The following is a 115,343-nucleotide window of genomic DNA, read 5'->3' on the forward strand; positions in this document are numbered from 1 at the left end:
TGATGGTGTTGATTGAAGTCATAGTATTAGTGCCAGTAACGCAACTGATTTCTTTTCCACTGGCTGGTTGGCTCATTACACAGCTAAAAAATTTTAAGAATTTGTTTTAACAAGAAATTGTGCTGGCAACAGCAATCCTAAGCCCTTATTTTGCCAACCACAAAGGTTGGCAAAATAACTTACTTAGTCGATATTAATCTGCGTAAGCTGGATAATCAATATAGCCTTTTTCCGTCCCACCATACAAAGTGCTTGCATCTACTGCATTCAATGGCCAGCCATTAGCGATGCGATCGGGTAAATCTGGATTCGCAATAAATGGGCGTCCAAATGCAATTAAATCGGCCAGCCCTGCCTCTAAAATTCGAGTCCCTCTTTCTGCCGTATATCGACCTGCGTAAATAATCCGACCACTGAAAGTGTCTCTGACATCTCTACGAAAATCATGAGGAAGTTCTGGTGCATTATCCCAATCAGCTTCTGCAATCGATAAATAGGCAATCCCAACTTCTTCAAGTATCTTTATGGCCTCAATATAAGTCACATGTGGATCATCTTCAACTAAACCCATGTAGACACGATCTTCCTCTGTACTTTCAAATAAGGGGGCAAAACGCACTCCTAAACGATCTGCACCAACTACCTCAGCAACTGCCTCTACTACTTCACGTAAAAAACGCAAACGATTGTTTAGTGATCCACCATATTCATCTTCACGGTGGTTACTATGTGCAGAGATAAATTGGTTCACCAAATAACCATTTGCACAATGAATTTCAACTCCATCAAAACCAGCAGCCAAGGCATTACGCGCTGCTTGAGCATAGAGTTGCACTAATTCTTTAACTTCTGCATTGCTTAAAGCACGTGGCATTGAAGGATCAGCCAAGGCCCCCGCATTGGGCCCGGTCTCAATAAAGACTTTAACATTACTATCAGCCCTAATAGCCGAGGGCGCGACCGGTGATGCATGATCGGGTTGCAAAGATGTATGTGAAACACGCCCAACATGCCAAAGTTGTGCAAAAATAATGCCTCCTTTAGCATGCACTGCTTCCGTCACTTTACGCCATCCAGCAATCTGTTCAGAGCTGTAAATACCGGGCGTCCAAGCATAGCCTTGACCACGGGGCTCGATTTGCGTACCTTCGGTGACCATAAATCCTGCACCGGCACGCTGTTGATAATAGGTTGCCATTAATTCATTTGGAATATTCCCTGGCTGACTACTGCGCGACCGTGTTAATGGTGGCAATACAATACGGTTTTGCAAAACATAAGGGCCTAAGCTTAAGTTCTGAAAAAGTTTGCTGTCTTTCATTTCATTGTATCCAAGTAATCATGACTTAATTGATCTAAATTAAAAAAATACCCTTCCTTCCTGTATATAGAAAAAATAAAGGAAGGAAAGCTATTCACTCAGGCCCTTCACCATTAAATGAGGGTTATTTTGCTTATTGCGCCAGTTGCTCAGCGTCAGAAGTTTTATTCACTGCTAAGCACCACAACAGACACTAGCTACTCTTTATTTCAACAATTGAAGTAATGCTGAGGCAGTTGCAGCAGAAGATGCTGGATTTTGTCCAGTAACCAGCAAGCCATCTACTTGAACATATACTTGCCAATCATCCACTTTAGAATAATGACCACCGTTTTGTTTAAGCATGTCTTCGACTAAAAATGGTACAATTTCAGTCAAACCTACAGCGGCCTCCTCAGTATTGGTGAAACCAGTCACTAATTTACCTCTGACTAAAGGCGCTCCATTACTTGCTTTCACATGACGAAGAACACCCGGGGCATGACACACTGCTGCAACAGGTTTGCCAGACTGAATCGCCTGTTCAATCAGAGAAATTGAAATCGGATCTTCTGCTAAATCCCACAATGGGCCATGCCCGCCTGGATAAAACACTGCATCATAATCAGCTACAGAAATTTCGCTAAGTTTATGCGTCTGTGTTAATGCTTGCATTGCAGTTGGATCTGCTTCAAAACGATGAGTGGTTTCAGTTTGAGCATCGGCTAAATTACTTTTCGGATCTAGTGGTGGCTGCCCACCTTGAGGCGACGCCAGCGTAACTTCAGCACCAGAGTCAATAAAGGTGTAATACGGTGCAGCAAGTTCCTCTAGCCAGAAACCTGTTTTCTTACCAGTATTGCCAAGTTGATCATGTGAGGTTAAAACGATTAAAATTTTCATGTTATTTCTCCGATAATTTTCAGGATTGAGGAGCATTGTTGAATGATCACATACCATGTGGCGTGAGCATGCCAGATACGTGCATTTAGCTTATATGCTCGTCTCGAGAATTTGGCGACTGATCTCTAATGAAACATTTTTATGTTCGCCTAGCTGTGTAAGATTATGTGATTTAAGTTGCGTAATGATGATCTCAATATCTGTCTCCCCCAGTCCATAATCGCTAAGACGAGTTGGCAGTCCGAGTTGCTCAAAGAAGGTTCGAGTACGGGCAATGGCTGCATCAATACGTTGTTCTTCATCACCTTCGACAATCTGCCAGACACGAGTCGCATATTGTAGTAATTTTTCTCGCTTCTCTTGACGACGTACTTGTAGATTGGCCGGCAACACAATTGCTAAGGTACGAGCATGATCAATACCATGTAAAGCCGTGAGCTCATGTCCAATCAAATGGGTCGACCAATCTTGTGGTACACCTGCTCCAATCAGGCCATTCAGTGCCATGCTGGCGGTCCACATCAAATTGGCACGCGTGTCATAATCTGCCGAATCTTCCAAGACTTTCGGTCCAATCTCAATCAGGGTTTGCAATAGACCTTCGGCAAAACGATCTTGTACTTGTGCATTGACAGGGTAAGTTAAGTACTGTTCCATGACATGAATAAATGCATCGACCACGCCATTTGCCAACTGGCGCGTCGGCAAGCTATAGGTTTTATTCGGGTCTAGCACCGAAAATTGCGGAAAAACATAGGGACTGCTAAATGCAAGTTTGGCTTGGGTCGATTTTCGGGTAACTACCCCACCGTTGTTCATTTCTGAACCGGTTGCTGGAAGAGTGAGTACACTGGCAAAAGGCAAAGCTTGGCTAATTTGAGTGCCATGGGTTTCTAAAATTTCCCATGTATCACCTGCATAATTGACTGCTGCTGCAATAAATTTGGTGCCATCAATCACCGAGCCACCGCCGACAGCCATTAAGAAATCAAGCTTTTGTTCACGAATCAGTTCTACTGCTCTCATTAGGGTTTCATAGCTCGGATTCGGTTCGATTCCTCCGAATTCGTGAATTTCTCGTGTACCTAATGCTTCACGCACTTCAGCTAATGTGCCATTTTTACGGGCACTTTCGCCACCATACAGCATTAATACCCGTGCTTCTGCAGGCACATAGTCATTGATTTTGACAATCGTGTCGGCACCAAAAAGAATACGGGTTGGATTATAAAAGTCAAAATTCAGCATATTTTTATCCTCAAAAATCAGTTAATGATTTGAAAAACCACCGTTATTAATCGCGTCAACTATAAAAATTAATCCACACTGCGGTTTTTGCTGTGATCATGCAGCAACTATATACAAAAATAGACCAGTCGTCTATTTTTATAAAAATTATTTCATCTTGCGACTTGAGTGATGGTTAAACACATTCAGGCTTGTTCTATAACACTTTTATTATTGATGTATTTTCACGAGCGATTGTTGTATGGAAGGTATCAACATGTATGACTACTGACATGGTCGTGAACGCATTGGCTAAAACAGTGAATGACTCATACAAAATAACGATGATTAAATATTTTAAAAGCAGATTGGCACGGTTTAGCAGATGTACAAATGCGACAGTAAATTAGATAGATTGGTTCAATATAAAGCATGTACATAGCTGCATTCATTTATTTACCCTGTTTTGATATTGACCCATGTAAATGATGAGATTAAGCCATTAAATAAAGTAGCCCAACTTGAATAAAAAGCCTCCGACAAACCTCACAGGGTTGAAGTGCTGCCTTTCATTCGAAATTTCAGGCAGCACCCTCATACATTTAATCGTCGGTATGAGCTGGTAGTTTACTCGCCAAAACATCTACTTTTTCAATTGATGGTGGCTCTGAAAATAGCTCATCGGCCTGAGCCATCAACGCAGCTGCAACCTTGCCAGATAAATGTGCTTGGCGACCCGCCTCATCAGGAAATGCATCAAAAATACCAAATGTTGTAGGTCCAAGACGTAAGCCAAACCACGCAACTGTCGCAGGTTCTTCCATTACAATAGGTAAACCGGCTTTAAGGAAAGCTTCCACTTCGTCTTCTTTACCCGGTTTAGCTTCAAGACGGACATATAAAGCTGTTTTAAGCATGACTAAAACTCCACAATTGATTAGAATTCAAACTGATTCTGTCATTGCTAATGTATGCATGTCAGAAAGTTTTGTTGTATAAAAGTTAAAAAACATCCCATAGCTGAGCCATAATTTAGGTTTTTATTTCGACATAATGCTATGAATTTATTCAAGTTAATATCATTAACATTTGAATCAAAAAATCAAGATATGAGATGATTAAATTCAATCTTAGTTATATAAGGATCAATTGACTCTACCTTAGATTTATAAGCTGACCTCTTCATCTGGAAGTTATATTGCTCAAGAAGCATTCAAGAACAACATGCACATCTTCATATCTATGAAAGTTATTTAGCTAGGAATTTGCTGTGAAACTCTATATGTTTCTCTATAAAGCTCGCAATGAAGTAATAGCTATGGTCATACCCTTCTCTTAGGTTAAGTGTAAGAGGATATTCTTGTTCCAAACAAATATCACTAAGAAGCTTAGGTCTTAACTGTTCTTCAAGAAAATCATCAGCTGTTCCCTGATCGACTAAAATAGGTAAATGAACTTCATCGTTTTTGATTAATTCAATCGCATCATAGCTTTTCCATAAAGTTTCAGTTTCACCTAGGTAGTGTGTAAAAGCCTTTTTCCCCCAAGGTACTTGGCTAGGTGCAACAATTGGTGCAAAAGCAGAAATACTTTTATACAGCTCAGGGTTTTTTAACCCAATGACTAATGCACCATGACCACCCATGCTATGCCCCATAATGCTTTGGACTTGGTTGGTCGGAAAATTCAGGTCAATCAGATTTCTGAGCTCTTCCACAATATAATCATACATTTTGAAATGCTGTGACCAGGGTGCTTGTGTTGCATTCACATAGAATCCTGCGCCTTGGCCTAAATCATAATCTGCATGATCTGGTACATCCTCTCCACGTGGGCTGGTATCTGGTGCAACAATAATGACTTTATGTTCAGCCGCATACTTTTGTGCTCCGGCTTTAGTAATAAAGTTCTGTTCGTTGCAAGTCAGTCCTGATAACCAATATAAAACTGGCAACTTCTCATCTTTGTCATGAGGTGGCAGATATATTGAGAATTTCATTGAACAGTTTAATGCTATTGACTGATGGCGATACACTTCTTGCGATCCACCAAAAGAAGCATGTTTCTCAATTATTTCCATAATCAATTACCTATGTTGAGCAAGACTTCATGAGAAATCGAGTAAACAAAGAGTCTGACATTCTCCACAGAGAATACTGATAAAGATTTAAAATGTAGGCAGGTTTGTTGAACCTATACATGATGGATACATAGATAGATCTGTTTTACAGATGATGTGCCGTTTTAGAGGATTCCATGCATGTCAATCATGATTCACATGCATGGAAAAGTATAAGGTCTGACGGAATTATTCGTAATGAATTACAGTACGAATTGACTTACCTTCATGCATTAGATCAAAGGCTTCATTGATCTGATCCAAGCCCATCGTATGTGTCACAAATGGTTCTAATTGAATTTTACCTTTCATGGCATCTTCAACCATTCCTGGAAGTTGCGTACGACCTTTTACCCCACCAAAGGCAGAACCTAACCATCTACGACCAGTAACCAGTTGGAATGGACGGGTAGAGATTTCTTGACCTGCGCCAGCTACACCAATAATTACGGATTGTCCCCAGCCACGGTGTGCACTTTCAAGTGCTGCACGCATCACATTCACGTTACCAATACATTCAAATGAATGATCTACACCCCAGCCAGTCATTTCGACAATGACTTGCTGGATTGGTTTATCGTAATCTTTAGGGTTCAAGAAGTCCGTTGCACCAAACTCTTTTGCCAGCGCAAATTTATCTGGATTCATGTCAACTACAATAATACGCCCTGCTTTAGCTTGACGTGCGGCTTGTACGACTGCCAGACCAATACCACCTAAACCAAAGACCGCAACACTATCACCTTCTTGTACTTTAGCCGTGTTATGTACTGCACCGATACCCGTTGTTACCCCACAACCCAGTAAGCAGACATGTTCGTGATTGGCTTCAGGATTGATTTTAGCCAATGATACTTCTGCCACTACAGTGTATTCACTGAACGTTGAGCAGCCCATATAGTGGTAAATCGGTTGACCATTGTAGGAAAAACGAGTGGTACCATCTGGCATTACGCCTCTACCTTGAGTTTCGCGAACGGAAATACACAAGTTCGATTTTCCAGATTTACAGAATACGCACTCGCCACATTCAGCGGTGTAAAGTGGAATTACATGATCACCTGGTTTGACGCTAGTCACGCCTTCACCAACCTCAACTACGACACCAGCACCTTCATGCCCGAGAATAGCCGGAAAAACACCTTCAGGATCATCGCCAGACAAAGTAAATGCGTCTGTATGACACACACCGGTATGGGAGATCTTAATTAATACTTCACCTTTCTTTGGTGGTGCAACATCAACTTCAACAATTTGAAGAGGTTGACCAGGACCAAACGCAACAGCAGCACGTGACTTCATGGAATAATTCCTTATACAGATCTATTTTAAATATGATTTTAGAATCTTGGCGATTTCAGCCAATTCTTCTTTTCGTTGTTGTTCTGTGGTTTCACCTGATACTAAAGTGTCCTTTAAATGAACCTCCAACATTTCATTCATCAAACCATTAATAGCACCACGCACAGAGCATATTTGTTGCAGAATTGCACCACATTCCACATTGTCTTCTAACGCTTTTTCAATCGCTTGCGTCTGACCTTTGATCTTTCTGACGCGTAGAAGAATCTTTTTTTTGTCTTCAACCTGATTAGGCATCAGACCTCCTTATTTGCTAGCATTAATACTATAGTACCCCATAGTATAAAAAAAGCAATAATTTTTATAAATCGAAAATTAAAAAGATCTTTAGCGAAAATTTTCTATCCCTGTTTTTAGTTTTTTTAAATTAACATCATAGAGCTTATGCGAAAGTCACAAAAAAAATGGGACTTTTAGCTCCCATTTTTTATTTTGTCTCATGTTCTTTGTAATGCTGTGACCTTTTAGAATTATGTTTCAAATTTTAGCCACTTTGTAGATATTTTGAACGTTTCAAGCCTTGAAAATACTACCGACAGTTTAGATTAAACTGCCTTTACAGACTGTACTAGAATATTTTTAGTGAGCGGATGATGTTTACTATTCATTATTTAGGAATTATTAAATCCTATAAATATCATTTATTGGATTAATTTATTTTGGTACTGTGCATATCATCCCCTAGTTAAGAATAAGGAACAACTATGAATAAGATGATGAATGCTCTTATCCTAGAAAATTTTGGTGATCATGAATTTACACGTGTAGAACTCCCTATACCTCAACCAGAGGCTGGGCAAGTTCTAGTCCGTATTCATGCTAGTGGTGTAAACCCTATTGATTATAAAATTCGTCTTGGTGAAGCACCATATGCTATGCCAGAGCTTCCTGCCGTGTTGGGAACGGATATGGCTGGGGTTGTCACTGCTGTTGGTGAAGGTGTCACCCACTTCAACGTCGGAGATGAAGTTTACGGTCTGATAGGTGGCGTTCGTGGTCTTCAAGGATCTTTAGCAGAATATGTTGTAGCAGATGCTGATCTGATCGCATTAAAGCCACGCAATATCTCTATGCGCGAGGCAGCAGTACTACCATTGACGTTTCTCACGGCTTGGGAAGGTTTAGTGGATAATGCGAAGGTCCAACCAGGGCAAACTGTACTGGTTCAGGGTGGTGCTGGTGGCGTTGGCTATATGGTTGTTCAGCTTGCAAAAGCACTTGATGCAAATGTTTGGGCGACTGGTCGTACAGCTGATCAATCACTGATTTCAGAACTCGGTGCAACACCTCTCGATTACACAACAGCATCTTCCGATGACATTATTGCTGCAAGCCCTGAGGGTCAAGGTTTTAACATTGTTTACGACACTGTGGGTGGTCCAGTACTCGAAGCTTCACTTTCCATGACAACTCACTATGGCCACATTACCAGCTGTGCTGCATTTGGTAATCATAATTTAGCGAGTTCATCTCTACGGTGTGCCACAGTGTCTGGCGTATTCGTCCTAATGCCGATGTTAACAGGCAATCGCCGTGCTCATCATGGTGATGTCCTTAAGATCGCGACTCGTCTCGTTGAGGAAGGTAAACTGCGTCCTATTGTTGATCCTCGTCATTTTACTCTAGACCAAGCGATTGAGGCTCATGATGCTGTTCAAGATCGCTCTGCCAATATTAAGGTCGTGATTGATGTCATTTAACGCACTTCAGGCCAAGACTTGGCGCTTCAATTGTATTGGAGATACAGATGTTCTGACATTAGAAACACTTCCTGTTGCTTTACCAGCAGCAGGAGAAGTTCTAATCCAGATGAAAACGATCGGACTCAACCGGGCTGATGTAATGTTTCGGCGTGGGACTTATATTCAAAAGGCAGTATTCCCTTCTCGTCTGGGATATGAGGGAGCAGGCATAGTTCTGGCAATAGGTGAAGGTGTACGCCAATTTTCTCCAGGAGATGCAGTATCGATTCTTCCGACTGACAATCTAGCCAAATATGGGACATATGCGGACAAGCTTCTGATTCCAGAAACTTTTTTAGTTCACAAACCCGATAGTTTAAGCTGGGAAGAAGCTTCTTCAATCTGGATGCAGTATTTGACGGCTTGGGGTGGTGTAATCCATGCTGGTGGAGTTTCGAAAGGAAAAACGATCTTGATCACAGCAGCTTCAAGTAGCGTAGGACTAGCTGCGATACAGATCGCTGAAGCAGCGGGTGCTAAGGTCATTGCAAGTACACAGACGATAGAGAAAAAGCAACGTTTACTGGATCTCGGTGTTAAAAATGTTATAGCCAGTGAAGATGAACCAGATTTGTATGAGGCGCTTGTTTTACGTTTAGGTGGAGAACATCTTGATGTCGCCTTCGATGCTGTAGGAGGGCCACATATTGAACAGATTGCCAAAGCGATGTCTGTAGGAGGAACTATGGTTATGCATGGTGCGCTTAGCCCGGAGATCACACCATTTCCCCTTAAAGTTGCATTACGCAAGAGCTTAACCATGCGAGGTTTTTTGTTCCTTGAGGTTCTGCATGACCCTGTTCTAAGAGAGCAAGCCAGACGATTTATTCTTAGCAGTATAGGTGCAGGATATCTTCGTCCAGTGATCGACCGTTGCTTTAACTTTGAGAACATGCATGACGCTCAGCGCTATCTTGAATCAAATCAGCAAATAGGAAAAATTGTAGTTACTCTAAATACATGATGGTCTTATCTGATTTCTACTTTCTAGAAAAAAGGTTAGTTCCTTCTGATTCAGGTTTCTATATGGCCCAGCACTTCCACTAAGTAATCAAACAATGCTCGGATTCGCAAAGGTGTCGGGCCCCGCTGTGGACGATATAAATACAGGCGCCAAACGGGAGAGGTTTCCTCATGAAGTATCTGAATGAGCTTACCACTCCTAAGCCACGGCAAAACTAGAAATCCAGGCATGTGTCCGAATCCAACTCCAGCGAGAATAGCTTGAAATTCAGCTTCTAGATCATCTGTAATAAAACGAGGCTTTGATGGCGTGAAGCTTCGACTTTCGGTGAATGTCCATGGCCAGTAACGCCCTGTTTTATGATCGAATAGTGCTGTTAGAGGGTATTTATCAAGGTCAATAATTTTTTTGGGCATTCCAACCTTATCAATTAACTCTGGCGTACCCACAGAATAAAAATTCACTTTAGCCAATTCCCTTGCCACATATCGATTGTCCGGCAAAAATCCAAATCTGATCCCGATATCTATTCGCTCATCGATCACATCCGAGTGTGAATCTGTTAGCACACAATCCACGACAATATCTGGATAACGTGTGGCAAATTCTGCTAGTGCAGGTACTACCAATTTACGCCCTAACACAGACGACACAGTAAGACGGACAGTCCCACGCATTTCATCTCGTTTTTCCTTGGTGTCTTTTATAATCAGAGCATCAATCGATCCCACCGCAAAACGTGCTTGCTTTGCCAAACGCTCACCATCAGCAGTAATTTTAATTTGTCGAGTACTCCTGTAAAACAGAATCTCTCCGCGCTGCTCTTCTAGCTCCTTTATTGCCCGTGTCACTACCTGCGGGGAAATACCCAGCTGAGTTGCTGCCTCTTTAAAATTTCGAGACTCTGCTGCGACACAAAAGATACGCATCATTTCCAATTTGTTCTGCATGTCCAATCCTGTGGTCTGGTAATTATTCCGTAAATAGGAATTCTGAAAGATAATATTATTCATTTATTATATATAACAAGGCTGTAATACTTAACCCATCAAATATGATTACCAGATAGGTTGAAGGTTACTTGTATGAATAATATAGAAAATAAAGTTATTGTTATCACAGGTGCAAGTAGTGGTTTAGGTGAAGCTACTGCTCGCTTACTTGCTAAAAAAGGTGCAAAGGTTGTACTTGGTGCTAGACGTACTGAAAAATTAGAGGCTATTGTTCACGACATTCGTGCTGAAGGTGGTCAAGCTGAGTTTATTGGTATGGATATAACCAAACCACAGGAAGTACAAGCACTTATTGAAAAAGCATTAAGCGCATTTGGTCAAATCGATGTATTGGTAAACAATGCTGGATTAATGTCTATTGCACCATTAAGTGAGCTAAAAGTTGATGAATGGGATCGTATGATCGACATTAATATTAAAGGTGTTCTTTATGGTATTGCAGCTACCCTACCTGTTTTCCAAAAACAAAACTTTGGACACTTTATTAATCTCGCATCTGTTGCAGGGATAAAAGTATTTAGTCCAGGAGGTACTGTTTATAGCGGTACTAAGTTTGCTGTAAGAGCCATCTCTGAAGGACTTCGTCATGAAGTTGGGGGAACAATTAGAACGACTACTATTGAGCCTGGTGCAGTTGAGTCAGAACTAAAATTTGGTTCGTCTCATAAAGAAAGTTCAGAGTTTGTTACTGATTTCTACAAACAAGCTATACCAGCTGACTCAGTCGCTCGAGCAATTGCTTATGCAATTGAACAGCCTGCGGATGTAGATATTAATGAAATTGTTTTACGCCCAACGAGCCAAGAGTTTTAATAATTGAATAACAAAAAATGGGAGCACCTCGCTCCCATTTTTACTATATTTTTAAAGTTAAGGACAAATCTATGAAAGCCGTATCGTATGTTATCAATAACCATGATGATTTTAAAAATTCATTGGTAGATATTGAAAAAGCGAAGCCTACACTTAAGGAGCGTGATGTACTGGTAAAAGTTCAGGCAATCTCTGTGAATCCAGTTGATACCAAAGTGCGAAAAAATTCGTCTGAAGCAAATAATCGTATTTTAGGTTGGGATGCCGTTGGGGAAATTATTGAAGTTGGCTCAAAAGTTACCTCGTTTAAAGTAGGAGATTCTGTTTGGTATGCTGGCGATTTAACCCGAGATGGTAGTAATGCTGAGTTTCAAGCAGTCGATGAACGAATTATCAGTCTTAAACCAATTACAGTATCTAATGCAGAAGCCGCAGCATTGCCATTAACTGCTATAACGGCATGGGAAATGCTGTTTGATCGGTTTCAAATTTCAGAAACAGATGTTGGCAGTATTCTGATTATTGGTGGTGCAGGCGGTGTAGGATCAATTGCTATCCAACTCCTAAAAGCAAAAACAAATCTGACCGTTATAGCAACAGCTTCACGTGAAGAAACGAAATCTTGGGTGGAATCACTTGGTGCCGACCATGTCATTGATCATAGCAAAGATTTAAACGAACAAATCGAAGCACTAGGTATTGAAAAACCAAAATACGTCTTCTCTACAAATCATACAGAAACATATATCAAGCAAATAGTTTCTCTGATTGCACCACAAGGCAAGCTTGGATTGATCGATGATCCACAAACATTTGATATTATGCCGTTTAAGACTAAATCTATTTCTATCCATTGGGAGTTGATGTTCACTCGTTCAATGTATGAAACCGATGATATTGAAAAGCAAGGTGATCTGTTGCAACAGGTTGCCCAATTAGTTGACCAGCAAAAAATTAGAAGTACCCTCAACCAAAATCTAGGCAAAATTAACGCTGCAAACTTGGAGAAGGCGCATAAGTTGCTTGAATCAGGTAAATCAAAAGGCAAAATTGTACTAGAAAACTTCTAAAACAAACTTAAGGTGAAATAATGACTATTTCAGTAATTGCGAACATTAAGGCAAAATCAGATCAAAAAGAAACGTTAGAAGCGCTTTTAAAAAGTGTAATAGAGCCTACGCTTCAAGAAGAAGGATGCTTGAAATATGAGCTTTATATTAGCGAAAATGACTCGAGTAGATATTTCTTCTTAGAAGAATGGCGTAGCAGAGAGGATTTAGATATCCATATAGCGTCTGATTATATTCAAAGTTTATTTGGTAATATCCAATCGCTAATTGAATCAAGTGATATTGTAGAAATCAAAAAAATATAGCTGTATTCGGACGTTATGATGAAGTATTCTTCAAATTAACATAGAGACTTAGAAAGCTAACATAAAAATGGGAGCTCTAAACTCCTATTTTTTCTGGTTTTTTAAATTTTTAGGGCTTTGTTGCACAAAGATTTGAAAGGCAAAGCGCCCCTAATTAAGCCAAATTTAAGGCGTAACTTGGGTAAGTGGTCGACCTAATTCCGTAAATCTGTTAAGGACTGCTACACGTGCATGAATCTCATTGACTTGGCTATCAAAACTCCTTGCATTGAGTTTATCTCCTAATAATTTAATGCAGCGCATCTTAGTTTCAACTAAACTTCGCCGATGATAGCCTGACCATTTTTCCATAGTGTTTACCTGAGAAGCACTGCTTCGCAAGATTAACTGTTCGAAGTAATTCATTTCGCTCTAGCGAGCTGCTTGCTCTTTGTTTCTTTCCATGGTTTCGCATTTTTCTAGGTGGAATCACCGCATGCGCTTGCCGATCTGCAATGACCTGACGGCATTTCTTAGTGTCATAAGCTCCATCGGTATAAACAGAGTCAATCCGCTCATCTTGTGGAGTTTGATCAAGTAAATCACCAAGAACCTGTGAGTCACTGACATTATTTGTTGTAAGCTGAACTGCACGTATTTGCAGTGTTTCAGCATCTATATCTATGTGCAGTTTACGCCATTTTCGTCGATATTCAGGTCCATGGTTCTTGCGTTTCCATTTGCCTCATCTAGAAACTTCATGCCTGAAGAGTCCATGAGTAGATGCAGCCCATCGCTACTTTTTTGGTAGCTGATTGAAATATCAATATGCTTTTGTCTTCTACAAAGCGTGGTGTACGAATATCACTGATATTCGGGGCTGCTCAGCCGCAAAGTTTAATCAGACTTTGCATAAAGCCAGTGACCATACGTAAAGACAGACTGAATAAGGATTTAATCATTAAGCAGCATTGGATGGCTGCGTCGGAGTAGGTTTGATTTCGCCCTTGTTTGCCTTTTGATGGAGCATACCATTGCGTAGCAGGGCGAATTCAAACCAAATGGCAATATTTCCGCGACTAATGAGTGCTCGGTTATATGCGGGCCAATTGGTTGTACGATAAATTTTAGGTGTAGGCTTATTCATTTGAAAATTATATTGTGGAATAAACCTTAGATATAGGTTTGTGTAACAAAGCCGAGCTCAAATGAGACCCCATATTTAACATGGTCAAAATATTAGCTAAACGATCAGCTAATCGCTCATGAGTAGAACTATTTTGTTTCATCAATCAATAAGCAAATTTATGTGGGTGCATGGACAGATTGTGTCATCGTTATCAATCTTTTACTCTTATTTATTAAAAATTTTAAATGTTGTTTAAAGTTCATTTTATTTCATTAAATAATACAAATTCTCATCTTTTCTGATGGGATGGCGTCAATTAAACTCAACTCCTAAGCTATTGATTTAGTGAATTATAAAGTCAATAGCATTTTACCTATACCCATTTTTTACCCAAATTAGATTTAGTGCATTGAATCACAAAAATAATCTTGTTCAAATCCGAACTAAAGGATTTGAAATGGTGTACTCATTATACGATCTTTATAGCTCAACCAAAATATTATAATATAACATTACATTTTTGATATTTATTTTTTGATGTATTATTCAGAAAGACACATTCAGGGTTAAAGTTATGTTTGAAATTATTGATGATTTAAAGAAAAAATTAGATCAATATCGCCCTTTATCTCCTGCAATTGTAAAAAATTTACAAGAAGATCTTATTGTCCGCTGGACCTATCATTCAAATGCCATAGAAGGTAATACTCTTACACTATTGGAAACCAAAGTAGTTCTTGAAGGTATTACTGTAGGTGGAAAAGCGTTAAGAGAACATTTCGAAGCGATAAACCATAGAAATGCGATTTACTACGTCGAAGACATTATTCGTAAGGAAGAACCATTTTCAGAATGGCAAATTCGCAATATTCATCAACTTATTTTAAAAAATATTGATGATGAGAATGCTGGGCGTTATCGTCAGCAAAATGTATTGATTTCTGGTGCTACTACTACCCCTCCTGACTATACTTTATTAAATGACAAGATGGCTCAGCTAATCGATTGGTATAACCTTGAAGCATATAAACTTCACCCGATTGAACGTGCAGCCAAAGTACATGCGGATTTTGTGGGTATCCATCCATTCATTGATGGCAATGGTCGCACATCACGTCTTTTGATGAATCTGGAACTGCTTAAAGCAGGCTATCCACCCTGTGTGATTACTGTAGAAAATCGTTTAGCTTACTATGAAGCATTGGATCAATGGATGGCTTCTGGAAAGACTGAAGCATTTATTCGGTTAGTTTCAGAGGCGGTACAAGACGGATTTAAACCGTATCAAGTTGTTTTAGGAATATAGAACTATACTAACTTACATTTTTCTTCATTTATCTTTGCTTAAGACATTTTTGTTTATTCGGCCGGGATAGTATGCGCACAGCAAAAAAATTAAACCTTTGTTTATTAAAACATTTACAACCAACCTACTTCATTGTACCGCGAAAAGTTAGCAGGCTAAAAAATATTAATGGCAATGTATCTACATTACAGCTGTTAATGAACCTCAAGCTGCTGAATTCTGAATATCCACCTTGTATCATCAGTGTTGATAATCGATTGGCTTACTATAAAGCTTTAGATTATGGATGGCTTGTGGAAAACGAAGCTTTTGCATATTTTTATAAAAAATTCTAACCTCAATAAAATTATTCTTAATAACATTTCACATAAAATTCACTATTAAATACCTATACTTGAATTGGAAGTAAAACGCTGAAATTTAGAACCACAAAAATTTAGCAAGTGCTTTTAAGGTAAATTTAGTAATTTTACCAATTATAAATTTATATAGGTGTATTCTTCAATGGCTATAGAATTTGTTTCCAAATCAAAGTTACCTACAGCGTTTGGTGATTTTGAAATTATGGCATTTCAAGACCAAAGTACTGGTGAAGAACATATCGCTCTTGCCAAAGACATGGATACTATTTCTAATCAACCTGTACTCGTCAGAATTCATTCAGAATGTTTAACAGGTGATGCTTTTGGATCACTCAAATGTGATTGTGGTCCACAATTACACTCAACCATGAAGATGATTCATGATGCAGGTCAAGGTGTCATTTTATACCTTCGCCAAGAAGGCCGTGGCATAGGACTAACCAATAAAATTCGGGCCTACGCACTTCAAGACCAAGGACATGATACCCTTGATGCAAATTTATTATTAAACCTGCCAGCAGATGCTCGTAAATATGACATGTGTACCATTATGCTTGATTATTTACAAATAAAAGACGTCAAGTTGATTACAAATAATCCATTTAAAATCAAATCTTTGACTGATTTAGGAATCAACGTTGTTGAACGTATTCCTTTAAAAGTTGGCTTAAATATTTTTAACAAAGATTATTTAGAAACAAAGCAAAAACGTATGTCACATCTGTATGATAATAGTGATTTTTAAAAAGCAATTACTTTCAGTAAAAAAATCCACGTATAAAGTTCCATCTCCCTTTCGGGAGAAGGCTAAGATAAGATACTGTTTTATATTTAATTATTGTTTTAAAGAATACCTATGAAAGAAGCTGGCCTACTCTTTATTTTCTCTCAGGATTTGCGAAAAAACTGTGACTTTTTCTAAAGTCGCATTCATCCCCTTATTAAAAAAAGTATTGACAAGTGCTGAGCCAATGATAATAAGATCTACTTTATTGGCTAATGCTTTAACATGACTTTCATTTTTGATCCCAAAGCCAATTGCAACTGGAATATTAAAAATAGGCTTGATTTCAGCAATCTTTTTCTCAATATTGGGTAGATTTAAATGCCCCCCTGTTAAGCCATTTTCTGCAACATGATATAAAAAACCTGTCGCGCGCGCTGAGATTTGCTCTAACCTTTCAACTGGGGTAGTCGGCGCTGTCATTGCAATTAAATGCATATTTTTTTCATTTAATTGCACTTCAAAGTTTTCTCGATATCCATATGGAGCATCTAAAATCAATATTCCATCTATAAGATTTTCTGTATCGGCGACAAGTGTTTCGAAACCATATTGCATCATCGGATTTAAATAAGTCATAAAAATTATTGGTGTCTTGTCATCATGCAGCCTGATTGCTTTTACCAACTCAATGGTCTGTTTGACCGTTTGACCTGCACGTAATGCTCTAAGATGTGCTGCTTGAATGATCTCTCCATCTGCCACTGGATCTGAAAAAGGAATGCCAACTTCAATAATGTCAGCCCCAGCTTGACCTAATTGGCTCAACAGACGACAACTTTCTGCAAAATTAGGATCTCCAGCAGTAAAATAACAGACCAGACCGCTTCGATTTTCCAGTTTCAATTGCTCTAATTTTTGATCTAGACGGTTCATGCTGTAGCTCCTGCAAGATATTTTTTGACCGTGTTTAAGTCTTTGTCACCTCTGCCGCTTAAATTGACAATAATAATCTGTTCTGGCTGCATTTCTTGAGCAAGTTGAATCGCATATGCAATCGCATGAGAACTCTCAAGCGCAGGAATAATGCCCTCCTGTTGGCTTAAAAGCTGAAAGGCATTTACCGCTTCTTGATCGGTGATCGCCGTATATGTAACACGTCCTGTTTCAAACAGAAGGCCATGTTCAGGGCCAACACCAGGATAATCTAAGCCAGCTGATATAGAGTGCCCTTCTAAAATCTGCCCATCTGAATCTTGTAATAAATAGGTTAAATTGCCATGCAGCACACCGACTTGACCTTTGCAAATAGAGGCGGCATGTTCACCACTATTTGTTCCTTTTCCACCTGCCTCAACGCCAAACATTTTGACATTCAGGTCTTCTAGAAAAGGATGCATCAACCCTAGTGCATTTGATCCCCCACCCACGCAAGCAACAAGAGCATCAGGCAGCCTATTTTCTTTCAGGAGTATTTGGTTTCTGGCTTCTAGACCAATAATTTTCTGAAATTCTCTGACCATCGTCGGATATGGGTGAGGGCCTGCGCCAGTACCCAACAGGTAATAGGTTGTATCCACATGACGAATCCAGTCACGTAATGCTTCGTTCATGGCATCTTTTAAAGTCCCACGCCCTTTTTGAACACTTCTGACTTCAGCACCGAGTAATTTCATGCGCTCAACATTCATTTGTTGCCGCTGAATATCTGTTTCTCCCATAAAAATGGTACATTTCATCTTAAACAGCGCGCAAACCGTTGCTGTTGCAACACCATGTTGCCCAGCACCCGTTTCTGCAATGATTCTGGTTTTACCCATAAATTTGGCTAATAAGATTTGGCCTACACAATTATTGATCTTATGCGCACCCGTATGGTTCAAATCTTCTCGCTTGAAATATATTCGAGCGCCGCCTGCATAAGCTGTTAGGTTTTTTGCATAAAAAAGAGGACTAGGACGACCAACAAAGTCCGTTAAAATCTGCTGATATTCAGCCCAAAATTCAGGTTTGTGCCGAACAGTATTAAAGGCTTGCTCTAATTCTTGAAGTGCCGGCATTAAGCTCTCTGGCATGTAACATCCGCCAAATTGACCAAAAAATCCCAAGTCATCAGGACCATTACCTGTATAAGGGGTTGTCATCTCATATCTCTTTTACTATCAAAACTTGTTTGATCTTAAAATATTTTCATTTTTATGATAATTGATATATTTTGAGCTTATGGTGTTAGAGAATTTTACAACATGAAACGCAGAACATTACCTCCCCTTAATGCTTTAAAAGCATTCGAGGCTGTCGCCAGAAATAAAAGTTTCAGTTTAGCTGCGGAAGAATTGTGTGTAACCCATAGTGCGATTAGCCATCAAATAAAGCAGTTAGAAGAATGGTTGGATAAAAAATTGTTTATTCGACATTCCTCGACCATCTCTCTGACGGCGGATGCCGAAGAATTATCGCTAGTTTGTACGCAGCTTTTTAATCGTTTAGAACAATGCGTCTTTGAGTTAACAAATAAAACTTCAGAAGTAGAAGTTGTAATAGGCGCTTCTCATAGTTTTATGGCAAATTGGCTGATTCCTCGATTAGAAAAGCTCGAAGTCATTTATCCCAATATCCATATCAAATTAATGACATGTAATGACTTAAAATTGTTAGAAAAAGAGAAAGTTGACATATTTATCAATAGCGTCAGTGAACATCATCTACTTCCCAACTTTTTGAATAAATATCTGTTATTTCCCGATAACATGGGTCCTATTTGTAATCGTGAAATAAATCTTCTTCATTCCGTAAATGATCTTTTAAACTATCCATTACTTCATACCCACTCAAATAAAAGTGCATGGCATACATGGTTTGATCAGTTTCAAATAAGCTTTTCCCCAAAATCCAATGACCGTTATTTTGATAGTCTGAATTTAATGATAGAAGCTGCCGTGTCTGGGTTAGGAATTGCCATAGCACCTCAAATTCTAGTAGAAAAAGAAATGCTAAATGGAAAGATCATTGCCCCTTTTGGTTTTATCTATTGTGACTATAATTTTTATGCAATGGTCAGAAAAAATAACGAAAATCGTGATGTTATGAATATCATTGATTGGTTAATGGCCGAAGAAAAAAGTTAAACCTTTAATCTTTGATTTGAAAAATTCTATTCAATTGCTCATCTATAACCTCTATTTCACATTCTGTTCACGCTGTGCTGCCTAAGGTATAAACATACACTTCATACGGACACTGATGATGAGACTTGTAAAAACACTAATTGCTACAGCCTTATCCTTGCCGCTTCTGTTGTTAGCCGGATGTAAAAGTATTCCCAGTTATTCAGCCGATTACGTCCAATCCAGAAACGGTATTCAGGGGATAGCGCTGGATCAGGCTAAAGCTCAGGATATCGGCCTCCGCTTTACCTCAGCTTTTAATACCTTGGGCACACCAGAATTTGTGGAAAGAGCCGGATCGCTGTATGCCGACCAGCTGTTTATTAACGATACCCTATCGCAATTTTCATCCCGTCAAAATCTACTCGAGCACTTTCAAGGCATGAACAAACGGGTCAGCAAGGTCAGCGTCAAGCTGTTAAACGCTTCTTATCATCAGGACTCTGCCTATGTGCACTGGCATATGGCCTATGATTTTAAAATGTTCGGCACGACCCGCAGTATGGACTCTTACGGTATCAGTGAAATCAAGATCAACGAAAACAACAAGATTATTTTCCAGCAGGATTTCTGGGACCCTGCGAATGGCCTGTATCGTTCCCTGCCTTATGTTGGAGGGGTCTACTCATGGCTACTGCCTTTCAAAAAATAGCGATCAGCACGGCGTTAGTGATGGGATGTAGCTTCTGTCCATGGGCACAGGCACAAAGCCTGAATCAATGCGGCAATGGTCCGCTGATGGTGGGACAAAAACATGTCGGTGTGGCTAGTTACTTTGCGCAAAACTGTAATCAGCCTTGGCAAGGCCAAAACATGCAGATGGATTTTACCTATACGCAGAATATTCCGGAATGGGCATTTAAACGTGCGGCCACACATTTACTGAAACGTAATATTAAAGACGCAAAAATACATGCTCTATTCAACCCAATCACTGATTTGTATCGTCCGGTCAAATCAGGTGACCTGTACCGTTTAAAATACAACCATGCTACACAGACCCTGAGCTTATCCTTGAACCAGCAAGGTTTAGGGCAGCTTAAACATCCTCTGGCACAACAATATTTTAATATATGGCTGGGTCCCCAGCCATTTAGTGCTAAATTAAAACAGCAATTATTAAATTAGTATCTGCCGCTATGTCGAAACATTTTATCCTGATGGTTGAAGACCATTATGAGCTGGCCTCTACCCTATGCGAGTTTCTGGAAGAACATGACTTTGTGGTCGATCATGCCCGCAATCTGAGTGCTGCTAGACAATTACTGAAACAGCAACGCTACCATATCTTGCTACTTGACATTAATTTGCCTGATGGTTCTGGTTATGAATTGTGCGAGTGGTTACGCAATGAAGAGGGGTTAGACTTACCTGTCTTGATGCTTACCGCTCGGGATACCTTGGATGATAAACTCAAAGGCTTCAATTCCGGCACGGATGATTATCTGGTCAAGCCCTTTGACTTTAACGAGCTGGTAGTTCGGGTCAAGGCCCTGATCAAACGTTCCATGGGTGAAGTATCTAGCAGTCGTCTGCAAATTCATGACCTAATTTTGGACACGGCAACACAGCAACTAACTCGAGCTGGGCAGAACATTGAATTGCCTCCGATTCAGTTTAAACTTTTGAAGTTACTGATGCGTCATTCTCCTAAAGTACTGACCAAACAGGAAATTATGATGCAGCTTTGGGGTGACGAAGAGCCAGAAAGTGATGCTCTGCGCAGTCATATCTATAATTTACGCAAAATGGTCGATAAACCCTTTGAACAAAAGCTGATTCACACCATATCTGGGATTGGTTTAAAGATTGCTCTCGAAGATGAAGCCTAATTTAGGTACACAACGACAATCAGTCCAGTGGTGATTGCTAGATCAACATCCTGATGGGTATTGAGATAATACTGCCGATCAAACAATTCCACTCGCCAGCCAAGCTGCTTGCACAACTTCTGTACCAATTGCAGTCCAATGCCATGACCTTTGATCTCTAATTGCAATTGCTGCCCCGACAGTTCTTGCACCTTTGAGTTATTCGGTAAAGGAATGCCGACACCATTATCTGCAATCAATACTGTATTTTTTTGCAAAATGACATCAATTTCTGTGCCTTGTGAATAATTCAGCGCATTGCGCAGAATATTGCCAAACACCATTTTGGTCATCGACGGGTAAAGTTTACGTGGCTGTTCGTTTAGATCTTTTTGAAAATTTATCCGCATGCCTTTGTTATGGCTAACACTATCCAGATCCTGAACTAAATTTTCCAAACATTCTGAAAGCATAGTTGATTCAGCGGTTAAAGTATTGGTGGTATTGCGGGCGATAGCCAGTAGTGTGTCAACTAATAGTTGCATGTCTTCAATGGTGTTGTTCAGGCGAGTAAATGATTTATTGTCCCCATAGCGTGCCTGACACAACTGCACATTGCCTTTTAAGATGGTAAGTGGTGTGCGAAGCTCATGACTGACATCACCAGTAAATTCACGTTCACGCTGAATAAACTCGCTTAATACCTGATGATATTTTTCTAGCGCCTGCTTCAGATATTCCGCTTCCAGATTTGAATCAGTCCGGATGTCATGAAACGGTGAAGCCTGATTTTTATAATCTTCCCAATCAATATGTTCCAGTGCGTTGGCAAGCCTTGTAATGGGAGAAAAATAGCGCCGGGCACGACGGTTCCACCACCACAGCACACTATATAGCACAAACAGGCTGACCATCAGCGGTGCCAGACCAAACAGCCACACCAGCTTGTTGACGTTGCTTTCACCAAACACCAGCAGCACATGCTGCCCATCTTTTTCGCCATAAACGGTCATGCGTTCCTTACCATCGACAAAATGCCGATTCACCCCTTGCTCAAGTGACATATTCTTAAATTGGGAGGGAGACACAGTGTTCCAGCGGTAACCATACAGGTTTTTGGTATCGGGCAATTCTGCGGCAGGATTACGTTCTAATCGCTGCCAGTAGTGTGACATTTCCTGTTCTAGCGCCGTTCTGAGCAAAGAACCTTTGATTACCCAAGCACTACAGCCAATCCCAATCACCACAGACAGGGCAATGAATCCGATTTGCAGCCAGTAGTAGCGGTTAAACACCTCACCCAGAGGATGATCGTGTTTGTCCCTGAACAGCTTTAACATTGGTGCATTCCCCGCTACCCCATCCGATTCGCCATTCAATTATACGGTTTTCTTTTTAAACAGAAAGTGACCGATCACCCACTCGCGTCCATGGTCATAACCAAATAGCTCGGCACAGGCCATAAAGAAAATCCGCCAGCGCTGCCACCAGATTGCGGCATCCGCGCCATAAGTTTTTTCAAATAAGGGCTTTAGCTCGGCCTGTTTACCATCCATATTTTCTAGCCAAGCATTTGCGGTACGTTCATACTGCGTACCCGCCCATTGCCAGTGCTGTTCTAGCTGTAAATGCTGCTGAAAATGTAGGAAAGTTGAGGCTGCTGGCATCAAACCACCACTAAAGAAATATTGCGACATCCAGTCAAACTCATTTTTGACTTCAAACGGGTAATGCAAGAAACGATGACAGAAAATATGACACCACAATAAGCCATCTGGTTTGAGCCAAATACTAATATTTTCAAACAGTTTTTGATAGTTGCGTACATGCTCAAACATCTCCACTGATACCACACGGTCAAATGACGCAGGTTCAAGTTGCAACACATTGACATCACAAGTGATCACATTAAGGTTATCCAGTTTTTTTAAACGGGCTTGTTCCTGAATATACTCGCGCTGGGTTGAAGAATTTGACACGACTGTAATACGGGCCGTTGGATAATGCTCGGCCATATACAGACTCAAAGATCCCCAACCGCAGCCAATTTCCAAAATATCCTGCCCGTCTTTCAGTTGTGCTCGCTGGCAATAGCAGGCAAGCGCAGCTTCTTCGGCTTGGTCTAGCGTCATATCGGCATGTTCAAATAGACTCGCGCTATATTTCAAACGCTTACCGAGTACTGCCTGAAAAAATGCGGTCGGCAGTTCATAATGCTGCTCATTGGCTTTGTCTGTATCAATGGCAATTTCGCTGTTTTTCAGCATGGTCAGCACATCCATATAGCGCCGGGCTGCCAGTGCTGGGTCAAAGCGTCCTTCCTGTGCCAGACGTTTTTTGCTTAGGCTGCGAATGCCCGCGCGAATCACCGAATCGGGCAGCTTGCCGCTTTCGACCAGTTTTAAAGATTGTTGAATCATAAAGTCCATGTATTTACCTACTGTTTGGGTGGCCACGGAATAAACATTGAAGTTCGTCGTTGATAGTCTTTATAGTTGTCACCACGGTGGGTGAGCGCCTGTTGTTCACTAAAGGGAATCCCGGTGATGTAGTACAGAAACAGCCACATCAGCAGTGGATAAATCCATAATTCATAGCATCCTGCTGCCAGACCGAGCACTGGATAAGCAAACCAATGCAGCCATTCAAAGAAATAATTCGGATGGCGCGAATATTTCCACAGACCCTGATCCATGGTTTTACCTTGATTCTGTGGATCTAGCTTAAAACGGTAAAGTTGCTGATCGGCAGTGCTTTCGCCTATCAAAGCGGATAGCATGATCATGCCCGCCACAATCACAGTGACCAAAGTCCAGTCATTCCATTGCTCGGTCGAGATACTTAACAACTTCAGCATTGGGTAAGAAAATAGTAGAGCCAAACCTGCCTGAAATATAAAAAACACCAGAAATCCAAGATGCTGATAATCCCCCATCGCTCGGCGCATGTTGGCATAACGCGTGTCTTCTTGGGTTTCATTGGCATAGCGCCGTAACAGATGCCAAGTCAGCCGTGAAAACCAGATCCCACTCGCCAGTCCCAGAAATAACCGAACCAACATCGGCGCACTGTCAATCACCCAAGCGGCAATAATCACATTAAGGGCAATACTGAAACTCCAAGCGACATCGACTAGCCCTGCTCTGCGGTTATAGGTCACCAACACCCAGTTACAGAGCATGATGAAGACATTGAACAAAAATAAATCTAGCAGCATGTCGCCCTCCTGTTTTATTTCTGCTTAGTAAGCACTGGCTTCAAACAGCAAATGCACATCACTGATCACACCTTCCCTAAAACCACCTTCGCAATAACACAGATAAAAATCCCACATGCGGATAAAACGCTCATCAAAATCAAGTTGCAGTACTTGATCACGCTGCTCCAGAAAACGCTGACGCCAACACTTCAGGGTTTGTGCATAGCTTTGACCAATATCTTCCAGATGTTTGAGACGAAGTTTTTGCTCAGAAGCCGTTTGCGTCATAACACTGATACATGGAATAAAACTACCGGGGAAAATATAACGCTTAATGTAATCCACCGTATTTAAAGCTTTAACATAGCGTGCATCTTCAATCGTAATCGCCTGTATCAAGGCTAGACCATTCGGCTTGAGGAGCTCGCGGCATTTTCGGAAATAAGTTGGTAAATACTGCTCACCTACGGCCTCGATCATTTCAATGGACACCAATTTGTCGTATTTACCCTCGAGTAAACGGTAGTCCTGAAGCTGTACAGACACCCGATGAGACAGCCCTGCTTCAGCAACTCGGGCGAGTGCTTCATCGTACTGAGCTTTGGAAATGGTAATGGTGGTCACCTTACAGCCATAATGCTGAGCCGCATAAATGGCAAAGCCTCCCCAGCCGCTGCCAATTTCAACCAAATGGTCCATCGGTTGCAATTGAAGTTTTTGGCAGATCAATTCTTTTTTATAATCTGAAGCTTGTTCCAAGCTCATACAAGGGTCTTTAAAGACAGCACTGGAATACATCATGCTGGAATCTAAGAACAATTTAAAAAAATCATTGCTCAAGTCATAATGCTCAGCAATATTCTGACGACTACCATCAATCGAATTCTTGCGGGATTTATACCAAGCCTTAAGTGCCAACTGGCTAGCTTTGGCCACTACATTTTGATTCATCCGATCAAGCACATCACGGTTACGTGCCAAAATGCGGATCACATCGACCAGATCTTCACTGCTCCAGTAGCCACGGATAAAACCTTCGGCAGCACCCAGTACACCATTACGGAACAGCAAATCCATCAGACGAACATCATGCACCTGTATCACCGCCTGTAAATCGCTATTTTCCCCGACAGCCCCGTTCCAGACGCCTTTAAAAATCAGCTGACCATGGCGTAATTTCAGCAGGTGGCGCAGTACCACCGGCAGTGTGCTTTGCTCTCCCATGAATAGTGTCTTCATCGCAATGTGTTTCCTTTTTCTTTTTTAGGATGTCGATAAAATGGAATTTTCTTTTTCCATAAACGAAAGGCGTGCAGATAAATTCCGCTGACCATCCTGAAGGGTTCAAGAACTTTCAGTACAGCATAACGATGCTGCTGTGAAGGAACCGTGATGGCCTGCAAGGAAAATTTCAGGGTGGCATCGAATTGCAAGATTCCCTGCTCAAACAGCTGCATATGAATCACGTTCTGCCGATCCGAAAAGCTGAAGCGCCAGCGATAATCCAGCCCCATCGGCATGAACGGCGACACATGAAAGGCCTTTTTAAAGTCAAACTGGTGACTCTGGTACGGCGCATATTCGTCTGGATTGTTCCGGCAATCGTGAATGTAGACCTGTCGTTCATTCCACGGTGTGTTGGTGATTTCACTCAGCACAAAGAGCAATTGGTCAGTGGCATCAAAGATCAGATAAAACACTACGGAATTGAAACGGAAACCCAGTGTGCGCGGCAAGGCCAGCACCCGGATGGAAGCGGCATGCGGTAACAGATAGTTTTCCCGCTTGATTAGCAGGCGTGCAACTTTCTGCCGGATTGAACCACATTCCATGCTCAGAAAATCGCGCTCATCCAGAGTCAGGAAATTCCAGCGGTTAGATGACCACAGCCAGGATTTACCGGTAAAGGTCGCGAGCTGATCCGGATCAAACCATAGATAGGTTAGCTGGGTCTCAAAAGCATGGGCTTTGGGCAAATAACGTCGGTGCCGGATTTCGGCAGAGGCAATCGCCAGTGGATACATCTGCATCATGTGCTCCTAGGCGGCCTGCTCGGCCTGTTTCAATAGCTGATCGACTACCCATGCAGCACTACGGGCACCATCCTCATGAAAGCCCCAGCCCCAATAAGCACCGCAGTAGGAGGTGCGGTTTTGGCCGTTGACCTCGGCCCAACGTTGTTGTGCCTCAATCGCGGCAGCATCAAATACTGGATGACGATAATATCGTTCTACCCATATTTTTTTCGGATCGAGGTTAAAGTTAGGATTGAGTGTGGCAAAGATTTGGGTTTTACAATTCAGGTTTTGCAACTGGTTCATCCAGTAACTGAAACCATAATGCATGCCACTATGCTGGAATGGAGTTGATTCGGTTGCACGACTAGGTGTCACATGTACATGCCAGCTGGCCCATTGGCGCCTGGATTTGGGCATGATATGAGTATCGGAATGCACCACCATATGGTTATCCTGATAACGAAACTTGCCAAGTACTTCCCGCTCTTGCGCTGACGGGTCTGTAAGTAAATTCAAGCTATCATCAGCATGGCTGGCAAAAATGACCCAGTCAAAACGTTCACTGCCCTGTCCAGTTTCAATCACTACATCATTGGCACTACGGGATACATGAAGCACACCTGTCTTGCGGAAAGTCATATTCGATTGGGCCTGAATGGCACGAACATAACGAGCTGATCCACCCTTGACCGTAAGCCACGAAGGTCGCTCTTTCAGCTGCAACATACGATGGTGCTGAAAAAAGCTCACCACAAATTTATACGGAATCTGTCCAGCTTGCTCTACTGGACAGGACCATAGCGCCCCGCACATCGGATAGAGATGTTCCTGACGAAAGGCTTCGGAATAGTCATGTCGATTGAGATATGCATCAATACTGAGCTGTGCATCGACCTGTTCAACATCAATATCTTTATTGGCCGCATAGAAACGGAACAGATCGGACAACATCGCGCGAAAATCTGCATTAAAAAAGTTTTGAGGTCGGAACAATAACGAGAATTTTTTTGAAGGATTGTACTGTAAGCCAGTGACCTGATTATTCACCGAAAAGCCCATGTCACTGCTTTGCGATTGAATCCCAAGTTCTTTTAGCATGGCGCAGAATAGCGGATAGTTATGCTCATTAAAAACAATAAAGCCACTGTCCACCGCAACCTGTTCACCATCGATATTCAGCTGATGGGTATCGGTATGACCACCAAAGTAGTTATTCTTTTCAAAGACTGTGACTTCATGCACTTTGCTGAGTTTCCAGGCAGCGTACAGACCGGAAATACCTGAACCAATAATTGCAATTTTCATGGTGATTCCTTTGAATGAATATTCGGAGTGCCGGTCTTGGCAGCTTTTTTCTGTTTTCGAGCCCGGGCAATTTTACTGACATCATAGACACGTGCCGGAATGGGCTTGAGTCCCCAGACCAGCCCGAACAAAGACATGAGTTTCAGCAGGTAATAGGTCACATCAATCTGCCACCAGTAAAAACCCTGCCGGGTACTGCCGGCATAATAATGGTGATTGTTGTGCCAGCCTTCGCCTAAGGTAATGATGGACAAAAACAAGTTGTTGCGGCTGTGATCATCCGTGTCAAAATCCCGGCTGCCATAATGATGCGCCAGTGAGTTAATACACAAAGTGGCATGGAGCAGTAACACAGTGGAGACCACAAATCCCCAGACCAGCAATTGTAGGCCGGAGGTACCAAGTTGCGGCCAGGTCATAGCTAGCCACTCCCCTAGCGCATAAATCCCGCCCGCGGTCAGCAGCACCACAATTAAACTGAAACGGTCCAGCCAGATCAGTTCCGGATATTTCATCCAATCTCTAATGACTTCTTTTCGCGTGGCAAAGTTATATTCATTTAAAAACCAGCCAACGTGGCTGTACCAAAAACCATGCGTGGAGGAATGCGGGTCTTGCAAGGTATCGGTATAGCGATGGTGATAACGGTGATGCGCCGCCCACCAGAGCGGCCCACGCTGCGCACTCATGGTACCCATCAGCACAAACAGGAACTGTACCAGACGCGAAGTCTGAAAAGTTTTATGTGACAGATAACGATGAAAAAAAGCGGTGATGGAAAACATGCGGATCAGGTAGAACGCCAGCATAAAGCCCAGCGCAAACCATGACACCCCCACCCAGAACACGGCGAGACAGGCCAGATGCAACAAAATAAAGGGCAAAATCCGGAGCCACTGAACCTGGCTGTTTTCAGCGGTCAGCGTTTCAGGCGATGTATGTATGGACCAGCTGTCTATCCATCGCATCAGGCTTTTCAACATGGACTCATCCTACTTTTAAGCGGTTGTCTTTATTCTATTTGATGAGTCTAATCAGTCAGATATGAATTTTATGTGAAGTGAAATAAAAAAAGCCGAACTGTAGAGAGACTAAGCAGTTCGGCAAAAGGGTAACAGATTAATGCGGCAATTTGATCAGTTTTGTGATGTCATAACCATAATATTTTGCTGTATCCAGATAGGACTGATAGGTGGCTTCATCCAGTTGCGGTTCGCGCGATAAAATCCACAGGTATTTGGTGCTCGGTCCACCGACCAGCGCCACTTTATATTCCGGATCCACGCGTAATACCCAGTAATGCCCTTTGGTAAACGGAATCCATCTTAAACCTGGCGGCAAAAAGCTGACCTTCAGTTTGCTGTTGCCCTGATTTTGCGAATAGGCCACCCCTTCAGAGCTAATCATTTCACCATTTTCAATCCGGCAGCTGTTTAAGACGCCTATGGTCTGATCGGCATTGACAGTGTATTGTGCCGAGATATCCGAGACACATTTACGCTGAAAATACATCGGTAAATGCGCAATTTCATGCCATTTACCCGCATACTGCCGGATATCCACCTGATTGACTGCCTGAGGGGCAACCGTTTCAGCCCGAGCAGTAAAGCTCAAGCTAATGATGGCCAGTGCTGTAACTGAAAAAACCGACTTGAATAGCATCTTCATTTTTAAGCCTTGTTTGATTTCAGGATTAGCATAACCCAGCTGAATGTGAACAAAGCGTGAAGATTAGATGCTGTGATTCAGTTTTTGTGGAGATGCCATTCGTTTATCCGCTAAACAATAATTAAGTCTTTAACATCGGAAAATTCAGGTTCTCGGGAATTACACCGATTGAAAATAAACTTCCTGATTTTTTTCTTAATTTAAGCAGTCAAACCAGACTGGTTAATTCAAAGCCATTCTTTGCTGTCATCGGCAACAGGTGTGCCATGCATCACATGCTGAATCATGGCATAAGCAATACTGCCCTTGAACGGAATCTCGGGTAACTGATCAAATTTGAAAAACCGCGCATCGCTGAGTTCATTTTCCTGAATCTGAATCTCGCCTGCATGATATTCGGCCTTGAAGGCCATCATCAGATTGCTAGGAAACGGCCACGGCTGGCTAGCCAGATATTGAATGTTTTTGATCTGTAGCCCCACTTCTTCCATCGTCTCACGGCGTACCGCCTCCTCCAGGGTTTCGCCCACTTCGACAAATCCGGCAATCAGGCTGTACATCTGGGTTTTGTTGCGGGCATTTTTTGCCAGCAGAATTTCATCTGTACCCCGAGTAATGATAGTGATCACACAAGGATTCACCCGCGGATACTGGTTATAGCCACAGGATGGACAGACCATGGCATAGTGACTGACGTGCTGCTGGGTGGCGTGACCGCATTTACTGCAAAAGCGGTGGTTACGGCGCCATTCCAGTAACTGTACCGCACGGCTGGCCTGTTCAAACTGCGGTCTGCTCCAGACTTGCACCAGTTGCCGGATTGGAACCAGCTGATAACCTTCCGGCACCGGTTCGTCTTCTTTCAGGTCACGAGCAATGATCTCGCCATTTTCCGACAGGTTTAGGTCGTGCTGCAGTCTTTCTACCTGCGGCAACTGAAAATGCTCATCCACTAGCAATTGCTGCTGTCTAAAAATATACGCTTTTGAATGCATGCTCATGACAATTCCCTGATTAAAAAAATCTCATACAGAGGGGTGTATGGGACAAAACTAAGGAAGCTCACATGGAGTAACTTCAAGCCAGATACTAGGCGTGAGCTACTTTAATTACAACCATAATAATTTTTATCTTTTTGATTAAAATCACATAATTTTCACACTACTCATGTATTAAGAAATCATGTAAAGCGAGTTTCATCAACTGGCTTTAGCATTGTAGGGATGAATATTTTGTTATAGCAGTACCCATCATTTCTGTGCGATGTCAGCGGGCCATCTGGTCGAGTTGGATTGATTCAACATGCAGAATGATCTTTATTTTCACAAAAAATTGAACTGTCTTGACTTACACTGCGCTATCTTTCATAGGGTCTGGAATGGCTATGCGTTTCGGTTTAATTCTGGGTGACCAGCTTCATCATCAGCTTGCTACGCTCAAAGCGCTAGATCGTATCAGGGATGTGATCCTGATGGCCGAAGTTGTTGAGGAAGCCACTTATGTCGCCCATCATCCGCAGAAAATTGCCCTGATTTTTAGCGCCATGCGTCATTTTGCCAAAGAACTCAAAGCAGAAGGCTGGCGTGTACGTTACCATGCTTTTAAATCTGATAGTCCGATTCGTAGCCTGCTGGATTTCGTAGAGTCACAACAGCAACTCTTACCAGTCACAGAACTGGTCATTACGCACTGCGGAGAATATCGTTTACAGCAGCAAATTGAACAGCATTGGAGCAAGCATCTGCAACTGCCAGTGCAGTGCCTGAATGATGAACGTTTTTTCTGTAGTCCAGAGCAGTTCCAGCACTGGGCCAGCCGCTACCAGACACTGCGTATGGAATATTTTTACCGGGAAATGCGCAAGCAAACCGGTTACTTGATGCAGGGACAGCAGCCGTTTGGAGAACAGTGGAACTATGACAGCGCCAATCGTAAGGCCTGGGCTGGCAATCCCCCTTTGCCTGCACCACTTCACTTTGAACACGATCAGATTGATCTGGATGTGCTTGAATTGGTTGAACGTGAATTTTCCCGTCACTCTGGCAGCCTTGACAACTTCCGCTGGGGCACCACACGTAGCAATGCTCTGCTTGCACTGGAGCATTTCATTACCCACAGTTTGCCACATTTTGGCGATTATCAAGATGCCATGGTTCAAGACTCAGACATGCTGTTTCACAGCCTGCTCTCACCTTATCTGAACTGTGGTCTGCTACTACCTAAAGAAGTCTGTGATGCGGCAGAAGCTGCATACCATGCCGGTCATGCACCACTGAATGCAGTGGAAGGTTTTATCCGACAAATTCTCGGCTGGCGCGAATATGTTCGCGGAATTTACTGGCTGTACATGCCAGAATATGCCAGCCGCAATGCACTGCAGCACTCAGCACCATTGCCACAATTTTACTGGACTGGCCGTACTCGGATGAACTGTATGGCTGAGTGTTTCCGTAATACTTTTCAGCATGCCTATGCACATCATATCCAGCGTTTGATGGTGACTGGAAATTTTGCCTTATTAACTGGTGTAGACCCGCAGCAGATCAGCGAGTGGTATCTGGCAGTCTATGCCGATGCCTATGAATGGGTAGAACTACCGAACACGCTGGGTATGGTGATGCATGCCGATAGCGGCTTGATGGCCAGCAAACCCTATGCGGCCTCGGGCAATTACATCCATAAGATGTCCGATTACTGTAAGCACTGTAGCTACAATGTCAAAACTCGCACCGAGCTAGATAGCTGTCCGTTCAATAGCCTGTACTGGTATTTTATGATCCGGAATGAGGCTAAATTTCGTACTCATCCACGTATGGGCATGATCTATCGACAGCTAGATAAACTTAAAGATCGGCATCAGATTATCAGCCATGCCCAGCAACTTCTTAGCCAGATCAATGAGTTATAAACGATGAAAAAACAGCATCTCCCTGAAAAAATCTGTATCTATTGTTTGCGCCCTTTTACTTGGCGCAAGAAATGGCACCGCTGCTGGGAGGAAGTACAATATTGTTCTGAACGATGTAAACGTGAGTCCAGACGGTAATCAAAATCAAACACTTAGAAACGCTTGTATTGGCGTGAACAATAGGCCCGTATCACATCAGGTAAACGCAGCTGCAGATGCTTGGTTTTTCGGCCTGTCACACGTGCACGCCACATTTTAAAGCTACTGGGTTTCATATTTTGCCGCATCAAGCGGATCACTGCCGCTTCGTTCAAACCAAACTCACATTGAATGGCTTCAAATGGGGTTCGATCCTCCCAGGCCATTTCGATAATTCTGGATAAGTCTTCTTCAGAAAATTGATTCATGCCATTCTCATTTTAATTACTATGAAGCTTCAATAAGTTCTATCAACTCATTTACATAACTTGAGTCAACTTTAATTCAACTAAAAGCATAATAATACGATCATGAATTTTTTGTGATTTTCTCTAGTTTACGGACTAAACACAAATAATAGGGCTAGTTAGACTTGGACTGCTCCCAGTATCCTAGACATTGAAGTAGCCTCATTTTGAAGCTGCCTCGAATGCTTCTGGACTCATCCCATCAAGATGCGAATGGCGCCTGATTCGATTATAAAACATCTCGATGTAATCAAACACATCCGCACGCGCCATTTCGCGTGCTTTATAAATTCTCTTTTTAATTCTTTCCTTCTTTAAGCTACTAAAAAAGGATTCTGCAACGGCATTATGTTCCTTTGGCCACAATTTCTTTTACTTTTGATGAAACCTGAAAGCGAGTAATTTCATCTAAAGGTAGCTCTAAAAAATCTTCAGTGATGTAGCCCAAACGGTATTTAACCGTGCTGATATATTTTTCACTAGACCACTGCGGACTCATTAATTCAAACCATTCATCACACACTTGTTTTAAATGATGTGAGACCTTTGATTTACCAGAAACTTCAGCTTTAAATTCCCGTGCAACTTTTCTTATTTCTTTACAGCCTACTTCGGGATATTCACCCAGTTGTTTCCTGGTCTGCTTTCCTTCAATTCGATATGAAAGTACCCATTTCTTTTTCCCAGTAGGAAAAACCTCAATAGAAAGCCCTTCCCCATCGGCTATTGAATATCGCTTTTCTTTTGGTTTAAGACTTTTAACTTGGATGTCTGTAAGCATTCTTGTTGTTACACGCGTGTCACTATTGTGTCACAAGTATATTTGATAGAAAGCAATTATCAATGACTTACAATAACGGACGCTGATAAACAACAGGCAGAAAAAAAGCCCTGATTTATTGCTAAACCAAGGCTTTTATTCACTTTTTTGATTAAACCTGATCATTAGCGATCATCTTTAATCGGTGGCGTCAATTAAACTAAACACATAAGCAGTTGATATAATTTAAAATAAATCTTATTCAACCAAACACCATACAAAATACCATACAAAAGCATTTTATTTAAATCGCAACTAACTCAGCTATTTTTTCCGCAACTATCTCCAACGTATCTTCAGATGTATCAAGACCACTTCTTGAAGCTAACATTGGACTGACATCTCTAAGTGCCTCGTACGTTGTATTATGTACAATTGGAATCAAACGGTTACCAGCTAGAAGAGTTGAAAGCTCTTTATCTGCTACACCTTCTTTAGGTAAGCGCGACAACAAAGCTGGTGTTACCAAAACGAGTCCAACTTTAGAATTAGCCAAACCTTTATCAATTGCTCTCATCATTGGAACACCCAAACCAAGGTCTTTTTCACTAAACCAAACTTTTACACCAGCAGCCTCTAGAAAATCGTGTAGTTGTTTAGCAGATTCCTTACGATCATCCCATGCATGGCATAAAAACACATCACGAAGGTCAGGCTGCTCAGAAGCTTTTTTCTCGATTACCTCTCTGACAGGTGTTAGGGATGTTACTTCATTTGTCGTATATACAAGAGAGGAGCCTGTTTTAGCCCAGCGAGGTTTTGAAACACTTTTTGAACTCCCACTGCCCCCAGCTCTACTAGAATCACTATAGGTGCTACTAGACCCATTATAAGAACTACCAGAACTATATGATGATGAGTAAGAATAACTACGAGAACGAGAACCATATCTGTTACGACATGCTGGGCAAGCCGCAGCAGCTGCAGCAGAACTATGGCCTCGAACAGGAGCTGTACATCTAGACATTTATTTTCCTTTTTTATGATTTATTCACATTTAGGTTTTAATTAAGCGATTAGCCTATTTTACAACATACTACTAACAAACTAAAAAATAAAAATAATTTTATGAATAACTTAACAAGCTGATATAGCTTCTTCGATTAAAATATCATTACCACAAAGAACAGCGAATTTAAATTATTAGCTTCTTTCAAAGACAAGGCTCGTCCCTAAGGGATCGAGCCTAATGCATTTGTTAACGCTCTTTGTTGAGCAGATGATTACGCCTGTACTGGCGGTTCAATTTTTTCATGCCGACTTAGGCCATATTCCATATCATATTTCTACTGCTAGGCAATAGTTTTATGCTTGTCTAATCTGGAAGAACAAGCCACGATTTTTTCATGCTGGTGTAGCATTATCCTGATTTAAGTCTCAGGCAAACCCGTATAAGTATATTTTCATCAGTGACCAAACTTCAGAATACTTACACTGTACCAATCTCGGCCTAGTCAGAGAGACCAATCCCCGACTGAGAAACACGACCAGTGTTCCATTAACCTTTCTTTTCTACATATTGTCCAACATGCTCACGCATGTGCCGACTCAAGTTTTCGCAATGAGCATCCCGACTGAAAAAAATCGAAATGTTTTAGGATTCGCTTTAAGCTAGCTATCTCATTTAATACAAATCTTACTATTAAGATTTGTATCACAATTTCCGCAAGTAAATACTTGCTTTATATGCGCTACTCACCATCGCTCCCACACTGAAAAAAATACAACAGACTTTTAACCAATTTAAGCCTTTTTATTCAGTGCTTCCCAAGTTATTTCAAAAGTGTCTTAATGTGCAGACCGTTTATCCTCTCGCCTGTATACATGCTTCCTGTTTCCCCCGACCGTAGTTCCTTAAAAAATATCGGGATATGATGTATACACAACTTTGTAAAGGGTAAAACTCTTACACTCCAATCAGCATCTATCGATTAATGCCGTTACACGTTTAAGCTATCCAGCGACCCATTCAGCTTGCGCAAAATGGTGCCAGCTTTTCCAGCGTTAGCCTCAAAGCCCTAGTACCTTACGGCACTCTCAGCAGCCATCGTGATTGGAAATGAGCATACTTTTCCAAGTAAATAAACTTGTTCGATCAAGCATACACATTCAGCTATTAACGGAGACTATCGCACATCCTATGCTGCTCCTAACTGTATCACTTTGAACAGGGTTTCAATGTTCCACTATTTTCATAATTTCACACCTAACTTGGCTATTACTAACCAAATGACCATTTCACGATAAATCGCTTATAGGCTCCCGTTTCCTTGTCGCCCAACCACTTTTTATTTGCTTGGAACTCTTAAAAAGTGAATGAACGGATAGAAAAAGGATATTGCAATCCTCTAGCCCCCGTTGCAACGTACCGAGCGAGGTTTCCCCAGCAGTCCGCTACATCGGCAGTATGAAGATGGTTAGTCTTATACTCAGGGCAATATGTATCAAAGTTTTTGAATGGTGGTCAGCCATTCAAACAACTTCAAAAAAAGAAAGTTGGAATGGATGGTCAATCCACAATTCGATTGATATGCCGTCATATTACCAGAATAAATTTAATATATCAATATTATTGATATATTATTTAAACAAGTATAAGATTTGCTGATTAAGTTTCTTAATGCGCACTAGGAACTACTTTATTGTCACCTTACAACGTGAGGTGACAGTGCTAGCGCAATTTGATCAATGCTGATTGCTGACGCGTTCAGCAAAATGGGAAATGTAGAGAAAATTATTGTTGATGAACAATTCAAAAATGAATGAAAAAATTTGGATTTAGGTGGATTGTTGATTGACATTAAAAGTGCATAGTTGGATGACGTAGAATGATTGATTACAGCCCCCACACAAAATACACCGCACAAAAAATTCAAGATAAGGTCACAAGAGGATCATATTTTTACTGCAAATTTATAGTGCAAACTGAGTTAGGTAAAATTGATATTGAAAAGATTATTCATAAATTAACCGAACGATATTCATTAAATTTAACCAGTCGGCAAAGAACATATCGACTAAAACAAGGATTACCTGTTGCTGATCTCATTGTTCAAGACATTCTTTATAAAGATGCATGGTTATTTGTCTTGTTGATCAAAACCCCTAATAGCCATCGTCACAGCAAAGAAACCATAGGCAAAGTGACTTCAACAACCATATCAGCATATACATCAAAAGATAAAATTGCTGAACTTGAACCTGTCATCTGGGACAAAATTACAGTCGGGCAAGAATTAACTTTTATCCGTCAATACTATAAAGACAATGAACAATTTAATTTCATATTGAATAAACCTTATCTATGCTTAGATTTTGGGAAATGTGAGGCTGAATTAGTACGGTTAAGCCATAAAAAGTATGCTGAACATCAGACTAAGTTTTACCGTAAAAATAATAAGAATTTCTCATGGACGTGGAGATTTAAGAAATCTGAAATAGAGAAACAAAAAAAAGAATTAACCCAAATTCTCAATCGAGTGATTTCCCAAAAAGATCAGACTAAGGCGCTCAATGATCTTCTTGCATGGCAGAATTATTTTAAAGTTTATGCAGTATTCAGAGGCAATCGACAGCAGGCGGGACGTTTATATACCTTCGGGAAACTATTCTTTTTCAGTCGGAAAAGACAACGATGGGATCAAGCACAAATGCCTGTGATGGACTTAACAATAATCGCGCGTTATGAAACCTATGCGGATTCTTATACTGAGTATTGTATGCGTAGATATTTTTATGAATCCTTTGAAGCAGAGCTTCCACGTGAAATTTCAAAAACTCAAGATTGGACATTAATTAATGCGTATATTGATGTTGAATATAACCAACTTTAACAAACCGTCTTGTTATTTATTTTACTTATAACTATTTTTTCAAACATCTGTAATTTTGATATAAGCCTTAATTTAAATTATGATAGTTGAGCCTGTTAATCTTTTAAAATCCAAATAAAACCTTATATATCAATATTATTGATATACATTTAGTGCGACAAATTTTGTCTTTCTATTTCCAATTTTGCTGAAAAAACTTTAATTTTCGGTACACTAGTCATGTTTTATTCATTTCATCGGACATGCATAACAATGACCCAAGTACAACTGCAACAATTACAAAAACAACTTTGGAATATTGCCAATACTTTGCGCGGCACCATGGGCGCCGATGAATTCCGTGATTACATTCTGGGTTTTATTTTCTTTAAATATTTATCAGAAAAATCGGTGAACTTTGCCAATGAATTGCTCGATGGTGAGGAGGTCAGCTTTTTAGAATTAGATGAAAATAATGCTGAGCATGTGCCATACATCGAAGAAATTAAAAAGAATGCCATTGCCGAAGTCGGTTATGCGCTCACACCCAAACAGCTATTCCATACCTTAGCCGAGCGTGGTCGTCAGGGCGAATTCATTCTGGATGATTTAACTGCGACCTTAAAATCGATTGAACAAAGCACGTTAGGTACTGACTCTGCCGATGACTTTGCCAACCTGTTTGAAGATTTGGATCTAAACTCGACCAAGCTCGGCAATAATGCCAGTGACCGTAATGCACTGGTGGCGAAAGTCCTGAGTCATTTAGATGATATTGATTTTGATATTAGTAATACCGAAGCCGATGTACTGGGCGATGCCTACGAATACCTGATTGGTGAGTTTGCCTCAGGTGCGGGCAAAAAAGCAGGAGAATTCTATACCCCGCAAACGGTATCGACTCTACTGGCAAAGATTGTCACCCAAGGCAAAGCGCGTTTACGTTCAGTCTATGACCCGACCTGCGGTTCAGGTTCGTTATTGCTGCGGGTAAAACGTGAAGTGAAAGATGTCGATATGATTTACGGTCAGGAGATGAATCGTACTACTTACAACTTGGCGCGAATGAACATGATTCTGCATGATGTGCATTTTGCCAAGTTTGATATTAAGCAGGAAAATACTTTAACTCGTCCGCAGCATTTAGATAAAAAGTTTGATGCGGTGGTGGCGAATCCGCCATTCTCTGCAAAATGGTCTGCCGATCCGTTATTTTTACAAGATGAACGCTTTGCTGCGTATGGCAAACTGGCGCCAAGTTCTAAAGCCGATATGGCGTTTGTACAGCACATGCTGTATCAACTGGATGACAACGGCACCATGGCGGTGGTGTTACCGCATGGCGTCTTGTTCCGTGGTTCGAGCGAGGGTGTAATTCGTCAGTATTTGATTGAACAGATGAACGTGGTGGATGCAATTATTGGTTTACCCGCCAATATTTTCTATGGCACTTCAATTCCGACCTGTATTTTGGTGTTGAAGAAAAGCCGTGAGCAGAGCGGCAATATTCTGTTTATTGATGCCAGCAATGATTTTGAAAAGCAGAAGAACCAAAACAAGTTATTGCCTGAGCATTTGGATAAGATTGTTGCGGCATTTGAAAAGCGTGAAAATATTGAAAAATACGCTCATGTAGCAACTTTACAGGAAGTCAAAGATAACGATTACAACCTCAATATTCCGCGTTATGTGGATACTTTTGAAGCGGAAGCCGAAATTGATTTAGATGCGATTGCAAAACAGCTTCAAGCTTTGGAACACGACAGCCAAAAGACCGATGCCATCATTGCAGATTTCTGCAAAGAGCTAGGCATTGTTTCACCTTTTGCGGAGGTGAAGTAATGGCTGTACCTAAGTTAAGATTTAAAGAGTTTGATGGGGATTGGTTTCAATCTAAAATTGGAGAAATTTTTCAAGTTACTTCTGGCTCTACACCATTGCGCAGTGATAACCGTTTTTTTGAAAATGCTGATATCGCTTGGGTTAAAACAACTGATTTAAATAACGGTTTAATCGAAAAAACAGAAGAGAAAATTTCTCAAATAGCTTTGAAAGAAACATCTGTAAAAATATTACCTAAGGGGACTGTTTTTGTAGCCATGTATGGTGGTTTTAATCAAATCGGTCGGACTGGGCTTTTAGTACATGAGGCTGCCTGTAATCAAGCATTATCAGCGATTTATCCTAACGAAAAAATTGATTCGTATTTTCTTCTAACCTTTCTAAACCATAAGGTTGATGATTGGAAAAACTTTGCAGCTAGTAGCCGTAAAGATCCAAATATTACGAAAAGTGATGTACTAGCTTTTCCACTTAAATATCCAGTAAAAGAAGAACAAACCAAAATCGCTTCTTTTCTTTCCGCAGTCGATGAAAAGATCAGCCAACTCACGCAAAAACATCAGCTACTCAGCCAATATAAACAAGGCATGATGCAAAAGCTGTTTAGCCAGCAGATTCGTTTTAAAGCGGATGATGGTAGTGAGTTTGGGGAGTGGGAGGAGAAAACTCTGGGCAGCCTTGGGGTTTTTAAATCTGGGCAGGGTTTTCCAGAAAAATACCAAGGTGGAAAAACAGGCGTTCCTTTTTTCAAAGTTTCAGATATGAATACTTATGGTAATGAAAAAAGAATGGTTGTGGCCAATAATTATGTTGATGCTGATTCAATACTAGAGATGAAAGTGAAGGTAATACTTGATGAGTCTATTATTTTTGCTAAGGTTGGGGCTGCTGTCTTTTTAGAACGTAAACGTTTGGCGACTAATTTTTTAATAGATAACAACATGATGGCTTTTACACCTGATCCAAAATTGAATATAAATTTTATTAAGCAATTTTTAGATACTATTAAGTTTTCTAATTTTGTTCAGGTGGGAGCTCTCCCTTCTTATAATGCTGGTGATCTAGCTATCATTCCAATTCATATTCCATGTGTTGTTGAACAAACTAAAATTGCTAACTTTTTATCTGCAATTGATCAAAAAATTGATATGGTCGCACAGCAAATTGAACAAACCAAACAATGGAAAAAAGGCTTGTTGCAGCAGATGTTTATATAGGTTTTGTTATGAAAAAATCCAGAGAACTTATAGCACTACATTCATCTAAACATAAATGGTTGCAAGATTTAGAAAGATTATTAAATCAAATTGATCAACAAACTAATCAGTGTGGAGATACACTGATTGAATGTAGTAAATCATTTATAGAAGCGATAGCTAAAAATATTATTTTAAAACTTAGACCGTATGAAAACGCCAAGGATATTAATTTATTGGATTTAGGGCGCTTGTTTAAAAAAGCTAAGGAGTGCATTTACGAACATTCAGCAATTGAAAATGTAATGCCAAAAAGCGACATAGAAAATTATTTTTCAGCACTTAATCAATGGATACGTTTTCTGGGGGAGATGAGAAATAATGTTGGTGAGATATCTCACGGCAAAATTCTTCCAAAGAGTTATTCAGTTGGAGTGGAATTAGCTCAGATTATTGCACAAACAACAGATCGATTATCATATATATTGCTTCTTCTTCTACTTAAAATTGATCTCTCTTACACACAAAGTTACCGTTACGAGGACTATCTTGAATTTAATGATTTTCTTGATGAGCAATTTGAATTACCTAGTGGTTTAAGTTATAGCAAGGCATTGTTTGAGCAAGATTATGATGCGTACTCAGAAGAGTTAGATAATTATCTTGATGCGCAAGGTATCGAAGTTGCTTAAGTTCTTGATTATAGATAATAAAGATTGAAGTGTATAATTTAAAAGATTAGAGGGTGAAATGACAGCACAAAGCGAATACCAACTTGAAAATGAACTGATTGGCCAGCTCAAACAACTGGGTTATGCCTCAGTCACGCTCAAGGATGAAAGCCAACTACTGTCTAACCTCAAAACCCAAGTCGAACGCGCCAATGGACTTGCGCCCCTGTCAGAAACGGAATGGAAACAGGTCATCAGTTTTTTAAATACGGGCACAGTATTTGAACGGGCCAAGAATCTGCGTGATCTTTTCCCGGTCAAATTTGATGATGGTACAAGCAAACACATCTTTTTCCTGTCTGATGACCCAAGCAAAAACATCTATCAGGTGACCAATCAAATTACGATTGACCACCGCGACTATAACGGCCGTACCAGCCGTTTTGATGTGACTTTACTGGTCAATGGTCTGCCTTTGGTACAGATCGAGCTGAAAAAACGCGGCATGGAAATTGCCGAAGCCTTTAATCAAACCCAACGCTATATTCGTGAAGCCTATTGGGCAGGGCAAGGGCTGTTTGGTTTTATTCAGCTTTTTGTGATTAGTAATGGTGCCAATACCCGTTATTACTCCAACGGCACCACAGGCATCGAGTTTGCCTTTCCCTGGGCCGATGTCCATAACAAACACATCAATGAAATTGTCGACTTTGCCGAAGATTTTTTCAATCATCAGCATCTGACCCAAATGCTGACCCAGTACATGGTGCTGCTAGAAACCACCAAAAGCCTGATGGTGCTGCGTCCCTATCAGATTTATGCGGTACAGAAAATTGTGGAGCATGTGCAAAACTCCGATCAGAACGGCTATATCTGGCATACTACAGGTTCAGGCAAAACCCTGACCTCATTTAAAGCCAGTCAGATCATCATGCAAATGCCTGATGTGGAAAAAGTCATGTTTGTGGTGGATCGTAACGACCTCGATACGCAAACCTCACGCGAATTTAATGCTTTTAAAGCCGACAGCGTGGACAGCACCGATAACACATCGACCTTGGTGAAACAGCTGGATCAACGTCATGACAAACTGATTGTGACCACCATCCAAAAACTCAATCGAGCCATCAGCACCGACCGTTATTTAGAATCGATTGATTATCTTAAAAATAAAAAAGTGGTTTTTATCTTTGATGAATGTCATCGCAGTCAATTTGGTGAGACTCATCAGAACATCAAAAAATTCTTCAGCAATGCCCAAATGTTTGGTTTTACTGGTACGCCTATTTTTGAAAAGAACAGCCAAAGCAAAGCAGGTTTAAAACTCACCACAGATTACCTGTTTAATGCGTGTTTGCATAAATACGTGATTGTCGATGCGATCCGCGACCGTAACGTATTGCAGTTCCAAATTGATTATCGTGGCAAATACACCGCCAAAGGCATGGCGACGAATGACAGTTATGAGGAAGATGTAGAAGGCATTGATACCAAAGAACTGTATGACAATCCGCAACGCTTAGAAATGATTGCCCGCTACATTGTCAATATTCACGATACCAAAACCCGTAATCGTGAATTTACCGCGATGTTCTGTGTCAGTTCGGTCGAAACACTGACCCAATATTACGACATCTTTGAAAAAGTGCAGGCTGATAAGCAAATTGAAGATGAAGCACAAGGTCGGATATTTAAACCGTTGACCATTGCCACCATCTTTTCCTATGCTGCAAATGAGGCTGTACCGACTGATGACTTAACTGGCTTGATTCACGAAGAAGCCGCAGATATTCCAAGTCAGGTCAATTCATCCAGTCGGGATAAGCTGGATCGCTACATTGCGAATTACAATCGACAGTTTAAAACCAACTACAATTCTGGTGATCAATTTTATGCGTACTACCGCGACATTGCACAGCGCGTAAAAAACAGACAGATAGATATTCTAATCGTGGTCAATATGTTCCTCACGGGCTTTGACTCTAAGCCGCTAAATACCTTGTATGTCGATAAAAACCTAAAATATCATGGCTTGATTCAAGCATTCTCACGCACCAACCGTGTCTATAACGATAAAAAACCATTTGGCAATATCATCTGTTTCCGCAACCTGAAACGCGCCACAGATGAAGCACTGGCGCTATTTTCCAATAAAGAAACGACCAAGATTGTACTTGTTCCCAGCTATGCGGAAATCGAACAGGATTACCAAGCAGCGGTGAGCAAATTGTTTGCCTTAACGCCCAATTACCAATCAGTCGATGATCTTGTCACTGAAGAACAGCAACTCGAATTTATTAAAGCTTTCCGTGAAGTGATGCGCTATAACGCGCAATTACAAACTTTTATTGAATACGATCAAGACCAAACACAACTTGATAAGCAGCACTTTGCAAACTTCGCCTCTAAGTATGCTGACCTATGTCGTGCCGTTAGAAAAACCACCAAGAGAGACAAAGTATCGGTACTGGATGATGTCGATTTTCAACTGGATTTACTGCATAGTGATCGCATTAATGTTGGTTATATCATCAACCTGCTACAGCTTGTTGTTGATACAGACTCAGAGGACAAGCGTAAGAAGTACCAAGCGCAAATTTACGATTTAATCAGTAGCGATATTAGCTTGCACGATAAGCAAGACCTCATTCAAAAATTCATTGAAGAAAACATGCCGAAGATGATCAATGGGCAGAGCGTCCAAACGGCTTTTTCTGAATTCTGGGATGCTGAAAAAGAACAGGCCTATCAGCATCTTTGTAAAGAAGAAAACCTGAAACCAGAAGCCATGAAGCAGGTTCTGGAGCATTATGAGTTCACCAAACGCCTACCACGTAAAGAAGAGTTGAAGGACTTACCAAACTATAAGGTTAAGCTGTTTGAGCGGGAGAACGTGTTTAGCAATTTGCTGGTCAAGACACGCCAGTTGATTGAGAAGTTTTATACTGGTTTTAATTAAATAATACACTTCAAAATGTGACTTTATTTCCAGAGAGTAAGCAGTGAAATTAGACTATATAGCAGGAACCGTGATCACTCATGATTAAAAATATGGATTCTTTCAAGCTGTCCTATGTGTATTTCTTTCCAGTGGTCTTTTTCCCATTTTTGAATATCTATCAATTTAGAAATGATCCAGATATTAAATCTTGGTTATTTAGAAATTTACTTGTCAGTTTTATAGTTATTTTGATCCCACTTTTTCTTACTTTAAGCATGATGATTACCAAGGTTTTATACAAAGATCAGGATAAAAATACAGAATATCGCTCAATAGGTTTGGGTTTGCTATGTTGTACATTTCTGACAGGAAGCAACTATTACCAATTTCAAAAATTTACAGTAGGAACAGACCTATCCATTGACTATTACCGAATGGTCATGATGATAAGTTTTCTAATCGCTTGTTTTATATCAAGTCTGTATTTCACATTGAAATATAAAAGATATTCACAAAAATACTCGGTTGATTTTAATGTAAAAACAATGAGATTTATGACGAGTACTGCCATCCCCTTCTTTATATCAGTAACTACTTTTTTTGTTGTTTAAATCATCAAAGTGTTAAACATGTTGGTAAGCAAGATGAATTTACAGCTGAGTAGTTTTCATACTTAACAATAAGGGTTTCTCTAATTTATAAGTTAAAGGGCGATATTATGAAAAATGGTGAACTGGAAAAGTTATTGACACCACCTGAAATAATTAGTGATCAACATAAAGATAATATTATAAAGTTAAATGAATATAACAATAAGTTAAAAATTTATCTAGTTGAAAACTATTTTAAAAAACCTGATATTTTATTGATTTATTTAAAGAAAATTGGGGCTGAAAAAATAATTAGCATTAGTGAGAATATTGAACTATTGCACAGAATATTCAGTAATATAGTTTTTTTTGATTATTTTAAGGAGAGTGAGCTTTGTGTGGCTGATCTAATTAAGATATTAACTATTTGTAATAATTCATCTGAATACTTTATTAATAGAATTAAGAATGAAGAAGAAATTATTAATAAAAAAATAAAAAAGCTAGAAGTCATTTTTAAAAGTTTTATAGATAATGCAGAAGAACTTTATGATTTTGAGTTTTGGTTTAATGATAGAGCAATAAAAAATTTAGGAGAGATATTAAATATTATTGCACCTAATGATTTTGATAAAGAAGAGGAATTACTCAACTTGGAAATAGGCGACAAAATAAAATCCCTTGTAGTTTTTGAGAAAATTTTTGAAAATTACTATCAAGATGTAAAAAATATGTATGAAAGTAAAAGAGAATTAAATCCAAAAGAAAAAAACATAAATATTAATTATTTTGTTAGGGAGTTAAGGAATATTTTTGAATCTGGAAATAAAATAGAAATTCCCAATGAAATTATTTGCGAGCTGGTTTCTCTAATATTCGATAAACAGATGGATGATACTCAATTGAATAATATCCTTAAAAATTCTAATAAAAATATTTCAAATACTAGCTATACATTACAGTTTACAACGAAAGAAAATAATATTGAAGAAAGGGAATATATAAAAACCAAAAATTGCTTATAGTTTTTCTTGCACTATGTCAAGGTTATCTAGGCCTGTTTTTTTTGTGGGTTTAAGAGCATTACTCTTTTTTTGATTATTTATAAAAATGCATGTATCTACTTTTTACATGAGAATTGAAATGCTAAAGACAAAAAAAGAAGTCTGCGAATTATTGAGTCTTACACGTGATGGTCTGACAAAGTTACAACAGAAAGATCCATCATTTCCTCGACCTATAAAATTTTCAAAAGAACGTCAAGCTCATGCATATTTTGATATTAAAGAGCTACAGGAGTGGCTTGAGTTAAAAAAATCTGAAAGAGAGGAATATTAAAATGAGTAATATTCTTTTATCTGAATTATCTAAAGACCAATTGATTGAAAAATTTGAAGAATATCCAATTTATGCCTTTCCAAAAATAATTGCTAATGCGATTCAAAAATCTGCTTTTTATCATCATGTTCCTGTTGCAGTCGCAGCTCAAACATATTTAGCTCAAATGTCATTTATCGCACAAAAATTTATTAATGCGCCAAGCGATAAAAAAGAAAGTGGACAGCCGGCAAGTCTAGCTGTATTGACAGTTTTTGCTTCAGGTGAAGGAAAAGATGTATGTAAAGATGATGCTGCAAAAATTGCAATCGAAGTCGATAATACGAATATGCAAAATTATAATGAAGAAATAATCGCATGGAAAATAGCACATCAAAAAAACAAAGGTGAACGTCCGATTAGTCCTCAATCAATTTTTGTAAGAGCAACCACGCAAGGTGTATTAAAGCATATGAGTATTAGCCCTTCTTCGAGTTTTATTTGGAGCACGGGCGAAGGCGGTTATTTGTTTGGCGGTTATTCTTTGCAAAGTGATACGAAATCAGATGCTTTAAGCACATTAACAGATTTAGTTGATCGAGGATCAGTAACTACAAATTTAGGGGGTGATGATAGTACTCTTGTTATGAATAAACGCTTTTGTTTGGATATAGCGGTTCAAGACGTCGTTGCACGACCATCTCTTGAAAATGAAATGTGTAAAAAACAAGGTTTTTTTGCAAGATTTTTATTTGCTGCACCTGAATCATTGCCTTTTAAGGAAATCACAAAAAATAATCGTAAATTAAAGTCTTATGATGATAATGATATAAATATGTATTGGAGCTTATGTCGGGAACTGCTTGACCCAATAAATTTAGCTATTGATACAGCTAAAAGACAAGTTATTATGAAAAATGACGAAGCTGATGATATTCATATTGAATATGAAAATTATATTAATTTTGAATCTCAAAAAGATGGTTTATATTATTCTATTCAAGCAAATGCAAAACGAACAAAACAATATGTTTTAAGAGTTGCGGCTATTCTTTCTTTTTTTGAATCTAAAAATATAATTGATGCCAAAATCATGAGAAATGCTATTGATATATGTAAGTATTCTCTAAATCAATGGCTAATATATTATAATAAGGGTGAAAAAACAGATAGTGAGATACTATTCTCTTGGATTAAAGAGCAATATAAACGTGGAAATAAAGTAATTTTAAAATCTAGCATTAATCAAAATGTTAGGAAAGTAAAAACTGCTCAATTAAGAGATGCAGCCCTAAAATACTTAATCGAAGCTGATTATATCAATATTGAAGAAATCGGAAAAAAAGAATATATCTCATTGACTAATAAAGCTCTTGAGAACATCTAAATTGCCTAAAACAACTAAAATATATACATGGTAAGGCTTTGACCGTAGATTGTAATATCTAATGAAGTCTAAATTGTCTAATGCTCAATTTGAGCTTAGACAATTTAGATCATATTAGACCATAGAATTCAGAATGTAAAACTAGAGTAGATATAGCGCCAATAAGATTTTAGACAAATAGATCACGTCGCTCTAAGATGCTAAATCATTTTCATCTTTCAACATATCAAGAATAAATAATTTTAATTGAGATACCTTAACTTTGTCAGAAGTCAAAGTATTTAAATTATCGATGACATCAAATTGCTCAGTATCAAAATTAAAATGTTGATTATTTATTAATGCATCCAAATAATCTGCCCAAATTTGCATCATTTTAGTTCTTTGTTTCAAATAAAGAGCTTTATTATAAACGCCTTCAACTCCACCAACAGCATGAGCTAAGGCAGTCTCAACATATTCTTTTCTAAAGCCTTTTTCTCTCAGAGTAGTACTTAAAATATGCCGAAACCCATGCGGAGTCTGGCGTCCTTGATAACCTAATGACTTTAAGGCTTTATTAAATGTATTATTGGAAATGGGTTGTTTCTTGGTACTTCTGCTAGGAAACAAGAATAAAGAATCACTAGTGATTATTTTTAGCTCGTTAAGAAGTGATAAGGCTTGCAGTGGTAAAGGGATAATATGCTCTTTTCTTTTTTTCATTCTATGTGCGGGGATAGACCATAGATTTTCCTGAAAATCAAATTCTTCCCATACAGCTTGCCTCATTTCTGATGGACGGGTACCTAACATAACACTCAATTCTAATCCAATAGCCGTCATTCGATTTGGATATGCTCTTATTTTTTTCAATAATTCTGGCATCTCTTTTTCTGAAACATGTGGCATATTTTGCTTTTCATGTTTGTCCAAAAATTTTGTAATACCAGTGACTGGATTGTAATCTATACGACCTGTAACTTCTGCAAAATCATAAATCTCTCTGCATAATGTACATAGCCTTTTACCCATTTCAACAATAGGTTTTTTTGTTTTAGGGTGTAATTTTTTTTGAATCGCTTGAAATAACTCTAACCATGCCTTTTTTGTTATTTTTCTATAATCCAGTTTTCCCATGATTGGATAAATATGGTTTTTTAATGCGCCTTCATTTCTAACTCTAGTTGCCTCTGTCCATGTTTTAGTTAAACAAAATTCTATAGCTAATTGTTCAAATGTGAATGAGTTGCTTAATAAACCGGCTTGCTTTTTATTTTCTCTATCAATTTTTGGATCTATCCCCTCTGAAATTAATTTTCTCATTTCTTCAGCATTTTTTCTTGCAAGTCTTCCCCCGACTGACGGATATCCTCCCAAACCCAACCATGTCCATTTACCATCGCTTGGTCTTTTATATCTTAATTCCCAGCGTTTGTTTCCTTTACTATGAACAGTGAAATATAGATTATTGCTATCTCTAACACGATACTCTTTTTCTTCAGGTTCTAAACTTGCAAGAGTAGTATCAGATAAAGGATATTTTTTTATATCGACTCTTTTCATAGTTAAAGCCTTGTATGGTGATTTCATTACAACTCAAAATATACACGGCACCATACAAACAATACAAGACTATACATATTCGTGGCTATTTATGTATATGCATAAAAAAAGCCTTAAACACTGATGTTTAAGGCTTTTTTAGTCATATTTAGTTATGTAACTTCATATAAATTTAAGAATTTGGTGGAGGTGGCGGGAGTTGAACCCGCGTCCGCCAGCACTACGCTCGAGAATACTACATGCTTAGATATCGTCTACTGTTTTAACTCTTTGTGACCCGACGAACAGGGTACAAATCGCGATCCTCTTAATTTAGTACAAAACCCCGAGGCTTAGTTTTATACGGACTTGTGTGCGTGCGCTTCAGTCGGACTCTCTAACCACAAGTATTCGGAGAGGCGGACAAGCTGCCCTTAGGCAGCTAGAGCGTATGATTCGTCGTTTGCGACTAAAAAATGCAAATTTGATTTACGAGAGAAAATGCGCTCTCGACATGCATCTATGAGTTTCATCACCAGCGTCGAAGCCAGAAACACCCCCAAAGTAGCGGTAATCATAGCATAGTTGCTAGAAAATACGATCTATTTTCTAAACAAACACACATATTGATGCGCTTAATTACATAATTGCGCTAATATTTTGGTTTTCAAGTCCAACAATAAAATAATTTATGAGCTACTTACTTGCACTCGACCAAGGAACCACTTCGAGTCGTGCCATTATTTTCAATGAACAAGGTCAAGTTCAGGCAACGGCGCAACGCGAAACGCGTATACATACCCCTCAATCAGGCTGGGTAGAACAAGATGCTCAAGAGATTTGGAGCTCACAAATTGCCGTTGTACAGCAGGCTCTGGCCTCTGCTCGTATTTTAGCCAAAGACATCAAAGCCATTGGCCTTACTAACCAAAGAGAAACGACCGTGGTTTGGGATAAACGCACAGGTCAGCCGCTTGCACCAGCCATTATCTGGCAAGACCGTCGTGCATTTGAATGGTGCAATCAGCTCCTACAGCAAAACCTAAAAGATAAGATTCAATCCAAAACTGGACTCCGAATTGACCCTTACTTTAGTGCAGGAAAATTGGTCTGGTTACTCGAGCATGTCAATGGTCTACGCACACTGGCTGAACAGGGGCATGTGGCCTTTGGCACGATTGATAGTTGGCTGATTTGGAATCTTACCCAAGGTGCTCAACATGTCATCGAAGTCAGCAATGCCTCTCGCACCATGCTCATGAACTTAAGTACCCAGCAGTGGGATGAAGAGCTGTTAGATCTATTTAATATTCCGTCTGCATTACTGCCAAAAATCATCAACTCGGACACCTATGTCGCCGATACCGCGGCAGGCTTACTCGGTGCCAATATTCCGATTACAGGCATATTAGGCGACCAACAGTCTGCGCTGTTTGGACAGTCCTGTTTTGACATTGGGACTGCCAAAAATACCTATGGCACAGGTTGTTTTATGCTGTTCAATACAGGCGAGACCGTTCAATACAGTAAGAACAAACTGCTTTCGACGCTGGGTTGGAAAACGCAACATCAAACCACTTATGCCCTAGAAGGCAGTGTATTTATGGCCGGTGCGATTGTTCAGTGGCTACGAGATAATTTAGGCATTATTCAAAAAAGTAGCGATGTTGAAAAATTAGCTTGTACAGTTCAAGATACCGATGGCGTCATGCTAGTTCCGGCATTTACTGGACTCGGTGCACCACATTGGGACAGTGAAGCGCGTGCCCTCTTATGTGGAATGTCGCGTGGAACCAATAAGGCCCATATCGCTCGCGCAGCCTTAGAGTCCATTGCCTTTCAAGTCTCTGATGTACTGACCGCCATGCAAGCCGATATCCAGCAGCCGCTGAAAGAGCTCCGCGTCGATGGTGGTGCCAGCCAAAATGACATGCTGATGCAGTTTCAAGCCGATATTTTAAATGTGCCTGTACTACGCCCTAAGATGCAGGAGTCGACCGCATGGGGCGCAGCGGCCATGGCAGGGTTAAGGTGTGGCGTATTTTCAAGTTTGGATGAAATTGCACAGTCTTGGCAGCTTGAACGTGCTTTTGAACCCAAAATGAGTCCAGATCAACGTGAGTTTCACTTACAACAATGGCAATCTGCCTTGAAACGTGCAAAGTCAGAACTTTGATTATTTAACGCTATTGTTTTGAGATGTCAAAAACATCATAAAATTGCATAATAAAAAACCGCTTCAAGAAAGCGGTTTTTTATTACCTTAATGCGCATGCCCGCCACCGCCTGCCCCTATTTTAGGTTTAGGGCAGAGCCAAATAATAGATGCTGCAAATAGGAACACCAAGGCCAAGATCAGGAAAATATAGTTTGCCGATAAGGTCAACGCTTCTTTATCCACCAGACTAGAAATATAGCCTAATGCACCTTCCGCGCTCATTCCCTGCTGCATCAACACCGACTGGGTTTGATCTGTATGCAAACTGCCGACCATTTCGCTACGTGCAACTTTGGTATGGTCGTCCCAAATAGTGACAGCAATAGAGGCGCCTATCGCCCCTGCCATAGTTCTTAAGAAGTTCATTAAACCTGCGGCTGATGCCATTTCATGCGGCAATACCGATGACAGCGCCATATTTGATAATGGGATAAAGAAAAATGGTACAGCAAAGCCCTGCAAGATTTGCGGCAGTGCCAATGCAAAAAAGTCAGCATCTGTGGTCCAGAACGAGCGCATCAAAGTCACCCCGCCCAAGATGCTCAAACCAAAACTGGCCAGTGCACGTTGGTCATATTTGGTTGCCAATTTCGCCACAATGGGTGACATGGCTAAACTACCAAAACCCATGGTTGCGGTTAAATAACCAGCCCAAGTTGCGGTATAACCCAAATTGATCTGTAACCACTGCGGAATCAGTACAATACTGCCAAAAAATGCGCCAAAGCCAAAGGCTAGTGCCAAGACAGAAATCGTGAAACTACGGTATCTAAAGATTTGGATATTCACCACTGGATGCCGTTCGGTCAGCTCCCAAATGGTAAAAATCACCAAGCCAATCACAGCCGTTAAAGCCAGTACCACGATCGCAGGACTATTAAACCAGTCACGTTCATGCCCCAAATCGAGCATAAGCTGTAATGCCCCAATCCATAAAATCAGAAGGATCAATCCACCGCGATCAATTTTGAGTTTGGCCGTTGCGGTTTCCGCAGGTTTAAGCAGACGCATCGCAGCAAAAGCACACGCTATCCCAACAGGAATATTAATAAAGAAAATCCAGTGCCAAGACATGTTGTCACTAATGGTTCCCCCTAAAATCGGACCAAGAATTGGGCCAACCACTGTCGTCATTGCCCACATGCCCATCGCTTGGGATTGCTTTTCTGGAGGAAAAATCCGCATCAGTAACATCTGACTGAGCGGCATGATCGGGCCACCAAATAAACCTTGGCCAATTCGGCAGAAAACCAACATTTCCAAACTGGTCGATAAACCACAAAATACCGAAAATATGGTGAAGCCAATCAGACTTAAGGTAAAAACTCTCACGCCGCCAAAACGACCTGCGAGCCAGCCTGTTAAGGGAACACAAATCGCTTCAGCCACGGCATAAGAGGTAATCACCCATGTTCCTTGCGAACTCGATACCGCAAGGCTTCCCGTAATATGAGGCACAGAAACATTGGCAATGGTCATGTCCAGCACGACCATAAAGTTGGCCAAAGCGAGGACGAAGGCCGCCAGCATAAGGCGACCACCCTTTAAGTCACCATAGGGAACGTAGCTATTCATGCGCAATTACTTCGATTTCAAATCGATTTGAGCTTCCATCGACAAGCCAACACGTAAAGGATGTTCAGCCAACTCTTTCGGGTCGAGTTGAATACGTACAGGCAAACGTTGTACCACTTTAATCCAGTTGCCTGTGGCATTTTGTGCAGGAATCAGCGCGAAGGCAGAACCTGTTCCACCAGAAAAGCCCAAGACCGTGCCATGGAACTCAACCGAGTCACCATAGAGGTCTGAGGTTAAAACCGCTTTTTGACCTGGGCGCACATTTTCAAGCTGGCTTTCTTTAAAGTTCGCATCGACATATAACTGTGAAATTGGCACCACCACCATGAGCACCGAACCCGGCGCCACACGCTGTCCAACTTGAATTTTTCGGCTCGTCACCACCCCATCAAATGGTGCTTTAATTTCAGTACGTTCTAAATCAAGTAAAGCTTGTTTCAGTTTTGCCTGAGCAACCAAAACATCTGGCGTTGAATTTTCATTGCTACCTTGAATTAAAGCTTCATTTGCAGCCAAGTTACTTTGCGCAGCTTTCTGGCTGGATTTAGCCTGCGCCCAACCCGCTTGCGCCAAGTTATAGCCTGCTTGTGCATTATTTAAAGCAGCTTGTGCCGTGCTTAATTCTTCTTTAGAAATCGCGCCTGTCGCACTCAACTGCTGACGACGGTTCAAGTCATCTTGCGCTTTATCCAACTCTGCTTTGGCTTTAGCCACTTGTGCTTCAGCACTGTGAATGGCGTCATCACTCACAAAGACTTGCGAGTTTAGAGAGCTGCTGTTGGCCGCACTTTGTTTATACTGGCGCTGTGCTTTAAGTAATTCGGCCTGAGCTTGCGCTACAGCAATTTCAGCATCACGATGATCGACCAAAACCAGCACATCACCTTTTTTTACAGTTTGCGTGTCACTGACCAAAACTTTTTCAACTTGGCCTGTCACCATAGAGGTAATCGAGGCCGTTTCCGCGCCCACATAAGCATTATCAGTTGAAACTGAATGGTTAAAGAACAGTTTCCAAATCAAGAATAAAATGGCAGCAATGATCAGGATCACAGCCACGAAACCTAAGCTTTTCTTACGTTTAGCTTTCAGTGCTTGATCATTGATTTGATCGGCTGGATCAGTATCTGGCAGTGTATTTGAGGCATCTGTCATTGATTTTTCCTAAATCTAACAGACTTGGTCAGCCGGCATCATCCCTGCGAAAGGGACATCAGACAAGTATTGTCTGCATTGGTGTCGATGAGAAAGTCACAATAAAATTTGATGCATTCTAAGAGCAAATAATCACATTTTGAGAAAATAAATTGTAACTGCTCAGTCTATTTTAGTTTTCAGCATCCAACTTCCTATTAGATGCTGTAAATTTCACTTGAATATTAAATACTTAATTAATTTAAAACTAATAAGCATAAGAAGCAATCGCTGTTGCAATCGATTTGCCTTCATCATTGACCATGGTCATGCGCATGGTGCAGCCTTTACGCCCCAATCTTAGGGTTTCAGCACGGGCAATAAAGTATTTTCCACGTCCCGGCGCAAGATAATCAACTCGCATATCGACTGTAGCTAAACGGGATACTTTTTTAATGGTGTCCGCAATCGTGTCAGGTTCCGCTTTTTTATACAGCTCCCCCATCGCTACAATGCCACCAATACTGTCTAAAACCGTTGCAGCCACGCCCCCATGTAAAATTTGGAACGCGACATTGCCAATTAAGTAATCTTGCATATCGATATAGGCTTCAATTTTCCCGTCAACGACTCGCATGGTCATGGTGTTGTGCTTAAAAAATGGCGACGCATTAAAAGCCTTAACCAACTGCTCAAAAACCACATCTATATCCACTTTTGCTCCTAAGTGTATGCTGCCCGTCCAGCTTTTTTCACCACTACTCATAACAATCTGCTTCACTCTTAAAACAATAAAAACCCGTCAATATGTGCCCAAAGCCATAAGATAGGTCTACAATACTGACCTAGTTTAATACCGATTATCGAGATTTGTATGACCTATACGTTCAATCGTCCCGCCTTCCCCGCTACTCGCATGCGCCGTATTCGTAAAAATGAACATCTGCGCTCTATGGTTCGCGAGACCCATTTAACGACAGATCATCTTATCTATCCAGTATTTGTACTGCCGGGACAAAACCAAACGCAAGACATTCCCAGTATGCCGAAGGTGCAGCGTCTATCTGCAGACTTACTCTTAAAAAAAGCAGAACGTTTACTTGAACTTGGCGTATCGAAACTGGCGATATTTCCAGTTACTCCCCAAGAAGATAAAAGCTTAAGTGCAGAAGCGGCATGGCGTGAAGATGGTGTGGTTCAAAACACGCTACGTCTGCTCAAAAAAGAATTACCTGAAATGGTGCTGATTACCGATGGCGCACTTGACCCGTATACTACGCATGGTCAAGACGGCATCATTGATGACACGGGTTATGTACTCAATGACGAAACCGTTGAAGCACTGATCAAACAAGGGTTAAGCCACGCTGAAGCTGGAGCAGATGTCTTTGCGCCAAGTGACATGATGGATGGTCGTATCGGTGCGATTCGCCAAGCCTTTGAAGCCAATGGTCATATCTACACCTCAATCATGGCCTATTCAGCAAAATACGCGTCGAGCTTCTATGGCCCTTTCCGTGATGCGGTCGGTTCATCCAGCAACCTCAAAGGTGGCAACAAATACAACTATCAAATGGATGTCGGCAACCGCGCAGAAGCATTACATGAAATTGCCCTCGATATTCAAGAAGGGGCTGACATGGTGATTGTGAAACCGGGTATGCCGTATTTGGACATTGTCCGTGAAGTCAAAGACAACTTCGGTGTGCCGACTTTCGTTTACCAAGTCAGTGGCGAATATGCCATGCTCGCAGCGGCCATCCAAAACGGCTGGTTATCGGACAGCGTGATTATTGAATCACTGATGAGCTGCCGCCGCGCGGGTGCAGATGGCATCTGGACCTATTTTGCAGAAGAAGCTGCACTAAAACTAAAAGATATGAAATAACAGCGCGTTTAGAAGGATTGAGTTGCAATGCATATTGCCATCGTTGGCGCGGGAATCAGTGGTTTACTGACAGCGCTTGAGCTGATTGAACACGGTTGTTCTGTTGAGATTTTTGATCAACAACAAGCGGGGCAAGCGGCTTCATGGGCAGGTGGAGGGATTCTCTCCCCGATGTACCCATGGCGCTATCCACAAAGTGTCAATGACCTCGCCAAATATGGCAAAAGCATGTATCAAGCATGGAATGAAAAAATTAGTCCGGTTTCGGGGATAGATTTTGAAATCCACGAAACAGGTATGCTGATTTTTGATGAAGCTGATTTTGACATTGGCCTAAATTATAAAGATCAACACCAAGAACCGATGCAGCATTGTGAGCTTTTGCAACGTGAGCAACTGGAACAGGTCAATTCCCGCATTTCGACGCGCTTTCAACAAGCCATCCATTTTCCGCAATTGGCTAACGTCCGTAATCCACGACTGCTCAAGTCAATTGTGGAATACCTCAAACGGCAGCCACAAGTCACCTTTCATGAGCAAGCGTGGGTACATACCTTTGACATAGTCAATCAGCAAGTTCAAGGGATAAAAACTGCTGATGGACAAAGCTACCATGCAGATCATGTGGTGATTGCAACAGGCGCATGGTCACAGCACTGGTCCGAACAACTCCAGTGCAGCATTCCAGTGAACCCCGTACAAGGGCAAATGTTACTGTTTAAAACCCCTGAAAACTGGCTACCAACCATGTGTATGAATCAGGTTATGTATCTGATTCCACGTTTGGACGGTCATATCGTTTGTGGTTCAAGCATGGCGGATGTCGGTTTTGACCAACGCCCTTCGCTACAAACCCAGCAAAATATTTATAAAGCCTGTTTGGATATGGTGCCTGAGCTGGCAGATTTCCCAATTGTGAAGCATTGGGCAGGTCTACGCCCAAGTTCACCAACGGGTGTTCCTTATATCGGCCCCTTCCCTGAAATAGCCAATCTCTGGACAAACTTCGGTCACTATAGAAATGGTCTATGTATGGGGCCTGCATCTGCACGACTGCTACGCGAATTGATGTTGGAGCAAAGCTTAACGGTTGACGCCAGCGCCTATAGCCCTGAGCGTTTGGTAAGCTTTGCTTGATCAAACGCTACTTGGCTAAATTTTGCGGTTGAATAATGTGGATCAAGGCTTCTTTTAAAGTGGGATATTTAAACTCAAACCCCTGTGCTTTCAATGCTTCGGGGCGAACAAATTGACCATTCAACACCAATTGAGACTGCTCGCCTAAAAGTAACTTCAGCACAAAAGCTGGTAAAGAAAGTAATGGTCTACGTTTTAGAATTTGCGCTGCGGTTTGTGCAAATGCTGACTGGGTGACTTTTTCTGGACTGATGACATTAAAAACTTGTGCAGTGGTTTCATGCAACATTAAAAACTCAATCGCTCGCAGCACATCTTGAATATGCACCCAGACCACAGGTTGCCGCCCCGAACCGATACGCCCACATAAGTTCATTTTGATCGGAAACAACATTTGCGGCAAAATGCCAGCCCCTCGTCCAAAGACCACACCTAAACGAATAATTTTGGTATTTTGCGACGTGTCTTGCCGTGCAGATTGTTCCCATTTTTGACACAACTCTGACATAAAAATAGACTGCGGCGCTGACTGCTCATTACAACACTCTGACCATTGTTCAGTCGGATCGATGCCATAATAGCCCACTGCCGAACCTGAAATAATACATTTCGGTTTAATATTTCTTTTAGCGAGATATTGATAGAGTATTGTCGTGGTTTCAACACGACTGGCGATCAGCTTTTGCTTGCGGGCATCTGTCCAACGTCCCTGAGCAATACTTTCCCCAGCCAAATTCACCACATAATCAATGCGATCATGCTTGAGTTCTTCTAAAGCTCGAATCCAAGTCAAATGTGGGTGAATTTTAGGCAAATTTTTCTGTCGACTTAAGCCAATCACTTCATAATCTTTTTCTAATAAATAATCGAGCAAGTTTGAACCAATAAAACCACTTGCTCCTGTCACCAATACACGTTCTTTTTGCATAGCGTGATCTCAAATGATGCTTTTGCTCAAACTATAGCATTTAGAGGAAAGCTTTACGATTGATCGATCATTTTTGCTGCCATACGCTCCGCTTGTTTGCCATAAAACCAGTAAGTCAGCACATACAGCGGAATCGCAATCAATAAAATCAGAATCACCACCATACTGATAAACTGTGGTTGTTGGACGTAGAGCATAAAGTTTTGCCAAACTTCAGCATCTCCTTGCGCAAAGATAAATAAACCTAACATGAGAAAGGCAAAGTTATAGCTCCAAAAAATTAGACTAAAACCTAAAGTGAATTTCTTCCGCTCTGCTTGGCTTGGCGCACGGCGCTGCTGCTTAATAAATTTAAGTAAAACCCAAATCATGGCCACCAAATAAGGTACAGCCGTTAATACAGCTCCCATCCCTGTCGGAAGTAGTGCAGCGAGCACACCACAGACACAACTAAAGACAAAACATATGAAAAAAAACCAGAGAAAATATCGTGTTAGCGAAATCATAGCGCTACTTTAAACCCAGCCAAAAAATCATTATAAAAAAAATTCAGTTTTTTTTCATTTTCATGTCAACCAATCGAAGTTGATGTGCGTTAAATAGGGTACAAGGTCGCAGCAACCGTCAACATTGTACCGGCATCCACAATACGTACGGTGACCTTTCCTAGAGCAATAAGATTGGCTCCAAATTTAAATGTTGTCAGCAGCCGACATTTAAGCGTGAAGCAGTTTTCTTTGACCGACGATTTCATCATCACTCGAATCGTCGGTCTTTATTTTTTTGAGGACTGATTTTTCAGTGCTCCCCCACCTCAATAGATCAAGAAACCCTTAAAAGTTAATATGAGTTTAAGTGCTGGACGTCTTCTGCATCCTGAATGACATAACCATTACGTCCCCGCTCTTTGGCCAAATAGAGATTCTGATCGACCTCTTTTAAAAAGGCCATTTTGTCATTTTTTTGCGTTGGGATAATGGTCTTCACCCCTAAACTGACCGATAAACGCTGATCCAATGGCGATGAGCTATGGCAAATATCAGCGGTACGGATACTCTGTAAAATACGCTCCACCACTTCAATTGCAGACGCTTGTGTTGTATCAGGCAATATCAAAATAAACTCTTCCCCGCCAAAACGTGCGACCAAATCACGTGGTCGTGAGACACTTTTTTTCAGTATTTGTGCAATTTGTTTCAGACAAGCATCACCGAGAATATGACCATTATGATCGTTGTATTGTTTAAAATAATCGATATCCAATAAGATGAGGGTCAAAGGTTGCTGTTCACGCTGGGCATTGAGCCACTCACGTTGGTAGCTATCTTCAAAGAAGCGACGGTTGGCAATCTCCGTCAGACCGTCTTGATACGAATATTCTTCCAGTTGTTTTTTCAGTATTTCTAACTCTTGTTCCTGTTTTTTACGCTCCGAAATATCGAACATAAATCCAACCAAACTATCGACTTCCCCATTGGGTTTTCGCACTACATGCACCACATCGCGAATCCAAATATATTCTCCATTTATGGTCAGTGCGCGATAATCCGCCTCATGATCAACCCCAGAAATTGACTGCGCCACACAAAAATCAACCACCCATGCACGATCATTTTCATGTATTCGCATCGCCCAATCTTCGACTGTTCTCCACGAGTCTTGCTTCCAACCCAGCACTTTTTCAATTTGTGGGCCAATATAACTAAACTTTTTGGTACCCCAATCAATACTCCAAGGAATAGCAAGTGTTGATTCAATCAGCGTCTTATACACCAGATCATTAACAATACGAGGCGAACTGAAAATAGAATCAGACATAGTTATGTTCTCCTTATACCCTGTCCTATTCAAGGCATAACTTATTTTTTAGACATTCTGCATAAATCATTCTTATAAAGTCTCAAAATTGAATCCGTGATCGATGTTCACATTTCATTTACGACTTCGACACGATATACAATTTCACAGAATTACATAATACCCCATTAAAAGAACATTTTTTAATCAAAATTTATCTTTTTACTATGGTGTTAATCAAATAAACCCATCACATTCTTTTTCACATAATCGCTCAATAGTTTTTCTGTGCAATTCAACTTAAAAATAGGCACTCAACTATCAGGTCAAAGATTGTCGTCGTAGCGACAATTATCCATCGCATAATTTTGATTTATGTTAGCTTATAGCTCTATTGCGCTTTGAGCTTGGGGTATCTATGGCTGTTCGTTTTTTTCATACATCTGATTGGCATTTGGGACAGTTTTTTTATAACCATTCCCGTCAGTATGAACATGAACAGTTTTTAGCATGGTTACTGGAACAAATCAGTGCAAGACAGCCAAATGCGCTTTTGATTGCAGGAGACATTTTCGATGTCATCAACCCTTCATCGTCCGCACAAAAGCAACTCTATCAGTTCTTAGCGGATGCGCATGCACGTGCACCGCATATGCAAACCCTGATGATTGCAGGCAACCATGACTCAGGCTACCGCATTGAACAAGTTGAACCCTTACTGGCCAAATACAATGCCAAAGCGGTGGGAGTGATTCATAAAAATAGCCAACAACAGATTGATCTTGAGCACTTATTGGTCCCGATTTTAGATGAGCAACAAAATACTGTGGCATGGTGTCTGAGTCTGCCCTTTTTGCGTCCTGCTGAAATTACAGGCTTTAATGAACACACCACCAATAGCCAAAACGCGATTGCCTATTTGCATCAACAACTGATTGCCGTGGCCAAAGCCCGCAAAACAGCAGATCAAGCCCTGATTTTAATGTCTCATGCACATATGCAAGGCGGCGAAACCTCAGACTCTGAACGGCCTATTGTGATTGGGAATGAAGAAGCACTCTCCACGACATTATTTGATGAAATCATTGACTATGTGGCACTCGGGCATTTGCATAAACCTCAAAAAGTCGGTGAAGAGCATATCCGATATAGTGGCTCCCCGATTCCACTATCTTTTAGTGAAATTAACTATAAACATCAGATTGTTGAAGTGACACTTGATCCCACACAAAACGATTCATCCCGTTTTCAATTGAATGTTTTAGCAATACCACGAAGTATTCAACTGCATAAGATACGCGGTGAACTCAATGAAGTACTGGAAAAGCTGCAAGCACTGCCTCAAAGTGCCATCCCAGAGATTGATCAACGTGAATATGTCGATATTGAATACCATACTACTGTTCCACCGCAGCCCAATTTAAGACAACAATTCGAAGAGGCTCTACCCAAAGACCGTTATCGTTTAGTCCGTATTTCACGTCAATATTTAGCGACTGAGCAAGACCCCAATGCACCCGCTAAAGTAAGTTTAGAACCGCCTACACCAGAAAAACTGTTTCAGCAAATTTGGGAAAAACAGGGTTATCACAATGATGCAGAAGTGTTGAACGATTTTATGAGCTTAATGCGTGAAGCAGAACAATGCCTTGCAGATGAACACGAGGCTTAAAGGTTTAGTATGAATATTTTATCGATTCGAATTAAGAACCTTGCTTCACTTTCTGGCGAACATTTGATTGATTTTGAAAGTGATCCCTTAGCCAGTGCAGGTCTGATTGCCATTGTGGGGAAAACAGGCGCAGGTAAATCCACCATTTTAGATGCTATGTGTTTGGCCCTGTTTAACCGTATTCCACGACTAAAAGACAGTGATGGGAAACTTCAAGATGTCGATGGCTCAGAGCTGCTCACCAACTCCCCATTGACCGTTCTGCGTCGTGGCACTGCACATGGTTATGCCGAGCTTTGCTTTATTGCACAAGACCAAAAGCGCTATATCGCGCGTTGGGAATTAAAACGTTCGCGTGAAAAAGCCGATGGCAAACTACAAAGTGTGCAACGTTCTTTAAAATGTGTCACCGATGGTGTTGTGGTTGCGGATAAAGCCAAAGCCGTCGATGAAAATATTAAACGCATCACACAGCTCAGTTTTGAACAATTTACTCGTGCCGTTTTATTGGCCCAATCTGAGGTCACCGTTTTTTTAAAAGCACGGGACAATGAACGCGGCGAATTGCTGGAATATCTAACCAATTCCGCTATTTTTGGGAAAATTGGTCAACTGGCTTATGAGAAAACCAAATCCGTCGCCACGCAGCGCAAAGAACTCGAAAATGTACTGGGTCATATTGAACTATTAACTGGTGAACAAGTCACTGCATTATCGACAGAGTTTCAGCAGTGTGACAGGGATTATAAACAGCTTGAAGCTCAAAAGTCGCAACTAGAAAAACAACAACAATGGTTTGAACGCAAACATAAACTCGACAGTGAAATCATCAACAAACAACAACTCTTCGATACACAAAGCAAGTTACAACAAGATTTAGCTCCTGAGCGCGAACACTTGGCTCGTTTGGAGATCTTTTCAGAAATTCGTGCTGTGGTCTTCCAGCAACAACAGTTACAGCAAACGGTGCAGCAACTGACACCGCGTATTCAACAACAGCAACAATTGTTCAATCATTTACAGCTTAAATTTGAAAGTGAAAAAGCCCAATTTACTCAAGCTGAAATAGCAGTGAATGAACTACAACAGTTTGAAAGTACCCATCATGATGCATTGAATGAGGTGCGTAAATGTATTCAAGAACGTGATTTTATTGGGGCTGAATTTAAGAAAGTTCAGGAAAAATGGCATGCTTTAGAGCAGTCTAAGCTGCCCCTAACTCAGCAACAACAAAAACTTGAACAGCAGATCCAACACATTGATCGACAGCAAACCGAGTGTAAGCAGCAACTGGAAAGCTCACAACAGTTTGTAAACTTAGACAAAGGTCTCAGCGCCCATACTCAACAGCTAGAACAGTTCATTCATCAATATCAAAAAATTGAACATCAGCTCGGGCCACGTGCTCAAGCGGAACATCGGCTAGCATCAGAAAAAGAACAATTACAGCAGTCGATTCAACAGTTCGGGACGATCGAACAGCTTGAAATAAAAGTTGCGCAGACACAACAGCAACGCGAGTTCAAAATCAATCAACTCAGCCAATTCGAGCTGATTCAGCAAAAAATTCAGCAGTTTTTTGACTTACAAGCTGAGGCTACAGAACAGCAAGTACTGCTCAACAACGCCAAAACACAGCTTCAAGCCGTACAACACAATAGTCGACAAGCTGAACAAGTCTTTCAATCTGCCAAAAGTGAACGCATCCAGCTACAACAGGTGTTGCAACAGCAGCGACTTTTGCATGCTGAAAATATCGAAGATTTACGCTCGGCCCTCCAAGACGGCGAACCCTGTTTAGTCTGTGGAAGTACCTCACATCCTTATAAAGTGGAAGATACTGTGCTCTCAAAGGCCCTGTTTGAGCTTCAAAAACAGCAGGAACAACAGGCAACACTGAAAGAACAAAATTGCTTTGATGGCTGGCAACAAGCGCAGCAACAGCTGACTAAACTGAATACTGAAATAGAACAACGCCAAACTCTAATTCAGCAACTTTCTGAAAAAATTAGTACTTTGCAACACGTGTTAATCGAACACAGTCAAACAGCAAATATGACACTCGACTTCACCCTAACAGCATCGGAATTGAAGACTCAGTTCACGCAAATGGCTCAACAATATCACTCGGATTTGCAACAACTCAAACAACAGTCTGAGCAGTTCCAACACAATATTAAAATCCAGCAACAATGCATCCAAAACATTCAACAGATTGAACATTTACTACAAACAGCGAACGGTTTGCACAACCAAGTTCAGCATATCGTGCAGTGTTTATCTGAAGCTGAAAAAATAGCTTGGCAACAGCAGACCACCCAAACCGCTCAGCAAATCTTGATACGCCTAAATACCCGTTCACAACAACTGGAACAGCTGGAACAATGGCATCAGCAACGCGATCAAACCACGCAACAGTTGAAGACCAATCAACTGAATATCGAAAATACCAGTAGGCACATCACTGAAACCAACAAACAGCTCAGTGAGATCAAACAAAGAGGACAGCAAAATACAGAAATAGCCAATCAATTGATCCAACAAATGACAGGCTTAACTGACATCAAAGCCAATGAGTGGCTCATCCAGCACGATCAACATCGCCAGCAGACGCAAAGCCATTATCAACAGCTGAAACAGCATTTTGATCAATTGCGCCATCAATTCGAACAAGAAAAAAATCAGCTAGAACAGCTTAAAGCCCAGTTGCAGCAGAATCAGACCAGTACCAGCCAAGTAGAAAATACCCTTCAACTCTGGCTCAATGCACATCCTGATTTCCACAAATCAGATTTAGATGCGCTGGCTCAAATTAACTCGGCTCAGGAACAACACATCCGTCAGAAATTACAGCATGCAGAACGCCTAGTAAATGAAGCACATGCTGCATTGAAAACTATGCAAGAGCAGTTGAGTGAACATCTGGGCCATCAACCTGAGATTGACCCAGCACAGTTACAACAGCAAATGCAGGAACATCAAACAGCACTGCAAACACAACTTGAACTACGTGATCAACTCAAACTCAAACTTGAGTTGCATCATCAAAATGTCGCCAAACAAAAACAATTTGCAGATCAGATTCAAGCGATACAACAGAAAGAACACCGTTGGGGTAAAATTTCAGGTCTGATGGGAGATGCCACAGGCAAAAAATTCCGTGATTATGCGCAGCAATATAATCTCGATATTTTACTGGAGCATGCCAACCAACAGCTCAACCAACTCTCACAGCGTTATACCTTAAAGCGTTTAGAGCATTCGCTGAGTCTAGCTATTATTGATCATGATATGGATGGAGAGACCCGCTCCGTTGCATCACTTTCTGGCGGTGAGTCTTTCCTGACTGCCCTTGCCCTATCTCTTGCCATTGCCAATATGGCCTCAGGGTCAATGAAAATCGAATCTCTATTTATTGATGAAGGCTTTGGAACTTTAGATGCATCGTCCCTGCACATGGTCATGAATGCTCTCGACCAATTACAGAATCAAGGTCGTAAAGTGGTGCTGATTTCACACATCCAAGAAATGCATGAACGTATTCCTGTACAAATCCAAGTTAAAGCTTTGGGCGCAGGTGCCAGTACTATTGAGGTGGTCGGATAATTTCACATTTTTGAAATGTCAAAGTTTGATTTGTTTTAAGACACCATCTCTCGGTTAGAAATAAAGGGAGCATCCTACTTGATGTAAATGCTCCCTGTGAGATCCAAACGAATGCTTTAATCCGCTGGGAATGCTTTTGGTGGAGGTGCATATTTAGATGCATCTGCGGCTTTGTCTGTAGTCGCCACAGACTGTAGCGGGTAGATCACGGTACCTATCACACCTGTATTTTGGATGGAACCATGATCTGAGTTTGCAGCATAGGCATCTTCAGGTCGACTAAAGGTAAAAGATGCCACCGCAGAGTCACTCTTACGGAAGCCTTCAATAATCAACCCCCCCTGTGGACGAAGCACATAACCTGAATTGCTACGTGATGCTGCACGTCCATCAATAACATCTAAACCATCGACACTGGCAACCACTTCAAATGTGCTATTGCTATGGTTTTGGTATTTGAGTTGATAACTTTGTCCATCTTTGCCAGATAAATAATACTGCTGACCATCTCGAAATAAAGGCAGTGGACGCTGTGCATCATCTACAATCGAAAAACTGATTTTTCCAGCGGCTAATGACAGGCTGTTCACGGCTTTCCCCACGTATTTTTTGCTGGCATAGCGAACTTGTGATTCAGCAATTGGGCTACTGGATAAACGTTTTAAATTGACTTCCGTGACGTTTGAACTAATCTCATCGCCCCACTTGGTGCCTAATTTTTCACTTTTAGCGACCTGAGCATTCTGAACCGTAGCTTCCGCACTCATCTCACTCATTTTGGTATTTGTACTACTACAAGCTGCTACAAATAAGCTTAAAAGCAGGGAGATAAATAAATAGAGTTTTTTCATTTTGGCTTCATCCTAAATGCAATTTTTATCGTTGTCAGGCAATCATTGTTCATCTGTCTAATCTATAGACGGTTCAATTCATGAGTTTAAATTAAGCCTATTTTTTTCAGCAGCCTATTAGTTTTATATAATTGTAAGTTAAGCGCTTCTCACTGCCTTTAAGCTCAAGAATCCCTATTTAGACTTAATGCTGTGAATAATCTCTCGCTCCGAACAAGGCGGTTCCAACGCGAACCATAGTCGACCCAGCTGCAATTGCATCGACCATATCGCCTGACATACCCATGCTTAAGGTATCCCAGTTTTCAGGGTGAACATGCAGCTCTTTTACTTGGTCAAATAACACTTTCGCCGCCTTAAAGGCTTGAGTATTGTTCGGTGCAGGAATCACCATCAAACCACGCAGTTTGATGTTAGGCAACTGACTGATACTTTTTACCAACTCAGCAACCTCGCTAGGTTGACAGCCATCTTTGCTGTCTTGAGCATCGATATTGACCTGTAGACAAAGATTTAATGGTGGTTGCATTATCAGGCGCTGCGCCGATAAACGCTCTGCAATAATTAAACGATCAACCCCATGCACCCATGCAAACTTTTCAGCCAAATGTTTGGTTTTATTGCGTTGTACATGCCCAATAAAATGCCATTCAATCTCTAAATCCTGTAGCGCCTCTATCTTCTGCAAAGCCTCTTGTAAGTAGTTCTCACCAAAGGCGCGTTGACCACAAGCATACATGTCTCGTAACACTTCACTCGGATGTGTTTTAGAAACCGCCAAAAGTTCTACAGACTCTACGCCACGCCCTGAAATTTCGCAGGCCTGTTGAATTTGGGATAACACGTGTTGACGTGAATTTTGCAAGATATTCATTGACGAGGGTCTCATTTCGGTCATCTTTTTTGCTTTGCCTTTCAACAAACTGTTGGTTAAGTTGATTGAAAGCCTTATTATTCTATCAAAATAATTAGCATTTAAATGAACTCGGGGAAATAATGGATATCACAGAATTACTAGCCTTTTCGGCTAAGAACGGGGCATCAGATTTACACTTATCTGCAGGTATGCCACCGATGATTCGTGTCGATGGTGAAGTTCGTCGTATCAATTTACCAGCGTTAGAACACAAAGAAGTGCATAAACTAGTCTATGACATCATGAATGACAAACAACGTCGTGATTTCGAAGAAAAATTAGAAACGGACTTTTCCTTTGAAGTGCCAAGCATTGCTCGCTTTCGTGTGAACGCATTCAACCAAAACCGTGGTGCAGGTGCAGTATTCCGTACCATTCCTTCTAAGGTCCTGACCATGGAAGACTTAGGTTTAGGACAAACCTTTAAAGAGTTGTGTGAATTGCCACGTGGTTTAGTTTTAGTAACGGGGCCTACTGGTTCTGGTAAATCTACCACTTTGGCGGCAATGATCGATTATATTAACGATAACCGCTATGACCACATCTTAACAGTTGAAGACCCAATCGAATTTGTACACCAGTCAAAAAAATGTTTGATCAACCAACGTGAAGTGCACCGTGATACACATGGTTTTAACGAAGCACTGCGCTCTGCACTCCGTGAAGACCCCGATATTATCCTCGTGGGTGAGATGCGTGACCTTGAAACCATTCGTTTGGCGCTCACTGCCGCTGAAACGGGTCACTTGGTCTTCGGTACACTACATACCACCTCTGCGGCAAAAACCATTGACCGTGTGATTGACGTATTCCCTGCTGAAGAAAAAGACATGGTTCGTGCCATGTTGTCTGAATCGCTACAAGCCGTGATTTCTCAAACCTTACTCAAGAAAAATGGCGGTGGCCGTGTTGCCGCGCATGAAATTATGATTGGTATTCCTGCCATTCGTAACTTAATTCGTGAAAACAAAGTGGCACAGATGTATTCTGCTATTCAGACTGGTGCAAACTACGGTATGACCACACTGGATCAAAGTTTGAAAAACTTGGTCACCAAAGGAGTGATCAGTCCACAGACCGCACGTACAGCTGCCAAGCAACCTGAAACCTTCTTATAAGAAAACAATGGATTTGGGGTAGAGATATGGATTTTAACGACTTACTCAATTATATGATTCAACAAAAAGCGTCAGATTTATTTATCACCGCTGATGTTGAGCCCTCCATGAAAATTAACGGTCAAATTGTGCCTGTGGCTAAGGGTAAGCTGACGGGTGATGTCGCGGGACAACTGCTCAACTCAATTATGAGTGAAAAACAGCGTAAAGAATTTGCAGACACACGTGAGTGCAACTTCGCGATTATGAATCGGGATAAAACTGCACGTTTTCGTGTCAGTGCATTTCAACAGCGTGATATGCCAGGTATGGTTTTACGTCGGATTGAGACGCAAATTCCAACAATGGATGAGTTAAAACTTCCGCCTGTACTCAAAGAGTTAGCCATGACCAAACGTGGCATCATCATCTTTGTGGGTGCAACAGGTACGGGTAAATCGACCTCTTTGGCTTCGATCATTGGTTACCGTAACCAAAACTCAAAAGGTCATATCATTACCATTGAAGACCCAATTGAATTTATTCATGAGCATGCAGGCTGTATCATTACCCAGCGTGAAGTGGGCATTGATACGGACTCTTTTGAAATCGCGCTGAAAAACACCTTACGTCAAGCACCCGATGTGATCCTGATTGGTGAGATTCGTTCCCGTGAAACCATGGATTATGCGATTGCCTTTGCTGAAACAGGTCACTTGGTATTTGCAACGCTGCACGCCAACAACGCCAACCAAGCCATCGACCGTATTATTCACTTCTTTGAAGCAGACCGTCATAGCCAATTGTTTATGGACTTGTCTTTAAACCTTAAAGCGATGGTTGCTCAGCAGTTAATTCCAACACCTGACGGTAATTCACGTCGCGCTGCAATTGAGATTTTGATTAACTCACCGTTAATTTCCGATTTGATCCGTAAAGGTGAAATCCACGAAATTAAAGACCTGATGAAGCGTTCTCGTGAACTCGGTATGCAAACCTTTGATCAAGCCTTATTCGATTTGTACAAAGCTAAGCAGATTACCTATAAAGATGCGCTGAAACACGCCGACTCTCCAAACGACTTACGTTTACAAATCAAGTTGTCCGAAGAAGGCGGTGATCGTCTATTGCATGCCAGTGCAAACATCACGTTTGACGGACAAGCTTAAGTATTCCTTTAAACAATAAAAAAGGGCTTCTCATGAAGCCCTTTTTTTAGATCTAAGTGATTACTTTTTACGAAGTGCTTCTTGGCACTCTGCAGCATCACAGTAACCGTATAGGTTTAGGGAGTGACCTGTTAAAGTAAAGCCATGCTTTTCAGCAACTTCGTGCTGCTCATGCTCAATCACTTCGTTGCTAAACTCAACCACTTTGTTGCAGTTTTGACAAACGATATGATCATGATGATCGTCTTGCATGATTTCGAAAACAGAATGGTTATTTTCAAAGTGATGGCGCTGAATAATGCCCGCTGCTTCAAACTGCGTTAACACGCGGTAAACAGTTGCTAAACCGACATCTTCACCTTGTTCAAGTAAAGTCTTATAAATATCTTCCGCACTTAAATGGTGTTGCTTTGAATTTTCTAGTAGTTCTAATATTTTAATTCGTGGAAGTGTAACTTTAAGTCCAGCTTTGCGTAGATCTTGATTTGAAATTGGCATGTAAAAAGGTCTCTCAACAAATTTAAAGTTAGAATATGCAACAAAGTGTAGATGCAGTATGATCTATCCGTGGCTCAATTGCATCATAATTAATTTGGGATAGTGTAGCAAAATGCAAAAAATCATGTTGGCGTTATTCGTCACTTCACTGCTCGCAGGCTGTTCGACCTTGGGCGTTTATAAAGTTGATATTCCTCAAGGTACGCCATTAACTCAAGCACAAGCGTCAAAAATACAAGTTGGCATGAGCCATCAACAAGTTCGCTTTTTGCTTGGCAGCCCGACAGTTTCAGATCCAATGAATCCGCTACGTTGGGACTACATCTACAATTATACCCCAGGAACGTATGCTAAAAAAGCCAAGATTCCTGCTGCACAAGGTCAACACCTGAAAGTCTATTTCGACCCAAACGGTATTGTGCAAAAAATTGAAGGCTTAGAAACCATTCCTGCATCTCAGCCGGGCTTACCAGCATCGAAAGAAGCGATTCTAAACGCGCCCCCACTATAAAGCCTTATTCTAAAAAAGAAACCCCTCAACTGAGGGGTTTTTCATATCATTTCGATTGTTTTAAGCGATTGCCTTTTGCAAAGCGACCCACAGGATTATTTTGTGCACGTATCCTTCGAATATCTTTAGGATTAATGCTCAAAGGTCGGTAAATTTCAACACGATCCCCTGCCTGTAAAACCTGTTGAAGGTCTTTCAAGCGGACACCAAAGATGCCCAATTGTAAAGGCTCAGGCAATTCAACCTGCGAACCTATGCCACTCAGCTGAATCGCATCCTGCGCCGTCATTCCTTCAGAAAATGGCACACTGATATGAAACTGCTGGTCTGCTGTTGCATAGGCAACCCAGACTTGTTGAAGCATGCGCATTAGATCAGTTTTCCAAGTACGGCTACAATGGCCAATACGATAGAAACGGGTAATACAACACGCACAGCAATGCGCCAAATATTATAAAAAGCTTCATTACTAAAGTTCATCGACTTACGTAAATGGCTAATTTTCATAATCCAACCAGCAAAAATGGCATAAATCAAACAAATCACTAAGCCCCACAACATCAGTAAAATGTTAAAGATCAGGCCAGTGGCTGGAATCAACCACACCAACGTTGCAGCCAGCAGCACGAGCCACTGAATCACAATATTTAACTGGCGCTGAGCCAACTGCTCACGTGCCATCTGTAACAGCACGGCTGCCGCTACAACTGCAGTTAAGGCAATCGCATACGCAGGTAATGCCGCTTGGACTGCAAAAAATGCAAAAGCAACCACCGCCAAAATTTGTGCAATCCAAATCGGTAAAACAGTCTTGCTTGCAGCATCTTGCTGTTGAACTTGTGCCAAACTGTTCTGCCAGTACAGGCCGAGTCCTAAACCGCTTGCCACCAAAGCCAATACCGTTGCACTGCCCCATTCTGAAAATTCAACCGGCGTCACTTGCCACTCAGCGGTTCCTGTACCAGAGAGGTTTGCAAGCACTAAGGAGATCAGCACACCGACCGCCGTTAACGCTAAGGTCAACAGACGTGGGGCAAAAGACAACGCAATCGCAACCACAGCCAAAGCAATAAAGATCACGGACGATGTCATATCGGCCAGTGCATATTGATTTAATAATTGCGCAGCATTAGACAACATGCCGCCCGCTAAAAAAGGAATAAAGACGACAGCAAGCCATCCAACAAGACGCCACGTCTGAGAAGCATCGGCATCACGCGTCAAACTCAACAAAGCATTCAATGCCGTGGTTTTTGAACGCTTGGCTAAGGCAATTTCTAAGTAACACACAGGTAAAGCCAAGATCACCATGGTCACTAACCAAAGTAACCAAAAGTCGAGCTGACGTTCAACCTGAATTCCCACCAAGGGTGCAAGTGTGGCAATGATAATAAATGATAAACAAAATGCCATCAGCGGCGATAACCATCGTGACAGAGCATTGTCTTGCATGATGCGTTCCTTCAATAAGTCTTGCGCTATTTTGCCTTGCTCGCTTATGAAAATCAAAAACAAAAAGCAAACCATCAAAACTGATGATTTGCTGCGCTAAATATAATTAAAATTTATTGTTTTTATCCCTCGTTTGGCTCACTTATGAAAAGAAACGAGCAAACCAATTTTTCCCTTTTTTCTTTTCTTTTTCTTTAATAATGCCCATCATATTTTCTTTTACGGCACCGACATAATCTGCATCATCATGCTGGATATGGTTAATCAGCCATTTCGACAACACTTCATGCAGCTCAGCTTCGATTGAATGACCCAGCTCAAAACGGTCACGATAAGATTCAATTTTTTTAATAAATAAATCATGTACACGTTTGTGTGGCACACGATATTTATAACCTGCTTCTTCTTGGAGAGACTCTTCAAAAGTGAAGTGAGACTGTGTGTAATCAATAATATTTTCTAAAATCTGTTTCACGCGTTCACGGTCAGTATTGACATCAATCGCATCAATTTCATTGATATAATCAAGAATACGACGGTGTTGATCGTCAATCACATCGATACCAGTATTATATTCTGGAACCCACTTCATTATCATTCCGACCACCCAATAAAAATTAATAGATTAATTACATGAATTAATCATATCGATTAGAATTAAAAATAAAAGTGAATCAAATTGGTTGGTTTTATACTATTTTCATTAAATTAAACTTAAGTATTTATTTTAAATAAGTAAATAAATTTAAATCCGACCAAAAGAATCAGTTATTATTTAATCAATTTTATTATTTTATAAGTATGTACCAAAATAAAAGCATGTTTTATTTTATTATAAACATGGGCAGAGTAAAACTTGAAGTGCGACATAAACCACCTAATTAATTTAAAGGGTTTATGGAGTATATAAAATTGTCATACCATCATCTTAACTTTGAAGATCGTACTGCATTAATGCTTGAGTCAAGAAAAGAAGGCTTTTCAGCCAGAAAATTTGCTGAACTTATTAAAAGACATCCTAGTACGATCTATCGTGAGCTTAAAAGAAATAGCATCAATGACGTTTATCAAGCTCGATATGCTTCTGATAACACTTTTGCTAGACGTAGACGTGGTCACAGAAAACTCAAAATCGATTCAATCCTCTGGAAATTTATTGTTGAAGCGATCCGTTGTTTATGGTCTCCTCAGCAAATAGCAAAGCGTTTAAAGACATTTCCTGATTTGGATCAAACAATGAATGTAAGCCATACAACGATTTATTCAACGATACGAGCATTACCCAAGGGTGAGTTGAAAAAAGACTTATTATCCTGTCTACGTCATGAAAATAAAAAGCGAAAAGCTAACGGTGAACCTAAAAAAGATTCTATATTACAGGATATTAAAACTATTCATGAGCGCCCAGCCGAAGTTCAAGAAAGAAAAATACCGGGTCATTGGGAAGCTGATTTAATTAAAGGTAAAGACAATAAAAGTTCGATAGCAACACTTATTGAACGAAATACACGGCTCTGTATCTTGGCAACATTACCTGATGCAAAGGCAGAATCAGTGCGCAAGGCTTTAACTGAAGCTCTGAAATATTTACCTGCAGAACTGCGTAAAACGTTGACCTATGACCGTGGACGCGAGATGGCAGAACATAAAATACTTGAAGAAGATTTAGGCATAGATGTATATTTCTGTGACCCACATTCACCCTGGCAAAAAGGCACATGCGAAAATATGAATGGTTTAATTAGGCAATATTTACCTAAAGGGATTGATTTAAATCAGGCAGATCAGCATTATTTAAATCAAGTTGCCATGTCACTGAATACTCGTCCTAGAAAAGCGTTAGATTGGCTTACACCATTAGAGAAATTTGCTCAGCTTGTTGATTATCATAAGACTTTTCAAACTGTCGCACCTCATGTTTGAATTCGCCCTAATATAAAAGCTTATTTTCAATAAAAAACACATCATAATACCCCCTTGCCTTTTAACCACAAAAATATTGAAGTTATTATTTAGAAGCAATTAATAGAAAAATAAACAAATCTTTTTTAAACAAGCTACTAATAAAAATATCTCCATCGAAAATAAAGTATAAAAATTCAAAAACCATTTAATAAAGTATCAATAGAGTTAAAATACATATAGCTTACTTTTAATTTTAAAGAGGAATACAAGAAATAATTTCTTGTATTCCTGTTATAAGATTGGGAGAACCAAGTTGATAATTTCACCCATTTCTTTGGATCTATTAATTTAAGTTTCGACTTTACTTATTTGAGCTTAGCCATTTGGTCGAGTCACAATCGGGAAAATTGAATCTGGACGTTTAAACATTGCAAAGAATTTTCCAATTTTCAGTGGATTACCTTTGACTTTACTGTCTTTAGAAAGCAGGACTTTTACCCCTTCTATTTGACCTGTAATCATTTTTAGATATAAGGGCTTGGTTAAGGTTAATGTAGGGCAATCCAATGCCAAATCTTTACTTTCATCATAACGCTTAAACTGCATGACTGAGTTTTCAACCCATAATGAAAAATGCTCTTTGGTATCCGACAAAACCAGATTGATACACTGGTTTTCATTTTTTAAATTTTCCACATCTAAATTTGTCGCCATAGCTTCAAGAAATCTTTCAGTTGGTGTATGAATCAATAAATCACTCGGATCAGAAGTATTTTGTAGGGGTACATTATTTTGTAGCTCTTGAGCGCCCACCAAAAAGAAATTACGCCAAGTTGAAGCCTCAGCAGCATAGCCCAATTGACGATAAGTATTCGCCAATAAGTCTTTTGCTTGTTGGTTTTGAGGGTTATTCAACACAATATGTTTTAAAATCTCGGCAGCCCATCTATAGTCAGCTTGAGCGTAGGCATCCCGCGCATTTTTCAATGCATTGTTCTCCCCACCTGCTAACTCAATATATTTTTTTGCAACAGCTTTAGGGGGTAATGGATCTAAATTGGAAGGATGGGCATCGAACCATCCCATATAATATTGGTATACTGCTTTTACATTATGTTTTAGGGTTCCATAATAGCCATGAGCATATAGTTTTTGATCAAGTGCCGCTGGAAGCTTAATTTTTTCGGCAATTTCAGCGCCATTAAAACCAGAGTTCATATATCTCACCGTCTGATCATGCGTGAACTTATAAACATCTCGCTGGGTTTTAATAAAATCTTGAATATTGTCATTGCCCCAGACAGGCCAATGATGCTGTGCAATCAATACATCGGATGCTTTGGCATGCTGCATTGCTTGGTCTAGATAGCCCACCCATTTTAAGGCATCACGGACTTTAGCACCCCGAAGGGTATAAAGATTATGCATGGTATGAGATAGAATTTCTGCGCCGTTATAAAGTTTCAATGATGGGATAGAGAACGTTAATTCTGCTGGTGCTTCTGAACCCGGCACGTTATAAAACACAAAATCCAAGCCATCAACCGTCATTTTCTGTTCTGGTTGAGTGATCAGTTGTGTAGGCTCAAGGATGCCCATTTTTCCCACAGCAACAGCCTTACCTAAACCTGTATCCACCAATCCTTCCGCATTTTTAGGTAGAAAAGTTCCATACATATAAGTCGCACGACGTATCATGGCTGAACCTGCCATCACATTTTCACTGGTCGCTTCTTCCATAAAGCCTTTTGGCGCAATAATTGGAGTTTTTCTAGCGTTAATTTCTTCGCTAGAAAGAACGCCTAATGCACCACCAAAATGATCGATATGGCTATGGGTAAAGATAATGGCTGAAATTTTTTGCTCACCTAAATGCTGTCTAGCAAATTTAAGTGCTGCTTCAGCCGTTTCTTTAGAGGTTAATGTATCCACAATAATCCAGCCAGTATCACCCTGAATGATGGTCATATTTGCCAAATCAAAACCACGAATTTGCCAAACTCGATCTGTTACTTTAAATAGCCCAACATTGTTGTTTAATTTTGCTTGTCGCCATAGAGTGGGATTAACGGTATTTGGTGCTTGATCTTGTAAAAAACTAAATGCATCAAAATCCCAGATAACATTGCCTTTCTCACTTTTAATTTGACCTGTTGGCTTGGCAATAAAGCCCTTTTGAGCCTGATTAAACTCAGTCATATCCTCTAAGTTATACTTCGCCTTATATGTATTATTTGATTCAATGACCGCTTTTTCTACTACAGTATTTGCTGCAAAAACAGAAAATGGCAGAATAAGCATCAATGAAACTGTTAAAAACTTAATTTTCATCTTCTTTCCTTTTTTTAAATAGAGGTGGTCCCACATGTTTGAACAACTAAAAGCTTATTTATAAGTGATACTCTGCTCTAGTTAAGCTACCTTATTTTGTTGTGGTAGCTGGTCATAGTAAAACTCATCTGGAGTCATTTTGTCCAGACTCGAATGAGGTCGTTTCAAATTATAAAATTCAAAATATGCGTTTAATTGCTTCTTCGCATCCAAAACATTGCTGTAGGCTTTGAGATACACCTCTTCATATTTAACGCTCCGCCATAATCGTTCAACCATCACATTATCAACCCATCGACCTTTACCATCCATGCTGATTTGGATGTCATTTGATTTCAATACATGGCAGAGTAAAACTTGAAGTGCGACATAAACCACCTAATTAATTTAAAGGGTTTATGGAGTATATAAAATTGTCATACCATCATCTTAACTTTGAAGATCGTACTGCATTAATGCTTGAGTCAAGAAAAGAAGGCTTTTCAGCCAGAAAATTTGCTGAACTCATTAAAAGACATCCTAGTACGATCTATCGTGAGCTTAAAAGAAATAGCATCAATGACGTTTATCAAGCTCGATATGCTTCTGATAACACCTTCGCTAGACGTAGACGTGGTCACAGAAAACTCAAAATCGATTCAATCCTCTGGAAATTTATTGTTGAAGCGATCCGTTGTTTATGGTCTCCTCAGCAAATAGCAAAGCGTTTAAAGACATTTCCTGATTTGGATCAAACAATGAATGTAAGCCATACAACGATTTATTCAACGATACGAGCATTACCCAAGGGTGAGTTGAAAAAAGACTTATTATCCTGTCTGCGTCATGAAAATAAAAAGCGAAAAGCTAACGGTGAACCTAAAAAAGATTCTATATTACAGGATATTAAAACTATTCATGAGCGCCCAGCCGAAGTTCAAGAAAGAAAAATACCGGGTCATTGGGAAGCTGATTTAATTAAAGGTAAAGACAATAAAAGTTCGATAGCAACACTTATTGAACGAAATACACGGCTCTGTATCTTGGCAACATTACCTGATGCAAAGGCAGAATCAGTGCGCAAGGCTTTAACTGAAGCTCTGAAATATTTACCTGCAGAACTGCGTAAAACGTTGACCTATGACCGTGGACGCGAGATGTCAGAACATAAAATACTCGAAGAAGATTTAGGCATAGATGTATATTTCTGTGACCCACATTCACCTTGGCAAAAAGGCACATGCGAAAATATGAATGGTTTAATTAGGCAATATTTACCTAAAGGGATTGATTTAAATCAGGCAGATCAGCATTATTTAAATCAAGTTGCCATGTCACTGAATACTCGTCCTAGAAAGGCGTTAGATTGGCTTACACCATTAGAGAAATTTGCTCAGCTTGTTGATTATCATATGGCTTTTGAAACTGTCGCACCTCATGTTTGAATTCGCCATGCTTTTATATTCCAATCATTTTGAAATAAATTAATATTGATCCGCTTTAGTAACGCGTTTTAAAGACGGATCTTTGGCTTCTCGGATTAAACGTTCCACATGGGTCATTTGGTGGCGTATCGCTTTGCCATATTGAAATAAAATCATTTCCCCTGGTGCAAAGGCTGTCCACGCTTCATTTTGAGTCAACGGTTCGGTAGTAATCACGGCCACGCGATCCTCTGCGGTAGTCACTTGACTAAAATCGACTTCAACATCAATGTCGATCAGCTGCGCAGGTTTAAATGGGTACTCACGCACCAACCAATGCAGTTTGGTAATGGCATAACTAAACAAGGCTTGTCCATTCGATAAACAAAAATTGAACGTGCCATGCTCCGCAATCCGTGGAGAAATATCCGTTAATAAATCAAAAACTTGATCTAGACTTGGCTCGATATAGCCAAACTTGTTCACCAGCTGATCAAGTAAATAGCAAAATGCACGTTCACTGTCGGTATTGCCAACTGGGGTAAAGCGTCCTGAAAGTACAGGATCAAAGTCATGCAAATCGCCATTATGCGCAAAAATCCACTGTCGCCCCCATAGCTCACGGCTAAATGGATGTGAGTTTTCTAAGTTAATTTTTCCCTGCGTCGCTTTGCGGATATGGGCAATCACATTGCGTGATTTGATCGGATAGTTCCGAATTAATTCAGCAATCGGCGACTCAACTGCAGATTGATTGTCAACGAATAAACGGCAGGCTTTATCCTCAAAAAAAGCTATCCCGAAACCGTCACAATGGTCTGAAGTAATCCCCGCGCGCTGTGAAAAGCCTCGAAATGAAAAGGTAATATCAGTCGGTGTTGCACAGTTCATTCCGAGCAGTTGGCACATAATCTTGATCTTATTTAAACATATTTATTTATGATGGTTTTATTGTGCATGAGTCCTGACTGGCTTGCAATTCACAATGCTTCATAACCCGAACACATTCACGCATAAAACTATTTTTATAAAATGCATAGGCCTAAAAAAAGCCTCCGAAGAGGCTTTTTTAAAATGCTAGTGTTTATTACTGCGATTGGTAATTAATGTACCGACACCATGATCGGTGAAAATCTCCAACAACGTTGCATGTGGCACACGACCATCCACAATATGCGCGCTTACCACACCACCTTTCACCGCATCTAGAGCACAACCCACTTTCGGAATCATCCCGCCGTAAATCACGCCCGTTTCAATGAGACGGTCAACTTCTTGGGTGGTTAGACCCGTGAGCAGGTTTTTATTTTCATCTAAAACACCTGAAATATTGGTCAACAAAATCAGCTTTTCAGCACCTAAAGCTTCAGCCACTTTTCCAGCCACCAAATCCGCGTTGATGTTATAAGTATTGCCCTCTTCATCCACACCTAAAGGTGCAATCACAGGAATAAAATCACCACTGGTAAACATTTCCAATACATCGGTTTTAACACTGGTCACTTCGCCCACTAGGCCTAGATCAATTTTTTGTACCGTGCCATCTTCCGCAGTTTTTTCCATCAGTAACTTTTGTGCACGCAGTAAATTACCATCTTTACCCGTTAAACCAATGGCACGACCGCCATGTTGGTTAATCAAGTTCACGATAGATTTATTCACACTACCGCCCAACACCATTTCAACCACTTCCATGGTCGCTGGATCGGTCACTCGCATACCATCAATACGATCCGACTCACGCCCCAATTGCTTTAAAAACGAATCCACTTGTGGACCGCCGCCATGCACCACGATTGGATTTAAACCGACGGTTTTTAACAAAACGATGTCACGTGCAAACGAGCTCTCAAGCTCAGGATCGGTCATTGCATTGCCACCATATTTCACTACTAGCGTTTTTCCAGCAAAACGTTGAATATACGGCAAAGCTTCAGTCAGGACTTGTGCTTTGTCGAGGCCAGTATGTTGATGTGGCATGTGCCTCTCCTTAATGGGCGTCTAATAGGTCTTGTGCAATCTGCGGATAATCTGCCGTCAGCATGTGCACAAAGTTATGGCGAATTTGATGGAGCCGCTGATCACTGTCCGCGTCGAAACGCACGGTAAAATACTCGCCCGTATTCGATGCTCGAATAATGCCAAATCCATCCTCAAAATCAAGTCTTACGCCATCAATTTTACTCATTTCTGCTTGAAAGTGCTGACTTTGTTTTTCCACATTCGCTAAAACCAGCGCGGGTGAAATCTGATGGGTGCTGATATAAATATCCTCTGTACTGGCACGTTCTGGGTAGTCTGCCAGTGCTTCGGACAAAGTGCATTGCTTCAAACTTAAGTATTCCAGCACACGTAGTGCGGCATATAAACCATCGTCATAACCAAAGCCACGACCATCATTAAATACATAATGCCCTGCATATTCACCGCCAAAAACCGCATGCCCTTCAGATTGCGCCAAATATTTCCGCAAAAAAGAACTACCTGTGCGAATCATTTTTGGAATACCGTGATGGGCCAATACTGTATTTCGAACCATGGTGGAACATTTCACATCAAAAACCACTTCATGTGCTGGATGATCAGCCAAACACATGTGCGCAAACAAGGACAATAAACGGTCTGCTGAAATGATTACGCCCTTTTCATCAATCAATACAACACGGTCACCATCCCCATCAAAGGCAATACCGATATCGGCATGCTGCTGTTGCACGGCGTTTCGTAGTAGATCTAGATGTTTGGCTTGAGATGGATCGGGGGCATGTTCAGGAAATTCACCATTGGCCTCACAGCGTAAAGCATGCACCTCACAGCCGAGTTTCTTTAAGACCAAAACGGCACAACGCCCCGCTGAACCGTATAAACCATCCACCACGACTTTATAGGGTCGCGGTTGAGGCATGAGCTGTATATCATTGAGCAATGCCGCCTGATAAGCCAGACAATATTCAGGCACGATCTGATGTGGCAACGTTTGCCAGTTCATCTCTGCATGGCTGTCAAAATATTCATTTGCATCGCGTGCCACCTGTTGGATTGCCTCAGGTAAAGGAGGCTCACCCTGCATAATCCATTTGATCCCATTATCCGACTTCGGATTGTGGCTGGCTGTCACCATAATGCCATTGCCGTCGAACTGACGTGCCGTGTAATACAACACAGGACTAGCACAACATCCGATGATTTGCGCATCTAAGCCCTGTTTAAGACATTCTTTGTAAATAATTTCTGCAAAAGCAGGACTGCTTTGTCTAGCATCATAACCAATGGCTAAACGTGTCTGCCCAGTCTTTAAATATTGAGTTGCGAGCGCTTGTGTAATGGCACGAATCAGCTCAGCACTCATAACATCCAATTTGCCACGGATGTCATAGGCACGAAAAATATGTGCAGGAAATTTTGGCTGAAAATCCATAGGTCTAACTTCTAATTTATTCAGATCAACAGCTCTTTCAGCTGTCCTTGTTGTTATGCTTAACGCTGGGTTTAATTTTACTAAGGATTCAAAAAAGAGTTGTAACTTTTTATGAACTAAAAATGATCATTCAGCATTAAAACAACAAAGCCTCTTTCAAGGAGAGGCTTTGTTGTTTTACTTTATCACTGAGAGATTAGTTTTGACCAGTATGTCCGAAACCACCTGCACCACGTTCTGTCGCTTCAAATTCATTTACAATATCGAACTGTGCTTGAATCACAGGTACGAGTACATACTGTGCAAGACGTTCACCTGGCTCTAAACTGAAAGCCGTTTGGCTACGGTTCCAAACTGAAACCATCAATTCACCTTGATAGTCCGAATCAATTAATCCCACCAAGTTACCCAAAACAATACCGTGCTTATGACCTAAACCTGAACGCGGTAAAATTAAACCTGCAAAGTGCGGGTCTTCAATATAAATAGATAAACCCGTTTTGACCAAAACAGTTTGTCCTGGTTCAATGACGGTCGCAACATCGACACATGCACGAAGGTCTAAGCCGGCTGAACCCGTTGTCGCATAAGTTGGCATTGGCCATTCATTGCCTAAACGCGAATCCAACACTTTAACCTGAACTTTCATTCTCTTTTTCCTAGTACAATAAATTTCTAAAACAAAAAATAATTAGCGCTTAATCAAAGCACGTAAATTGTCTAAATAATGCTGCGCTTGTAATTTCGGATCGACATTGCCCGCCAGTTTCTTTTTACGCCCCAACCATTCCAACTCATCTTGCGGTAACTCATCCAAGAAGCGACTTGGCGTCATTTGCTTCATTTGACCGCCCGCCTTACGTTGTTCTGCAAGCGTAATGGTTAAACCCTGACGCGCACGGGTAATGCCCACGTACATCAGGCGACGCTCTTCCTCAACTGTATCGGCGGCAATCGAGTTTTTATGCGGCAGCAACTCTTCCTCAAGTCCAATCAGATAAACATATGGAAACTCAAGACCTTTAGACGCATGCAGCGTCAATAAGTTTACTTTGTCAGTGTCTTCCTCTTCTTGCTGCTGCTCTAACATATCCAGCAACACCATTTTACGAATCACACTTTCAATATTTTTCTCATCAACATCTTCAGCACGGTTAATCAAACTTTGAATACTGCTATACAACACTTCAATATTATCCAGCTTGGTTTTTTCCTGCGCAGGCGTCGCCGCAGACTCTTTGAGATAGTCGATATAACCCGCTTCAACCATCATCTTACGGATAATTGGCACAGGTTCATCATCCTCAAGCAACTCACGAGTGAAGGTGGTAATGAAGTCTGCAAACTCCGCCAACTGTGTGGTGGCTTTTTTAGGAATCACCATGGTGAGACGCTGATCACCCGCTGCAGAGAGCAACGACAAATGATTTTCTTGTGCAAACAGACCCAGCTTTTCTAAAGTCACAGGCCCAATGGCACGTTTAGGTGTATTGATAATCCGTAAAAATGCACTGTCATCTTCAGGGTTAATAATGACGCGCAAATAGCTCATCACGTCTTTGATTTCAGCTCGTCCGAAGAACGACTGACCACCTGATAATTTGTACGGAATCTGCATTTGACGCAGTTGTGTTTCCAGTGCACGTGCTTGGAAATTACCCCGATACAAAATGGCGTAATCTTTCCAATTTTTACCATTCATCAGTTTATGGGTAATTAAGTCTTTCACCACGCGTTCTGACTCATCGTCATCATTGCGGCACGTTATCACTCGAATGACTTCACCATGTCCTTTGTCTGACCACAGTTTTTTATCAAAAATATGCGGATTGTTACCAATCACAGTATTGGCCGCTTTCAAAATACGACTGGTCGAACGATAGTTCTGTTCGAGTTTAATCACTTTTAAATTGTGAAAATCCTCATTCAGCAAAGCCATATTTTCAGGCTTGGCACCACGCCATGCGTAGATCGATTGATCATCATCACCCACAGCTGTGAACTGTCCCATCACCCCGACCAGCAATTTCACCAAAATATACTGTGCGGTGTTGGTGTCTTGATACTCATCGACCAATAAATAGCGAATGCGATTTTGCCAGCGCTCACGTACTTCTGCATTTTCTTGTAAAAGACGCGTCGGCATCACGATCAGGTCATCAAAATCGACCGCATTATAGGCACGTAAATTACGCTCATACAGTTGATACAAGTGCGCAAACTGAACATCTTCTGCGGTTTCACAGGTGGTGTGTGCTTGCTCAGGTGGAATCAGATCGTTTTTCCAATCTGAAATCATCTTCATGGCTTTGGCAATCAGCTCTTTACTTTCCGCACCGGATAAATTGTCACGGTGCATCAAGTCCATCAAAATACGCTTACAGTCGTCCGCATCTAAAATAGAAAAATTATTTTTTAATGGTGTGTGTTTTAACTCTAAACGCAACATGTTTAGACCGAAGGTATGGAAAGTCGAAACTGAAAGGCCTTTTGCCTCTTCGCGTGAAAGTAATTTAGTGACACGTTCTTTCATTTCGCGTGCTGCTTTATTGGTAAAAGTCATCGCTGTGATGCGATACGCTGGAATACCGCAGTGTTTCACCAAGTAAGCAACCTTACGGGTAATCACCGAAGTTTTACCTGAACCAGCCCCTGCAAGTACTAACAAGGGTCCTTGAGTGTATTTCATGGCTTCAAGTTGCTTGTCGTTTAATTGACTTGCCAGTGACATAGTCTTTCCTCTATTTCATTCCGAGCTCGATTATAGTCATCTCCGCTACAGATGCATAATGCAAATTCATATTTTAACAGTCATAAAAAAACCACCCGAAGGTGGTTTTTCAGTCTTCAATAAAAATTATTGAATTGCGTAGATACTGATTTCTACACGACGGTTTTGCTCACGGCCTTCAGCAGTCGCGTTAGACGCGATTGGGTTTGCTGAACCTTGACCTTGTGCATTAATACGTGTTGTAGAAACACCTTGAGATGCCAAGTAGCTTGCTACAGATTGCGCACGCGCTTGAGACAGAGGAATGTTAATTGAATCATTACCTGTACTATCTGTATAACCTGTTACAAGAATACCGCTCTTGTTATCTTCAGTTAAGGTTTGCGCAACTTTGTTTAAAGTTGAATAGAAGTTCGGCTTGATGTTTGATTTGTTGGTATCAAAAGTAATGTTACCCGGCATGATTAAGCCTACAGAGCCATCTGGATTACGGTTAACTTCTACACCAGTCCCCGCCATTTGTTGGCGAAGTTTCTTCTCTTTGTTGTCAAGGTAAACACCCGTTGCACCACCGACAACTGCGCCAATCGCTGCAGCACGGTTGTTTTGACTGCTCGTGTTTGCGTTTCCTTTAGAAACACCATAACCTGCAGCAGCACCAATTAAGGTCCCTAGAGCAGCTTTATCGTATTCTACACCGCCAATGTTATTACCAGTGCTTTGACAACCTGTAAGAACCATTGCCCCAACGACTGCGGAAATTGCTAGTGCACGCATCGCATGCCTCCTTCTTTGTGTGTTTTGTTTATAGAACGAATATTGTCGTAAAACGATGATCTAGACCATTGATTTTTTGTTAATAATAAAGCCTTTATTTACAATATGTAATAAAAAATTTCCTTTTCAAGGCTTTCTTCGTCACAATTTCTACACAGTTAATGCTTGGTGCTTTTCTATTTGATCATCCCGTACTATATTGAGCTTTAGAAATAGAACGAGTTGCGAAACGCATTATATTTTAGGGTTTATTTTTATGTCATCACCAAACCAAAAACAACCTTTATTAAAAAAAATCACACGTGGTTTAACTGTTGGTTCAGTCATTACAGGCAGTACTTTTTTTCATGGCCCTCCAGTGCTTGCGCTTGGCCTGACCAAACTGTTTAAAAAATCTAAAAAGGTGGATGAGACGAATATTCAAATCACTAACAGTTGGCTGGCTGTGAACAATTATTTAATCGATCATGTCTTGCCCAGCACGAAATGGGATATTTCTGTCGATGATGGTCTTGAGCTAAGTATGCAAGGTCGTTATCTCATGACCTGTAACCACCAAAGTTGGGTCGACACCACGGTTAACCAATATTTTGGTTTAACCCGTATGCCCCTTACCCGCTTCTTTACCAAGTGGGAACTTATTTTTATTCCATTTGTCGGCCAAGCTTTTAAAATTCTCGGCTTCCCGATGATGAAGCGGCATAGTAAAGAACAAATTGCGAAAAATCCTGCGTTGAAAACACGCGATATGGAAGAGGCACGTAAGTCTTGTGAACAACTGCTCAGCCAACCGTTCACCTTGTTAAACTATTTGGAAGGCACGCGTTTTACGCAAGAGAAGCATGCACAGCAGCAATCGCCTTACCAAAATTTGCTTAAACCGAAAGCGGGTGGCTTGGCCTTAGGCTTAAGTATTTTAGGTAATGACATTGATGCCTTAGTAGATATGACTATTGTCTATCCCGACGGCGCACCTGGCTATAGCGAATTTTGGCTCGGGGAAGTCCCACGGATTGCGGTTAATTTGCGTAAAATTGATATTCCTGCATGGGTGCTTGCTGGAAACTATGAAGACGATGCTCACTTTCGTGAACAATTCCAACAGTGGGTCGATCAACTTTGGACTGAAAAAGACCAATTGATTGAAAAAATGAAAGCCAAATACTCAACCTCCAATTTAACCCAGTAAGGGTCTATGCATGATGCAGAATAACCAAGTCAAAAAGTCTAAATATCATCAGGTTGATCCACAAAGTTTGTATTTCAAACTGTTTTTGATCTATGACATTTTTATGGTGTTTCTCATCATTTTTAACTTGTTTTGTTTGTGTGCTAATTTTTTTATCATGAGCAATATCGGTGGATGGTTTTTCCATGCCATTCACCTAGAAAGTGTCTTAAGCTTCTATCGTGAGCATTTGCATCCGTGGGTCATCACCACAGAAGCTTGGTTTATTCTGTTCTTGATTACTGAATTATTGGTGCGTTGGGGCATTGCGATCGTGTATCGACACCATCGTCGCTGGTTTTTCTTTCCCTTCATTCATTGGTACGAAATTTTAGCGATTATTCCTCATTTACGTTTTTTAAGATTATTTCGTGCAGGGGTGATTGCTTTTCGACTGCATGAATTAGGCTATAACGTCATTCCTCCATCGGTACAAGCGAAGGGCAAATTTTACTATCGCGTAGTGATGGAAGAACTCTCTGACCGCGTCGTGATTACCGTCTTGGATGGGGTGAAGCACGAATTAAATACCAGTTCGACCCATAAAAAAATTATCCATGACCTCGTCGATCATCATCGGGCTTTATTTGCACAAGCATTGGCTGAAATTTTACAAGAATCTCTCGCCACTGAATTGAAACAGCGTCAGTATTTCATTGCTCAGAATGTCGGTCTAATTGTCAATCGTGCGATTGAAGATACCCCTGAACTCACCCAATTACTGCGTTTGATTCCAATTGTGGGTGGAAGAATTGAGCAACAAATTCAAAGTATCGGACAACGACTCGGTGAAAACATCACACAAGGTTTACTGGAACCAATGGTGGTGGGAAATCCTGCACAGCCCAATGCCACCTATCGCTTGATAGCTGAAAAAGTCAGTGATTTAAAAATCGATAATCAGTCTTTGGAACAGTTGGTTGAGTCTGTGGTCTATGAAAGTTTGGATGCCATTCGCAAGCAAGTTAAGGTGAAACAGTGGTTAGAAGAGCTTGAAAAAGATGATCAAGCCAAAGAATAAGCATTAAGGTAAAAATATTACAAACGCAGCTAGTGCAATCCTTCATTTTGTTCTAGGATTTGCTCTATTTACAACATCACTTCTTTAGTAAAAAATAAATCTGAGAAGTCTTAAGGAAAAATTATGGCTGATATCCGGATAACTGGCAGAATGGTCAATGCGATTCGCATTACCCTTGACACCAATGATCATGATGCAATCCGACAGCAATTAAGTAAAACATTACAAAATGCATCGACTGCTGGGGCGTTAGTTGTTCTGGAAAGTAGCGTTGAGCAAGAGTTAATTTCCTTGATTCAATTATTGCTGGATCTAGATGTACAGCCAATGGCAGTACAAGAAGGAATTTTGGCGGAACAAGCCCGTGCCATTCAATTCCCCGTGATTCCTGCGCAAGGTCATGGTATTAGTTCGCAACTTCAAGAAGTCAAAGCAACCAAAGAGCAAGTGGTTGAAGCCCCAGCTCCTGCTACGACAGTTTCTACCAATGCGCCAGTTGCGGCAGCACCTGTTATTCGTCATGCAACTTCATATCATGACGAAATTTTACGTACGGGTCAGTGCTTGGTTCAAAATCAAGGCGATATCATTATTACCGCAGGCATTAACAGCGGCTCGGAAGTGATTGCTTCAGGAAATATACATATTTATGGTAGTGCTCGTGGTAGAGTCATTGCCGGCGCGGGCGGAAACAGCGCTGCACGTATCTTCTGTCATGCTCTAGAAGCTGAATTGGTTTCAATTGCAGGGACCTATTGTGTTGCAGATGATATTCCAGCGCAGCATTTAAAACGCCCAACACATATTTACTTAAATGATCAACAAGAGCTTGTATTTGAAGCGCTTGAATTTTAATGTATAAATAAACACCAAAAGCCCCAAATGATAAATAAGGGGATTTAAACCATAACAGGAGTGGATTCGGTGGCGAAAATTGTTGTCGTAACATCAGGCAAAGGTGGCGTAGGCAAAACTACGACAAGCGCATCTTTTGCAACAGGTTTAGCCCTACGTGGTCACAAAACTGTTGTGATCGATTTTGACGTAGGTTTACGTAACCTTGATTTGATCATGGGTTGTGAACGCCGCGTTGTGTATGATTTTGTCAATGTATTAAATAACGAAGCTCGATTACAACAAGCGCTTATCCGCGATAAAGATATCGAGAATTTATATATTTTACCTGCGTCGCAAACCCGTGATAAAGATGCCTTAACTGATGAAGGCGTAGCACGTGTCATGGATGAGTTGTCACAAGAGTTTGACTACATTATTTGTGACTCACCTGCAGGTATCGAACGCGGTGCAATTTTAGCAATGTACCATGCCGATGAAGCGATTATTGTCACCAACCCTGAAATTTCATCTGTACGTGACTCTGACCGTATTATTGGTATGCTCGACAGCAAAACCAAAAAAGTTGAAATGAATGAAGGTCGTATTCGTAAACACTTGTGTATCACACGCTTCAACCCTGAACGTGCCGATAAACAAGAAATGTTAACCATTGACGACATTTCTAAAGATATTTTACGTGTGCCAACTTTGGGAGTGATTCCTGAGTGTAAGAGTGTTTTACAAGCATCTAACGAAGGTAAACCAGTGATTCTCTTTACTGAAGAAGCAGCAGGCCAAGCCTATGATGACCTTGTGGCACGTTTCTTAGGTGAAGAACGTCCTTACCGTCATATTACGGTGAAGCCTAAAGGCTGGTTAGCACGACTATTTGGAGCGTAGACATGGCAGGATTTTGGAGTAAGCTTTTTAGTAATGATGAAAAACCGTCTAGTGCTCAAACAGCAAAAGATCGTTTGAAAGTCATCGTAGCGTCTGAAAGTGGTTTAGGTAAACGTCTTAGCCAAGACAAAATCGACCAAATGAAGAAAGAAATCATGCAAGTGGTGAATCGCTATGTTCGCGGTGTAGATGAACAGCACATTCAAATGGCTGTCCGTTCTGAAGCGAATATTGAAATGCTTGAAATGAATATCAATTTGCCTGAAGAACGTTAATCTGATTTTTGATTAGTCAAGCAAATTGAATCAAGGCAGAATATGCGCAGACACAAGAAAGTATTTTCTTTGTCTCCCATATTTTGCCTTTTTTAATGATTAAACCAGCAAGGAGATTGCTATGGCATTATCTCAGCCAGCAACGTTCAATGAAGAATGGTCAGATGAGCGTGTATTTGCCTACTTAACTCAGCTTCCTCCTGAAGGTGTGAATGGCGATTTTCATGTGTTGTACCATGCATTTAAACACATGCGCCCAAGTGATTATGAGCGTCTACTCACCCAATTTAAAACGGATGGTCGCGATATTAACGCAACTAATCCAGAAGGTCAGCGCATTCATGACGTCATTGCCGCTTACCCACGTCAGGCAGCACCGTTTTTAGAAGTCTTGGCTAAATTTGCCTAACTCTTCAAAAACAGCAATTTTAAAATGCCAGCTCAGTACGGTAGAACTGGCATTTTTTATGTCTGTAAAAACCACATCCAAAGTGGAAAAGTCAAACCGAAACACAAAGTTTGCAAACTAATGATTGCCGCCATGAGTTGACTATCCCCTTGAAAATATTTGGTTAGGACATAGGCTGCTGAGGCTGTTGGGAGCGAGAAGAATACCACCACAATCATGGTTTCAAATGTTGCTAAACCAAATAAAAGACAGCCTACATAGGCTAAAATAGGTACCAAGATTAAACGCCCAAAGGTATTTAGAATTAGCGCTCGGCCAGCATATTTTAACGCATTAAACTGGAGTGCTGCGCCCACACACAAGAGCCCAAGCGGAAGGCTCATCCCTGCTACTAGCTTTAAAGATTGGCTGATGCTCTCAGGCAAATGCATACCTGAAAAATTAAAAAGAATCCCGACCAGACAGGCCAGAATCAGCGGATTTTTCGCAACCGACCACGCAATATTTTTATAAGACAGTCCCTGCCCTTGAGAAAAACCAAGTACGGACAGTACATTTACCAAAGGAATGACAAAAGCAATAATCATGGCAAAGACTTGCATCCCCGCAGCACCAAAAATCAAAGCCATACTGGTCAAACCAATATAAGTATTAAAACGAATATGACTCTGTAAATAGACGCCAAATTGCGCCACAGGCGTACCATACAGCGCTTTTAATACCCACAGCACCACACTCATCAGCAAGGTCACACTAAAGACCACAGCAAGCGCTGGCAAGACTTGCCCTACATTAAAATGAACGGTGGCTAGACTACTGAACAGCAAAACAGGAAACAAAATCCAATAATTCAGTCTTTCAGCGCCTTGCCAAAATTCTACCGTTAAAAAGCGATACCGCTTTAATACATACCCCATGGCAATGAGTACCACCAATGGAATTAATGCATCAATAATTTGCATGACTGGATGCCTAAACTGAATGATTAAGAAAAAGCCTGCAATCCGCAGGCTTTCTTTTTAAACTAAAATTTCTCGCTTACCGTTCGCACCTTGCGCACTCACGATCCCGTTTTCTTCCATTTGGTCGACAATCCGCGCGGCACGGTTATAGCCTAAACTAAACTTACGTTGTAGCGAGGACACAGAAACCTTGCGTGTTTCCAATACAAAGGATACGCACTGGTCATAAAGTGCATCACGGTTTGGATCGCCATCACCATCTTCAAAGCCACGAGAACTTGGCTCTTCATCAAATGGCGTTAAGATTTCATCAACATAGTTTGGCGAACCCCGTTCACGCCAAGCATCGCAGATGCGGTTGACTTCATCATCGGCAATAAAGGCACCATGTACACGTTCAGGTTCAATTTTACCCGGCCCTAAGAACAACATATCACCATGACCCAGTAAGTCTTCCGCCCCACCAGCATCCAAAATCGTGCGTGAGTCAATTTTCGAGTTCACACGTAAAGCCACACGTGTTGGAATGTTGGCTTTAATCAGACCCGTAATTACATCGACCGATGGACGCTGCGTTGCAAGTAACAAATGAATGCCTGCGGCACGTGACTTTTGTGCCAAACGCGTAATCATTTCTTCAGCTTTCTTACCGACCTGCATAATCATATCGGCAAACTCATCCGCCACAATCACAATCGATGGTAATGGGGTCAAACGTGGTGCACGCTCACCTGCAACCGAATCACTGGCTTTCCAAGTCGGGTCAATCAGCTCTTCACCATTGGCAATCGCTTCTTCCACTTTACGGTTATAGTCCGCCAGCTTACGAATTTTTAAGAAAGACATTAGCTTATAGCGACGTTCCATTTCATTCACACACCAGTTCAAGGCACTGACTGCATCTTTCATGTCCGTGACCACTGGTGTGAGCAAATGTGGAATATCGTTATAGTTAGCGAGCTCTAACTGTTTCGGGTCAATCAAAATTAAACGTAACTCATTCGGCGTATATTTCAACAACATCGATAAAATCATCGAGTTTACTGCCACCGACTTACCTGAACCTGTGGTGCCTGCAACCAGCATATGCGGCGCTTTACCTAAGTCAGCAATGACAGGATTACCTGAAATATCTTTGCCCATTGCCATCGAAAGAATGCTATTCGGATCGGTAAAAGCAGGAATGGTCAACAACTCGATTAAACGCACCATTTCACGTGTGCTATTCGGCACTTCAATCCCGATATACGGTTTACCCGGAATAACTTCGACCACACGTACAGATGCCATGGACATGGAACGTGCCAGATCTCGGGAAATATTGGTCACTTTAGAGGCTTTCACGCCCGGTGCTAAATCCAACTCAAAACGAGTTACTACGGGCCCTGGCTGCGCTTCGACCACTTTGGCTTTGACATTAAACTCTTGTAGTTTAATTTCAAGCAATTCAGATAAACGCGCCAACTGTTCAGCAGTGAAATTGACTTTTTTATTGAGGTCAACTTCATCCAGCAAATCCAACCCTGGCAGTGGTGATAAATCACGACGACGCTCTGCTACTTGCATGGACAAAGACATTGGACGGCCTGATGCATCAGTCAAAGGCGCATCAAAGTCAAACTCTTCTTCGTCTTGCGGTTTTCCAGCGGTGTCCTGCCATGCTTCAATAAACGCTTCTTTGGACAAAACTTCTTTGGCTACAGCCACTGTAGCACTTGTGCTCACTGTATTATGATGCTGAATGGGTGCTTGTACAAAAGCTGATGACTGCGCATAGCTACTGCTGGTCCGCACATCTGAAGCAGCAACTTTCTGCTCCGACCAATCTTCAGCAAGGAATTCGTCTAAATCATCCAATTCATCAAGCTGTGCTTTTGCAATTCCACTCGGCGCTGGTTGTAATGCAACGGGACTTGCAGCAGCACTTAAGGTTGCAACCTCGGCTACCGCAATTGGATCTTCAACCACATGTAAATGAGACACCGGTTCAGGCGTATTGAAGGGGCTGTGAACATCCGTTGCTGTTTTGCCATTGGGTACGGCAGCAAGCAGCTCGTCAAAGATTTCATCATCATCCCAATCAACATTTTTCTTCTGTGCAGGAGCATCGTCTTGGAAATAATGAGGATCAGCAATTGCCGCTGTATGATCTTGCACCACTGCTTGAAAGTGTTGTTCTGGGCTAAATGGGCGATCTTCTTCGGCAGCACGAAGTAAAGCATCAATATCATTTTTATGACGTTGATCTTCACCTGAGTTTAATGCACGCCACACTTCCCCTGTCGCCACCACGCGTTGACTGTCTTGTTCTAATTGGTGCGCTTTTTCTATAGTCCGCTCAAGCTCTACTTCATCATCCACATCCACCTGTTGTTCTTGAACACGTTGCTCTTTGGCCACCATGTCATTAAACAAATGCTCTGCTGAATAGTCGCGCTGAGGTGCTTTAACTGATGCCTCTTGCACGGCTACTGGCGCCTCGACCAATTCCGTTGCTTCAACACTCTTTTTCGGTGCCGTTGCAATCACTTCTTTTTTGACGCTTGGCGTCGTACGATCAAAGGCAGACTCGCTTTCAGGTACGTTACGGTAAAATAAATCTTGTAAATACGCAGGAGTTGCTTTGAGGGTCGCGAAAGTACGGTTCCATTTGATACCGAAAGCCAAGGTCAATAAGACCACGGTAAACACGACCAAAAATAAGGTTGCACCGTAAATGGTTAAAATCTGCGACAAACTTTGTCCCAGTTCATAACCAATAATGCCGCCAGAGGCATTGTCTAATGTGTCCGCTGGAACTTTCCAAAACAAGAACAGTAAGCTAGCGGTTGCAAGCAAAATAAAGAATTGTGCAGCATAACGAAATGGACGGTTTAAAAAACTATGCGGCCACCAGACTTGAATGGCTTCAATGAACAAAAACACAGGAATAAGTAGACTTGCCCAGCCTAAAAAACCGAACAGTAAGTCAGCAATCCACGCCCCAGCAACGCCACTGGCATTCGAGACTTGCAAGGTATCACTTGATATATGCATCCAGCCCGGATCAAATGGGGTATAGGTCACGGTAGCAAGGAACAAATAAATGCCAAACGAGACTAAAAATAATGTCATTAATAAGCGCTGTGCATAAGCACCCGACACCTCAGTCATATACTGTCCTGTAACAAATTCTTCATTAATGTTTTTGTTCGAAACCTAAAGCAAAAGTTTCACAATAAACGTCATATTATGCACCTCTTCTTTATAAAAAGATGCACTATTCTTAAATGCTTTATGTATAGCGAGCAGATGATTTTTCCACTTTTCCCCGCTCTACACCGCATATTTCTTCTATATAGCTCAAATCGATTTGATTGATCAATAATATCGACATTGAACTCACACAACTGTTATAGAGTTTCACGTATAATTCCACAAATTTCTAAATAAAAAAAGGATTCTACGTATGAGCGCTCGTCACTCACGTTTGATTATTCTCGGTTCAGGCCCTGCGGGTTACAGCGCTGCGGTATATGCTGCGCGTGCCAACTTAAAGCCTACATTGATTGCGGGTATCCAACTCGGTGGTCAGCTAACGACAACGACTGAAGTTGATAACTGGCCGGGTGACCCTGAAGGCTTAACAGGTCCTGCACTAATGGAACGTATGCAAGCGCATGCAGAACGTTTTGGTACTGAAATCATCTACGATCATATCAATGAAGTCGACCTTTCTGTACGTCCATTTGTACTCAAAGGTGACATGGATGAGTTCACTTGTGATGCACTGATTATTGCCACAGGTGCGACCGCTCAGTACTTAGGTCTTGAGTCTGAAGCTGCTTTTATGGGCCAAGGCGTAAGCGCATGTGCAACCTGTGATGGTTTCTTCTACAAAAACCAAAAAGTCATGGTTGTGGGTGGCGGTAATACTGCCGTTGAAGAAGCACTATATTTGTCTAACATTGCATCGCATGTGACTTTGGTTCACCGTCGTGATTCATTGCGTTCTGAAAAGATTCTTCAAGATCATTTATTTGAGAAAGAAAAAGAAGGCAAGATCAGCATCATTTGGAATCACCAAGTGGATGAAGTTTTAGGTGACAACACGGGTGTAACCGCCGTTCGCTTAAAATCAACTCAAGACGAATCTACACAAGATATTGATGTTCAAGGTTTGTTTGTTGCAATTGGCCACAAACCAAACAGCGCAATGTTTGATGGTCAACTGAACTTACGTGATGGCTATATCCAAGTTCAAAGCGGTACATCTGGTAATGCCACAGCTGCTTCTGTCGCTGGTGTATTCGCAGCAGGTGACATTGCTGATAGCGTTTATCGCCAAGCGATCACTTCAGCAGGTTCTGGCTGTATGGCTGCGCTAGATGCAGAAAAGTATTTGGATGCTTTAGGCGAATAATCTAAGCCTTGAAAAAGACCGCCTTCCATAGGCGGTTTTTTTATGTATGATCTTAAAGTCATTTTTTATCATGTATACACACCACTATGCAGCAGTTACCGCCTTCTGAGTATATCTTTCCCGATCCGCTTGAAGTTGACCCCGAGGGTGAAGGCTTAATTTGTATCGGTGCAGACCTCTCCCCTTCTACCCTGTTTGAAGCCTACAGCCATGGTTTGTTTCCATGGTTCTCAACAGGCGAGCCCATCTGCTGGTGGTGCCCCGAGCCACGTTGCATCATCCGTCCGCAGGATTATCAGCCCAGTAAAACTCTCATTCGGAGTATGAAAAAGCAAGATTATCGCATCACCATCAATCAGGCTTTTGAACGAGTGATCCGTGCCTGCTCACTACCTCGCAGCTATGCTGATGACACGTGGATCAGCGAAGACATTATTGATGGCTACTGTGCAATGTTTGATGCAGGTTATGGCTATAGTGTTGAAGTATGGGATCAAACACGCTTGGTTGGTGGACTATACGGCGTCAGCATTGGACACGGCTGTTTTGGGGAGTCCATGTTCAGTACCGAAACGGATGTCTCAAAAATGGCATTTTATACGCTGATGTTGATTGGACGTGAAAATAAGCTGCCTTGGATCGACTGCCAATTGGTCAATGATCATCTGTTAAGCCTTGGTGCTTGTACACTTTCTCGGCAAACCTACTTAAAATCGTTACAAGATGTTGTAAATCAACCCGCTATCGATTGGAAAATGTATCAGGACGGTGTATTTTCAAGTAAAACAATAGCGCAAAATGCGCGACTGACTGAATAAAGAATAATAGAGGGATTTATCATGAATTCGTATCACCCGAAGTCCCTACTGAATGATTTACAGTATTACATCACGCCACCGCATGACTGTAGCTATCTAGAAAAAAAGTCAGCTCGGATGGTATTTCTCGATCCAGCACATCGTATGGATGTCGTCACGCTGTCTGAACTTTCTAGGGTGGGTTTTCGCCGGAGTGGTGATTTTGTCTACCGCCCAGAGTGTCATCTATGTCGACAGTGCCTATCTAGCCGCGTACCTGTGCGCGAATTTAAAATGAACAGCAGTCAAAAAAAAGCATGGAAACGCAATCAAGATCTCACTTTAAAAATTACCCGCACTGCAGACGCCACCCAAAAACATTATGACTTATATGAGCGTTATATTTTTAAACGCCATGCCGATGGAGACATGTTCCCGCCTAGCCGTGATCAATTTGATAAATTCCTCGTGCATAGCTGTACTGAGAGCTTTTTCTTAGAACTGTGGAAAGAAGACCAGCTCATCTGTGTTTCGACCTGCGATCCTCTAGATGATGGTTTATCTGCGGTTTATACGTTTTTTGATCCCGATGAAAACAAACGTTCACTAGGGACTTTCGCCATTTTAAAACAAATCGAGCTCGCCAAAGCACGCGCTTTACAGTTTGTGTATTTGGGCTATTGGGTGCCGCACTCAGAAAAAATGAACTATAAATCGCAGTATTTACCGCTAGAATTGTTGATTGATGGTCAGTGGCGCAGACTCAATCATAGTCTGAGCAGCGAGGAAGTACAGCAACTGGGAAACTCCTTAATGACCACCCTACCTTCGGGGTGGAATAACGCCATTATTAAATAATGGCGTTATACAGAAGCTCGACTTTTCTCTTATTTAAATAACTCGGAAAAGTCATCACTACACGATTTCACCATAATAATAGCATGCTCACGGCCACCATCTGATTTAGGATAATAATTTTTACGCAAATCAATTTGATGAAAACCGGACTTTTCATACAAGGCAATCGCTGCTTGATTGCTCTCACGGACTTCTAAGAACACTTGTATTGGGTTGTTTTTGAGTTGTGCCAGTGATGCATCCAATAGCTGGTAACCCAACCCTTTGCCTTGCTGGCTTGGATGAATGGCCATCAACAATAAATTAGCCTCATCAAGAACAGGCTGAAGGATACAAAACCCTACGACCTGCCCTGCCTGTTCAATCACGGTGCTGTGATAAGACTGCATGGACTCTTGGAACTGTTGTAGGCTCCAAGGATGGGTTTGAACTAAATTTTCAATCTGCGCAACTTGGCTTAAGTCCGCAGCTTGCATTAAACGAATCATCTTCGTTTATCTTTCTAAAATGTGGAGGTCACAGTATAAAAAATTTGTGCTAAAAACCGAACAAAAAAAAAGAGCGATTTACATCGCTCAAAGAGCCAAAACTGCTTAAAACCTTAATTTTAGCTTCCACTTCTCAAGTAACGCATCGGTGTCGTGATGATTAGGATGAAAACCCGGTTTAAAGTACATGATCATTTCACGTGCCATCCCTGTAATAATTCCTTTCGATGGACTATATGCATAGGTATAAATATCCTTCAACGCTGCCCTGTTCAGTTGTTTATCTTGCTGTAATAAACGAAATACAAAATACGACTGAACGCAGAATAAAATGCTCATGGCTGCAACCAGCGATCCCGTTCGTAGTAGATAGGATTTGATTCCCTTTCCAAAAACTACTTCAAACACATCATAAGCCACAGCTTTGTGCTCATTTTCTTCAATGGCATGCCATAACCACATGGTTTTCATGGTTTCATCGCGCATCAGCTCTTGAATGTGGTTATTGACCAACAACTGAGAGGCAATGGTTGCAGTAAAATGTTCCAGCGCGGTGGTTGCCGTTAAATCCACCATCTCTTGAGTAATACCCACAGGCTTGCCGAGATAAGCAAACACTTTACGCGTGGTTTGAATTGCACGATCCGTATAGCGATCAAGTGTTGCAACATCGTGCCCATACTTTTGTGCCGAAGCATTAAAACCTTCATGTTCTTGCGTATGCATCGCTTCTTGACCAATAAAGGCTGAAATCTCTTTTTGTAGTTCGGCATTATCTTTGATTGAGGGATGCTGTCTAACGGCACGAACACTGTCGATAAAAAACATTTCACCTGCTGGAAAGAGTGCCGAAAGCGCAGTCATAAAATGGGTCAGTCCAGCTGAACCATTCATCCAATATTCAGGTACGCTTTCAAACTCAAAGTTCATCCGACGTACAGGGAAACTCGCGCCCGCACGGTTGGTGATTTTTACCTTTGCATTCATCTTTCTGCTCCTATGAATATCCTGAAGACATCCATTACTTATAGTTGTTTTCGTCTTTTTATCTTACGTGATTGGGCTCAGCCCATAAGTGCAGTTAGGGTCAGCAAAATATCAGTTTAGGACAGTTTTGAGGACAGATTGTTAGACAATTTAGTGTGCGTAAAGTTCTACGCTATTTTTAGGATGAACACTAAAGCATGCTGTATGCTTACCTTAAAATAATCACTTACTTGCTAAGATGAATAAATAAAAAAAGCGCCCCAAAGGAGCGCTTTTTTTCACACAATCAGATGATTATGCAGTTACTTTAGCAACTACACCAGCACCAACTGTACGACCACCTTCACGGATCGCAAAACGTAGACCTGGGTCCATTGCGATTGGGTGGATTAATTCTACTGACATTTCTACGTTGTCACCAGGCATAACCATTTCAACGCCATCTTGTAATTTGATCGCGCCAGTTACGTCAGTTGTACGGAAGTAGAACTGTGGACGGTAACCATTAAGGAATGGAGTGTGACGACCACCTTCTTCTTTAGAAAGTACGTATACTTCTGCATCGAATTTAGTGTGCGGCTTGATTGCACCTGGTTTAGCAAGTACTTGACCACGTTGTACGTCTTCACGCTTAGTACCACGTAGAAGAACACCACAGTTCTCGCCCGCACGGCCTTCGTCTAGAAGTTTACGGAACATTTCTACGCCAGTTACAGTTGTTTTAACTGTATCTTTGATACCAACGATTTCAACTTCTTCGCCTACTTTCACAATACCAGTTTCTACACGGCCAGTTACTACTGTACCACGACCAGAAATAGAGAATACGTCTTCGATTGGCATTAAGAATGCTTGGTCGATTGCACGTACTGGCTCTGGAATGTAAGTGTCAAGCGCGTCAACAAGCGCAACAACTGCTTCTTCGCCATACTGACCAGCGTCACCGTTAAGTGCAAGAAGAGCTGAACCACGGATAACTGGAGTGTCATCACCTGGGAAGTCATAAGTAGAAAGAAGTTCACGAACTTCCATTTCTACTAATTCAAGAAGTTCTTCATCATCAACAAGGTCACACTTGTTAAGGAATACAAGAATGTAAGGTACACCAACCTGACGAGAAAGAAGGATGTGTTCACGAGTCTGTGGCATTGGACCATCAGTCGCTGCACATACAAGGATCGCGCCGTCCATCTGAGCAGCACCAGTAATCATGTTTTTAACATAATCGGCGTGGCCCGGGCAGTCTACGTGTGCGTAGTGACGAGTTGGAGAATCGTATTCTACGTGTGAAGTATTAATTGTAATACCACGTGCTTTTTCTTCTGGTGCAGAGTCAATTGCAGCGTAGTCTTTCGCTTCGCCACCGAATTTCTTCGCACATACAGTTGCAATTGCAGCTGTTAAAGTTGTTTTACCATGGTCAACGTGACCGATTGTGCCCACGTTAACGTGTGGCTTATTACGTTCAAACTTAGCCTTAGCCATGAGATCTTCCTTTTTAAACTACTCATGCAGGATCACTGCATGAGCACTTGGTTTTTAACTATGAATTAGTTTGGGCTTATAGTAATCGAAAGATTACTCGTCGTCACCTTTTTTACCGCCAGACTGGAATTTAGAAATGATGCCTTCAGCCACGTTACGTGGAGTTTCAGCATATTTAGCAAATTCCATAGAGTATGTTGCACGGCCTTGAGACATAGAACGCATTTGAGTCGCGTAACCAAACATCTCTGCAAGTGGAACTTCAGCTTTAATTGCTTTAGTACCGCCAGGCAAGTCATCCATACCTTGAACCATACCACGACGACGGTTTAAGTCACCCATGATATCGCCCATGTAGTCTTCTGGAGTTTCTACTTCAACTTTCATGATCGGTTCAAGCAAGATAGGATCTGCTTTCATGAAACCGTCACGGAATGCGTAAGAACCTGCCATCTTGAACGATAATTCGTCCGAATCGACATCGTGGTAAGAACCGTCAAACAATGTAGCTTTAATGCCAACAACTGGGTAACCAGCAAGGACACCATTCTTCATACGCTCTTGGATACCTTTATCCACAGCACCGAAGAATTCTTTAGGAACTACACCACCAACAACTTCTTCAGCGAACTCGTAGTCTTTACCAGCATCAGCATCCATTGGCTCTAAACGTACGTATACGTGACCAAATTTACCTTTACCACCAGTTTGACGAACGAATTTACCTTCTTGTTCAACTGACTTTTTGATCGTTTCACGGTAAGAAACCATTGGTTTACCAATGTTTGCTTCAACACCGAATTCACGCTTCATACGGTCAACAATGATGTCAAGGTGAAGTTCACCCATACCAGCGATGATTGTTTGACCTGACTCTTCATCAGTACGAACGCGGAATGATGGATCTTCCTTAGCCAAACGACCTAAAGCAATTGACATTTTTTCTTGGTCAGCTTTAGTTTTTGGTTCAACAGCCAATGCAATTACTGGCTCTGGGAATTCCATACGCTCAAGTGTGATGACATTTTTCTCATCACAAAGTGTATCACCTGTAGTTACGTCTTTAAGACCTACACAAGCAGCGATATCACCCGCACGAATTTCTTCAACGTCTTGACGATCGTTCGCGTGCATTTGCACGATACGGCCGATACGTTCACGTTTAGATTTAACTGGGTTATAAACAGAATCACCTTGTTTAAGAACACCAGAGTAAACACGTACGAAAGTTAAGTTACCTACGAATTTGTCGTTCATGATTTTGAACGCAAGTGCAGAGAACGGAGCTTCGTCAGATGCTTCACGAATCGCTTTAGTTTCAGCTTTATCGTCAAGAACACCTTCAATCGCTTTAACTTCTGTAGGCGACGGTAAGAATTCAATTACTGCGTCCAACATACGTTGAACACCTTTGTTTTTGAATGCTGTACCACAAAGCATTGGTTGAATTTGACAAGCCAAAGTTTGAACACGTAGACCATTAACGATATCTTCTTTAGAAAGATCGCCTTCTTCTAGGTATTTGTCCATTAGCTCTTCAGAAGCTTCAGCAGCAGCTTCAACCATGTTTACACGCCATTCTTCAGCAGTAGCTTGAAGTTCAGCCGGGATTTCACCGTATTCAAACTTCATACCTTGTGAAGCTTCGTCCCAAATGATCGCTTTCATTTCGATCAAGTCGATTACGCCTTGGAAGTTTTCTTCAGCGCCAACAGGGATTACTACAGGTACTGGAGATGCACCTAAACGTGTCTTCATTTGTTCAACAACACGGAAGAAGTTGGCACCAGTACGGTCCATCTTGTTCACGAATGCTAAACGAGGCACTTGGTATTTGTTCGCTTGACGCCATACAGTTTCAGACTGAGGTTGTACACCACCTACAGCACAGTAAACCATACACGCACCATCAAGAACACGCATAGAACGTTCAACTTCAATTGTGAAGTCAACGTGTCCCGGTGTATCAATTACGTTGATACGGTGTTCAGGGAACTGTTTAGACATACCTGACCAGAATGTAGTCGTAGCAGCAGAAGTAATGGTAATACCACGTTCTTGCTCTTGCTCCATCCAGTCCATTGTTGCTGCACCATCGTGTACTTCACCAATTTTGTGAGATACACCTGTGTAGAACAAAATACGTTCTGTAGTCGTGGTTTTACCAGCATCAATGTGCGCAGAAATACCAATGTTACGATAACGAGAAATTGGGGTTTGACGAGCCATGATTTCTTGCATTCCTAAATTTTGTTGTTTAAAACAGGCGCTTTAAGCTGACGAACAGCTTAAAGCGATTCGATGACAGTTTGGCGTAAGCCAAGCTATCACCCTCCTGAATAGGGGCTGTTTTAGTCGCTTAGAAGCGGTAGTGAGAGAATGCTTTGTTGGCTTCAGCCATACGATGCACGTCATCACGTTTTTTAACCGCTGCGCCTTTACCTTCAGCTGCATCAAGCAACTCACCAGCAAGACGTAAAGCCATAGTTTTTTCAGAACGCTTAGCAGCAGCATCTACTAACCAACGCATAGCTAGAGCAGTACGACGGGATGGGCGTACTTCCATAGGTACTTGATAAGTAGCACCACCAACACGGCGTGCTTTTACTTCAACCATAGGACGAACTTTTTCAAGAGTAGTCTCGAAAAATTCAACTGGGTCTACTTTGTTTTTTTCTTGAACGCGGTCTAAAGCACCGTAAACGATACTTTCAGCAATAGATTTTTTACCATCTTGCATTACGTGGTTCATGAATTTAGCGATTGTTTGGCTGCTGAACTTAGGATCCGGAAGGATTTCACGAGCAGCAACTACGCGACGTCTTGGCATTTTAAACTACCTATATATATGACACTTCAGGTTAATCCAGCCGTAGCACAAAGTGTCATGTGCTTTCGCTGGCCTTACTACACGTCGCTTGAATTTCACAAAATTAATGCAGAAATCAGACAAGCGAGACGATAAAGGATTGCAGTTCTAGCGAACTAAGAAGTTAATCTCGAAAGATTATTTCTTAGGACGTTTAGTACCGTATTTAGAACGAGACTGGTTACGATCTTTCACACCAGCACAGTCTAAAGAACCACGAACGGTATGGTAACGTACACCTGGTAAGTCTTTAACACGACCACCACGGATAAGAACAACACTGTGCTCTTGTAGGTTGTGGCCTTCACCACCGATGTAGCTAGAAACTTCAAAGCCAGAAGTTAAACGCACACGGCAAACTTTACGCATTGCTGAGTTAGGTTTTTTAGGTGTAGTTGTGTAAACACGTGTACAAACACCACGACGTTGTGGACAAGCCTTCAACGCAGGAACTTTAGATTTTTCAACTAAAGTCGTACGACCCTTACGGATCAACTGATTTGTTGTTGCCATTTGGCAATTCTCCCGTTAATAAAAAACCCAAAAAAAGACGACTTTTTGAGGGCATGCAATTGTAAGCTAAGACGTAAAAATGGTCAACATTTCAAACTACATGTAATGTTGACCAAATCAGGGCTTTTACAAATTTCTATCTATTTTAAAGGGTTTATTTTTTACTTGGTACATTTCGTCTTTTTGTAACCTTTTTTTCCGTCGGCTCTACCGCAGATTTTGCTGTGACTTTTGAAGCAGTATTAGGTTCATTTGGTGCTAAAGACTCATTATTATTCTGTGTAGCCTCCTCAGCCTCATCCACTGGATATAAATCTGCAAGATCTTCTTCCACGTGTAGGGCTGGTTGCTGCGGTGCGACAGCATCATGGGGTTCAACCATTTGATCTGCGAGCTGTTCCAGCCCTTGTTGAACACGTTCTTCGGTTGCGACAGGCGCTGTGACTTTGTCGGACTTTTTCTGAACTTTTACTTTAGCAATACTTTGATGACCATTTAACTCTACTTCAGCCCCAAGCTTCAAATCTGAGCTATCGGTGTCTGATGTACTGCGCTGTGACAGCAGTCGTGGTGAGGCTTTCACCAAAAGCTCAAGTGAGCGTTCATATGCTGTTAAAGCACTCAGGCTGGTATCTTTTTGTTGAATGATATATTGACGGGCTTGTGAAAAAACCAGTTGTGCTTTTTGGTGTACATCATCAACAAGGCGCCAACTATAAGCTGCACTCACCCCTGCACTGGCAATTGGTGTGAGTTTTGCCAGCTTATTCAGTAGTGATAGGTTAGCAATCGACTGCCCCCATTTCAGCTGACCATCGGCATTGGTCAACCATTTCTTTAAGGCTTCAATGTCATTGCTTGAACCTAAAAGCTGTTGTAACTGAGAGACATCATGCGTTTGCAAGGTACTTGAAATGGCTTTTATCGCCATCAACAAAGTTTGTTTTTCCGCAATCAGCCCAAGATCAATCTGTTTAAAAATAAACTGGACGATGTCTTGATCGGATTCTTTAGTTAAGTCAAAACCATAAGAACGCCCCACTTGGTAGATCATACGTAACGACATCACCAAGGAAGCGGGTACATCTACGGTTGAACCCACAAAGCCCGTTGCTCCAGTCAGTGCGCCTTGCAAGATAGCAATAATTTTATTTTGTTCGGACAGTGCCTGACTAATCCGTTTTGAACGGTCGACATCTTGGGTCAACATTTCTAAATCACGCACACCCGCTTCATCTAAAACGGCATCGACCGAGCTCATACTCGAGCTAAATTGATTGAGCTGGCTAAAAAAATAATCTGCGGCTTTATCGGAAAGTTGTGGCGACACAAAATGCGCGACTCGATTTGCGTTGACATAATGACGTCCTAATAAATGACGTGATACTGTCGGCAGATGGTCTCTTAAGACTTGCTGCGGATGTTCATAACGCTTATTTTTCGATTTTGTTTTTGTACTCGCACTATCACCAGTTGTAGCATTGGTCAGTGCTGAAGCCGTATCTGGGCTCACTTGGTTTAATATGTTTAAACCTGTATGGCTGAGCTTTTTAGCCACTCCGAAGGCATTTGAAAAGAAACCACTGCGCTGTTTATTGTTTGAATCCGCCATTCCGTACCCCGTACTTTATAATCTTTCATTTCTAGCTAAATACTAGGTGTAGTACGCATTTATCTCAATAAGAATATGTGTCTTTTAGTAAAGTTGAAATGCCCTGCTCCCGATTTTAAGACAAGTCAAATTGGCATAGGATTTGCCATAAGAATTAAAAATTCTTTCTGCTATTATGATCTGCATTGAAAACATAAGAGTTGCAATTGGCTTAGAAATAAATTGTTGATTCATCTTTAAGCGTAACTCTGCAAAACCACCATATAAGGGATCTTTAAATGAAACGTGTAGTAATCACTGGCATGGGTATCAACTCATGTATCGGTAATACTTTGGAAGAAGTTACTCATGCATTACAAAACGGGATTTCTGGGACACGTTTTAACCCAACCTATGCTGAACTCAATTTTAAAAGTCATATCAGTGCTGCTGCTGAACAAGACTTTGATGGTATCGACCGTAAGCTGAAACGCTTTATGGGTGTTTGTGCCATGTATGCATATAATGCTGCGGTTGCTGCAGTTGAAAATGCAGGCTTAACAGCAGAGCAAATTGGTGGCAACCCACGCTATGGTATCGCGGGCGGTTCAGGTGGTGGTTCAACTGCATCTGTAGTTGAAATGAAAGAATTGTTAGACACCAAAGGCGCACGTAAAGTTGGTCCGTTCTTCGTGCCACGTAATATGTCGAACACAATTACAGCAAACGTTGGTGTTGCTTTTAAAATGCAAGGTGTTGCACACACCATTACCAGCGCATGCGCAACGTCTGCGGATGCCATTGGTTATGCCTACAATCTGATTCAACTCGGCAAACAAGACTTAATGCTTGCAGGTGGCGGTGAAGAAGATCACTGGTCTCAAAGCTTGTTGTTTGATGCGATGGGTGCACTGTGCTCAAAATACAATGACACACCAGAAACAGCGTCTCGTCCTTACTCTGCTGACCGTGACGGTTTCGTGATTGCTGGCGGTGGCGGTTTTGTAGTGCTTGAGTCTTTAGAACATGCGCAAGCACGTGGTGCCAACATTTTGGCTGAAGTTGTAGGCTATGCGGCAAACTCTGACGGTGCAGACATGGTTGCGCCATCGGGTGAAGGTGCGACACGTTGTGTACTAATGGCACTTGAAGAAGCAAAACAACACGGCGTAGACAAAATTGACTATGTGAATACGCATGGTACGTCGACGCCCGCTGGTGATATCACTGAATTAAAAGCAATGGAACGTGCATTTGGCGAAGGTCAAGTTCCTCCACTGAGCTCAACCAAGTCAATGACAGGTCATAGCTTGGGTGCTGCTGGTGTACAAGAAGCGATCTACTCAGTCCTAATGATGCAAAATAACTTTATTGCACCAAACATCAACGTGACTGAACTGGATGAAGGCGCAAAACCATTTGATATCGTGCTTGAAAAACGTGACGCAAAATTGAATACTGTGATGAGTAACAGTTTCGGTTTTGGCGGCGTAAATGCATGTCTCATTTTCAAAAAGTGGGAAGGCTAAGCCGCCCATTTTAGGGTGACTTGATGGATGCTCCTTCTGATGCTTTCTTGTGGGTAAAAGCATTACATATTATTGCCGTGGTGTGTTGGTTCGCTGCATTGTTCTACTTACCACGGCTCTATGTTTACCATGCCATGAGTGATGATGCCGTCAGTCATCAACGTTTCGAGGTCATGGAACGTAAGTTGTACCGTGGCATTATGTGGCCGTCGATGATTGCAACACTGATCACGGCACATTTCTTGGTCGAATGGGGTGATGCAACGCGCCACTACCATGAAGCCCTGTGGTTCTACCTCAAAGTCGGCTTGGTTGGACTGTTGGTGATTTACCACTTTGTTTGCGGCTATTACCGTAAGAAATTGATTGGTCATGCGCACTACAAGTCACACAAATTTTGGCGCTTCTTTAATGAAATGCCGACCCTCATTTTATTTGCTGTGGTGATTTTAGTCGTGGTGAAACCGACATTTTAAAATCCCACACTTAAAAAGCCCCGATTGATTCGGGGCTTTTTAATGTCTGTACAAAATCAACAGCACAGTTCAAGATCAGTATTACGAACGTATCCAAGATTGACGAATTTTTAAATTGAGTGGGGTCGAATAATATTTCTCAATCGCCCAACTCAAAATAAACACCGCGATAAAATAAACAGGCAACAACATCAACTTTTCAGCCGCTAAAGTGTCTTTTGGGAAATACACCACTTTCATTAAGCCGAGAACAATTAAGTGAAACAAATACATTTCATAGCTACGCTGCCCAATCCAAACCAAACTCCGTGCCGTGTATGAGGCAGGTTTAACTTTCGGCTCTTGAGAAAAGCAAAATATGAGTAACGCCGTAAGTAACGCAAATACGCTGATACCCCATGTACTCACCTCTTTGATGGGTGCATAAAAATATAAAGCGGTCATCAGAAACGCTGTTACTGCAACAATCATTTTTTGATTGTAAATGGCACCTTTGAAATGCTGCGTATAAATTGCGGTGAGGCAGCCAATGGCAATTCCATCGAAACTAGAAAAATAGTGATACAAATAAGCACCACTTTCCTCACCAAAATGGAGGGCACGAAAATATGGTGCATACGCGATGACAGCGAGCAGAAAAACAATAAAGCCTTTGCCTCGACCCAGTGCTAAACACAGGACAGGAAATGCTAAATAGAAGACCTCTTCAACCGATAAAGACCACAATACGCCCAAGGCATAGTTCACCCAGCCGTATTTAATAATTAATAGATTCATCCAGAAGCTCAACGCTGAAAGAACAGTCACAGCATAGGACACCTCTACGCCATTGGGCGACTGATTGAGAAAGGGTTGCAACCCTAAACTTCCGAGCACACTGACCATCGCAACCAATAACACTAGACACGGTATGATGCGGGCAATACGACGGATATAAAAATCTTTCAGCTTAATCTGCGCCAAAGACCCACTACGCTGTAAGGTATGCTGGGTAATCAAAAAACCTGAAATGACAAAAAACATGGTCACCCCATAGTTGCCATTTCTTGCAATCAAGGTACTTAAGCTCTCGCCCCCAATGGGGATGCCGAGAAAGGTATCGTGTAATTTATAAGGGATATTGAAATGGTGAATCAGCACCAAAAGGATGGACACGCCACGCAGAATGTCTATTTTATAATTACGCATAAATCATTATTAAAATTTTAAAGTGCCTCATTAAAAGTGAAATCACCTGATTTAGACAGCTTTTGTATATAAAATCATACAATGATCTAACACTGAATTAGAATCCATTGATTCAGCTCAAGCAAAAAGAAAGCCCTACTTATGCAGGGCTTTCTTTCAAACATCACTTGTACAGAATAAATGTTACTTAGTTGTCCAATTGCTGCCCTAACAGACGTTTTTTCATACGTGGTTTGTACAGCAGTTGATACGTCACGGCTAAAATAATCACCCATAATGGACTGATCATCAATGCGCGAAGGGTATCCGCCTCTAAACTCAAAATAATCAACGTAAAGAACAAAAAGATTAAGACCACATAAGACATCCAAACACCGCCCGGCATCTTAAAGGTCGATTTTGCATGGAGCTCAGGACGCAATTTACGGTAGCGGATATAGCACACCATAATAATGCTCCAAATACTGATGAACAGAATCACACACAATGAGCTGGCTAATGTAAAGGCTTCAACCGTGTTCGGTACAAAGTACTGTAGCGCCGCACCTGCCATGATAAAAGCACATGAGAAGAATAAACCTTTCGCTGGTACCGCACGTTTTGACAGACGTGCTAGGCTCTGTGGTGCTTGCCCTTCTCTTGCCAAACCAAACAGCATACGTGATGTAGAGAACACACCACTATTCATTGAAGACATCACTGAAGACAGCACCACCAAGTTCATAATGATGGCAGAAGTTGGGATACCTGCATGTAAAAATAGTGAAACGAACGGACTTTGATCCGCAGGAATTTGATTCCACGGCGTCACCGACATCACTACAAACAGCGACAAGACATAGAACAAAATGATACGGGTTGGAATCGCATTCACTGCTTTCGGTAAGTTCTTTTCAGGGTCTTTGGTTTCAGCAGCCATGGTTCCAATCAGCTCTACACCGACAAAGGCAAAGAGTGCAATTTGGAAGCCTGCTAAAAAGCCACTGCCACCTTGAGGGAACATACCACCATGTGACCAAACATGACTGAAGCTTGCAACTGAACCGCCCGGTGCTTGGAAATGACTAAACACCATAAAGCCACCAATCAAGATCAACCCTAAAATGGCTAAAATTTTGATTAAAGCAAACCAAAATTCAATTTCACCAAAGAGTTTCACAGTCAGTAAATTTAACCCAAGGACAAACAGCACACAGCCAACACTGATTAAAGCCTGCCCCATGGGAGTAAAGGCCATGTCTGGCGGGAGCCAAAAGCCAAGATAGTTAATAATGGCTGCCAAGTCCGCAATACCAACCAACACCCAACCGAGCCAATAGGACCAACCGATATAGTAACCCGCACCCGGCCCAATCAGATCATGAGCCATATCGATAAACGACTTATAGTGCAAATTTGACAATAAAATTTCGCCCAATGCACGCATCAGGAAGAAGAACATGGTCCCGATAATCATATAAATGATCAGAATAGAAGGACCAGCGAGAGAGATGGTTTTGCCCGAACCCATGAACAGGCCCGTACCAATCGCGCCACCAATGGCAATCAATTGCAGGTGGCGGTTGGATAATTTCCGTTGTAATTCATGCGATGATGCATTTGCACCGTCAGCTTGTGGGGTAGTCGTCATAATTTAACATCCTGTTAAAGTCCTTTTTTGCGTATAAACCATGTTCATACAGTGCTCGTTATCCTAACGGGCGGCATTTATACGCTCATCAGCACTTCGGTTGAAACCCAAGCGCTGATATACACGGGGAGAGTTTAAAAAAATTAGTTTTGTGCAGCTGTCACTGCAATTTCGATCAACCAGTTTGGATTAACCAAATCAGCCTGAATCGTGGCACGCGAAGGCGCTACACAACCATTCATCCAATCAATCCAAATCGCATTGACTGTTGAGAAATCAGAGAGATTTTTGATGTAAAGCTGAGCAGATAACAAACGTGATTTATCTGTATTTGCCAAAGCTAAAAGCTCATCAATTGTTGCTAAAATTTCACGGGTCTGACCTGCGACATCATTGTCGGTATTTTTTGGCACTTGCCCTGACAAATACACCACTTGATTAAACACAGTGACTGCACTCATGACTTCGTTGGTGTTGAATTTTTGAATGTCTGAATGTGACATAGGTCTTTCCTTGTATGAAACTGTATAAAAATAAAATTTAATCTTGGATAAAATTGACACGTGCAGTGACAGCACACATCAGCTCATAGCCAATCGTGCCTGAACCTGCTGCGACTTCATCAATGCTGAGTACAGCACCCTGTTTCGATGTACCCCACAGCACCACTTCACTGCCGACTTGGGCATTTGGAAGGTGAGATAAATCGACTGCTAACATGTCCATGCTGACACGTCCGACCAAGCTACTGCGTTGTCCATCGACTAAAATAGGCGTACCTGTTGCGGTAATCCGTTGATAACCATCGGCATAACCACAAGCCACAATACCCACACGCATGTCGCTTTCAGCAATGAACTTTGAGCCATAACCGACGCTATCGCCTGCTTTTAACTGCTGAATAGCAATCAGCTCACTGCGCAAACTCATGGCTGGTTGCAAGTCCCAGTCTTGAATCGAGTGGCTTGGATAATCTGGAGAGCTGCCATAGAGCATGATGCCGCTACGGATCACATCCGACTGCAACTGTTCATGGCGTAAGATCGCTGCACTGTTACTGACTGAACGTGCACCCGGTAGATCATGGATGATGGCATCAAATAACTGACATTGATGCGCAATGCCTTCACGTCCGAAACGCTCACCATCGGCATCCGAAAAATGCATCATATGAGTCAAACGTTGAACTTGAGGCAAGCTGGAAAGCTGCTGCCACACTTGACGGTACTGTTCTGGACGGAAACCTAAACGGTTCATGCCGCTGTTCATTTTCAAATAAACATCGAACTGCGCCTCTAAAGGAAAACGCGCTAACCATTCGAGTTGATATTCACTATGAATACTGAAGCTTAGGCCCAACTCATGGCAGTCAAATAGGTCTTGCTCTGAGAAAATACCTTCGAGTAACAGAACTGGACCTGTCCAGCCCAAAGCACGGATACGTTTCGCCTCTGCCAAATCGAGCAACGCAAAACCATCGGCAGATTTGAACGCTTGATAGACGCGTTCAATCCCATGACCATAGGCATTGGCTTTGACCACCGCATAGACTTGGCTATTCGGCATTTTAGTGCGAGCAACATTTAAATTATGCTGCAATGATTGGCTATGAATCACTGCAGTAATTGGACGTGGCATTTTCTTCTTCCTTGAATCAATATGACCTAAAACGAATTAGGCTGCTGAAGGGTAACGTTGAATCGATAGACCTTCAGTACTGATGTCTGGTTGATGATTCATCACCAAGTCACTAATGAGCTTGCCTGAACCACATGCCATGGTCCAACCCAGGGTGCCATGTCCTGTATTCAAGAATAAGTTTTTAAAACGAGTCGCACCAATAATCGGCGTAGAGTCTGGTGTCATTGGACGTAAACCCGTCCAGAAACTTGCTTCAGCTAAATTTCCACCTGGGAATAAGTCTTGAGTCACCATTTCCAAGGTCGCACGGCGGTCTTGGTTTAAACCGTGGTTGAAACCACTCAGTTCAGCCATACCACCCACACGGATACGTTGGTCAAAACGCGTAATGGCAATTTTATAAGTTTCATCAAGAACCGTAGACTGCGGTGCAAATGCAGGATCTACAATTGGGATCGTCAATGAGTAGCCTTTGACAGGGTACACAGGCAAATTCAAATTCAATGGTTTTAAGAAATCACGTGAATAACTACCAAAAGCAAGCACATAACGGTCTGCTGTAAGCACTTGACCATCAACCACCACGCCTTTGATTTCATCCCCTTCAACCACAAGTTTTTCAACATTTTGGTTAAATTTAAATTCTACGCCCATGTCTTTCGCAAGATTTGCCAAAGCGTTGGTAAATAAGTAACAGTCACCTGTTTCATCATTCGGTAGATGTAAACCACCAACCAGTTTGTCTTTGGCATAGGCTAAAGCTGGCTCGACTTTGGCTAAGTCATCTTTTAATAATAATTCGTAGTCGACACCACATTCTTTTAATACTTGGATGTCACGTTGTACTGCATCTAGTTGTGCTTCATTACGGAAAACCTGCAAAGTTCCTTTCGCACGGTTTTCATAGTGAATGCCTGTTTCTTTACGCAGTTCACGTAAGCAGTCACGGCTGTATTCAGCAACACGCGTCATACGCTCTTTGTTAATGGCATAACTTTGTGGATTGCAGTTTTTCAACATTTGCGCCATCCAGTTCAACTGCCACATGCTACCATCGATGTTAATCGCTAAAGGTGCATGATGTTGGAACATCCACTTTACGGCTTTAAACGGAATACCGGGTGCAGCCCACGGTGTAGAATAACCTGGAGAGATTTGCCCTGCGTTACCAAAGCTAGTTTCTTCAGCAGGACCAGCTTGACGGTCTAAAACCGTAACGCTTGCGCCTTGTTGTGCAAGGTAATACGCACTTGCAACACCGATGACACCACTACCTAAGACAATTACACGCATGACTGATCCCTTACACACACTAGTTTATTTCACTAGTATATTTTTAGGTTAATAGTTTTTTTCACTGTTTTTAATATTATAATCTAGGTAAATCGCCATTTTTGTCGCGCTAAAATTCTAAACATAGGAAATTTATAATGCGTAAATTAGATCGGATTGATCAGCAGATTTTAGACATTTTGCAGCGCGATGGACGAATTGCGATTAGTGAATTGGCCTCTCGCGTCAACCTCTCAACCACACCCTGTTCAGAACGTGTCAAACGCTTAGAGCGGGACGGTATTATCATGGGTTACTACGCACGACTCAATCCACAACTGGTCGATCGAAACTTATTGGTGTTTTTAGAGATTAAGCTGTCAGCCAAGTCTGGCGATGTGTTTGATCAAGTGGCACGTGACTTGGTCGAAATCCCTGAGGTTTTAGAATGCCATCTGATTTCAGGTGAATTCGATTATTTAGTCAAAGCCCGTTTAAAAGAAATGAGTGCCTACCGACGCCTATTGGGCGATTTACTAAAAAAACTCCCCTCTTCAGCGTCATCGCACAGTTATATTGTGATGGAAGAAGTCAAAGAAAGTTTTTATTTGGACATTCGCTAACAGCTTATTAAAAATATGCGTCTTCAAAGTGCATTCACTTTAAATATTTAAAACCTATCGATTCCCTATTGGAAGTTCTGCACCATGTTTAACAAACTCATGTCTAGCCTTGGCTTACAAGGCATTCAAGTGGATACTCGTCTACACACCACTGCACCACAAGCGGGTCAAGCCATTCAGGGTGAGGTTATTTTTAAAGGTGCCGCGTCTAATAAAATTATCAACGGTATTTATTTAAGGCTCATGACCACAGCCGAGGTTGAGTCAGACGATGCTGAGTACAATAGCGCGTTAAGTATTGCCGAATGGCACATTAGCGGGGCTTTTGAGTTACAAGCCCATCAGTCACATGCATTTCCTTTTTCGATTCAACTACCCTTTGAAACTCCAGTTACAGATGTGCCTTGCCGCGTCAATAAAACCCGAGTGTGGTTACATACACATTTAGATGTGGACTGGGGGCTCGATGCAACTGACAAAGACTATTTACAAATTTTACCGACACCGACCATGCAAGCGTTTATTCAAGCCATGCAGCAATGCGGTTTTCAGTTAATGACCGTCGATGTTGAAAAAGGTCAACTACGTGGCAACGGCTTCCACTCGAGCATTGGTTGTTATCAAGAACTTGAATTTAAACCTACGCAATTGTTCAACAGCATCAATGAAGTTGAAGTGTCCTTTGTGGCAGAGCAACATCAAACCCATGTGCTTTTAGAAGTGGATCGTAAATTTCGTGGTGATGGCTTCAACAGCCTTACCATTCCCCATCAGCAGGCTAATCCTGCACTGTTAGCGAATGAAATTAGACGCATGTTAGGACTTTAATTTTTAATCACTGCGCACGACTGTTTCAATATAGAAAAGTCGTGCGCAGTCGAAAAAGGCGTTATTTAAATCCTGTCCGAATTAAATTCTGTCTGCGTTAAATCAAGTCCAAGACTTCGGCAAAGGTTTTAATTCGTGCTTTAGGTGCTGCTTCCGTCAACTCTTGATCAGAACCATAACCGTATTCCACCGCAATGGTTTCAATACCGTTACGACGTGCACCCAAAATGTCATGCTCACGATCACCAACCATCAGACATTCTTCTGCGTTTAACTGCTCTTTTTCTAAAATATAAGCAATCAAATCTCCCTTATTGGTGCGCTCACCGTTCAGCTCACTGCCATAAGGATGCACGAAGTATTGCAGTAAATTGAAATGTTCTAAGATTTGACGGGCATAGATTTCTGGTTTTGCTGTCGCCAAATACAAATGATAGCCCTGCTCAGTCAGTTTATTTAAGGTCGGTTCAACATCGGCAAATAAATGGTTTTCATATAAACCTTTCACCGCAAAACGCTCACGATAGCCCAATAAAGCTTGCTCTGCCAAAACATCGTCCACTGTAACATTTAAGAGTTTTGCCAAAGACGCTTTTAGTGGTGGCCCAATAATCCAGTCAATGTTTAGATCTTCAGCAATGGGGTGTCCGACTTTGTTCAAGCCATAACGCGCACTGGTGGTAATGCCAACTTTCGGATCTGTTAAGGTTCCATCTAAATCTAGCAAAATATGTTTAATCACAGCTGATCCTTCTTGGGCTTTAAATAAAATACTATCGAGAGTTCTGCTAAAGTTGCCTATACTATCGCAAATTTTCGCAACAAGGATATTTCTGTGCGCGCAACCGTACTGTGCTTTTCTGGTTTAGACCCTTCAGGTGGTGCTGGTTTACAGGCCGATATCGAAGCGATTGGTCAAAGTGGTGCGCATGCAGCCATTGCGTGTACAGCACTCACTGTTCAAAACTCGCAACAAGTGTTTGGTTTTGAAGCGACGTCAAAAGAATTGCTGTTAGCTCAGGCCCACGCTGTTGTCGGAGATTTACCAATTAAAGCCATAAAATCTGGCATGTTAGGCACCACAGATAATATTGCAGCACTGGCTGAGTTTCTACGTGAACATCCTGAGTACAAGTATGTGCTCGACCCTGTTTTAGTGGCGAACAGTGGCGGTTCATTGGGTGATCAAGCCACCTTAGTCAAAGCCTTTGTTGAGCTGATCCCATTGGCGGACATTATTACCCCAAATACAGTTGAATTACGGGCGTTAACGGGTCTCGATGACTTAGATGCCGCAACACAAAAACTGTTTGAAATGGGTGCCAAAGCGGTACTGGTCAAAGGTGGTCATGAAGACACACCTGACTATATTCGTAATGCCCTGTTTGTGAATGGCAAGCTCATTTCTGAAACTCGCTGCCCGCGTTTAGCAGGCGAATATCACGGTTCAGGTTGTTCGCTGGCGAGTTTTATTGCAGGTCGTTTGGCGCAAGGTGACAGTGTTAAAGTTGCAGTACATCATGCCGAAACATGGCTCTTTGGCGTATTAAAACAGGCAGAAACACCTGTTGAAGGCGGTCAAAAAATTCCAAAGCGTTTTTAAGTTAGAAAAAAACTACAAAGATAAAAGCCAGTCCATGAAGAAATAGACTGGCTTTTTTTAAATTCTAGATTTTATTTTCGGCACAAAATGAATCAGTCACCTTTGGAATGGGGTATTTAACTATCTTGATGACGTTGTTTTAAATGTGCCACATGCTCACGGTTGGTTTTCCATGACTTTTCTAACACTTCTTTTTCAATCCGAAGCTGAATCCGTTTCAGTTTCATCGCTGGAATCACTTCTGTGTTAAAGGTCTTAATATAATCGACCCATGCTTTACCTTTAAATACCGTACTGGGCATCGCAGTTTTAAACTCGCATTCAGACATGAACACCACAGCAGAATGGATATAATCTACATCGACAATATCTTGCAACACACTTTGCAGCACTTTGACGTGTTTATAATTTTGATGCAGCGGATTTTGAAATTTAAAGCTCTTTTTATAAATTTTTTGCGTCCACATCTTTTGACGCTCACCACCAAAAATCCAGCCCTTATAGTTTTTGGTTTCAATCACAAAAACACCAAAGGGGCTCAATACAATATGGTCAATTTGAGTCGTTCCGCCCTGCTCATCAGGCAAAGTCACATCGTTAATTAGAGTATAACGCTCATCCAAATACAATTTCACATGCGCTTGAACTGCGAACTCACCGAATTTTCCTTTCAGATAGGGCTTAAACGCTTTTAAAAGACCGATCCCGAACAAGATCAGTAGCATCCACCACAGTTCTGAAAACACATTCCCCACAATTTGACTTATCATATTATTCATCGTTATTTGAGTTAGAGACACGATTCTTCAAAAGAATACAGATTAAAAAACAAAGTACTTATTTTTAAATTATTAAACTAAAATACGAGCGTAAAAACTCCGAAACACACGCTTAATTCGCAATTTTCTCAAGTTTCAATAAAATATCTTTATTGTCCAAACCGCCTGCAAAGCCGACCAATTTTCCATTCGCCC

105 protein-coding genes, 1 other RNA gene and 6 pseudogenes (2 of these 112 only partly in view) are annotated in these 115,343 nt (G+C 41.4%); 48 read left to right on the forward strand and 64 right to left on the reverse strand.

Annotation, left to right across the window (positions count from 1 at the left end):
* A protein-coding gene (locus AC5EUN_RS12725) for a hypothetical protein (protein WP_001087973.1) crosses the window boundary here: on the forward strand, nt 1–110 show its end. The gene continues 121 nt to the left of window position 1, outside the view; the window shows 110 of its 231 coding nt (coding positions 122–231); its start codon lies off the left edge, out of view; it ends in the stop codon at nt 108–110.
* Between the two features lie 83 nt (nt 111–193).
* Here AC5EUN_RS12725 and AC5EUN_RS12730 read toward each other — a convergent pair whose 3' ends face one another.
* From AC5EUN_RS12730 to AC5EUN_RS12740, 3 genes are all read right to left on the reverse strand, one after another.
* The gene (locus tag AC5EUN_RS12730; protein WP_058952255.1) at nt 194–1,321 is read right to left on the reverse strand and encodes an alkene reductase; all 1,128 of its coding nucleotides are present in this window, start codon (nt 1,319–1,321) and stop codon (nt 194–196) included.
* 204 nt (nt 1,322–1,525) lie between these two features.
* Nucleotides 1,526–2,203, reverse strand: a complete 678-nt coding sequence (locus AC5EUN_RS12735; RefSeq protein WP_058952256.1) for a type 1 glutamine amidotransferase domain-containing protein — start codon at nt 2,201–2,203, stop codon at nt 1,526–1,528.
* Nucleotides 2,204–2,293: 90 nt separating this feature from the next.
* On the reverse strand, nt 2,294–3,451 hold the full coding sequence (locus AC5EUN_RS12740; RefSeq protein ID WP_058952257.1) for an iron-containing alcohol dehydrogenase: 1,158 nt from the start codon (nt 3,449–3,451) through the stop codon (nt 2,294–2,296).
* Between the two features lie 179 nt (nt 3,452–3,630).
* On the opposite strand from AC5EUN_RS12740, the pseudogene AC5EUN_RS12745 reads away from it, so the two are divergent.
* A pseudogene (locus tag AC5EUN_RS12745) lies at nt 3,631–3,959 on the forward strand (IS3 family transposase); the annotation flags it as partial.
* A gap of 73 nt (nt 3,960–4,032) precedes the next feature.
* Here AC5EUN_RS12745 and AC5EUN_RS12750 read toward each other — a convergent pair.
* The 4 genes from AC5EUN_RS12750 to AC5EUN_RS12765 all read right to left on the reverse strand — a co-directional run bounded on the left by AC5EUN_RS12750 (nt 4,033) and on the right by AC5EUN_RS12765 (nt 7,148).
* Nucleotides 4,033–4,347, reverse strand: a complete 315-nt coding sequence (locus AC5EUN_RS12750; RefSeq protein WP_493352371.1) for a putative quinol monooxygenase — start codon at nt 4,345–4,347, stop codon at nt 4,033–4,035.
* A gap of 332 nt (nt 4,348–4,679) precedes the next feature.
* The gene (fghA, locus tag AC5EUN_RS12755) at nt 4,680–5,510 is read right to left on the reverse strand and encodes an S-formylglutathione hydrolase (protein WP_058952258.1); all 831 of its coding nucleotides are present in this window, start codon (nt 5,508–5,510) and stop codon (nt 4,680–4,682) included.
* Nucleotides 5,511–5,738: 228 nt separating this feature from the next.
* Complete coding sequence (locus tag AC5EUN_RS12760; RefSeq protein WP_005105874.1) at nt 5,739–6,851, reverse strand: S-(hydroxymethyl)glutathione dehydrogenase/class III alcohol dehydrogenase; 1,113 nt, start codon at nt 6,849–6,851, stop codon at nt 5,739–5,741.
* Between the two features lie 21 nt (nt 6,852–6,872).
* Complete coding sequence (locus AC5EUN_RS12765; protein ID WP_001133624.1) at nt 6,873–7,148, reverse strand: metal/formaldehyde-sensitive transcriptional repressor; 276 nt, start codon at nt 7,146–7,148, stop codon at nt 6,873–6,875.
* Between the two features lie 467 nt (nt 7,149–7,615).
* Here AC5EUN_RS12765 and AC5EUN_RS12770 point away from each other — a divergent pair, with 467 nt between their 5' ends.
* Both AC5EUN_RS12770 and AC5EUN_RS12775 read left to right on the forward strand, forming a co-directional pair.
* Nucleotides 7,616–8,611, forward strand: a complete 996-nt coding sequence (locus AC5EUN_RS12770; RefSeq protein WP_034617118.1) for a zinc-dependent alcohol dehydrogenase family protein — start codon at nt 7,616–7,618, stop codon at nt 8,609–8,611.
* Nucleotides 8,601–9,617 carry a zinc-dependent alcohol dehydrogenase family protein gene (locus AC5EUN_RS12775; protein ID WP_058952259.1) on the forward strand — a complete coding sequence of 339 codons (1,017 nt, stop codon included), beginning with the start codon at nt 8,601–8,603 and terminating at the stop codon, nt 9,615–9,617. Before AC5EUN_RS12770 ends, AC5EUN_RS12775 begins: the two co-directional genes overlap by 11 nt.
* A 50-nt stretch (nt 9,618–9,667) precedes the next feature.
* Here the strand turns inward: AC5EUN_RS12775 and AC5EUN_RS12780 are convergent, their stop codons facing one another.
* A complete protein-coding gene (locus tag AC5EUN_RS12780; protein ID WP_058952260.1) occupies nt 9,668–10,567 on the reverse strand; it encodes a LysR family transcriptional regulator in 900 nt (299 codons plus the stop codon).
* 135 nt (nt 10,568–10,702) lie between these two features.
* Between AC5EUN_RS12780 and AC5EUN_RS12785 the strand changes: the two genes are divergently transcribed.
* The 3 genes from AC5EUN_RS12785 (at nt 10,703) to AC5EUN_RS12795 (ending at nt 12,818) form a co-directional block, all read left to right on the forward strand.
* The gene (locus AC5EUN_RS12785; protein ID WP_001059479.1) at nt 10,703–11,443 is read left to right on the forward strand and encodes an SDR family oxidoreductase; all 741 of its coding nucleotides are present in this window, start codon (nt 10,703–10,705) and stop codon (nt 11,441–11,443) included.
* 71 nt (nt 11,444–11,514) lie between these two features.
* Nucleotides 11,515–12,513 carry a zinc-binding alcohol dehydrogenase family protein gene (locus AC5EUN_RS12790; protein ID WP_058952261.1) on the forward strand — a complete coding sequence of 333 codons (999 nt, stop codon included), beginning with the start codon at nt 11,515–11,517 and terminating at the stop codon, nt 12,511–12,513.
* Between the two features lie 20 nt (nt 12,514–12,533).
* Nucleotides 12,534–12,818: a putative quinol monooxygenase gene (locus AC5EUN_RS12795; RefSeq protein ID WP_058952262.1), complete on the forward strand. Its 285-nt coding sequence runs from the start codon at nt 12,534–12,536 to the stop codon at nt 12,816–12,818.
* Between the two features lie 165 nt (nt 12,819–12,983).
* Here the strand turns inward: AC5EUN_RS12795 and AC5EUN_RS12800 are convergent.
* Nucleotides 12,984–13,944 (reverse strand): annotated as a pseudogene (locus AC5EUN_RS12800) (IS5 family transposase).
* 43 nt (nt 13,945–13,987) lie between these two features.
* Nucleotides 13,988–14,086, reverse strand: a pseudogene (locus tag AC5EUN_RS12805) (helix-turn-helix transcriptional regulator); the annotation flags it as partial.
* 414 nt (nt 14,087–14,500) lie between these two features.
* On the opposite strand from AC5EUN_RS12805, the gene AC5EUN_RS12810 reads away from it, so the two are divergent.
* The 3 genes from AC5EUN_RS12810 (at nt 14,501) to ribA (ending at nt 16,339) form a co-directional block, all read left to right on the forward strand.
* Nucleotides 14,501–15,232, forward strand: coding sequence for a Fic family protein (locus tag AC5EUN_RS12810; RefSeq protein ID WP_058952263.1), 732 nt, complete (start codon nt 14,501–14,503; stop codon nt 15,230–15,232).
* 71 nt (nt 15,233–15,303) lie between these two features.
* Nucleotides 15,304–15,567 carry a hypothetical protein gene (locus AC5EUN_RS12815; RefSeq protein WP_058952264.1) on the forward strand — a complete coding sequence of 88 codons (264 nt, stop codon included), beginning with the start codon at nt 15,304–15,306 and terminating at the stop codon, nt 15,565–15,567.
* A 169-nt stretch (nt 15,568–15,736) separates the two neighbouring features.
* Nucleotides 15,737–16,339, forward strand: coding sequence for a GTP cyclohydrolase II (gene ribA, locus AC5EUN_RS12820; protein ID WP_058952265.1), 603 nt, complete (start codon nt 15,737–15,739; stop codon nt 16,337–16,339).
* Between the two features lie 126 nt (nt 16,340–16,465).
* Here the strand turns inward: ribA and trpA are convergent, their stop codons facing one another.
* Nucleotides 16,466–17,254 carry a tryptophan synthase subunit alpha gene (gene trpA, locus AC5EUN_RS12825; protein ID WP_159151630.1) on the reverse strand — a complete coding sequence of 263 codons (789 nt, stop codon included), beginning with the start codon at nt 17,252–17,254 and terminating at the stop codon, nt 16,466–16,468.
* On the reverse strand, nt 17,251–18,462 hold the full coding sequence (gene trpB / locus AC5EUN_RS12830; RefSeq protein ID WP_058952267.1) for a tryptophan synthase subunit beta: 1,212 nt from the start codon (nt 18,460–18,462) through the stop codon (nt 17,251–17,253). The genes trpA and trpB overlap by 4 nt, the downstream gene beginning before the upstream one ends.
* Nucleotides 18,463–18,564: 102 nt before the next feature.
* Here trpB and AC5EUN_RS12835 point away from each other — a divergent pair, with 102 nt between their 5' ends.
* The 4 genes from AC5EUN_RS12835 (at nt 18,565) to AC5EUN_RS12850 (ending at nt 21,317) form a co-directional block, all read left to right on the forward strand.
* The gene (locus tag AC5EUN_RS12835; protein ID WP_004976964.1) at nt 18,565–19,446 is read left to right on the forward strand and encodes a LysR family transcriptional regulator; all 882 of its coding nucleotides are present in this window, start codon (nt 18,565–18,567) and stop codon (nt 19,444–19,446) included.
* A gap of 118 nt (nt 19,447–19,564) precedes the next feature.
* The gene (locus tag AC5EUN_RS12840; protein WP_171253723.1) at nt 19,565–20,137 is read left to right on the forward strand and encodes a nuclear transport factor 2 family protein; all 573 of its coding nucleotides are present in this window, start codon (nt 19,565–19,567) and stop codon (nt 20,135–20,137) included.
* Nucleotides 20,113–20,613 carry a chalcone isomerase family protein gene (locus AC5EUN_RS12845; protein ID WP_058952269.1) on the forward strand — a complete coding sequence of 167 codons (501 nt, stop codon included), beginning with the start codon at nt 20,113–20,115 and terminating at the stop codon, nt 20,611–20,613. The genes AC5EUN_RS12840 and AC5EUN_RS12845 overlap by 25 nt, the downstream gene beginning before the upstream one ends.
* Nucleotides 20,614–20,624: 11 nt before the next feature.
* Complete coding sequence (locus AC5EUN_RS12850; protein WP_058952270.1) at nt 20,625–21,317, forward strand: response regulator transcription factor; 693 nt, start codon at nt 20,625–20,627, stop codon at nt 21,315–21,317.
* Here the strand turns inward: AC5EUN_RS12850 and AC5EUN_RS12855 are convergent.
* The 9 genes from AC5EUN_RS12855 to nudC all read right to left on the reverse strand — a co-directional run bounded on the left by AC5EUN_RS12855 (nt 21,314) and on the right by nudC (nt 30,487).
* Nucleotides 21,314–22,636, reverse strand: coding sequence for a sensor histidine kinase (locus AC5EUN_RS12855; protein ID WP_058952537.1), 1,323 nt, complete (start codon nt 22,634–22,636; stop codon nt 21,314–21,316). The genes AC5EUN_RS12850 and AC5EUN_RS12855 overlap by 4 nt on opposite strands.
* 39 nt (nt 22,637–22,675) lie before the next feature.
* On the reverse strand, nt 22,676–23,725 hold the full coding sequence (locus tag AC5EUN_RS12860; RefSeq protein ID WP_058952271.1) for an SAM-dependent methyltransferase: 1,050 nt from the start codon (nt 23,723–23,725) through the stop codon (nt 22,676–22,678).
* Between the two features lie 8 nt (nt 23,726–23,733).
* The gene (locus AC5EUN_RS12865) at nt 23,734–24,513 is read right to left on the reverse strand and encodes a DUF1295 domain-containing protein (protein WP_094148334.1); all 780 of its coding nucleotides are present in this window, start codon (nt 24,511–24,513) and stop codon (nt 23,734–23,736) included.
* Nucleotides 24,514–24,537: 24 nt separating this feature from the next.
* On the reverse strand, nt 24,538–25,734 hold the full coding sequence (locus AC5EUN_RS12870; protein ID WP_058952273.1) for an SAM-dependent methyltransferase: 1,197 nt from the start codon (nt 25,732–25,734) through the stop codon (nt 24,538–24,540).
* Nucleotides 25,731–26,525 carry a DUF1365 domain-containing protein gene (locus AC5EUN_RS12875; RefSeq protein WP_058952274.1) on the reverse strand — a complete coding sequence of 265 codons (795 nt, stop codon included), beginning with the start codon at nt 26,523–26,525 and terminating at the stop codon, nt 25,731–25,733. Before AC5EUN_RS12875 ends, AC5EUN_RS12870 begins: the two co-directional genes overlap by 4 nt.
* A 9-nt stretch (nt 26,526–26,534) precedes the next feature.
* On the reverse strand, nt 26,535–27,818 hold the full coding sequence (locus tag AC5EUN_RS12880; RefSeq protein WP_058952275.1) for an NAD(P)/FAD-dependent oxidoreductase: 1,284 nt from the start codon (nt 27,816–27,818) through the stop codon (nt 26,535–26,537).
* The gene (locus tag AC5EUN_RS12885; protein WP_058952276.1) at nt 27,815–28,801 is read right to left on the reverse strand and encodes an acyl-CoA desaturase; all 987 of its coding nucleotides are present in this window, start codon (nt 28,799–28,801) and stop codon (nt 27,815–27,817) included. Before AC5EUN_RS12885 ends, AC5EUN_RS12880 begins: the two co-directional genes overlap by 4 nt.
* A gap of 136 nt (nt 28,802–28,937) precedes the next feature.
* On the reverse strand, nt 28,938–29,486 hold the full coding sequence (locus tag AC5EUN_RS12890; protein WP_058952277.1) for a lipocalin family protein: 549 nt from the start codon (nt 29,484–29,486) through the stop codon (nt 28,938–28,940).
* Nucleotides 29,487–29,713: 227 nt separating this feature from the next.
* Entirely contained in the window at nt 29,714–30,487 is a 774-nt protein-coding gene (gene nudC / locus AC5EUN_RS12895) for an NAD(+) diphosphatase (protein ID WP_058952278.1), read from the reverse strand.
* Between the two features lie 383 nt (nt 30,488–30,870).
* On the opposite strand from nudC, the gene AC5EUN_RS12900 reads away from it, so the two are divergent.
* Together AC5EUN_RS12900 and AC5EUN_RS12905 are read left to right on the forward strand one after the other, a co-directional pair.
* The gene (locus AC5EUN_RS12900; RefSeq protein ID WP_058952538.1) at nt 30,871–32,394 is read left to right on the forward strand and encodes a cryptochrome/photolyase family protein; all 1,524 of its coding nucleotides are present in this window, start codon (nt 30,871–30,873) and stop codon (nt 32,392–32,394) included.
* A 3-nt stretch (nt 32,395–32,397) separates the two neighbouring features.
* Nucleotides 32,398–32,532 carry a DUF2256 domain-containing protein gene (locus AC5EUN_RS12905; protein WP_081316836.1) on the forward strand — a complete coding sequence of 45 codons (135 nt, stop codon included), beginning with the start codon at nt 32,398–32,400 and terminating at the stop codon, nt 32,530–32,532.
* A gap of 14 nt (nt 32,533–32,546) precedes the next feature.
* Here the strand turns inward: AC5EUN_RS12905 and AC5EUN_RS12910 are convergent, their stop codons facing one another.
* The 4 genes and pseudogenes from AC5EUN_RS12910 to AC5EUN_RS12925 all read right to left on the reverse strand — a co-directional run bounded on the left by AC5EUN_RS12910 (nt 32,547) and on the right by AC5EUN_RS12925 (nt 34,627).
* Nucleotides 32,547–32,801 (reverse strand): TIGR03643 family protein, encoded by a 255-nt coding sequence (locus tag AC5EUN_RS12910; RefSeq protein ID WP_058952279.1) that lies wholly within the window; start codon nt 32,799–32,801, stop codon nt 32,547–32,549.
* Between the two features lie 201 nt (nt 32,802–33,002).
* Nucleotides 33,003–33,188, reverse strand: a pseudogene (locus AC5EUN_RS12915) (IS3 family transposase); the annotation flags it as partial.
* A gap of 1 nt (nt 33,189) precedes the next feature.
* A pseudogene (locus tag AC5EUN_RS12920) lies at nt 33,190–33,621 on the reverse strand (Arm DNA-binding domain-containing protein); the annotation flags it as partial.
* Between the two features lie 283 nt (nt 33,622–33,904).
* Nucleotides 33,905–34,627: a toll/interleukin-1 receptor domain-containing protein gene (locus AC5EUN_RS12925; RefSeq protein ID WP_026444370.1), complete on the reverse strand. Its 723-nt coding sequence runs from the start codon at nt 34,625–34,627 to the stop codon at nt 33,905–33,907.
* A gap of 1,861 nt (nt 34,628–36,488) precedes the next feature.
* On the opposite strand from AC5EUN_RS12925, the gene AC5EUN_RS12930 reads away from it, so the two are divergent.
* The 8 genes from AC5EUN_RS12930 to AC5EUN_RS12965 all read left to right on the forward strand — a co-directional run bounded on the left by AC5EUN_RS12930 (nt 36,489) and on the right by AC5EUN_RS12965 (nt 47,416).
* Nucleotides 36,489–37,493, forward strand: a complete 1,005-nt coding sequence (locus AC5EUN_RS12930) for a hypothetical protein (RefSeq protein WP_058952281.1) — start codon at nt 36,489–36,491, stop codon at nt 37,491–37,493.
* A gap of 252 nt (nt 37,494–37,745) precedes the next feature.
* Nucleotides 37,746–39,314, forward strand: a complete 1,569-nt coding sequence (locus AC5EUN_RS12935) for a type I restriction-modification system subunit M (protein WP_058952282.1) — start codon at nt 37,746–37,748, stop codon at nt 39,312–39,314.
* Nucleotides 39,314–40,531 (forward strand): restriction endonuclease subunit S, encoded by a 1,218-nt coding sequence (locus AC5EUN_RS12940; RefSeq protein WP_058952283.1) that lies wholly within the window; start codon nt 39,314–39,316, stop codon nt 40,529–40,531. Before AC5EUN_RS12935 ends, AC5EUN_RS12940 begins: the two co-directional genes overlap by 1 nt.
* Nucleotides 40,532–40,539: 8 nt before the next feature.
* The gene (locus AC5EUN_RS12945; protein ID WP_058952539.1) at nt 40,540–41,202 is read left to right on the forward strand and encodes an abortive infection protein; all 663 of its coding nucleotides are present in this window, start codon (nt 40,540–40,542) and stop codon (nt 41,200–41,202) included.
* A 58-nt stretch (nt 41,203–41,260) separates the two neighbouring features.
* The gene (locus AC5EUN_RS12950; RefSeq protein WP_058952284.1) at nt 41,261–44,140 is read left to right on the forward strand and encodes a type I restriction endonuclease subunit R; all 2,880 of its coding nucleotides are present in this window, start codon (nt 41,261–41,263) and stop codon (nt 44,138–44,140) included.
* Between the two features lie 700 nt (nt 44,141–44,840).
* Complete coding sequence (locus tag AC5EUN_RS12955; RefSeq protein WP_493352372.1) at nt 44,841–45,737, forward strand: hypothetical protein; 897 nt, start codon at nt 44,841–44,843, stop codon at nt 45,735–45,737.
* A gap of 118 nt (nt 45,738–45,855) precedes the next feature.
* Complete coding sequence (locus tag AC5EUN_RS12960) at nt 45,856–46,050, forward strand: helix-turn-helix transcriptional regulator (RefSeq protein ID WP_002047799.1); 195 nt, start codon at nt 45,856–45,858, stop codon at nt 46,048–46,050.
* Nucleotide 46,051: 1 nt separating this feature from the next.
* Nucleotides 46,052–47,416 carry a DUF3987 domain-containing protein gene (locus AC5EUN_RS12965; protein WP_058952287.1) on the forward strand — a complete coding sequence of 455 codons (1,365 nt, stop codon included), beginning with the start codon at nt 46,052–46,054 and terminating at the stop codon, nt 47,414–47,416.
* A 192-nt stretch (nt 47,417–47,608) separates the two neighbouring features.
* On the opposite strand, the gene AC5EUN_RS12970 is transcribed toward AC5EUN_RS12965, so the two are convergent.
* Both AC5EUN_RS12970 and ssrA read right to left on the reverse strand, forming a co-directional pair.
* A complete protein-coding gene (locus AC5EUN_RS12970) occupies nt 47,609–48,961 on the reverse strand; it encodes a tyrosine-type recombinase/integrase (RefSeq protein WP_058952288.1) in 1,353 nt (450 codons plus the stop codon).
* A gap of 181 nt (nt 48,962–49,142) precedes the next feature.
* Nucleotides 49,143–49,501: a transfer-messenger RNA gene (ssrA, locus tag AC5EUN_RS12975) on the reverse strand.
* A gap of 130 nt (nt 49,502–49,631) precedes the next feature.
* Here ssrA and glpK point away from each other — a divergent pair.
* Nucleotides 49,632–51,116, forward strand: a complete 1,485-nt coding sequence (gene glpK, locus AC5EUN_RS12980; protein WP_058952289.1) for a glycerol kinase GlpK — start codon at nt 49,632–49,634, stop codon at nt 51,114–51,116.
* Between the two features lie 87 nt (nt 51,117–51,203).
* Here glpK and AC5EUN_RS12985 read toward each other — a convergent pair whose 3' ends face one another.
* From AC5EUN_RS12985 to AC5EUN_RS12995, 3 genes are all read right to left on the reverse strand, one after another.
* On the reverse strand, nt 51,204–52,733 hold the full coding sequence (locus AC5EUN_RS12985; protein ID WP_058952290.1) for a DHA2 family efflux MFS transporter permease subunit: 1,530 nt from the start codon (nt 52,731–52,733) through the stop codon (nt 51,204–51,206).
* Between the two features lie 6 nt (nt 52,734–52,739).
* Nucleotides 52,740–53,891, reverse strand: coding sequence for an HlyD family secretion protein (locus AC5EUN_RS12990; RefSeq protein ID WP_004984327.1), 1,152 nt, complete (start codon nt 53,889–53,891; stop codon nt 52,740–52,742).
* A gap of 247 nt (nt 53,892–54,138) precedes the next feature.
* Complete coding sequence (locus AC5EUN_RS12995; RefSeq protein ID WP_058952291.1) at nt 54,139–54,636, reverse strand: thioesterase family protein; 498 nt, start codon at nt 54,634–54,636, stop codon at nt 54,139–54,141.
* A 108-nt stretch (nt 54,637–54,744) separates the two neighbouring features.
* Here AC5EUN_RS12995 and hemB point away from each other — a divergent pair, with 108 nt between their 5' ends.
* Together hemB and thiO are read left to right on the forward strand one after the other, a co-directional pair.
* Entirely contained in the window at nt 54,745–55,758 is a 1,014-nt protein-coding gene (gene hemB, locus AC5EUN_RS13000) for a porphobilinogen synthase (protein WP_058952292.1), read from the forward strand.
* Nucleotides 55,759–55,785: 27 nt separating this feature from the next.
* Entirely contained in the window at nt 55,786–56,895 is a 1,110-nt protein-coding gene (gene thiO, locus AC5EUN_RS13005; protein ID WP_058952293.1) for a glycine oxidase ThiO, read from the forward strand.
* Nucleotides 56,896–56,902: 7 nt separating this feature from the next.
* On the opposite strand, the gene AC5EUN_RS13010 is transcribed toward thiO, so the two are convergent.
* From AC5EUN_RS13010 to AC5EUN_RS13020, 3 genes are all read right to left on the reverse strand, one after another.
* Nucleotides 56,903–57,823 (reverse strand): TIGR01777 family oxidoreductase, encoded by a 921-nt coding sequence (locus AC5EUN_RS13010; protein WP_058952294.1) that lies wholly within the window; start codon nt 57,821–57,823, stop codon nt 56,903–56,905.
* 53 nt (nt 57,824–57,876) lie between these two features.
* Nucleotides 57,877–58,329: an ABZJ_00895 family protein gene (locus AC5EUN_RS13015; RefSeq protein ID WP_058952295.1), complete on the reverse strand. Its 453-nt coding sequence runs from the start codon at nt 58,327–58,329 to the stop codon at nt 57,877–57,879.
* Between the two features lie 334 nt (nt 58,330–58,663).
* Nucleotides 58,664–59,641, reverse strand: a complete 978-nt coding sequence (locus AC5EUN_RS13020; protein ID WP_058952296.1) for a GGDEF domain-containing protein — start codon at nt 59,639–59,641, stop codon at nt 58,664–58,666.
* A 397-nt stretch (nt 59,642–60,038) separates the two neighbouring features.
* Between AC5EUN_RS13020 and AC5EUN_RS13025 the strand changes: the two genes are divergently transcribed.
* Together AC5EUN_RS13025 and AC5EUN_RS13030 are read left to right on the forward strand one after the other, a co-directional pair.
* Nucleotides 60,039–61,292 (forward strand): exonuclease SbcCD subunit D, encoded by a 1,254-nt coding sequence (locus AC5EUN_RS13025; RefSeq protein ID WP_058952297.1) that lies wholly within the window; start codon nt 60,039–60,041, stop codon nt 61,290–61,292.
* A gap of 9 nt (nt 61,293–61,301) precedes the next feature.
* Nucleotides 61,302–64,898, forward strand: coding sequence for an AAA family ATPase (locus tag AC5EUN_RS13030; RefSeq protein ID WP_058952298.1), 3,597 nt, complete (start codon nt 61,302–61,304; stop codon nt 64,896–64,898).
* 116 nt (nt 64,899–65,014) lie between these two features.
* On the opposite strand, the gene AC5EUN_RS13035 is transcribed toward AC5EUN_RS13030, so the two are convergent.
* Nucleotides 65,015–65,749 (reverse strand): hypothetical protein, encoded by a 735-nt coding sequence (locus AC5EUN_RS13035; RefSeq protein WP_058952299.1) that lies wholly within the window; start codon nt 65,747–65,749, stop codon nt 65,015–65,017.
* A gap of 184 nt (nt 65,750–65,933) precedes the next feature.
* The gene (locus AC5EUN_RS13040; protein ID WP_058952300.1) at nt 65,934–66,623 is read right to left on the reverse strand and encodes a YggS family pyridoxal phosphate-dependent enzyme; all 690 of its coding nucleotides are present in this window, start codon (nt 66,621–66,623) and stop codon (nt 65,934–65,936) included.
* A 122-nt stretch (nt 66,624–66,745) separates the two neighbouring features.
* Here AC5EUN_RS13040 and AC5EUN_RS13045 point away from each other — a divergent pair, with 122 nt between their 5' ends.
* Together AC5EUN_RS13045 and AC5EUN_RS13050 are read left to right on the forward strand one after the other, a co-directional pair.
* A complete protein-coding gene (locus AC5EUN_RS13045) occupies nt 66,746–67,783 on the forward strand; it encodes a type IV pilus twitching motility protein PilT (RefSeq protein ID WP_004694862.1) in 1,038 nt (345 codons plus the stop codon).
* Between the two features lie 26 nt (nt 67,784–67,809).
* Nucleotides 67,810–68,931, forward strand: a complete 1,122-nt coding sequence (locus AC5EUN_RS13050) for a PilT/PilU family type 4a pilus ATPase (RefSeq protein ID WP_010326019.1) — start codon at nt 67,810–67,812, stop codon at nt 68,929–68,931.
* Between the two features lie 60 nt (nt 68,932–68,991).
* On the opposite strand, the gene fur is transcribed toward AC5EUN_RS13050, so the two are convergent.
* Nucleotides 68,992–69,429 carry a ferric iron uptake transcriptional regulator gene (gene fur, locus AC5EUN_RS13055; RefSeq protein WP_004694866.1) on the reverse strand — a complete coding sequence of 146 codons (438 nt, stop codon included), beginning with the start codon at nt 69,427–69,429 and terminating at the stop codon, nt 68,992–68,994.
* A 112-nt stretch (nt 69,430–69,541) separates the two neighbouring features.
* On the opposite strand from fur, the gene AC5EUN_RS13060 reads away from it, so the two are divergent.
* Nucleotides 69,542–69,940 (forward strand): outer membrane protein assembly factor BamE, encoded by a 399-nt coding sequence (locus tag AC5EUN_RS13060; protein ID WP_004694868.1) that lies wholly within the window; start codon nt 69,542–69,544, stop codon nt 69,938–69,940.
* Between the two features lie 46 nt (nt 69,941–69,986).
* Here AC5EUN_RS13060 and AC5EUN_RS13065 read toward each other — a convergent pair whose 3' ends face one another.
* The 3 genes from AC5EUN_RS13065 to AC5EUN_RS13075 form a co-directional block, all read right to left on the reverse strand.
* Nucleotides 69,987–70,310, reverse strand: a complete 324-nt coding sequence (locus AC5EUN_RS13065) for an RnfH family protein (RefSeq protein ID WP_010326018.1) — start codon at nt 70,308–70,310, stop codon at nt 69,987–69,989.
* The gene (locus tag AC5EUN_RS13070) at nt 70,310–71,392 is read right to left on the reverse strand and encodes a membrane protein (RefSeq protein ID WP_029574954.1); all 1,083 of its coding nucleotides are present in this window, start codon (nt 71,390–71,392) and stop codon (nt 70,310–70,312) included. The genes AC5EUN_RS13065 and AC5EUN_RS13070 overlap by 1 nt, the downstream gene beginning before the upstream one ends.
* Nucleotides 71,393–71,534: 142 nt before the next feature.
* Nucleotides 71,535–71,990, reverse strand: a complete 456-nt coding sequence (locus tag AC5EUN_RS13075; protein ID WP_005400160.1) for a bacteriohemerythrin — start codon at nt 71,988–71,990, stop codon at nt 71,535–71,537.
* Nucleotides 71,991–72,289: 299 nt separating this feature from the next.
* Here AC5EUN_RS13075 and AC5EUN_RS13080 point away from each other — a divergent pair, with 299 nt between their 5' ends.
* On the forward strand, nt 72,290–73,315 hold the full coding sequence (locus AC5EUN_RS13080) for an IS30-like element ISAba125 family transposase (RefSeq protein ID WP_010326927.1): 1,026 nt from the start codon (nt 72,290–72,292) through the stop codon (nt 73,313–73,315).
* A 357-nt stretch (nt 73,316–73,672) separates the two neighbouring features.
* Here AC5EUN_RS13080 and AC5EUN_RS13085 read toward each other — a convergent pair whose 3' ends face one another.
* Complete coding sequence (locus tag AC5EUN_RS13085) at nt 73,673–75,628, reverse strand: alkyl/aryl-sulfatase (RefSeq protein ID WP_000693745.1); 1,956 nt, start codon at nt 75,626–75,628, stop codon at nt 73,673–73,675.
* Nucleotides 75,629–75,709: 81 nt separating this feature from the next.
* Nucleotides 75,710–75,970 (reverse strand): annotated as a pseudogene (locus AC5EUN_RS13090) (integrase core domain-containing protein); the annotation flags it as partial.
* Between the two features lie 56 nt (nt 75,971–76,026).
* Between AC5EUN_RS13090 and AC5EUN_RS13095 the strand changes: the two are divergent.
* Complete coding sequence (locus tag AC5EUN_RS13095; RefSeq protein ID WP_004994718.1) at nt 76,027–77,052, forward strand: IS30-like element ISAba125 family transposase; 1,026 nt, start codon at nt 76,027–76,029, stop codon at nt 77,050–77,052.
* A gap of 39 nt (nt 77,053–77,091) precedes the next feature.
* Here the strand turns inward: AC5EUN_RS13095 and AC5EUN_RS13100 are convergent, their stop codons facing one another.
* From AC5EUN_RS13100 to AC5EUN_RS13125, 6 genes are all read right to left on the reverse strand, one after another.
* A complete protein-coding gene (locus tag AC5EUN_RS13100; protein WP_010326014.1) occupies nt 77,092–77,940 on the reverse strand; it encodes a class II glutamine amidotransferase in 849 nt (282 codons plus the stop codon).
* Nucleotides 77,941–78,108: 168 nt separating this feature from the next.
* Nucleotides 78,109–79,011, reverse strand: a complete 903-nt coding sequence (gene argB / locus AC5EUN_RS13105; protein WP_004984290.1) for an acetylglutamate kinase — start codon at nt 79,009–79,011, stop codon at nt 78,109–78,111.
* Nucleotides 79,012–79,021: 10 nt separating this feature from the next.
* Entirely contained in the window at nt 79,022–80,449 is a 1,428-nt protein-coding gene (locus AC5EUN_RS13110) for a phosphomannomutase/phosphoglucomutase (protein WP_010326013.1), read from the reverse strand.
* 196 nt (nt 80,450–80,645) lie between these two features.
* Entirely contained in the window at nt 80,646–81,098 is a 453-nt protein-coding gene (gene dut / locus AC5EUN_RS13115) for a dUTP diphosphatase (protein ID WP_287167033.1), read from the reverse strand.
* Between the two features lie 42 nt (nt 81,099–81,140).
* A complete protein-coding gene (locus AC5EUN_RS13120; protein ID WP_493352374.1) occupies nt 81,141–83,180 on the reverse strand; it encodes a UvrD-helicase domain-containing protein in 2,040 nt (679 codons plus the stop codon).
* Nucleotides 83,181–83,306: 126 nt separating this feature from the next.
* A complete protein-coding gene (locus AC5EUN_RS13125; protein ID WP_287167035.1) occupies nt 83,307–83,957 on the reverse strand; it encodes a YiaD family glycine zipper/OmpA-like lipoprotein in 651 nt (216 codons plus the stop codon).
* Between the two features lie 256 nt (nt 83,958–84,213).
* Here AC5EUN_RS13125 and yihG point away from each other — a divergent pair, with 256 nt between their 5' ends.
* The 6 genes from yihG (at nt 84,214) to AC5EUN_RS13155 (ending at nt 88,627) form a co-directional block, all read left to right on the forward strand.
* Complete coding sequence (gene yihG, locus AC5EUN_RS13130) at nt 84,214–85,146, forward strand: 1-acylglycerol-3-phosphate O-acyltransferase, YihG family (protein WP_287167036.1); 933 nt, start codon at nt 84,214–84,216, stop codon at nt 85,144–85,146.
* Nucleotides 85,147–85,156: 10 nt separating this feature from the next.
* Nucleotides 85,157–86,206: a preprotein translocase subunit SecA gene (locus tag AC5EUN_RS13135; protein WP_493352375.1), complete on the forward strand. Its 1,050-nt coding sequence runs from the start codon at nt 85,157–85,159 to the stop codon at nt 86,204–86,206.
* Between the two features lie 123 nt (nt 86,207–86,329).
* Nucleotides 86,330–87,061 (forward strand): septum site-determining protein MinC, encoded by a 732-nt coding sequence (gene minC / locus AC5EUN_RS13140; RefSeq protein WP_010326009.1) that lies wholly within the window; start codon nt 86,330–86,332, stop codon nt 87,059–87,061.
* 69 nt (nt 87,062–87,130) lie between these two features.
* Nucleotides 87,131–87,943, forward strand: coding sequence for a septum site-determining protein MinD (gene minD, locus AC5EUN_RS13145; RefSeq protein ID WP_010326008.1), 813 nt, complete (start codon nt 87,131–87,133; stop codon nt 87,941–87,943).
* A gap of 2 nt (nt 87,944–87,945) precedes the next feature.
* Nucleotides 87,946–88,218 carry a cell division topological specificity factor MinE gene (gene minE, locus AC5EUN_RS13150; protein ID WP_004694905.1) on the forward strand — a complete coding sequence of 91 codons (273 nt, stop codon included), beginning with the start codon at nt 87,946–87,948 and terminating at the stop codon, nt 88,216–88,218.
* A gap of 121 nt (nt 88,219–88,339) precedes the next feature.
* On the forward strand, nt 88,340–88,627 hold the full coding sequence (locus AC5EUN_RS13155) for a PA4642 family protein (RefSeq protein ID WP_004694907.1): 288 nt from the start codon (nt 88,340–88,342) through the stop codon (nt 88,625–88,627).
* A gap of 56 nt (nt 88,628–88,683) precedes the next feature.
* Here the strand turns inward: AC5EUN_RS13155 and AC5EUN_RS13160 are convergent, their stop codons facing one another.
* The gene (locus AC5EUN_RS13160; protein WP_010326007.1) at nt 88,684–89,589 is read right to left on the reverse strand and encodes an AEC family transporter; all 906 of its coding nucleotides are present in this window, start codon (nt 89,587–89,589) and stop codon (nt 88,684–88,686) included.
* 57 nt (nt 89,590–89,646) lie between these two features.
* Complete coding sequence (locus AC5EUN_RS13165; RefSeq protein WP_010326006.1) at nt 89,647–92,742, reverse strand: DNA translocase FtsK; 3,096 nt, start codon at nt 92,740–92,742, stop codon at nt 89,647–89,649.
* 295 nt (nt 92,743–93,037) lie between these two features.
* Between AC5EUN_RS13165 and trxB the strand changes: the two genes are divergently transcribed.
* The 3 genes from trxB (at nt 93,038) to AC5EUN_RS13180 (ending at nt 95,646) form a co-directional block, all read left to right on the forward strand.
* Nucleotides 93,038–93,991, forward strand: coding sequence for a thioredoxin-disulfide reductase (gene trxB, locus AC5EUN_RS13170; RefSeq protein WP_004694912.1), 954 nt, complete (start codon nt 93,038–93,040; stop codon nt 93,989–93,991).
* An 86-nt stretch (nt 93,992–94,077) separates the two neighbouring features.
* On the forward strand, nt 94,078–94,809 hold the full coding sequence (gene aat / locus AC5EUN_RS13175) for a leucyl/phenylalanyl-tRNA--protein transferase (RefSeq protein WP_010326005.1): 732 nt from the start codon (nt 94,078–94,080) through the stop codon (nt 94,807–94,809).
* Between the two features lie 21 nt (nt 94,810–94,830).
* Complete coding sequence (locus AC5EUN_RS13180; protein WP_010326004.1) at nt 94,831–95,646, forward strand: arginyltransferase; 816 nt, start codon at nt 94,831–94,833, stop codon at nt 95,644–95,646.
* Nucleotides 95,647–95,675: 29 nt separating this feature from the next.
* Here AC5EUN_RS13180 and rimI read toward each other — a convergent pair whose 3' ends face one another.
* The 7 genes from rimI to AC5EUN_RS13215 form a co-directional block, all read right to left on the reverse strand.
* Entirely contained in the window at nt 95,676–96,134 is a 459-nt protein-coding gene (gene rimI / locus AC5EUN_RS13185; protein WP_010326003.1) for a ribosomal protein S18-alanine N-acetyltransferase, read from the reverse strand.
* A 105-nt stretch (nt 96,135–96,239) separates the two neighbouring features.
* Complete coding sequence (locus AC5EUN_RS13190; RefSeq protein ID WP_010326002.1) at nt 96,240–97,121, reverse strand: metal-dependent hydrolase; 882 nt, start codon at nt 97,119–97,121, stop codon at nt 96,240–96,242.
* Between the two features lie 294 nt (nt 97,122–97,415).
* Nucleotides 97,416–98,606, reverse strand: a complete 1,191-nt coding sequence (gene tuf, locus AC5EUN_RS13195) for an elongation factor Tu (RefSeq protein ID WP_010325730.1) — start codon at nt 98,604–98,606, stop codon at nt 97,416–97,418.
* Nucleotides 98,607–98,699: 93 nt separating this feature from the next.
* Nucleotides 98,700–100,835: an elongation factor G gene (gene fusA, locus AC5EUN_RS13200; protein WP_010326001.1), complete on the reverse strand. Its 2,136-nt coding sequence runs from the start codon at nt 100,833–100,835 to the stop codon at nt 98,700–98,702.
* A 130-nt stretch (nt 100,836–100,965) separates the two neighbouring features.
* Nucleotides 100,966–101,436, reverse strand: coding sequence for a 30S ribosomal protein S7 (rpsG, locus tag AC5EUN_RS13205; RefSeq protein ID WP_004694929.1), 471 nt, complete (start codon nt 101,434–101,436; stop codon nt 100,966–100,968).
* A 177-nt stretch (nt 101,437–101,613) separates the two neighbouring features.
* Entirely contained in the window at nt 101,614–101,988 is a 375-nt protein-coding gene (rpsL, locus tag AC5EUN_RS13210) for a 30S ribosomal protein S12 (protein ID WP_002050319.1), read from the reverse strand.
* A gap of 154 nt (nt 101,989–102,142) precedes the next feature.
* Nucleotides 102,143–103,600, reverse strand: coding sequence for an EcsC family protein (locus AC5EUN_RS13215; RefSeq protein WP_010326000.1), 1,458 nt, complete (start codon nt 103,598–103,600; stop codon nt 102,143–102,145).
* Nucleotides 103,601–103,878: 278 nt separating this feature from the next.
* On the opposite strand from AC5EUN_RS13215, the gene AC5EUN_RS13220 reads away from it, so the two are divergent.
* Both AC5EUN_RS13220 and AC5EUN_RS13225 read left to right on the forward strand, forming a co-directional pair.
* On the forward strand, nt 103,879–105,108 hold the full coding sequence (locus AC5EUN_RS13220) for a beta-ketoacyl synthase N-terminal-like domain-containing protein (protein WP_010325999.1): 1,230 nt from the start codon (nt 103,879–103,881) through the stop codon (nt 105,106–105,108).
* Between the two features lie 23 nt (nt 105,109–105,131).
* On the forward strand, nt 105,132–105,584 hold the full coding sequence (locus AC5EUN_RS13225) for a CopD family protein (protein ID WP_010325998.1): 453 nt from the start codon (nt 105,132–105,134) through the stop codon (nt 105,582–105,584).
* Nucleotides 105,585–105,665: 81 nt separating this feature from the next.
* Here AC5EUN_RS13225 and AC5EUN_RS13230 read toward each other — a convergent pair whose 3' ends face one another.
* The 5 genes from AC5EUN_RS13230 to AC5EUN_RS13250 form a co-directional block, all read right to left on the reverse strand.
* A complete protein-coding gene (locus tag AC5EUN_RS13230) occupies nt 105,666–106,772 on the reverse strand; it encodes an acyltransferase family protein (RefSeq protein WP_010325997.1) in 1,107 nt (368 codons plus the stop codon).
* A gap of 187 nt (nt 106,773–106,959) precedes the next feature.
* Nucleotides 106,960–108,402, reverse strand: a complete 1,443-nt coding sequence (locus AC5EUN_RS13235; RefSeq protein WP_010325996.1) for an amino acid permease — start codon at nt 108,400–108,402, stop codon at nt 106,960–106,962.
* 143 nt (nt 108,403–108,545) lie between these two features.
* Nucleotides 108,546–108,905 carry a RidA family protein gene (locus AC5EUN_RS13240; RefSeq protein WP_004694941.1) on the reverse strand — a complete coding sequence of 120 codons (360 nt, stop codon included), beginning with the start codon at nt 108,903–108,905 and terminating at the stop codon, nt 108,546–108,548.
* A 37-nt stretch (nt 108,906–108,942) separates the two neighbouring features.
* Entirely contained in the window at nt 108,943–110,040 is a 1,098-nt protein-coding gene (gene alr, locus AC5EUN_RS13245) for an alanine racemase (protein ID WP_010325995.1), read from the reverse strand.
* Nucleotides 110,041–110,076: 36 nt separating this feature from the next.
* Nucleotides 110,077–111,336, reverse strand: coding sequence for a D-amino acid dehydrogenase (locus tag AC5EUN_RS13250; protein ID WP_004694945.1), 1,260 nt, complete (start codon nt 111,334–111,336; stop codon nt 110,077–110,079).
* A gap of 137 nt (nt 111,337–111,473) precedes the next feature.
* Here AC5EUN_RS13250 and AC5EUN_RS13255 point away from each other — a divergent pair, with 137 nt between their 5' ends.
* Nucleotides 111,474–111,938 carry an Lrp/AsnC ligand binding domain-containing protein gene (locus AC5EUN_RS13255; protein ID WP_004694947.1) on the forward strand — a complete coding sequence of 155 codons (465 nt, stop codon included), beginning with the start codon at nt 111,474–111,476 and terminating at the stop codon, nt 111,936–111,938.
* Nucleotides 111,939–112,022: 84 nt separating this feature from the next.
* Nucleotides 112,023–112,766: a sporulation protein gene (locus AC5EUN_RS13260; protein WP_010325994.1), complete on the forward strand. Its 744-nt coding sequence runs from the start codon at nt 112,023–112,025 to the stop codon at nt 112,764–112,766.
* Nucleotides 112,767–112,863: 97 nt separating this feature from the next.
* Here AC5EUN_RS13260 and AC5EUN_RS13265 read toward each other — a convergent pair whose 3' ends face one another.
* Nucleotides 112,864–113,508 (reverse strand): HAD-IA family hydrolase, encoded by a 645-nt coding sequence (locus tag AC5EUN_RS13265; RefSeq protein ID WP_493352377.1) that lies wholly within the window; start codon nt 113,506–113,508, stop codon nt 112,864–112,866.
* 93 nt (nt 113,509–113,601) lie between these two features.
* Between AC5EUN_RS13265 and AC5EUN_RS13270 the strand changes: the two genes are divergently transcribed.
* Entirely contained in the window at nt 113,602–114,369 is a 768-nt protein-coding gene (locus tag AC5EUN_RS13270; protein WP_010325992.1) for a hydroxymethylpyrimidine/phosphomethylpyrimidine kinase, read from the forward strand.
* Between the two features lie 116 nt (nt 114,370–114,485).
* Here the strand turns inward: AC5EUN_RS13270 and AC5EUN_RS13275 are convergent, their stop codons facing one another.
* Nucleotides 114,486–115,139 carry a nuclease-related domain-containing protein gene (locus AC5EUN_RS13275; protein ID WP_010325991.1) on the reverse strand — a complete coding sequence of 218 codons (654 nt, stop codon included), beginning with the start codon at nt 115,137–115,139 and terminating at the stop codon, nt 114,486–114,488.
* 121 nt (nt 115,140–115,260) lie between these two features.
* Nucleotides 115,261–115,343: the 3' end of a methylated-DNA--[protein]-cysteine S-methyltransferase gene (locus AC5EUN_RS13280; RefSeq protein WP_010325990.1), read on the reverse strand. Its footprint extends 403 nt past the window's final position; 83 of the gene's 486 nt are visible here — the last part of the coding sequence; its start codon lies off the right edge, out of view; its stop codon occupies nt 115,261–115,263.

Source organism: Acinetobacter sp. CAU_H_S170_2 (genome assembly GCF_058890445.1).

Bases quoted from the DNA above. Each gene is read 5' to 3' on its own strand.
- AC5EUN_RS12730 (WP_058952255.1), bottom strand. From the start codon at position 1,321: ATGAAAGACAGCAAACTTTTTCAGAACTTAAGCTTAGGCCCTTATGTT.
- AC5EUN_RS12735 (WP_058952256.1), bottom strand. From the start codon at position 2,203: ATGAAAATTTTAATCGTTTTAACCTCACATGATCAACTTGGCAATACT.
- AC5EUN_RS12740 (WP_058952257.1), bottom strand. From the start codon at position 3,451: ATGCTGAATTTTGACTTTTATAATCCAACCCGTATTCTTTTTGGTGCC.
- AC5EUN_RS12750 (WP_493352371.1), bottom strand. From the start codon at position 4,347: ATGCTTAAAACAGCTTTATATGTCCGTCTTGAAGCTAAACCGGGTAAA.
- fghA (WP_058952258.1), bottom strand. From the start codon at position 5,510: ATGGAAATAATTGAGAAACATGCTTCTTTTGGTGGATCGCAAGAAGTG.
- AC5EUN_RS12760 (WP_005105874.1), bottom strand. From the start codon at position 6,851: ATGAAGTCACGTGCTGCTGTTGCGTTTGGTCCTGGTCAACCTCTTCAA.
- AC5EUN_RS12765 (WP_001133624.1), bottom strand. From the start codon at position 7,148: ATGCCTAATCAGGTTGAAGACAAAAAAAAGATTCTTCTACGCGTCAGA.
- AC5EUN_RS12770 (WP_034617118.1), top strand. From the start codon at position 7,616: ATGAATAAGATGATGAATGCTCTTATCCTAGAAAATTTTGGTGATCAT.
- AC5EUN_RS12775 (WP_058952259.1), top strand. From the start codon at position 8,601: ATGTCATTTAACGCACTTCAGGCCAAGACTTGGCGCTTCAATTGTATT.
- AC5EUN_RS12780 (WP_058952260.1), bottom strand. From the start codon at position 10,567: ATGCAGAACAAATTGGAAATGATGCGTATCTTTTGTGTCGCAGCAGAG.
- AC5EUN_RS12785 (WP_001059479.1), top strand. From the start codon at position 10,703: ATGAATAATATAGAAAATAAAGTTATTGTTATCACAGGTGCAAGTAGT.
- AC5EUN_RS12790 (WP_058952261.1), top strand. From the start codon at position 11,515: ATGAAAGCCGTATCGTATGTTATCAATAACCATGATGATTTTAAAAAT.
- AC5EUN_RS12795 (WP_058952262.1), top strand. From the start codon at position 12,534: ATGACTATTTCAGTAATTGCGAACATTAAGGCAAAATCAGATCAAAAA.
- AC5EUN_RS12810 (WP_058952263.1), top strand. From the start codon at position 14,501: ATGTTTGAAATTATTGATGATTTAAAGAAAAAATTAGATCAATATCGC.
- AC5EUN_RS12815 (WP_058952264.1), top strand. From the start codon at position 15,304: ATGCGCACAGCAAAAAAATTAAACCTTTGTTTATTAAAACATTTACAA.
- ribA (WP_058952265.1), top strand. From the start codon at position 15,737: ATGGCTATAGAATTTGTTTCCAAATCAAAGTTACCTACAGCGTTTGGT.
- trpA (WP_159151630.1), bottom strand. From the start codon at position 17,254: ATGAACCGTCTAGATCAAAAATTAGAGCAATTGAAACTGGAAAATCGA.
- trpB (WP_058952267.1), bottom strand. From the start codon at position 18,462: ATGACAACCCCTTATACAGGTAATGGTCCTGATGACTTGGGATTTTTT.
- AC5EUN_RS12835 (WP_004976964.1), top strand. From the start codon at position 18,565: ATGAAACGCAGAACATTACCTCCCCTTAATGCTTTAAAAGCATTCGAG.
- AC5EUN_RS12840 (WP_171253723.1), top strand. From the start codon at position 19,565: ATGAGACTTGTAAAAACACTAATTGCTACAGCCTTATCCTTGCCGCTT.
- AC5EUN_RS12845 (WP_058952269.1), top strand. From the start codon at position 20,113: ATGGCTACTGCCTTTCAAAAAATAGCGATCAGCACGGCGTTAGTGATG.
- AC5EUN_RS12850 (WP_058952270.1), top strand. From the start codon at position 20,625: ATGTCGAAACATTTTATCCTGATGGTTGAAGACCATTATGAGCTGGCC.
- AC5EUN_RS12855 (WP_058952537.1), bottom strand. From the start codon at position 22,636: ATGTTAAAGCTGTTCAGGGACAAACACGATCATCCTCTGGGTGAGGTG.
- AC5EUN_RS12860 (WP_058952271.1), bottom strand. From the start codon at position 23,725: ATGGACTTTATGATTCAACAATCTTTAAAACTGGTCGAAAGCGGCAAG.
- AC5EUN_RS12865 (WP_094148334.1), bottom strand. From the start codon at position 24,513: ATGCTGCTAGATTTATTTTTGTTCAATGTCTTCATCATGCTCTGTAAC.
- AC5EUN_RS12870 (WP_058952273.1), bottom strand. From the start codon at position 25,734: ATGAAGACACTATTCATGGGAGAGCAAAGCACACTGCCGGTGGTACTG.
- AC5EUN_RS12875 (WP_058952274.1), bottom strand. From the start codon at position 26,525: ATGCAGATGTATCCACTGGCGATTGCCTCTGCCGAAATCCGGCACCGA.
- AC5EUN_RS12880 (WP_058952275.1), bottom strand. From the start codon at position 27,818: ATGAAAATTGCAATTATTGGTTCAGGTATTTCCGGTCTGTACGCTGCC.
- AC5EUN_RS12885 (WP_058952276.1), bottom strand. From the start codon at position 28,801: ATGTTGAAAAGCCTGATGCGATGGATAGACAGCTGGTCCATACATACA.
- AC5EUN_RS12890 (WP_058952277.1), bottom strand. From the start codon at position 29,486: ATGAAGATGCTATTCAAGTCGGTTTTTTCAGTTACAGCACTGGCCATC.
- nudC (WP_058952278.1), bottom strand. From the start codon at position 30,487: ATGAGCATGCATTCAAAAGCGTATATTTTTAGACAGCAGCAATTGCTA.
- AC5EUN_RS12900 (WP_058952538.1), top strand. From the start codon at position 30,871: ATGCGTTTCGGTTTAATTCTGGGTGACCAGCTTCATCATCAGCTTGCT.
- AC5EUN_RS12905 (WP_081316836.1), top strand. From the start codon at position 32,398: ATGAAAAAACAGCATCTCCCTGAAAAAATCTGTATCTATTGTTTGCGC.
- AC5EUN_RS12910 (WP_058952279.1), bottom strand. From the start codon at position 32,801: ATGAATCAATTTTCTGAAGAAGACTTATCCAGAATTATCGAAATGGCC.
- AC5EUN_RS12925 (WP_026444370.1), bottom strand. From the start codon at position 34,627: ATGTCTAGATGTACAGCTCCTGTTCGAGGCCATAGTTCTGCTGCAGCT.
- AC5EUN_RS12930 (WP_058952281.1), top strand. From the start codon at position 36,489: ATGATTGATTACAGCCCCCACACAAAATACACCGCACAAAAAATTCAA.
- AC5EUN_RS12935 (WP_058952282.1), top strand. From the start codon at position 37,746: ATGACCCAAGTACAACTGCAACAATTACAAAAACAACTTTGGAATATT.
- AC5EUN_RS12940 (WP_058952283.1), top strand. From the start codon at position 39,314: ATGGCTGTACCTAAGTTAAGATTTAAAGAGTTTGATGGGGATTGGTTT.
- AC5EUN_RS12945 (WP_058952539.1), top strand. From the start codon at position 40,540: ATGAAAAAATCCAGAGAACTTATAGCACTACATTCATCTAAACATAAA.
- AC5EUN_RS12950 (WP_058952284.1), top strand. From the start codon at position 41,261: ATGACAGCACAAAGCGAATACCAACTTGAAAATGAACTGATTGGCCAG.
- AC5EUN_RS12955 (WP_493352372.1), top strand. From the start codon at position 44,841: ATGAAAAATGGTGAACTGGAAAAGTTATTGACACCACCTGAAATAATT.
- AC5EUN_RS12960 (WP_002047799.1), top strand. From the start codon at position 45,856: ATGCTAAAGACAAAAAAAGAAGTCTGCGAATTATTGAGTCTTACACGT.
- AC5EUN_RS12965 (WP_058952287.1), top strand. From the start codon at position 46,052: ATGAGTAATATTCTTTTATCTGAATTATCTAAAGACCAATTGATTGAA.
- AC5EUN_RS12970 (WP_058952288.1), bottom strand. From the start codon at position 48,961: ATGAAAAGAGTCGATATAAAAAAATATCCTTTATCTGATACTACTCTT.
- glpK (WP_058952289.1), top strand. From the start codon at position 49,632: ATGAGCTACTTACTTGCACTCGACCAAGGAACCACTTCGAGTCGTGCC.
- AC5EUN_RS12985 (WP_058952290.1), bottom strand. From the start codon at position 52,733: ATGAATAGCTACGTTCCCTATGGTGACTTAAAGGGTGGTCGCCTTATG.
- AC5EUN_RS12990 (WP_004984327.1), bottom strand. From the start codon at position 53,891: ATGACAGATGCCTCAAATACACTGCCAGATACTGATCCAGCCGATCAA.
- AC5EUN_RS12995 (WP_058952291.1), bottom strand. From the start codon at position 54,636: ATGAGTAGTGGTGAAAAAAGCTGGACGGGCAGCATACACTTAGGAGCA.
- hemB (WP_058952292.1), top strand. From the start codon at position 54,745: ATGACCTATACGTTCAATCGTCCCGCCTTCCCCGCTACTCGCATGCGC.
- thiO (WP_058952293.1), top strand. From the start codon at position 55,786: ATGCATATTGCCATCGTTGGCGCGGGAATCAGTGGTTTACTGACAGCG.
- AC5EUN_RS13010 (WP_058952294.1), bottom strand. From the start codon at position 57,823: ATGCAAAAAGAACGTGTATTGGTGACAGGAGCAAGTGGTTTTATTGGT.
- AC5EUN_RS13015 (WP_058952295.1), bottom strand. From the start codon at position 58,329: ATGATTTCGCTAACACGATATTTTCTCTGGTTTTTTTTCATATGTTTT.
- AC5EUN_RS13020 (WP_058952296.1), bottom strand. From the start codon at position 59,641: ATGTCTGATTCTATTTTCAGTTCGCCTCGTATTGTTAATGATCTGGTG.
- AC5EUN_RS13025 (WP_058952297.1), top strand. From the start codon at position 60,039: ATGGCTGTTCGTTTTTTTCATACATCTGATTGGCATTTGGGACAGTTT.
- AC5EUN_RS13030 (WP_058952298.1), top strand. From the start codon at position 61,302: ATGAATATTTTATCGATTCGAATTAAGAACCTTGCTTCACTTTCTGGC.
- AC5EUN_RS13035 (WP_058952299.1), bottom strand. From the start codon at position 65,749: ATGAAAAAACTCTATTTATTTATCTCCCTGCTTTTAAGCTTATTTGTA.
- AC5EUN_RS13040 (WP_058952300.1), bottom strand. From the start codon at position 66,623: ATGAATATCTTGCAAAATTCACGTCAACACGTGTTATCCCAAATTCAA.
- AC5EUN_RS13045 (WP_004694862.1), top strand. From the start codon at position 66,746: ATGGATATCACAGAATTACTAGCCTTTTCGGCTAAGAACGGGGCATCA.
- AC5EUN_RS13050 (WP_010326019.1), top strand. From the start codon at position 67,810: ATGGATTTTAACGACTTACTCAATTATATGATTCAACAAAAAGCGTCA.
- fur (WP_004694866.1), bottom strand. From the start codon at position 69,429: ATGCCAATTTCAAATCAAGATCTACGCAAAGCTGGACTTAAAGTTACA.
- AC5EUN_RS13060 (WP_004694868.1), top strand. From the start codon at position 69,542: ATGCAAAAAATCATGTTGGCGTTATTCGTCACTTCACTGCTCGCAGGC.
- AC5EUN_RS13065 (WP_010326018.1), bottom strand. From the start codon at position 70,310: ATGCGCATGCTTCAACAAGTCTGGGTTGCCTATGCAACAGCAGACCAG.
- AC5EUN_RS13070 (WP_029574954.1), bottom strand. From the start codon at position 71,392: ATGCAAGACAATGCTCTGTCACGATGGTTATCGCCGCTGATGGCATTT.
- AC5EUN_RS13075 (WP_005400160.1), bottom strand. From the start codon at position 71,990: ATGATAATGAAGTGGGTTCCAGAATATAATACTGGTATCGATGTGATT.
- AC5EUN_RS13080 (WP_010326927.1), top strand. From the start codon at position 72,290: ATGGAGTATATAAAATTGTCATACCATCATCTTAACTTTGAAGATCGT.
- AC5EUN_RS13085 (WP_000693745.1), bottom strand. From the start codon at position 75,628: ATGAAAATTAAGTTTTTAACAGTTTCATTGATGCTTATTCTGCCATTT.
- AC5EUN_RS13095 (WP_004994718.1), top strand. From the start codon at position 76,027: ATGGAGTATATAAAATTGTCATACCATCATCTTAACTTTGAAGATCGT.
- AC5EUN_RS13100 (WP_010326014.1), bottom strand. From the start codon at position 77,940: ATGTGCCAACTGCTCGGAATGAACTGTGCAACACCGACTGATATTACC.
- argB (WP_004984290.1), bottom strand. From the start codon at position 79,011: ATGCCACATCAACATACTGGCCTCGACAAAGCACAAGTCCTGACTGAA.
- AC5EUN_RS13110 (WP_010326013.1), bottom strand. From the start codon at position 80,449: ATGGATTTTCAGCCAAAATTTCCTGCACATATTTTTCGTGCCTATGAC.
- dut (WP_287167033.1), bottom strand. From the start codon at position 81,098: ATGAAAGTTCAGGTTAAAGTGTTGGATTCGCGTTTAGGCAATGAATGG.
- AC5EUN_RS13120 (WP_493352374.1), bottom strand. From the start codon at position 83,180: ATGTCACTGGCAAGTCAATTAAACGACAAGCAACTTGAAGCCATGAAA.
- AC5EUN_RS13125 (WP_287167035.1), bottom strand. From the start codon at position 83,957: ATGCGTGCACTAGCAATTTCCGCAGTCGTTGGGGCAATGGTTCTTACA.
- yihG (WP_287167036.1), top strand. From the start codon at position 84,214: ATGTCATCACCAAACCAAAAACAACCTTTATTAAAAAAAATCACACGT.
- AC5EUN_RS13135 (WP_493352375.1), top strand. From the start codon at position 85,157: ATGATGCAGAATAACCAAGTCAAAAAGTCTAAATATCATCAGGTTGAT.
- minC (WP_010326009.1), top strand. From the start codon at position 86,330: ATGGCTGATATCCGGATAACTGGCAGAATGGTCAATGCGATTCGCATT.
- minE (WP_004694905.1), top strand. From the start codon at position 87,946: ATGGCAGGATTTTGGAGTAAGCTTTTTAGTAATGATGAAAAACCGTCT.
- AC5EUN_RS13155 (WP_004694907.1), top strand. From the start codon at position 88,340: ATGGCATTATCTCAGCCAGCAACGTTCAATGAAGAATGGTCAGATGAG.
- AC5EUN_RS13160 (WP_010326007.1), bottom strand. From the start codon at position 89,589: ATGCAAATTATTGATGCATTAATTCCATTGGTGGTACTCATTGCCATG.
- AC5EUN_RS13165 (WP_010326006.1), bottom strand. From the start codon at position 92,742: ATGACTGAGGTGTCGGGTGCTTATGCACAGCGCTTATTAATGACATTA.
- trxB (WP_004694912.1), top strand. From the start codon at position 93,038: ATGAGCGCTCGTCACTCACGTTTGATTATTCTCGGTTCAGGCCCTGCG.
- aat (WP_010326005.1), top strand. From the start codon at position 94,078: ATGCAGCAGTTACCGCCTTCTGAGTATATCTTTCCCGATCCGCTTGAA.
- AC5EUN_RS13180 (WP_010326004.1), top strand. From the start codon at position 94,831: ATGAATTCGTATCACCCGAAGTCCCTACTGAATGATTTACAGTATTAC.
- rimI (WP_010326003.1), bottom strand. From the start codon at position 96,134: ATGATTCGTTTAATGCAAGCTGCGGACTTAAGCCAAGTTGCGCAGATT.
- AC5EUN_RS13190 (WP_010326002.1), bottom strand. From the start codon at position 97,121: ATGAATGCAAAGGTAAAAATCACCAACCGTGCGGGCGCGAGTTTCCCT.
- tuf (WP_010325730.1), bottom strand. From the start codon at position 98,606: ATGGCTAAGGCTAAGTTTGAACGTAATAAGCCACACGTTAACGTGGGC.
- fusA (WP_010326001.1), bottom strand. From the start codon at position 100,835: ATGGCTCGTCAAACCCCAATTTCTCGTTATCGTAACATTGGTATTTCT.
- rpsG (WP_004694929.1), bottom strand. From the start codon at position 101,436: ATGCCAAGACGTCGCGTAGTTGCTGCTCGTGAAATCCTTCCGGATCCT.
- rpsL (WP_002050319.1), bottom strand. From the start codon at position 101,988: ATGGCAACAACAAATCAGTTGATCCGTAAGGGTCGTACGACTTTAGTT.
- AC5EUN_RS13215 (WP_010326000.1), bottom strand. From the start codon at position 103,600: ATGGCGGATTCAAACAATAAACAGCGCAGTGGTTTCTTTTCAAATGCC.
- AC5EUN_RS13220 (WP_010325999.1), top strand. From the start codon at position 103,879: ATGAAACGTGTAGTAATCACTGGCATGGGTATCAACTCATGTATCGGT.
- AC5EUN_RS13225 (WP_010325998.1), top strand. From the start codon at position 105,132: ATGGATGCTCCTTCTGATGCTTTCTTGTGGGTAAAAGCATTACATATT.
- AC5EUN_RS13230 (WP_010325997.1), bottom strand. From the start codon at position 106,772: ATGCGTAATTATAAAATAGACATTCTGCGTGGCGTGTCCATCCTTTTG.
- AC5EUN_RS13235 (WP_010325996.1), bottom strand. From the start codon at position 108,402: ATGACGACTACCCCACAAGCTGACGGTGCAAATGCATCATCGCATGAA.
- AC5EUN_RS13240 (WP_004694941.1), bottom strand. From the start codon at position 108,905: ATGTCACATTCAGACATTCAAAAATTCAACACCAACGAAGTCATGAGT.
- alr (WP_010325995.1), bottom strand. From the start codon at position 110,040: ATGCCACGTCCAATTACTGCAGTGATTCATAGCCAATCATTGCAGCAT.
- AC5EUN_RS13250 (WP_004694945.1), bottom strand. From the start codon at position 111,336: ATGCGTGTAATTGTCTTAGGTAGTGGTGTCATCGGTGTTGCAAGTGCG.
- AC5EUN_RS13255 (WP_004694947.1), top strand. From the start codon at position 111,474: ATGCGTAAATTAGATCGGATTGATCAGCAGATTTTAGACATTTTGCAG.
- AC5EUN_RS13260 (WP_010325994.1), top strand. From the start codon at position 112,023: ATGTTTAACAAACTCATGTCTAGCCTTGGCTTACAAGGCATTCAAGTG.
- AC5EUN_RS13275 (WP_010325991.1), bottom strand. From the start codon at position 115,139: ATGATAAGTCAAATTGTGGGGAATGTGTTTTCAGAACTGTGGTGGATG.